Origin of the sequence: endosymbiont of Lamellibrachia barhami, assembly GCF_011947365.2 — a bacterium.
Taxonomy (GTDB): Bacteria; Pseudomonadota; Gammaproteobacteria; order Chromatiales; family Chromatiaceae; genus QGON01.
In genome coordinates, this window is sequence record NZ_JAAVSH020000001.1 from 592,578 (window position 1) to 677,118 (window position 84,541).

Consider the following 84,541-nt stretch of genomic DNA (forward strand, 5'->3'; position numbering starts at 1 on the left):
GCACGCGTGACCGGGACAGAAGGCTGGATCGAGCTGCTGCGTTTCTCCTTCACCATCCCGGAGGATTTTGTGCTGGCTTCCGGCCGCGTCTCGCGCTATCAGTACTGGCAGCGTTTTGCTGTAGAGGAGACAGCTGCATCGACCCGATAGGCAAACTTCAGCAACCCCGGGAATGGAACATCAAGCATGACAGTGCAAGTCTTGCATTACGATAATTTTCATTATCCTAATTGAAAAGTGATCGAATGCTAAACCATTGTATTTTACCTCTATTCAGTTGTAACCTGATTTGCTGCGCCGTTGAATATGGCATCCATCCTGATATTCGAGCCTGGAAATAGAGATATGAAAAAAAGGATTATTGGGGCAGCTTCTCTGGTCTTGCTTCTGGCATCGTCGAACCTCTTCGCTGATGTGCTGGAAAATGACCGCTTCAATCTGCGCCTGGGCGGCTTTTTTGTTACCAATACCGAGGCGACTCTCAGTTTTGTCAGTCCTGCTTTGGCAGGAATCTCGATCAATACCACACGGGATCTGTCGATGAACGACACGACGAATGTCTTCCGTCTGGACGGGTACTACCGCTTCACAGAGCAATCCTCCATCGACTTCTCCTACTACCGCGTAACCCGCGACGGCAACACAGTGCTCGATACGGAGATCCATTGGGGGGAAAATATATATCCGGTTAGTGCCAATCTCGATAGCAGCCTGAACACAGACACCTACAAAATCGCCTATGTCTGGTCGTTTCATCATGATGAAAAGGTTGAGCTTGGCCTTTCCGCCGGCCTGCATGTCACCTCGTTCAATGTAAAATTGAAAGGCACACTCAACGACATACCCATCCACGATGACTCAAACTCCGCCACTGCACCCTTGCCTGTGGTTGGCTTCAAGCTCAACTACAACATCACCCCCAAGCTGATGTGGATGAATAAGATAGAGGTGTTTTACATCAAAATCGATAATTTCAAAGGCAACTTCTCCGATTTCATGACTGCGCTTGAGTACCGGGCATTCGACAAAATCGGCTTTGGCGTGGGTCTCAACTCCATAAATTCTGAATTAGAGCTCGAAGAGGGCGACGGGCTCCTTAGCCTGGACACCAACAATCTTGGACTGCTTGCCTACGCTTCGATCTATTTTTAATCTTGAAAGCGCTAAAACAACTAGCCCGGAAGCGTGGCCTGTACCCTATGGAGTTCGATCCCAATGACACGCATTGACACGTTACCTGCGTGGTGAAGATACTCATATTTTGTCTGTTATCTGCAATCAGCTGGAGCAACTTCGCGGCTGAGTCCAGTGACGTGTATATCGGCCTGAAGATCGACCAGATCACCAACATCGATCAAAAAGCGGAAAATTTTAGCGTCGTTGGCAGCCTGCGCATCGATTGGCATCAGCCCCTTCTGGCCTTCGAACGCGAGCCCGGCATGCCAAGGCATCGAACCTATACCCTGGCCACCTTTCTCAAGCTGCTGGAGGAGAAGCAGATCCGCTGGCCAGCCTCCATTTATCAGAATCAACAGGGGCGCATGGATTTCCAAAATCGGCTCATCTCCCTGGGGGAAGATGGCACCGTTTTGTACCTGGCCCGGTTTACCTCAACCTTCCAGGCCCCGATGTTCGATTTCCGGCTGTTTCCGTTCGATAACCAACTCTTTTTTATCCATGTGGATTCGATCTTTCCGGAGCGTCTGTTTAAATTTAGACAGATGGAGGGGTTCAGTGGACTGGGGGATCAGTTGGGTGAAGAGGAGTGGATCGTTACCGATGTGGATACTCGCCTGACAACACACAATGCGTTCAACAAAGAGGATGCCTCCCGTTTTGTGCTGGAATTCCACGCCGTGCGCCACCTCAATTACTATCTGATACGAATTTTGATTCCGGCACTACTGATCATTACCGTCTCCTGGTTCACCTTCTTTCTGCAGGACTACACCAAGCGTATCGATCTGGCCGGTGGCAATCTGCTGCTCTTTATCGCTTTCAACTTCACCATCTCCAGTGATCTGCCCCGGCTTGGCTACATCACCCTGATGGATGCCTTTCTGGTGGGCACCTTTATCATTACCGCCTTGGTGGTATTGGGTAATGTCTGGCTGCGGCGTCTTGAAAATCACGGTAGACACGAGCTTGCACGAAAGCTTGATATCTACGCAATCACCAGTTATCCACTGGCCTATCTGATGGGTGCTCTCGTCTTGTGGATACACTTTTTCTGGTGATTAGCGCTCTCCTGCAGACGTTGATTGAATTGATCCATCTGTCCTGTGGCAAAACCGATCGCAGTGCGGGGTCTTCATCAGCACCCTTCACTCAAACTCCAACAGCGGTGAGATTGCTGGGGTTTTCTCCTCCCCCTCTGTCTCACTCTTCTGTTCCTGACCCAGAATCTGTTCCAATGGACTGAATACCTTTTTGAGGGTCCGCCCGAAACGATCCAGCTGGCTTGTCAGGTCGGCCTCGACCTCTCCGGCCAAACCACCCATTCCCTGCTTCTCTTTGGCCGCAGTTTCTACCTGTTGAATAGCCGCCAGACAGGGGCTCTCATCACCTACACCAACATCACCGAACGCAAGCAGCAGATAAGCCGGATTGGCGATGCCCGCGGTCACCCCGGCAATGGTTTTCAGCATACCCAGCTTTGTCGGCATGATGACCGGAGCGTGCAGCCTGCCCTCCAGTTTCACCGGGTTGGCCAGTGAAACCAGGGTCAACTCCTTCGGTCTGGGGTTAAGAATCATATCAAGGGTCTCTTTACGCAGATCGATCTCCCCGCCACCGGCAATGGTCAGTTTCGTGGTATCGATCAACATGCCGTTGGAATGCCCAATCCCTTTATCGAAATCGAGGCGGTCGACAAGGCAGTTGAGGTCGACCACCGGCTCTTCTTTGAGCCCCATTTGAGGTAACAATTTTCCCACGAAGTCTTTCAGTTTAAAGGGCAAACCCTGGTTTTTGATGCGGCCCTTGCCGCCAATCAAGACCAAGTGGCCATCCAGTCCTGCCGCCACTTCACGCCAGCTCTCTCCCGAACCGGAGATATCGATCGAGAAGTCAGCACTCCCCTCCACATCCGACGTAACCTTCACCCTTTCCAGTAGCACACCATAGTCGAACTCTTTGACCTTCAGTTGCAACGCCAGTTGCGGTGGCATTGTGGCTGCATTTGCGCTTGCCGTGGCCCGCAAGCTGCCCCCGGTAGCCAGTTTGATAACCACGGGGTCGATGCGCAGCTCGCCTGCACTGAGACTCACAGATGCGTGCATGCTGCCGACTGGAGCGGTGCCGAGGACCAATTTTGGTAGTTTCAGCTGCAGATTCATGTCGAAGAGCGTTAGCCAGGAGAGGGGCAGCGGACGTTCCGAAAACAGCCAGTCGGACTCCCCCGAGCCTTTCTGTGGCTGCGCCTCTTCCTGCTGAAGTTGTCGCAGCTCTGCGAGGTCTATGGTCTCCGCTTTCAGCTCTCCCTGGACATTTGGCCTCTCTCCCTGCAGCTCGATCCGCAGAGAACCGGTTATCCGACTTTTCCCCATCTCCGCCCGGAGCTTGGAAAACACCACCCGCTCCTTCGAGGCCATTGCTTCACCCTCCAGCCGATAGGCCGGGGTTTCCGGCAGCGCCACTCCCGTCAGCTTCGACAGTGTTTGCAACGAAGGGCATCGGATCGAAAAGGACTGAGGCCCTTTGACCTTACCGGTGGTCCCATCCAGATGTAGTGACAGCGCACCTTCTGTTTTTCCCAAGGTGATCTTTGTAGAGACTGGCAGAGAAGGTCTCCCCTGCACCAACGCAGTCAATTCAGGGCCTGTCGCCTGTAGATTGAAGCGCTCACCCCGCAACTCGCCTTGGGCGTTCAATGTCATGTTTTTTCCATGCAGGGATGTGAGTTGCAAATGACGGATTACAAGGTCAAGCAGCGGCGAATCCTGGGCCGCTCCAATAGCGATATGTCCCGTCGCCATCTCAAGCCGGAGTTCCCCTTGCGCCATCAATTCACCCAGGGTTCGACCCTTCCCGGAAAAGAGCATCTGGATCTGTTTCAGGTCTCCGCGCAGCTTGCCCTTCAGCCCTAGTCGGGAGGCGATGTTTTCAAGTTTGATCGCGCTGCCGGTCAGATCAAAGGTCAGCGCCTCGCCATTTTTCATCTGCAGACCACCCCGCAGAGGCACCCCGTCAAGATGCAGCTGCAGACCATCTACCCCGAGTGTTTGAGCATCAACCTGCAGACGCCCTTTGACATTTTGAAGCGGCAGATCCAGCCCGTCGATCTGTTTAGCCGAAAGTTTCAGGTCCAACGCCAGCGACTCTGGCCAAGCCACCTCCAACGGCGTCTCAAGCAGACTTTTCCGGGACTCCCCTGCTGCGCCAGATGGCATTTTTTGCGGCTTCGGTTCAGGCTTTATGAGTGGCGTTAGATCGAGCCGAACCGCCTGCAACTCACCCTGAAGGCGCATAACTGACTGATCCAGATGCAGGATCAACGCACCGGTGATATCGCTGCCACCGACCTTGGCATCGATTCCGGTAAACGCCACCTGTGTCCCGTCCGCAGACATCTGGCTTTTGATCCGGAAAACTCCCGTCTTCGGCAATTTCCCCATGAGCAGCGGCAGATACGACAACTCCTTGCCTTCAAGTCCGAGAGCCAGATTGATGACCGTCTTGTCCCCCGGCACTATCGCCCCCTTCACCGTGAGCCGATCACTTTCCATCTGCGCACCGGCCTGCAACGGCCATTCAGCCGCTTCGGCAAAAGCGTGCTTGCCGTCTCCCAGAGAGAACTGCAGTGTAGTTTCACGCTGTTCGAGCAGACCCTTCAGATCCACCTCGACCCGGCCATCAGTAACCTTCACACTGCCATCGGCAATAGCAAACTCATCAAGACCATAGAGATTGCGCAGCCAACCCTTCAGGTCGTGGAGCAGCACCCCCCGCTCAACCAGACTGATTGCGCCCTGCAAGTCGGCAGAAACGCCTTCAGGCAGGCCGACGCCGACCAACTTCGATAGTTCATCACCCGGGCTCTTGGTCAGGGTCCAGGTGATCCGCTCCCCTTTCGCCTCAGCATGAAGTTCACTCTGCCCCGCCTTGATATCGAGGCGGTAATCGCGCATGCCTGCCGCAGTGATCATGCCGACGAAATGCCCCTGCAGATCCACCGAGTGGAAATTGAGCCCGGCGGTCACCTGCAATTCTCCTGTGGCAGAAAGGCTTGCCTCGGCGCGCTTTACCTGCAGTATCATCGGCGCGGCTCCAGCATTTTGATAACCCAGCCGCACATCCTTCAATAGCAGTTTGTCTATCAACAGCAACCGCATTTCACTGGAACCGACCAGATCGCCATCCTCCTGGCCTGTGGCAAATACCCAGTTTTCACCCTGTTCCCCAGAGGACTCCAGCATCAAATCGCCACCCTGCAGCAGCAGCCGCTTGACCTCCAGCTCACCATCCAGCAACGGCAACAACGCCAATTGCAGTTCGAGTCTCTTCAGTTCCAGTAGATTGGCCCTGGTCGCCCAGGCAGGATTGGCAACAGCAATGTCTTCAACCACCAGGGTAGGGTAGAGGGAGAGACCCAGTGCGAGTTCGCCATTCAGGCTGACCTCACGGCCCAAGGTTTCACTGAGCATGACCGCAAGGGCATCACGTTGGGCATTCAGCCAATAGGAGGCCGACATCATCAAACCCATAACCAGCAGCAGAAGGATAAGCGCCACTGTGACGGACCAACGCCAGGCTGTTTTCATCTCAACCATGATTCAGACCAACGTCGCGTGAGCAAATATTCACATTGTGTGATAAGTCGCATACGCTAATAATAGCCGTTAAATATTGCCGGTAAGGGATAGACGGCCTCCGTGAAACATTGGTTCATTTTGCTGCTGTTAATCTGCTCCCCATTGCAGGCGACCGTACCGACATTACAGCAAGAGGAGTTGCCAAACTACGCCTTCGCCCCCTTTATCGGTTCGGGCATCTACGCCACCCAAAACCGTACCGTCACTGTCTTCAACATTCCACTCTCCTACAACCTGCGCTCCATAGAGGACGATGACTGGGGACTGGGGACTGGAGATCACCACGCCGCTCACTATCGGTCTATTCAACTTTGATTTCGGAGACTTCGAGATCCCTGATCTGCGGGAGCAACTGGGGACCCTGAGTTTCGTACCCGGCCTCCACTTCCATCTGCCGGTTTCAAAACAGTGGATTCTCACTCCGCTTGTCGACTTGGGAGTCGGCAAGGCCAGCAGTGGCAGCGACTTCGCCTGGATCTACTCCATCGGCATAGAAAGCCGCTACTATTTTGACTGGCGCAGTTTCGATCTCCTGCTCGGCAACCGCTTCCGCTATGCAGGGTATCAATTGCATGAAAGCGATATTTCGGATGACTATTATTCCCTTGAAACCGGTCTCGACATTTTACTTCCAAGCAACTTGAGCCACTTCGGCTGGAAAGCCAGATTCAATGCCTATGCCATGAACCAAATCTATTTCGGCGACCTGGAATTCTTCGATCCATTGGGACAATCTCAAAAGGTGGATCTGTTATGGGAAGTCGGCTTTACCGTCGATCTCTCCACGAACACCGACAACGGCATTTTCGAACTGCCCCGCATTGGGTTAGGTTATCGTTTTGGCGACGGCCTGGGGATAATACGACTGGTGCTTGGCAGGATGTTCTAAATTGCTATCAAGGAGACATTCGATGAGAGAGCCACAAAAAGTTTGCGACCAGGTCAATGCCGGGGATCTGATCTCCCTGAGCGATCAGGCCCGTCAGCAACTGAAGACCCACTGAGACAAAAGGATCCCTGTCATGTTCAAGCAATCCGCTTTCACACTGCTGGGCACAGCACTGGCCACCGGTGCAGTCTATGCACTAACCTCTGGTCTGACCTCCCCCGACCGGGGCGTTGTCTGTAACACCACGACCCAGGCCTGTTATGACAAAGAGGGCCCCAGCCTGGGCTTGACCGAGATCTATATGGGCCAACCGGCGGCTGCCGGACTGATGGAACAGATCCGTAGCTCTGTGGTGGACAAGTCGGGAAACCTGCAATTCAAGCCAGCGGAGAACATCACCTGCTTCACCCGCAAGCGCCACTGCATAGCGGACGGGAAGAGAGACAGGGCATTGACCCAGGCCCTGTTCGGCGCACTCCTGCTGCAGGATGAGTCGATTACCGGCATCACCTGGCAGTGGCAAGGCTCTCACTACAACAACGATACCGAGTCCGTGCCTGATGACCCAAGTCACTACACCCTGCAGTTGCAACCCGACGGCAAACTCAATGCCCAAGTCGACTGCAATCGCGGCGGCGGAAAACATCAGATGGAGGAGGGATACCTCACCCTCGATATTGCCTATACCACCCGAGCCTTCTGCGGCGAGGCGTCACTTGATCAGCAGTTTCTGAAAGACATCTCAACGGTTCAGGGTCACCTGCTCAGAGGAGGCAAGCTGCATCTAATGCTCAAATATGACACCGGCGCCATGACCTTCTCACTACAGCCGTAGTCAGCTTCTATGCAGAAACCTGAAGTTATCCCCTCTGTGGCAAGCAGGAGATAATATCGGAGCGGCGGGGTACCACTCCTGCAAGCTATGGGGAGTCAAACCAGAGAGGATTAATCCGTCTCTTCGGCAATATTCTCATGGCTGCCATCGCAATAGGGCGGATTGGCCGTCTGCTTACACATGCAGAGCCAGGCCTCCCCTGATTTCTCCGCACGGAACCCCAGCGGTGAGAACTCCGTTCCCTGATGCGAACCATCGCAAAACGGCTGATTTTTAGAGCGCCCGCACGCACACCACCAGTACTCTTTACCCGCCTGCAACTCCACAGAAACCGGCGCTCTTGCTGCAACTTTTCCTTTTTCCACACGCTTCACTCCCGAGAATTGATTCGTCACGTATGGCGTCATTGTAACAACGCTCAAGGCAGAAAACGTATACCTCGTATAGGGATTAGGCGCCCCGTCAATATTTCCTTTGATAAATACACGGTAATTTAGTAGGTTGGTTCACAGGGCAACAGGCTTTTGATCAAAATGATCAATTCAATAACAACGCTAAAAATAATTAAAAATCAATCAGTTACCAGCTATAACCATTGTAAATACCTTAACATTGCTTAGTGGTAAAACATCATGGGAAGGCGTTCTGATCTCGAAAAGCGCGGTTTTGATGTAAAAAATGCGATATGGTTCCGACATCGTATATTAGTTTATGCTATATTACTGAATCATGAACATGCATAACCTAAAACTGAGGACACCGAACCAGATTCTGCAGCATAGAAAGGATCTGCAGCAGGTCTATTGCGGCCAGAAGTCTTTCCTCGCACCAGGTAAATCGCAACAGATCCTGGAGGACTATCTCGACTTTTTCGAGTCTGAACTCCTGAACCAGACCCCAGAATCCAATATCAGCCAGATCCAGGAGATGCTGCTGGAACTCTCTTGCATCATTCGCTCCCGCAACACTCAACTGATTCCTGGGGAGTACAGTAATTTTCTGCAGCGGCTGATCCGCATCTATGGAGCGGGGTTTTCACAGAACCCAGGCAATGCGTTCCTCATTACTGCAGCTGACTACGCCGATGTCATAGAGGCAATCAGTAAAGAGTGTCCCAACTACGACTACAGTGAGGCACTCGGCCAACTGCTGCGTTACATGAGCCAGTTGTATAAAGTCAGAAAGAGCAGCTGGAAAACCGTCTACGAGCATATTCAGTCAATGCCCGACTCCATTACTGCCGTGCAGATGGTGAAGACAGAGTATTTTGCAGAGATCCAGCAGTGGGCAGAAGAGGGTGTCGGCAACCTGTTCCAGATCCGCAAGGATATCTATCAACGCATCGAAGAACTGGAACAGCACGCCAACGCCATAGAGAAGCAGATAGACGCTGAAGGATCAATACTGGCCACTGAACCCCCTGCCCCAAAGGTTTTCGGGCAGGCCCAGATAATCAATCTGGCAGAGAAAAGGGCGCAAAAGCGAATCGAGGCCCTCAATGTGGAACTTGCTGCAAATGCACGGGATATCCTCAGCCAGGGAGAGCTGGTCGCACTGATAGAGTCCAACATCCAGGAATTTGATGATAAGCTGCTGGAAGCCCGCCGCGCCTATTCCATCCGCCTGGTACATGCCGCCGAGCTAAACCTCTCTTAACCGAGACGGCCCAAACCCAAAGGCTTGTAATACCCGCTGCAGACGAAAAAGGTGAGATCCCTGCTACTCTCCAGAGGGCAGCTGTCCTGCGCGAGCGATAATAGACGCCTCGATCTGAGCGGCGATGGCCTTTTTACGTTGCCGGTTTTCCTCTGACCGCGTCTCTACCCAAAGACCGAAACGACCCTGCTCCAGCCTGGAGACATACACCTTCAGCGCACGCTGCCGGCGCTCACCCAGACTCGCCCCGGCCCTGCGGGTAGTCGATGATTGAACGACCAGGTGAATACGAAGACGTTCGCTTGGGTAGTCCGGGTGCTGGTACCAGTCGATATCATAACTTGTGCGCCTGAATCCGGAATGGGCCTGGGTTGTGGGCCATGAGGCGGTGAATTCCTCCACCGCAGCCAGCAGCTGGGAGTCGATCTCTTCCCCGGATTGCCGCCTGGGTTCCGGTATTTGAGCATTCCTCGCCGAACGTTCTGCCGCCCGTGCCTGTTGCTTGTTATATGACTGCCAGGCTGTCTGCCCACCGATAGCTGCGGGCAGTAGCAGTGCAACGGCAACACAGGCCCATCCGAGGCGTCCGAGCCACCGGTTGAGTAGATCAAAAGCCGTGATTTCCAGCTGCTCCCCGTCACCGCCGCCATTTGTTGACACGCTTTCTTTTTCGTCATGTGATCCGGTGAGGCGATCCCGCAGCTCCACCAGGTCTCCCCAGAGATCGCCAGCGGCAGCCAGTGCGGCACGAACAGCAAAGATGACCACACCCAGTCCAAGCAGGGCCAGACTGGCAAGCAGCATACGGTTATCCACCTCAAGATCCACCGGCTGGCCCAGCGCCAGCAACCAAACCAGGCTCAACTGCTCTCCCAAGACTTGCAGAGCCTCCCGGACTGCCTGGTAGTTTGCCAGCACGGAATAGAGCAACAGACAAAGGCTGATCAGCGCCAGCCAGCCGGTATGCCTTTTACTTAGTGGCGCCAGCCACTGCCAAAGCCGGGTCACCAGCAGGCTAACACCTGTGATAGTTACAAAAAGTGCGCACAGCCAAAGGAGATCGAGCGGCGCCTCAAGCGGCCACAACTGGAGCAGGACGATCAACACCAATAACAGATAAAAGGCCCAGGCGTTCGACCACCAGGGGACGGTGCGATGTTCGAGTAGCGCTCGGATCTGTATCCCCACGCTACCAAAGCCGAACACATACAGAGGAGTGCTCAGCGAGATATAAGGTCTGAATTGTGGCAGCTCGAAACCAGCCCGCAAGCCGCCTTCCAAGCCCCACATAACCACAACGCCAGCCAGCAGTGCCACCAGCCCAGGGTAACCCAGATACCGACCGGCAATAAGCGCCGCCAGCGGTATGGCCTCCGCCGCTCCAAACCAGCGCCAGTAGGTTGGCAACTTCCAGAACCTGCGGTAATCGGGGTCGACCACAGCATTTACCAGCCAGAGATTCAACTCGCGCCCCAGACCCAGCAGCAGCAGCCCCAGCAGCACGGCGGCGAGACCCGGATACAGGGTCTGTTTTTTCGTTGCAGGCTGTGCCCCACGAAGAGTTCGCCCCAATAGCAGGTAGCCGGTGGCAGCCAGGAGCTCTGCCGGCGTATCCAGGATGAAGGCCAGCTTCAAATACTTCAGCTCGGTCAATCCCAGCAAGGGCAGATCGGCCCGGATGGCACCCAGCCATACTGCGGCGTCGCGCGGTAGCTGAAGCCCCTCCAGCAGTACGCCAAACAGGGTAACCCCGATCAGCGATCCCAGAGCCACACCCAGGGAGACGCGGGAGAGCCCCAGCGAGAACACAAACAGATAGAGTAATGCCCGAAAGTGCAACACCGCCTGCAGCTTGATGCCGCCACTGTATCGCTCACCCCACAGCCCCAGGCTGAGAGCCAGCAATCCCAGGATCAGGGGCAACGCCCAAGCCGGGAGGGTACTGCTGGTCAAACGCAGCAGCGGTTCTGGTCTGCCCGTTAACCAGGCGAGATACAGGGCTGCAAGATAGATATCCGGGTGTGCCGGCAGGATGAAGAAATCGTATGAGAAGTATAATGGCAGTCCAAGACCGCCGAGCGCCACTACAGCCAACCCCATCCTGCCGTACCGCTGGCCCAGCCACAGAGCCAAAGGCAGGATCAGCCAGGGTGCCGACAATTTCACCATGTCAGCCAGCTGAACATGGCAGGATAGCAACAAGATTAATGGCAACCAGGCCCAGGCCCACAACCCGTCTCTCGCCCGATCAGTTCCATGTTCGCTTGGCAAGTTGCATCCCTCCCCTGATTGTTGGTGCAAAAACCAAACCTGCCTCCCTTAGAATAGCGCTTAAATATACTTAGGGAACCACCCTTGATCGAAACGGGTCAAAATCCCAAGGGCCTGCTAAAATACCCGCTTGAGACGAAAGGAGAGCTCGTATGAAAAAGTTGGTTTTCACCCTATTGATACTATTTTTTTCGGCGCCCTTGGTTGCCGATGAAATCCAGTCAACGATCGGGAAGTTCAAAAAAGCCCCGGATACCCACTCTTTCTTCAAGAACGCCTATGGTTATGCGGTTTTTCCCACCATCGGTAAAGGGGGAATCGGCATTGGAGCCGCGCATGGAAAGGGGAAGGTATTTCGTAAAGGAACCTATACCGGCAATTCCAGCATGACTCAGATCAGCATCGGTTTTCAGCTGGGTGGGCAGGCATTCAGCCAGATCATTTTTCTACAGGATAAACGGGCCTACGATGAATTTACCGGCGGTAGTTTTGAGTTCAGCGCCCAGGCCTCTGCGGTCGCGCTTACTGCGGGAGCCAATGCACAAACCAGTACCGCAGGAAATGCGGCGGGAGCAGGCGAGACCAAACAGATAGCAAGCTATGTGGGTGGCATGGCTACGTTCACCATGGCCAAAGGCGGCCTGATGTATGAAGCCGCCATTGGTGGGCAGAAATTTAATTTCAAACCCAAATAGATGGCGCGGCGGACGCTGAAATCCTCAACCAGGCATAGGGATGGGATGGATTCGCAGGAAACTGGCAGTATTCAGCAAGCAGCGAGAAACACAGACACCATTGCCAGCAACAAAAGCAGGGTGCTTGCAAAGGTCCAGCGTTGCAAAGAACGTTCGATATTATCCAAAGTTCTTTGCCTGGCACAGATCTGCCGGAGACAGCCCACTTTAGCCAGCCATGAAGAACGCAATCCCGGCAAGATATCCAACCCTATTTTCGCCCCCCAGCGCACGACAGTCCCAGGCCAGCGTTCAAACCACGGGATTGAGTCGTCCGTCTGCATCGCAGGCGTGGCAGGATACTCGCGCCTCGCCTGCAGCCACCCGATGGTGGCGGCCAGAACCGCTAATCCAAATCCCAGAGAGACAATGTAAAAATGTGCCAAGCTCTTGTACTCTGCCCATGCTGCAGGATCGGCCAGCCCAGCCCCCAGGGCGGTGACAAACAATCCTGTGGTTATGATTGCGGCATAGGCGGGTAACAGCTTCAACTGCGCCCGGATCAGCCCGGTTAGAATGGCATAGAGCATGGCGGCCACGCCTATACTCTGGATGATTAAGCCCAGCTTAGGTGAGGTGATTTCGCCAAGGGGCAACCACCGCACCATTCCGAACAGAGCCATGGCAACCGGAACACCGCCCAGCAGCAGGGCCACCGTCGGCCGGGCAGAACGAAACGCCAGCGGTAACCAAAAATGCAACGGCCAGACACCTGCCTTGGCCGCAAAGGCGAAGACAACCATCGACAGATACAGACCCAGGGAAGATGACTGTGCCATTGCATGGTGCACTGCTTCAAAACCCAAATCCCCGGTCGTTGCCGCCGTGATCAACAGAACCTCAAATAACGCCAGATCAGCCAGGATCAGGAGACCAAGATAGGCGCGTCCAGCCCGCCGCGCCCCTGCGTTTCCTGTCGTCACCAACAGACCATAAAATCCGTAACCCATCAGCGTCGAAAAGGCAAAAAAACCGACCAACCCGGTCGCAATAATCGTCCCCAGATTTCCCGCCATGGTCAGCAGAAAAAATGTGGCGAGGCGATTGTCCGCTGATCGACTGGTGGGTAGCCGCAACAGGGTCGCTACGGCCGCCCAAAGTACCACTGACATCGCTAACAATAATCGGGATGCCCCACCAACACCCAGCCCGGTGCCAAACAGCAGCCAGGGCACCTCAATAGAAAAGACCGCAGGGGTGAGCAACAGAATAACGGCTGGCAAGATGGCCAGATGACAGGGCCAGGACAGGCGTGAGTGCAGGGCTGGAAGCGCCAGCAACAGTGGTACCCCCGGTACCGACAGCAACAAAAATAGACTCAGGGTGGTATTCACGGCATGTATTCCTGTGCCGTGATAAAACGCGCCCATTGCAGCGGACTGAATGGTGCCGATGCCAGCAATCCCGCAGCCAATGTCAGCAGGGCGGTCACTACCGGGGGCGCCAGTAGCAGCCAGAACGTTTCACGCCGCCCCCAGGTGCGCTCGGCGGGCCAGGCATCAGGAGGCGCCTTGAACCAAGCGGCGTACAGAATAGGCAGGAAATATCCCGCGTTGAGCAGGCTGCTGCCAGCCAGGACGAAAACCACCCAGCCCTGTCCGGCGGCCAGCGCTCCCAGTCCCAGGTACCACTTGCTGATAAATCCAGCCAATGGCGGAACACCGATCATACCGAGGGCGCCGATAGTGAACGCTGCCATAGTCCAGGGCATGCGCCTCCCAACGCCGTTCATTTCACTGATTTTGTGAATCCCTAAAGTCTCGGCGAGGTTGCCGGCACAGAAAAACAGGGTGATCTTCATCACGCCCTGGTGCACCAGATGGACCAGGCCGCCGATGGTCGCGGCCGGGCCGACGATCGCAATGCCAAGGATGATATAGGAGACCTGGCTGATCGTGGAGAATGCCAGCCGGCGTTTCAGATCATCCTGGAATAGTGCCCGTAGAGAGCCGTAGATGATGGTCACAGCTGCCACTGCGGCAAGCGGCCCCGTAACACCGAGATTTGCCGCGACCTCAACGCCAAAAACATCGTCGACCACCCGCACGATGCCAAAGGCGCCCGCTTTCACCACCGCCACTGCATGCAACAATGCGCTCACCGGGGCCGGCGCCACCATCGCCTGCGGCAGCCAACCGTGCAAGGGTACCAGTGCTGCCTTGACACCCAGTCCGGCTATCAGCAATACAAAGATGACAATGAGTGCTGCCCGATGCGTGTCGACCAGCTCCGCGACGAATCCACGGTGGGTAAATTCCAGCGAACCTGCCAAGCTATAAATCCACACTGTGCCCACCAGCAACAAGGCACCACCTGCGATGGTATAGGTAAGATAGGTGCGCCCGGCCTGGCGCGCCACCTCGGTTCCCCGGTGCACGATCAGCGGGTAAGTGGCCAGGGTCAGCAGTTCATAAAACAGCAGAAAGGTTATCAAGTTGCCGGCCAATGCCACACCGATCGTTGCGGTCACACACAGGCTGAAGAAACCGAAAAAGCGGCTGCGATGGGGTGAGCCCTCCAGATAACCAATGGCGTAGATGGTAGTCACCAGCCAGAGCACGGAGGAAAGTGTGACGAACAGAACCGCCTCTGCATCGGCGCGTAACACCAGGTCCAGCCCGGGCAATAGGGGCAGGCGGGTCTCGTAATGGTGTCCATGAAAAACACCCCAGACCATCACCCCAACCAGCACCAGTTTGAGTAACGCGCCACCCAGGTTCAAGGTGGTACGGGTTGCAACCCGCTCCTCGGGCAGAAAAAAAATCACCAGCCCGGGTAACAGGGAACTGGAGAGGATGAGCAGCGGCAACCCGGCATCCCAGTTCATCCGGCGCTCTCCCTACCAAATGGCAAACCGATCTCCATCAGCGCCAGCGGCCAGGGCGCGAACAGACCCAACAGGATCGCCCCCAGCGCCAGTGCCAGCGCGACCCACTCCATAATAATGGGCACCGTCCTCGTTTCATGGAGCACCCCGGCCTGGGTAAACGCATAGCCAATCACTTTAAAGACGTAGGCGGCAGCCAGCAGCCCGCCCAGGATCAGGATGACCACCCACCACCATTGACCGGCGCGCAGCGAGGCATCAAGCAACAACCACTTGCCGATAAATCCGCCACTGGGCGGCAGACCTATGATGCTGATGCCCGCTAACGCAAACGCAGTCACAGTCAGGGGCAGGCGATGCGCTACCCGATCAAGGTCTGCGATACGGTCATGCCCGCCGAAACGCATGATGTTACCAGCCGCCATGAACATGGCCGCCTTAGCCAGGGCGTGGGACAGCAGCAGATAAAGAGTCCCCTTCCAGGCGGTAGCGGTTCCCAGCGGAAAAGCCAGAAAAAAATAGCCCAGTTGCGCCACGGTGGAATAGGCAATCAGTAGTTTAAGCCGTGTCTGGCGCAGCGCCTGAATCCCGCCCCAGAGGACAGCAGCCGCGCCGAGCAGACCCAGCAGTTGTCCGAGTGCCGCGCTGCCCAGCGGGAAGACCTCCAGCCACAGACGCAGCAGAATATAAAATGACGCCTTCACGACCAGTGCCGACAATAGCGCGCTCACCGGCGCCGGAGCACTGGCATGGGCTGGCGGCAACCAGAAGTGCAGCGGAAACAGCGCAGTCTTCAGCAACAGGCCTGCACTCATCAATCCCACGGCTGCCCACACTGGGGGCGACGGTTCCATCCGTTGCGCCAGTATCGCGATGTCGACGCTGCCAAAACTGTGATAGAGCAACGCAACGCCCAACAGGTAGAACAACGATCCCAGCAGACTGACCAGCAGGTACCGCATGGCCGATGTCAAGGCATCCGCACCACCGGCCAATGCCACCAGCGCCACCGCCGCCAATCCCAGCAATTCCAGTGTGACGTAGAGATTGAAGATATCTGCGGAGAGAAACAGGGCATTCAACGCGGCCCACAGGAACAACCACAGCGGCCAAAAGAGAGCGGAGGGTTTGCGTTCGAAATAGCCGGTGGAATAGACGCTGATGCCCAGCCCTACCCCCGCCGTTACCATCAGCATCAGCAGACTCAGACCATCTGCGTACAGATCAATACCTAATGGCGCGCCCCAGCCACCGACCGCGTAGCGTTGCGCACCCAGCACCACTACTTGCCAGCCCAGTCCAGCCACGCAAGTGACAACACCGATCGCGGTAACCAGACCCAGCAGCACACTGCGCCGCGGCCATAAAAAACAGACCAAAGCCCCGACCAGCGGCAGTAAAATGGCCATCACACCCCAGGGCGTGTTTACCACCGATGTTCCCAACAACACTATTTCAACCGCTCTTCAGGGAGCCGGGGCCGACCTGTCTCCGCTCTCACCCGCAGCATCAATGCAAGCGCCAGGGCTGTGGCGGAGACAGCAACCACGATACCGGTAATCACCATGGCGTGCGGCACCGGGTCTGGTATCGCCCCCGGTGTACGCCCGCCTAAAGCCACCAGTAGCAGGAATACCCCACTGCCCATCACATTGATGGCCAGGATCTTGCGCAGCAAATGCGCGCACACGATCAAGGTATACAGACCCAGGGTAAACAGCCCCACCCCGACCAGCGCATAGAGGAAAACATGACTCACCGCTGCGGCCTCTCCTCTGGTCGACCCCCCAGGAACAGGGCAGCCAACGTAATGCCGATAGACAAGGTCGCCGCCGCTTCGATCAGCAGTATCAACGCTGCGGCGAATGGGGGGGGATATTCCAGCAGTCGCCTCCCCACCAGTATTAACACCAGGCCTACCGCAACGAACGCCCCGAGGCCCATCACCAGGGTAATGCGTAATGGCAGCCCCGAAAACCTTGCGCCTGGACGCCAACCGACCAACAACAACAGTACCCCCGCCGCCCCCAGCACCGCACCGGCCTGAAAGGCACCGCCTGGCGCGCGGGCGCCCACCCACAGCAGATAACCAGCGACCAGGATAAGTAATGGAACCAGCAGGCGTGACAACATATCCAGCACCGGCCCCGGGGATGCCTCGCTCTGTTCCGGCGCACTACTGAGTGACCAGACTCCAAGCAGGGCCAGCAACAGCACGCCCATTTCCAGCAAGGTGTCGTAACCACGGAAGTTAAGCAGCACGGCGGTCACCGGGTTGCGCGCACCGCTGGTTTCGATGTTTTCCGTCACGAAGTCGCTCAAACCGGGAGTCTGCGTAGGAAGGGACAACACCGCATAGCCCAATCCCACTGCCAGAAGTGACAGGAGCGCCACCAGCAGCCAACGAAACAGCGTCTGTTTTTCAACAACCCTGGTCATGGACTTCAGATTCGTTGTCTTTTTTATGGAGTTTCTTTGTTTCATTCTTTGATTCGAGCCTTGCCAGTGCAGCCAGCAACAGGGCGCCGGTCAGACCCGCACCGATGGCCGCCTCGGCCAGGGCGATATCCGGCGCATCGAGCCGTACCCAGGCCAGGGCCATCAGCAGCCCAAAGGCGATGAACAGCACAATAGACCGGAACAGATCCGGACTCGCCAGCGCCCGCCAGGCCAGCCATAACAGAGCTAATCCCAGCACGGCATCGAACGCCGATTGCAATAGTGTCACCGCTTCCACAGCTTGATGCCTCTTTGCCGCGCCGCTGCGGCCACCAGATGGGCGACACTGGCGCTGGCAAGCAACACCAATAACCAGATCAGCAGCAACTTGCCCACCACAGCCCAGGACTCGGCCTGCAAGGCGAGCCCAGCCACTACCAATCCCAGACCGACGTTATCGGCCTTGGTCAACGCATGCAGGCGGGTATAGACATCAGGAAAGCGCAATAGACCGACTGTACCCGCCAGAAAGAATACCGCCCCGGCAAGCAACAGAAACATAGTGAGGTACTCAGTCATCCGCATCGCCACCTTCCCGGGCAGCCCAGGCGCGCCGCACGAAAGCAACGGCGGTTAGCGCTGCCAGCAGTGCAAACACCAGCGCCACATCACGTAGCGGTGGCTGATCAAACGCCTGCGCCAGCAGCAGCACACAAGCTACTGCAGTCGTGCCGAACAACTGCGCCGCGAGCATGCGGTCTGCCGCTGTCGGCCCGCGCAGAACACGCCACAGCCCCGCCACCAGCGTCAACAGGAGGAATAGCGCCATACCCATGTATAGTGTATCCATTCGCGATCAATGCTCTAACACAGCCTTCATCGCTGGATCGACGACAAGAAGTAGGTTCCTGGAACGTTTCAGCACCCTCACACTGGTTTCTTCACACCAACGCAAGTCCAAACACGCCGGCCACCTGCTTTTCCACCACGCTCAAATCCTCGGCAAAGGTACTGGTCTCGTAGAGCACATGGATACGCAGGCACTCTTCATCCAGCTCGGCACTCAAGGTGCCGGGCAGCAAACTCACGATATTCGCCATGAACACCCGCGGCAGGCCCGGCGGCAACCGCCATCGGTGCTCATACATGTCTGGCGAGATTGGCAGTCGGGGATGCAATGCTCGCCTGGCTACATCCGCTCCTCCGTAGAGGGAGCGCCAGAAAAAGAATGGGACAAAACGAGCGATCCCGATCAAGGACCAGGAAAAAGGAGGCAGTAGCGCCAAGCTGGCCAACGTCGCAAACAGTACCACCGGCACGCCAACCAACCATGAATCCGCTGCACCATCAGTGAGTATCCACCACAGCAGGGCAAACAAAGCAGCCCGAAACCACCCGGTCCGCAAATGAATCATCACCGAATCACGAGGTAAAAACTCTAAACGCTGCCTTCGATCATCTGAATGCATAATCATTCCAAAATGATCAATAAAGGGCTTTCATTCATTCGTCAGCTTCCCTATAACCAGAGTCCGGTCAGAAACACCTATGGAGCAAAAAATGGAACGCGTACTCTCGATCCGCTCCACGATAGTAGAAATTGAGCACACCTCCAAGTCGTTCGCAGCATAGTCCAGAAAACGACTTGCAGGATACTGACAGTATTCAGCGGAATGATTTTTTCGAAAGTACAGATGAGAGTGAAGAACCAACTTGCGGCACAGCCTTTCCACGTCGAAACCCGCTTTACTCCCGTTTGAGAAAATACTCAACAATCAAACCAACAGGCAATTCAGCCTCGGTGATAAATACCTCGCAGTGTCCTGTACGCTCCATCAGATAATCAAGAAAAACCAATCCTGGCAATATTTTTTCTGCTTTTGGCAGAGACGATTTCAACCTATCGTACTGAGCCGGAGAAAGACCCTGGAGCTCGGACATTCTATCATTCAGGGCGTTTCTGGTAAGCTTTCTATTATTGCACCCAGGCATTTTCTCTCCGATAACAAATGAGGTAATGGTGTTTGCGGCCAGGGCGATAATTCGATCCGTGTTTTCCGGTAATTCCTTGAAGTTACCGTCGAGAAACCTACTGAAATTTTCTTGTGTTTCGTCCAGCGTGGAAGCCCGTTCTACAAAACTCTCATAGGCGAGTTCGTAACCAACAGGAATGGAGCGTGATTGAACTTTATCGTCGTTCCACCAGGCGATCTGAATACTCTTACTGCCGGAATCACTAACGAGCTTATTGGGTGCACCGCCAGTGGCGGCAAGATAACCCACCTCACCTTCTCTTTCACCTTCAGCAACTTCTATGGCTATGCCGATTTCACCGGCCAGATCGATAATCTGCTGGTGGTTTCTGGCGTTCCTTATGGCGCTGGTGGCAATAGCAAGAACTGTCTGCGCGCCTCTGTCCCTACAATAGCTCACAAATTGAGAGAGTGTATCCTCTATCTGCCTGAATTTTCTCCGGCCGATCATCCCGTGGTTTTCCGTAACCTCTTTTCCAATCTCCAGCTGTTCTTTCCTGATCAGTTCTGTCGTGACTCTACCGTTAACTTTCTGCCCAAAGACAAACTTGAAGTTCTTGCTTCCCATGTCAATTGCACCAACCATACTTGATCCTTCTTTGCTACGGGGTAGTTGAGTAATGGTGCTTTCACTGATCATAGGTGATTGGAGCTGATAAGAAGGTTAGAGATGCGTTTAGATTATCCAAGATTCAGGCGTCATGGGCACCAAAATCTGGAGTCAGAGTAAAAGCCAATGCAATCTAATCTGCATCTGGTTTGGCCGTTCTCTCCAGTTTAGACTAAACCAGAGGTTCTCGTTTTTGTCGAAACCGGCCTGCAGCGAGTCCTTAACCGAAGAACCTTGCGCTACCAGGACCAAGAGTCAGTTGCCGACACTTTGCTGCCGCTCATGCAATCAGTGGTAACAAAATATTTCATACAGGCTATTTTCTGGGGTTTATCCATTTTGCCATCGTAATGAACATCAAATCAGGATTAACCGGCTTGGCAATATGGTCATTCATACCGACCGCCAAGACCTTCTCCCTGTCCCCTTTCATCGCATTAGCCGTCAAAGCAATAATAGGCAAATCCTTGAATTTCTTCTGCTCTCGTATTTGGCGGGTCGCTTCATACCCATCCATGACCGGCATCTGGCAATCCATTAGAACACCATCGAAATCCTCCTTGGCCAATAACTCCAGCGCTTCCTGTCCATCGAACGCCGTTTCAACTCTAATTCCACTCATGGCAAGGATGTCCAGCACGATTTCCCGGTTTATTTCGTTGTCCTCAACCAACAGAACCTTGGCACCCCGCAAGCGTACCGTGGCTTGGTCGACATCCATCTCATTTTGATTGGCCAATGCCCTGTTTTGCGAAGACTCACTCTGTTGAGTCTTCAGGCTAACTGTAAATCTGAAGATGCTGCCGACGTCTTGTTCACTTTCCACCGCTATTTCGCCATTCATCAACTGGACGATCTTCTTGGAAATGATTAAGCCGAGGCCAGTACCTCCATACTTACGGGTTGTCGAACTGTCAGCCTGACCAAAGGGTTGAAACAGTCCTTGCAGCTGTTCCTGGGACATGCCGATACCAGTGTCCTTTATGGCAAACTGTAATACGACTTCATGGTCACTCTCTTCTTTCAAGGCAACCTTCAACGAAACACTATCGCCCGCATCGCTGAACTTCACTGCATTATCACCCAGGTTGATAAGAACCTGGCTTAAACGTAATGAGTCTCCACTCAGCGCCATAGGAACTTCCCGATCAATTCGGACCGAAAGCCGAATACTCTTTTCCTCGGCCTTGAACCGCAGCAGATTAACAAAGTTATCGATGACATCCTTGAGATAAAAATCGACTTCTTCAAAATTTAGCTTGCCCGCCTCGATCTTGGAAAAATCAAGGATGTCATTTAGGATCCCAAGCAGGTTTTCAGCTGAGCGGTGAGCCTTGCCTATATAATTCCGTTGCTTATTGTCCAGCTCAGTTTTCAATGCAAGATGTGTCATGCCGATGATGCCATTCATCGGCGTACGAATTTCGTGGCTCATGTTGGCCAAGAAGTCACTTTTCGAACGATTTGCTGACTCAGCGGCCTCTTTTGCTTCTGCCAGCGTCTGCTCAGACGTCTTGCGTTCAGTAATGTCTTGAACAGTGCCTTCAGACCGAATAATCTCACCTGAGTTGTTACGGTGATATTCGCACCGCTCCTGGATCCATCGAATATCATCATCGAATGACTTCCGGACAATCCTGTATTCAAAGATATGAAGGACTCCTTTTTTCATAGAGTTCTCGCGCTGTTCCACAACATAATCGCGATCATCAGGATGAACAGTGTCCAGGTACAGTTCGTACTCCAAGTCGAACTTCTCCGGATCGACACCGAAAATACGAAAAGCCTCTTCCGACCAATGCAGTTTGCCGGTGGTTAAATCGTGGCTCCAGTTTCCAGTATGGGATATCCGCTGAGCCTCAGCCAATTTCTGCGCATAGATATCGGCTTCCCTCTCTGCAAATTCAGCTGCCACAACGCGGCCTTGTAGTTCCCGGCTTAGTTGCCTGTAATTGGTGACGTCCTGACTTGTCCCGCGATAGCCTGAAAAAACACCATCTGTGAAATATGGCTTTGCCGTCACATTGAATTGAAGGGCCTGCCCAAGGAAGTTCTCTATCTTGCAAAGAACCTTTTTGACGGGTTGTCGGGTTTCAATATTTTTCAGGAAGGTATCGAGGTCAGGTTGGTCGGAATCGGGGTCGGGTGAAATCAGCTCATGAATCTGTTTGCCGATATAGTCATTTGGATTGATGCCGGTTATATCTTTCATCCGGAATGAGATGTCAGTGAAACGCAATTGTGAATCCGTTTCCCACAACCAGTCGGATGCAGTTTCCCTGAAATCGGCAAGTTTATTTTTTGTTATATTCCAACCTTTTCGGGCAAGCCTGCTGCCGGCGACCCCCCATGATGCAAACGCCGATACAAGAACCAACAAAATGATAATGACAATGCTTTCGCGATGGCTCTTGAGAATGGCGCGGTAGACTGATGCCAGGTTTATTTGAGAAGCGATTGTTAAATGATTATCACCGACAACCACATTTCTGAAGGTAAACAGGTACTGATCACTCTCTATTTGACCTTTTGAAGTCGAGGCAACGTACTTAAATACCTTGGGAAAGTCTGTAGGGAACAAAGCTTCTTTATCAAACATAAACCCCCATTCCGCCTCTTCTGCAGGACCGATTAAATAGTGGCCGTTTTGGTCAAGAAGCAGTGGAAACTCAGATGATGTGGCAGGTATCATTTCGCGGATTGTCTTCAGCAGATAATGACCGCGATAATTCATCACCAATACGCCAATTTTGCTGCCGGAAGGGGAAAAAACAGGTGCAGACACTCGCAAAGTCGGTTTATAAGGTCGCTCGATTGCGCCTTTTTCCATATTGAGGTCGAATTGTGAAATGAAGTGCTGACCCAACCTCTTGGCCACTGCCTCCTTGAAGTAGTAACGACTGGATTTATCCTGGAGTTGCGCTTTGGAAACACTGATGGGTGCGCCGTCATTGTAATTGACGCGGACAACCTCTCTGCCATCGATATCCAATATTCGGATCTGATCGAAAACCTTTTTTTCTCGTGCAAAAATCTGGAGTTTATTTGACAGACTTATCCTGGCTTCAGGTACCTTCATTTCCAAGGCATCTTCTAGATCCTGATCCTTGGATAGAATGCGAAGATCGCTGATCACATCCCCAAGCTCTTCTCTGAAAAACTCCGCCGCCAGTCTGACGTTGCTTTTGGCGGAAGTATTCAATTCAACAACAGATACTTGTGCCTGGCTAAATAAAACACCAAGTGCCAACAACAAAATCACCACTACAGCAGGGAAAAATAGCTTTAGGGCTATTTTCAGCTGTTCTTTTGTAGAGACCTTGGGCATTTTCCTCACCCCCCACTACTTAAATTTTCTATTATTGATTGATGGCTTTAACAGCAGCTTTGAAAAAGGTTTGAATGCCGATTGGCTCCTCTATGCAATGAGTCGCTCCAGCAACTAGCCCCGACTCCATGGCTCCGCGCTCCTCACGCGCTGAAATCAGCAATACAGGGATACCGGCAATGGAACCACCCTTGATTTCACGCAATCTTTCTATAAATGGTATTGCTTCCTGGTCATCCTGTTTCCAACCATAAACAATGAGGTTGGGTTTGTGGCTTTCGAGTGACTGCATTGCATCATCTGCATGAGAATATTGCTGAATTTCCCTAACATCTGCAATTTCAAGGATGCTGGCGATGATGTTACTGAAATTTTGACTCTTACTGACGATCAGGATTGCGGTCTCATTCCAGTTGACGGACTTCGGGATCAAATCATCGGTGTCCACCATATCTGGCTGTTCTGAATCCGTTTGTAGAGATCTGGTTATACCAAGAACCTCGGGGTTATTTTCCGCATACGGACGAAATCCTATGTCTTGTTTCAGGATGTGATTCATGAGCCAGTTTTTCAGGAAGTCCAGGAGTTCGTCTTGAACTATATCGTCTTTTTTCTCAAAAAAACGGTGCGCGATATCTGCGACCTGATCTGTGAGCTTTTCATGTTGTCGCTTGTGATCCTCAAATGAAGGGTATCTGCAAGCCAGCATCACCCGTTCTTCTCGGGAAAAATGATAAAGGGTGTAATCAATCAACGTGTTTAGGGCACTGCCCAGGGCCTTTTGATCCTCCATTGTGCCGATTTGGGCATAAAGTTGATTGATCAGTTTAACAATGATTTTATGATCCTGATCGATCGAAGGATTGCCGACGCTCATAGACTCCGACCATTCTATAAAATCCACAGCCTTACTCCACACGATTCATGGCATATGTAACATTTTGCCCTTCCAATATGGCGCAAGCAAGGGCAAATAAGTGCCTGTGGCCATCGGAAGATAATTGGGGAGCACTGCTTCGCGGTTCTGACTGTCTGCCGCTGGTTGATAAACAGCCTACTGTAGAAGTCACTCTGCACCCCGTCACATCCCTCAGGCTTCAGATATGGACATTGCTTAGCCGTCACCACGGCCTTCGACATTCACACGTTGAGCTGTAGACTGCAACTGTCTAAGCTGTTCTGTGATCCAAGAAAGTTTCAGGAGAGATCCTCCATTTAGCAGGATCCACAGCACTAATAATCTTGATCTCATCCCCCTTTTGCTTAGCTGAGAGATCTACGTCCTGGGGAGTGAGGAACTGACGTTTGATGGAGTCAAAAACGATCCTGATCTTTGGGGACAAAAGATCTTTCTTGCCTGATTCTACAACCACGGCAAACCGTGCATCCGAGAGGGAAACCAATGAACCGATGGGATAGATCCCTATACAGTGGATGAAGCTCTGAAGCAGCTCCTGATTGAAGCGCGATTTGCCCCAGGTGACCAGTTTTACCAATGCAGTATGGGGAGACATCACCTCACCGTACACCCGGTCCGCCGTGAGGGCATCATAAACATCGACGATGGCCGCCATCTGTCCATAAAGCGAGATCTCATCACCGCGCTTCCCATCCAGATATCCGGTCCCGTCCAGACGTTCATGATGCTCTGTGGCAATACTCAGAATGATATCGGAAATACCCGGCACCGCCTCCAGGAGTTCCTTGCCGTAGACCACGTGCTTTTTCATGATGGCAAACTCCTGATCGGTCAGTTTGCCGGGTTTATTTAGGATTTTCTGTGGTGTCTTGATCTTACCAATGTCATGCAGCAACCCCCCAATGCCGATCTGCAGCAGATCCTCTTCAGGAAAATTGAGATGTTTGGCGAAAGTGGTCAATAGGACAGATACACTGACTGAGTGCTCGAATATGTATTTATCCATCTTTCGGATTCGGGTGAGACCAAGCAGCGCGTCTTCATTGCTCATGATAGAGGAGACTATCCCCTCGACCACCGGATTGACTCGCTCCAGCTCGACCTGACGCCCCAGCCGCACGTCTTCCATTATATCTGCGACTACCTGGGTCGCCTCCTTTTTTACCTTGGACGCACGTGCCAGCTCCTCAGTCATACTCTTGGTCCGGGTCGATTTCCGGCTAGCCTCCGAGTCCACCAGAACCCTTTCAGGAGACTTTTTTCCGCCTCATAAGCAACATCATGCTTTTCTATATCGATCCCTTTGTCAGTATCGATGTAAAGCTCACGGATTCCTGCATTTCGGATCGCACTGATCTGCATCTTGTTTTTGATTTTGAACTTGTTTACTGCAAAAGGGTGTTTCATCCAGTTGCAGCTAAGATCATGGACATACATCCCAATCGTCAAACTGGATACATCAATCTTTTTTATCATTTCGATGCTCTACCTGATTGTGTCCCAGACTCATCGCTTGAAACTTTATTGGCCCCAATTTAGAAACCCTTTTATCTCCGCCTCGGCACTCCTTGGCTATCTCCCGGACATTTATCCGCGTACCGGGGAGGCCAAGGGCAAGAAGGGCTTCCTGTTCCGCCTCCATTCGCCTAGCCCACTGACGGGCATAGGTTTTCTTTGGGTGGGACTTGGGTTTGAGGATTTTGCCTTCTTTTTTGAGGATGGCCTTGTCTTTGCCATTTGGCAATCGTAGCCACTGGAATTCTTCTCCCAAATACCTTCACAGTCATGTCAAAACAAACTGAGGAGGAAAATGGCAATAAAAAAGCCCCTGGAATCAGAGGCTCAAATATGGTGGCCAGGCGCGGAATCGAACCACGGACACGGGGATTTTCAGTCCCCTGCTCTACCGACTGAGCTACCTGGCCATAAATCAGAGCGCGTATTACAGCGATCTTGGGGCAGTTAGTCAAGCGGATACTGGATATTTCTCACCTTCCTCAAACAGCGCCAATTCACTGCAGTTTCATGAGCCGGGTAGAGTGAACTCAGGCGGGTTCGCAACGCCTTCACCAAAAAAGTAATTTTCCATCTGATCCTCGAGAAACTTCCTCGCCTTCGGATCCATGGGGCTGAGGCGGTTTTCATTGATCAGCATGGTCTGAAACTTGAGCCACTCTGCCCATGCCTCTTTGGAGACGTTATCGAAGATCCTCTGGCCCAGATCACCGGGATAGGGTATGCGGTCCAGTCCTTCGGCTTCACGATTCAGTTTGACGCAGTTTACGGTACGGCTCATGGGGGCTCTCCTAGGGGGATACTATTGGGAGAAATACCGCCGCCAGCCGGCCGGTTATCCGACACTGCCAACAGTTGAATACTTCTCCAGCTCATTGATGATTCGTGAAACCGGCGCAGCCAGTCCCAGTCCAGAGGAATCCTGGGTTTTATACCAGATACGATCACCTGCATCCAAGACTGCGTTACTGGGGTTATTGGCGTACATCCGCAGTGGCGTTATGTCGAGATGGAAGTGGGTGAAGGTGTGTCGCCTCAAAGGCATCTCTTGCAGCACACCTGCCTTGATCACGAAATGCTCCCGGCACCAGGCCGATGGTTCCCGGGATGCAGGGCACTCCGGAAAACTCCAAAGTCCGCCCCAAATTCCCACCGGCGGTCTGCGCTCCAACAACACTGCGCCCTCGCCATTTTGTACGACCAGCATCTTAGCCTGCTTCACCGGCAATGTTCTCTTTGGACGGGGAGAGGGAAACGCCCGTTGATGGCCGCTCGCATTGGCCATACATTGCCGCTTCAGTGGACAGACCGCGCAGCCCGGCTGCCCGCGCCGACAAACAGTCGCGCCCAGATCCATCATTGCCTGATTATAGGCCGCGACCCGCCTTTCCGGCGTGTAGGTTTCCGCCAGATGCCAGAGCTCCCTTGCAACCGCCGACTTGCTTGGCCAACCCTCAATTTCAAAACAGCGCGCCAACACCCTTTTTACATTACCATCGAGGATCGGATGGGATTGCCCCAACGCCAGAGAGAGGATTGCGCCGGCGGTGGAACGTCCAATCCCCGGCAGGGACTCAACCTGATCGATATCCTCGGGGAATCGGCCGGCATGACTATCCCGGATGACTGCTGCCGCCTTATGCAGATTACGGGCGCGGGCGTAGTACCCCAAACCCGACCAGTGGTGCAGTACCGCATCCTGGGAGGCGTTTGCCAGCTGTACCACATCGGGAAAACTGGCTATGAAACGCTCAAAGTAGGGGATGACCGTGGCCACCTGGGTCTGCTGCAACATAATCTCGGAGACCCAGATCCGGTAGGGATCCGCATCCCGCTGCCAGGGGAGATCATTGCGACCGAATTGGTCGAACCACTCAAGAATGGCCTGGGAGAATTTACGGGCATGCATGGCGAGAACCGCAGCCTGGATGGCATATAAGCGCCATCCAGGCCAGAGGGGATCAGAAGAGGCCCTTCAGGCCCCCTGGTAGCTTATCCATCAAACCTCCGGGCAGTTTCTCTTCCAGCTTCTCATTCAGTTTCTCTTTGAGTTTGGCCTTCTGACTCTCCGCCAACACCTTGCCAAGATCGATGTTCCAGTGCGGATCCGCCCAGGCGCCTTGGATATGCACCGGGATCGGCACCCCTTTGAGTTCCTCCAGCCCTTCTCCACCCTGACCCTTTCCGGAGCCGACTATCACCGGCTTGACCGTATAGTCGAGTGACTCCGCCACGAGGTTCACCTTGCCGGTGCCCTCCACCCGCAGAAAGGGGGATTTAGCCAGCAGATCACGATTGTCCAGTACACCATTACGTATAACGGCGCTGGCGCTCATCTCGGAGAAGTCGGTCTGCTCCGGCTCATTGGTTGCGGGGGGGGTCTTCCCCGTCAGTTTCGCTTTGGCATCACGAAGCATCTTCGCCAGGTTGATGCCTTTGATCGCGCCGTTGCGAAAATCGAAATCGAGCTTGCCGTTGAGGGTCTTTTTGAGCTGACTGACGGTCTGACCGGCACTGGTCAGATTGGCGTTGAAGCCACCCAGACCCGCCAACCGATCCTGGCCTGACACATCCTTCACCAAAGGGCCGGCCTGAATACCGCTGGCGCTCTGGTTGATCTTGAGTTTCGGCGTCTTGCCCCGCACATCGAGATCCACCGTCCCTTTGAGGGCGCCATCGTAGAAGCGTCCCACCTTCTGGTCGATATTCAGTTTGCCGCCTTTGCTCTTCACCTTGACCTGAATCGCCTCGGCACGGATATTGTTCGCCTTTACACTGCCCACCCGCAGGGTGCCGTCGAGATCGAGCTTGCGCAACATCGTGGCCCGCAACCCGTCTCTCCCAATCCCTGGCCGATACCCCCGCGGCAATGACGATCATCGGCAAAGAGATAATTCGTGCTTCCGGCTCCAGGAATATTCTATTTACTGCGACTGGCTGCCGGGTTTTGCGGTGAGCTTCTATTATTCTGGCTCCGGGCCGCAACCTATCACGGCCTGGCCGACCAGTATGCTCGCGACATGCAGGTACGCGCTGATCGATGGACGATCGGTTTACGATCCGGCTTTTGGTGGTGTTGCATGGGCCGACGCATGCCGATCGAGTCGACGAAATATCAGCGTATCGAAGAGGTGATTCAGGCCCAATGCCGCCGCCTATGGTTCAACTCATTTGCCGGCGTTGTCAACGGTATTATGCCGACCACCCACGTGATCGTCAGCGCAATGTTGAAAACCATCATAGGCGAAGGCAATGCGCGCAAGATTTATGGCCGTTATGCCGACTCGGTGGGGACTTCGCCTATAGGATTTCAGCCAACTACAGTGAATACGACGGTTTTGAAGAACGCGAAGACAGCGCCGACACCCGCTGGTTCAACTTCCACGGAGAGCAAACACTGGATAACGACGACACGGTGGAGTTTCGTGTCGGTTTCAGCCGGGGAAACTACGGCGAAGGCTGGTCGGATATCTTTCAGCAGACCAGGGTATTAAACAATCGTTACAACTTCCAACAGATAGCCTGGACTCATCAGCAATCCCCAAGCAATGAGTTTCGTCTCCAGTTTTATCATAACTACCAGCAGATAGAGGACAACTACCGTTCACCTGTCATCTCAGACGTCATCAAAGGGTTGGATGACCTGCAAGGCTTTCCTGAGCCGGTACGACCTGACATCTTCGCCCTTGGACTCTCTGGTGGGAACTACAATTTCCAGATGTTTCTGGATGAACTGAAACTCACCGACTCGCCTCTGACCCTCTCCTGGCTGGGTTTTGAGTCAGATAGATACGATCTGGAATTTCAGCAGACTCTGCAGACGTCAGATAACCTACGGTTAGTGTGGGGGGCGGGTGCGCGGCAGGATCGCGGAAAAAGTGTCTGGATCTTCCATCAATACGATGCCATCACGCGGAATCAAATACGACTCTTTGCCAACACAGAGTGGCATATCTCTCCCGCATGGGTTGTCAATGCCGGAGGAATGGTCGAGCGCTTTGAAGATAAGGATCCATTATTCTCTCCCCGCCTCGCAATCAATCACCACATCGATCAGAACAACACCATCAGGGCGAACGCTTCGCGCGCCTACCGCATGCCCACACTGCTGGAGGACCACATCAACCTCGTGGTCTTTCTCGATGAGCCGCTCAATGATGTGAACACCTGGGTGCTGGGAACCGGAAACCTGGACCCACAGTCCATCGACAGTTTTGAGCTGGGATATCTGGGCAGTTTCCCTGAAGTTGGCCTGACCCTGGATCTCAAACTGTTTCATGAAAAGATCGACAATATCATTAATGAATTCCGTAATTTGGATATTCCAGACCCGAACCGTGGACTGACCGACCCCATCGCCCTTGCAACACTGAACAATTTCAACGACCTGATTCAGGAGGGCGCAGACACCTACATAAACGCAGGTGAGGCGACAATCAATGGACTGGAGGTGAATCTTGACTTCAGGCCGACTCCGCGCGATTTGATTTTTCTCGGCTACGGCTACGCCAATACTTACGGCCAGGAAGGTTTCCTGATTCAGGATAGCACGATCCAAACCAGAAATAGTATTAGTGATAATGTTGCAAGTCATACCTTCAGCATCCTCGGCAGCCACCGTTTCGACAGTGGTATCCAGATCAGTTCGGCCTACTACTATGTTGGCGAAATGGTTTGGAGTGGTGAAGGCGACCTAATCCCAACCTTCAGGCGCTGGGATGTGAGACTGGGAAAAGAGTTCACTCTCCCGGGGATGGACGGAGAAATAGCGCTTATCGGACAAAACCTCAACGGTGGGCATGTGGATTTTTTCAACGCGCCGAGTCGTGACTTAGTCAACCGGTGGGAAACCCGTTTCTTTCTCCAAGCCTCTTTAGAATTTAGATAATTGTTGTCTAATCACGGTTGTTACAACGGATTAAAAACCGCTTAACCGATAAAGCGAAAAGAAAAGGAAGCCGAGACTTGTTTACTAACGGCGAATTGACAGCCCTGCGGACAGGTGATGCCCTGCCCGTATTGGGGCGTTTCTGCCGTATATTATTGTTGCTTTTTCTGGCACAGCATTTTATCGCTGGATATGTCTATTCACAGGAAATCGAAAGACAGCAGAATATTCTGATCATAAAAAGCGGAAACGCAACCGTTTACGGCAAGGTGATCAGTGCCATTGAACACTATTTTATTCTCTACTGCGAAAGACATCCCGACGTCTGCACTGAGGTCGACATCACATCATCAACCCCAACTGACCTGAAACCCGAATGGTCCAGACATAGCGACCTGATCATCACGCTCGGTACAAAAGCCGCAACATTCACACGGAATAATGGCGTCTCGAAAAAGACCATCCATGCCATGATACCGATGCTACCGAATAGAAACTCCAACATCAGCGACAGGTTCTTCCAGGAAGCAGATACGATCTATCTCAATCAACCACTTGAACGCAGCCTCAGGCTGGCAAAACTCTCTACAGGCGGAGGAAAACGTATCGGAATATTGATCCACAAGAATAACCGTCCTGCTGAATCCATCTTGCGAAAGAGCGAAAACAAGCTGGGGGTCACAATAACACTGGCAGAAGTTGTCGACAGCAAAGAACTTGGCAGCAAACTTGGAAAATTATTGGAAAGTTCGGACGTTCTTCTGGCGCTGCCCGATGCCAACATCCATAATAGAAAGACCATATCCAATATACTCACATCCACCTACCGCAAACAGGTGCCCGTTGTGGGATTTTCAGCCGCCTATGTAAAGGCCGGCGCCATTTCCGCTGTTCATTCCACCCCCGATGATATTGCGCGGCATATAGTCGATGTCTCCGCCAGCCATCTCAGCAAAAAAAACGATCTTATAAAAGGTCCGAAATACCCGAAATATTTCTCTGTCAGCGTCAATAGAAAGGTAGCAAGGTCATTGGGGATTAAACTTCCTTCAGAAACTCACCTCAGAGATCAGATCAGTGCAGGTGAAACACCATGATCCTGAATCAATTTAAAACCTTCAGAGCACAAGCATTAATTGCAGGATTACTGCCCGCAATCGCCTTGGCAGTGCCATTGATCACCTATCTGATCAATACGCAATTGGATAATCTGTTCGACGCATTCAATGAACGTGGACAGGCCATTGCCAATGAAGCCGCCGCATTAAGCACTACCGGATTGTTTACCCGTAACTCGACAACCCTGAAAACCAATCTAAAATCGATCTTTCGTCATAGTGACGTCAGTGAAATCCGGGTACTCGATGAATCAAACAACACACTTATCAATATAAATAGTCATCCCAATAATCCAGTGACAGGGAATAACAACGCCACCGACAACCACATTATTTTTCGTGCGCATGTCGGTCAGGAAATCATGGCGATTGATGTCTCCGACTATCCTGAACAAAACGAGGAACCTGAAATAACCACTTTGTCAGGTTCCGCACCACTAGGTAGTGTTGCCATCACTATCAGTACGAAAAAACTGCTGACCAACAAAAGCCGAATTATGCGCAACAGTCTTCTTATATTGTGGTTCGGGTTGATTGGAACCATTCTCTTCTCACTTGCACTCAGCAGGCGGGTTACGAGGCCAATTTCGCGCCTGACAAAGGCAGTGGTGCAAATGCAAGCCGGTGATTTCTCCACCTTGATTCCAGAAAAATCTTACCGGGAAATCGTCAGTCTTGAAGAGAGTTTCAACTCAATGGCCAGAGAGTTGAAACTGTCCCGGGAAAACATGCAACAGCAGATTGATCAGGCAACTTCAGACCTGATTCAAACAATGGAAGCACTGGAAATACAGAATATCGAACTCGACTTGGCAAGAAAACGTGCAGTCATGGCAAGCCATGTGAAATCAGAATTTCTTGCCAACATGAGCCATGAGATCAGAACACCCATGAATGGCGTTCTGGGTTTTGCGAACTTACTCAAAAATATGGACCTTGATAAAAAGCAGAAAGACATCGTCAACACAATCACCAAATCTGCTACCAACTTACTGGAGATCATCAACCATATCCTTGATTATTCAAAGCTTGAGTACGGCAGACTGGAACCAGACAGCTCAAGTTTCTCTGTAACCGAGTGTTTTGAAGATCCTGTTGTACTGCTGGCTCCATCGGCCCAGGACAAAAACCTGGAACTTGTACTGATGGTCTACTCGGACATTCCTGACAGACTGATCGGCGATATAACCAGAATCAGACAAATTCTTGTCAATCTGTTGAGCAATGCGATCAAATTCACTCACACGGGTGAAGTCATTGTTCGTGTCATGCTTGAGCGTGAAACAGATAGCGAGTGTACACTGAGCTTCACGGTAACCGACACAGGCATTGGTATCGACCGTGATGCACAAGAGTATCTTTTTCATGCATTTCAACAAGCTGATACATCTACCAGCAGAATGTATGGCGGCACCGGCCTTGGACTGAGCATTTCCAGGAAGTTGGTTCAATCGATGGGCGGCAGCATCGAGGTGGACAGTGCACGTGGGCAGGGCTCCTGTTTCCGGGTCACGCTGACTCTGAAAAAAGATGACTCTGAAAGCAACAAACCGCAATCAGCACAATTTTATAACAAAAGTTGCCTGATCATCGATCAGCACAAACTATCTCGCCTATCCATCAAACATCAATTTCTTAAACGAGGATTTTTGACCAAGGATTTGGAGACTGTTGACACAGAGGAGCCGATCATCTCTCTTGCAGATTTGATCGTATGCGGCTTTACAAAAGACGAAATCACCTCAGGTAACGCAGATATAACAGCAAAAGGTTTTCTGACTTCTTTCAATCTTCCTGTCCTGGTACTTCTCAGCACATCAGACCGAAACACCATAGAAAATTTCCACATCGACAATACTACCTGGTCTCTTTCCAAACCCTTGGACAGCGAAACTCTCGACAACGTCCTTAAGGAGATTTTTTCCGCCGGTGAAGCTCACGACCACTCAACAATTGCCTCAAACATTGATCGCGACACCTCATTAAGGGGGAAAAGGATCCTTGTCGTAGATGACAATCACATTAACCTGGAACTGGTGAACATCCTCCTTTCTGAAAAGGGCGCTGTTGTTTCAGAGGCGAATACCGGCATCGAAGCCATTGATCTGGCTACAAAGAAGCAGTTTGACCTGATACTAATGGATGTCCACATGCCGAAACTAAAAGGTACGGACGCTGCAATAAGAATTCGTGAGAACTGTGCGAATCGTTCCAACTCACCGCCGATCGTCGCACTCACTGCTGACGTGGTACCCGAGACACGAAATGAGGTAATAGCTGCGGGCATGGATGGTTATCTGCTAAAACCACATACGGAATCTCAACTTCTGAACGTAATACTTCCACTGTTAAGGGGGGAAAAACCTCAACTGGCTCAGGTGATGGCAACCGCAAATGAGTCAGTTGACTCAGACACTGACCTCCCAATCAGGGACAAAGAAAAAGCGTTAAATATTGCTGGCGGCAATACAAAACTTGTTGATGAAATGTTCAACCAGTTTTGCAACGAACTGCCGGAACAGGCCGGGGTAATCCGTGGGAATCATGCTGCCCGGCAGTGGGACGATCTCAGAGAGAATGTTCACCGCCTGCATGGAGCCACTTCGATCTGTGGGGTTCCTGCATTGAATCTTGCTGTTACACACTTGGAAGCGGCCTGCAAATCAAGAGACGAAGCAAAAACTCTGGAAAAACTGCAGCGATTCAATCACGAAGTCGAACGTCTCCTTGATTTCAGTAGCCAGGAGCTGCACAACGATTAACAGGACGTAGGATGCTGGTGAGCTTGCGAACCGCATCAGTCGAGTCGGGAAATCACGCGAGCGATGCGGTTCGCAAGCTCACCACATCCTACATACTTGTTTCAGACAGATAATGTCTATTGAGCCTTACTGATCACCGCCGTGCAGTTTGTTCCACCAAAACCAAACGCATTCACTATGGCAGTACGATTTCTGGACAAAGGCTGGGCCTTGTTCGCCACATAGTTCAAGTCACACTTGGGATCAGGGTCATCCAGGTTGATGGTGGGGATGGCGATACCCTTGTTGAGGCTCAACAGTGCCGAGATCAGCCCAAAGACACCCGAAGCACCCAAAGTATGCCCCACTTGCCTGAAGTCATCGGAACATCGGCGGCACGCTCACCAAACACCGCTTTTATGGCGTCGGTTTCTATCACATCGTTAGCCTCGGTCCCGGTGCCATGGGCATGGATATAGTCAACATCATCGGGCGTCATACCCGCGCTCTTCAGCGCATCCCCCATCACATCGATCTCATGCTCCATACTCGGACGAGTGAGATGGCCGTGACAGGTATTGGAGGCGTATCCATCCACAAAACCAAGAATTTCGGCACCGCGGCTACGAGCACGCACGTCGAGCAGGTTCTCCTCGAATTTGGTGGTGAGCGTCGACAGCGACTGGCTGATCTCCTTGAAACGGGTCTTTTTGTCGGCAGAGAGGTCGACACCGGAGAGGTGGAAATCGAGCAGGGCGTCATCCAGTACCTTATGTTGAACGGGGTTCAGGTCTTTCTGCTGCTCGGCGACAGCCTTAAAGGCGGCGAAGAGCTCGGCATTCTGCCCCATCTCGGTGCCGTATTCACTCAGCTTGGGCAGGCAGGTGTTGTAGGCGCTTCGCAGCGCTTCGTTGTTGACCACCGAATTCATGTGGCTGACGGGAGACCAGGCGCGGCTGAGCCGGTCGTCGAGTCGCTCCATCGGTTCCACCAGATTGTTCCATGTGAACCGCTGCGCTCCCTTGAGCAGTGCCTCGATCTGTTCCCGGTTGTGGGACAACAGATGGTCCAGGGCGGGTTCCACATGATCGGGCTTGATCCGGGAAAAGGCTGGTAGGCCGTCCATCTCCAACAGGGGGTTGTTCATCTGTGATAACTCCGGAATTGAGAAAACGAATGATAGCGGGGAGATGGGGGGTGACTCAGTGAAAACCAACCCCGGATAAATCGGGGGGGTTGCAGGCATGATCAAACGCAGTGGATCAGGCAAAAGCGTCTAGTCGTTGAAAAAAGGTGTCTGTTCCGCCTGTGTGGGTTGTTTCATATAGTGGATGATATTGTTTGGCTCAAAGGGAACGCCCTTGTACAGATCGCAGAGATAACGGCTGTAGAGCGTATGCCGGTAGTTATCCGATCCGCTGAGGATAATCTTTTTCCAGAGCGGTTTTTTCAGGGCCTTCAGGCCCTTGTTGCTGCCGTATGCGTAGACCTTGTATTGGCGGTTGCCACAATGAAATCCCTCGTAAGAGGTGTTGAGAGCGCCACGGTTCGAGCGGATGGCGAGCAGCACCCGGATGGCATTGTCCTCCCCAGGTTGCAGCGTGCTGCGATCGATAAAAAAACGGAAGCGTCCGCTGCTGTCAGTGACCTGGAATTCGGTCAGTTGATCCTCGTTCAGATCTTTCGGCAGGGTGACCTTTCCCTCCTCCCAGACATACTCTTCAACCTTCAGGTTGGGTCTGTCGGTGGGTTGATCGATAAATGGACGATCCTTCGCGTTCAACAACAGGGGAAGTGAGAGCAGCAGTAGTGGGAGGTATCGGTAGTGCATGGTTTTCCTGGAGTTCATTGTCACGGATTTGACCGCAGGTCTGGCGCTTGGTTCGGATCCGTAGATCCAGTAATGAAGGGGTCGGAGTCAAATTTGACTCCGACCCCTGTGAACTTGGATGGGGATATTACCATGCCAGGGTCGATCATGCGGCAAACCGCGTGGCCAGCATCCAGGTGCTGACACCGCCAAGGAGGAAAAACCCCGCGATGAAACCGAAGGCAAAACGGCGGTAGCGTTTGACGAGGGCGAATTCTGCGTTGGAGGAGATAATAAAAGGGCGGTTGGAGTCGGGCTGGCTCAGGGTGTGCAGCGACGGATGATCCTCTATCAACTGTTCACTGGCGACCTCGCGTTCAGCCTTGCGCCGGGCCGATTCCCACTCACCCATGTCGATGGCGCCATTGCCGTCCCGGTCGAAACGCGCGAGCAGTCCGGCGCGGTCCTGTTTCCACTGGCGCAGGCGTTCCCGCACCATATCCTGCCGCATGGCGAGCCGGTCCGCCTCGCCAAAGGATTTAAACAGGCCGATGGCGTAGAGTGGATCGCCGGGGTAGATGGTCTCCTCGGTATAGCGGTAGTGGCCACCCGAGCGGTAGCTGCGGATGTTGAGGTTAAGTCCAAAGAGGGTGGTTGAGCTGTTGAAATCAAGCCCTCCCGTTGCCGGCCCGGTTTGAGGCAGGCTGTTGCTGCCGTACCAGACACTCTTTTCGCTGGGGGTGACTGCGGCGCCATCGGGGTCGACGATACACTCGCCGCTCTCATCCTTGAGCAGAAACAGTCCCTCACTGCCACCCTGGCGAACGGTGCGCCACCCCTTCTCTCCCCTGCGTTCGATCTTGAAGCGGAACCAGCAGCATGGGCTGTGGGTGAGCGGGGTGATGATGGGCTCCCCTTTCATTGCCGCCGCTTCGCCGTTTAGCTCCACATAACCCTGATGGGCGGAACGGATGCGAGAGGTAGGGGTGTCCTCTATGGTCCGGGCGTGTGCCAGGTTACGAAACGAGAAGAAGAGTGCGGCGAGGCTCAACAGGGAGAGTGCGCCGGCCCAGACCCAGAACTCCAGGGTCGGCAGGGCAAGCAGATCGGCAGACATCAGCCGAACAGGGTGCCGACATTCACGTCTCTGATCTCTTCCTCGTCAAACTCAAGCAGTTCAGCCCCCTTGAAATTAAAACGACTGGCCAGCAGGATATCGGGAAACTGCTCGATGCGCACATTGTTGTTGTTGGCGCTCTCATTGTAAAACTCCCGCCGGTCGGCGATGCTGTTCTCCAGGCCGGTGATGCGGGCCTGGAGATGCTGAAAGCCGTCGTTGGCCTTCAGATCGGGGTAGTTCTCCGCCACGGCGAAGAGATTGCCGAGACCGAGGCGCAACGCGCTCTCAGCGCTGCCGACGGCCCCAACGTCCCCCTGCTGGCGGGCGCTGGCAACGGCGGAGCGGGCCAGCATCACCCGCTCCAGGGTCTCCTGTTCAAACTTCATGTACTGCTTGCAGGTCTCCACCAGTTTGGGCAGTTCGTCGTGACGCTGCTTCAACAGCACATCGATATTCGACCAGGCCTGGGTTACGCTATGCTTGAGCCGCACCAGATTGTTGTAGATCATTATTCCGTAGATGAGCGTGGCGATGGCCATGCCGGCAATCACAAACAGTACAATTTCCATTATTCAACTCCGCTTATGTCCAATATCCGACCCTTTGAATCTAGCATGCCACAGGTTGCCAACGATGCCTGGATCGATGAAACCGCCGTCGTGATCGGCAATGTGAGCATCGGTTCTCACTCTTCTGTCTGGCCCATGACCGTCATTCGCGGCGATGTGCACGCGATTCGTATCGGCAGTGAGAGCAATCTGCAGGACGGTTGCGTGCTGCATGTCTCTCACGACAGCAAATACCGGCCGGGTGGCTCCCCATTGACCCTGGGTGACCGGGTCACGGTGGGGCACAAGGCGGTGCTGCACGGCTGTAATATTGCCGACAGTTGTTTTATCGGCATGGGGTGCACAATTCTTGATGGCGCCGTGTTGGAATCGCGCACCATGTTGGGGGCCGGCTCACTGGTACCCTCTGGAAAACACCTTGAGGGGGGCTATCTCTGGGTGGGAACACCGGCTCGGCGGGTGCGCCCCCTCAGCGATCAGGAGTTGGAATATCTCGATTACTCTGCGGCACACTATGTGCGGTTGATGAAAAAACACGCGGGAAAGTAGCTATTCAGCTCACTGTTTGATTGGCCCCATAACAGCGCAAAAATGCAGGACGTAGGATGCTGGTGAGCTTGCGAACCGCATCATTCGCGATCGATGCCGTTCGTTTCTCACCACATCCTACATGGGCAGCCAGCATGGGTGCTTTTTTGCCGTGATCTGAATCGTTCCCAGTGGTTATTCTTAAACTTGCATCTCTATGATATTGCTGTAATTATTAGTTTAATGCAGTCGATTGACCGGAGGATGGCAAATGGACGTGTTTATCGGGAATCTGCCGGCAGAAGCCAGGTTGCTGGAGATACAGGATCTGCTGGGCGGCCTGTCAGTGCATACTCGCTTTGAGCGCCGCATGGGATGCGACTGCTTCGACAAGGATTATCACTTCTTCATCGTCTTCACCTCATCGGACAGTGAGGGTCGGGCGTTGATCAAGGCGCTGAACGGTAAAATCTTCGATGGCTGTCGTATTACCGCCCGCGAGTTTATCAAACGCGCCGATTGTAATGCCCCAGCTCGGGATTGGGATCGTCGGGAACGCCGCTTTAACCGCGCAACATCTGAATAACCGGAACGGTATCAGGCAGGATATCGCGCCACAGCCGGAAGGATTCGGCCGCCTGCTCCACCAGCATGCCCAGACCATCCAGCGCCCGGGCGGCATGACGCTCCCGCGCCCATTTTTGAAATGCTGTGGGTTCATCCCCGTACATCATGTCGTAACACCAGCTGCCTTTTGTCAGTACACCTTCGGGAATCTTCGGCACCTCTCCACCAAGACCTGCGGCAGTGCCGTTGATGATCAGATCGAACTGCATGCCCTCAAGTTCATCCAGACCACAGCCCGCCACCGGGCCGAAGCCGCTTAGGACGGTGGCCAGAGAATAGGCCTTGGCCGCAGTGCGATTGGCGATGATGAGCCGCTTCGGCTGTTCTTCGAGCAGGGGGTGCACCACGCCGCGGACCGCGCCACCGGCGCCGAGTATCAGGACCCGCTTTCCCTTGAAGCGAAAGCCGTGGTTGATGGTAAGGTCGCGCACCAGGCCGATGCCAATGGTATTGTCGCCCCCACTTGCTGCTTCGAGCCGATCAGGGTATTGACCGCCGGCGGTGTGGGCCCGCTTGCTGAGCTCATCCGCCAGACGCCAGGCCGCCCTTTGAAACGGCACGGTAATGTTGAGCCCCTGGCCGCCATCCTGAGAAAAACGTGTTACGTCGCCCTCGAAGTCGTCGAGGCTACCAAGCAGGCGGGTGTATTCCGATGGACTCCCCGGTTTGTGCCGCAAAAGCGGCGTGGATCAGCGGGATTTGCTGTGTTCGATGGGGTTGCTGATGACGGCGTAGTTGTCGGTCATGGTGATTACTCATTCAACCACTGTGCCACCTCTTTGGCGAAGTAGGTCAGTATGCTGCGTCGGTGCCGGCGCGTTTGAAACAGAGCAGGGACTCCAGCACCACTGCCTGTTTGTCGAGCCAGCCGTTTGCGTGGCGGCCATGAGCATGGCGTGGTCTACCACTGACCTTGATAAGCGTAGGTGGTCGGGACCCTGAAGGTCTCTTTCTACCCGGCGCACCACGTCGAGGCAGGGTATGCCCGGTTTTAACATCACCATGTCGGCCCTCCTGCAGACGATCGAGGGCAACCGTGCAGCGCCTTCGTCGGTATTACTGGCGGGATCTTTGCTACGTGTTTATCGGGAATCTGCCGGCAGAAGCCAGGTTGCTGGAGATACAGGATCTGCTGGGCGGCCTGTCAGTGCATACTCGCTTTGAGCGCCGCATGGGACGCGACTGCTTCGATAAGGATTATCACTACTTCATCGTCTTTACCGATTCAGACGATGAGGGCCTGGCGTTGATCGATTCTCTGAATGGCAGACTCTTCGATGGCTGTCGTATCACCGCCCGCGAGTTTATCAAACGCGCCGATTGCAATGCCCCGGCTCGGGATTGGGATCGTCGGGAACGCCGCTTCAGCCGCGCAACATCTGAATAACCGGAACGGTATCAGGCAGGATATTACGCCACAGCCGGAAGGATTCTGCCGCCTGCTCCACCAGCATACCCAGACCATCCAGCGCCCTGGCGGCATGACGCTCCCGCGCCCATCTTTGAAATGCGGTGGGTCCATCCCCGTACATCATGTCGTAACACCAGCCGCCTTTTGTCAGTACACCTTCGGGAATCTTCGGCACCTCTCCACCAAGACTTGCCGCAGTGCCGTTGATGATCAGATCGAACTGCATGCCCTCAAGTTCATCCAGACCACAGCCCGCCACCGGGCCGAAGCCGCTTAGGCCGGTGGCCAGAGAATAGGCCTTGGCCGCAGTGCGATTGGCGATGATGAGCCGCTTCGGCTGTTCTTCGAGCAGGGGGCGCACCACGCCACGGACCGCGCCACCGGCGCCGAGTATCAGAACCCGCTTTCCTTTGAAGCGAAAACCGTGGTTGATGGTAAGGTCGCGCACCAGGCCGATGCCATCGGTATTGTCGCCCCTCAATTTGCCGTTTTCGAGCCGGATCAGGGTATTGACCGCGCCGGCGGTGTGGGCCCGCTTGCTGAGCTTATCCGCCAGACGCCATGCCGCCTCTTTGAACGGCACGGTAATGTTGAGCCCCTGGCCGCCATCCTTGAGAAAACGTGCCACGTCGCCCTCGAAGTCGTCGAGGTTACCAAGCAGGCGGGTGTATTCGATGGACTCCCCGGTTTGTCTTGCAAAAGCGGCGTGGATCAGCGGGGATTTGCTGTGTTCGATGGGGTTGCCGATGACGGCGTAGTTGTCGGTCATGGGTGATTACTCATTCAACCACTGTGCCACCTCTTTGGCGAAGTAGGTCAGTATGCCGTCGGCGCCGGCGCGTTTGAAACAGAGCAGGGACTCCAGCACCACTGCCTGTTTGTCGAGCCAGCCGTTTTGCGCGGCGGCCATGAGCATGGCGTATTCACCACTGACCTGATAAGCGTAGGTCGGGACCCTGAAGGTCTCTTTCACCCGGCGCACCACGTCGAGGTAGGGCATGCCCGGTTTTACCATCACCATGTCGGCCCCCTCCTGCAGATCGAGGGCAACCTCGTGCAGCGCCTCGTCGGTATTGGCGGGATCCTGTTGATAACTGTACTTGTTGCCGCTCCCCAGGTTGGCGGCAGAGCCGACGGCATCCCGGAACGGGCCATAGAAACTGGAGGCATATTTTGCCGAGTAGGCAAGGATGCGGGTGTGGATGTACCCGTTGCTTTCGAGTATCTCCCGAATGGCGCCGATGCGACCGTCCATCATATCGGAGGGGGCGACCACATCAGCACCCGCTGTGGCATGGGAGAGGGCCTGTTTGACCAGAACCTCCTTGGTCTCGTCGTTCAATACATAGCCGGTTTCGTCAATGAGACCGTCCTGACCGTGGGTGGTGAAAGGGTCGAGGGCGACATCGGTCATGACGCCAAGTTCCGGCACTGCCTCTTTCAGTGCCCGCACCGCCCGCTGGGCCAGCCCCTCAGGGTTGAAGGCCTCTCTGGCATCCTCTGTCTTGACGGACATCGGGGTGACCGGGAACAGCGCCATCATGGGAACGCCAAGACGGTGCACCTGCTTCGCCTCCTCGACCAGCAGGTCGATGCTCATGCGCTCCACGCCAGGCATGGAATCGACAGCTTCCCTTTCACCGCTCCCTTCAAGCACGAAAACGGGATAGATCAGGTCTGCGGGGGTGAGGATCGTTTCACGCATCAGACGGCGGGAGAATTCGTCCCGGCGCATGCGGCGCATCCGGGTGGCAGGAAAGGGCGAACGGCTACTGTTGCTCGGCATGGATAGATTCCTGAGTGCTTGGGTAAACCCCGTAAGATACCCTATCATGCAGGCTGTTAACCAATTCTTCGGATCGATCCTGGCGTAGGCAAGCGGCCGTAGCAAAAGGTTTTTTGTATAGAGATGAGGCAGTACCGGTCATGGAACAGCAGAACAAATCCCCCCATATTTTTATCGTGGAAGAGGCGACCTTCGAAAAGAAGGTGATCCAGGCCTCTGCAGAACTGCCTGTCATGGTGGATTTCTGGGCGGAGTGGTGTTCGCCCTGTCTATCCCTTGCCCCGGCCCTGGAGAGGGTGATCAAAGAGTTGGATGGGGCTGTACAGCTGGCCAAGGTGGAAGTGGATGACAATATGCGTCTGGCGGGCCACTACCGTCTGCGCGGATTTCCGACGGTGATCCTGTTCCATCATGGGGAAGAGTTGGGACGTTTTCATGGTTCCCGCGCCAGTCACTGGTTACGGGAGTGGATAGAGGAGCATCTGCCCGACTATCTGGCCAGCCGGGCTGTGTAAAAATGCAGGCTGGATCAGGCGCAGCGTATTCGGCGTAAGGCGTCTGTTCGTAGTACATTTTGCCTGATCCGCTGCGCTTGATCAGGCCTACGGACTATTGGCAGCGTGATTTGCCTATAGAAATAAGCATTAAACGATTTAATATTCTGGATTTTCTCGCGATAGAGAGGGGGGATGCCTGTGTTGGTTGTAAAATAACCAATAAAAACAATAAGATGAGAATTGATGGCAGTAAATCAACAGTTGATAATAAATGTCTAAAGAATTCCGCAGAGGCGTCGATACATTGAGTAATGGACGACAAATGAATTCGATCCTCCTCCGGCGCTGAAAAATGCGCTGTTTAGGCCCACCCCTTCCCCGGGTGGGTTTTTTTTATGTGCGGGAACCTGGGCTGGATCTATTCAGGAAGGAGTTCAGGCAGAGGTTTGCCGATGTGGAAACCTTGAGCGTAGTCGATCCCCAGCTCGGCCAGCAGCTGCAGGGTGGCTTCATCCTCGACAAACTCGGCGATAGTCTGCTTGCCGAATCCTTTGGCAACCTCGGAGAGTGCCTTGACGAAGATCTGATCCTCCTTATTGGAGGCGAGTTGCTGGATAAAGGAGCCGTCGATCTTTACATAATCCACCGGCAGCTGCTTTAGGTAGAAGAAGGATGAAAAACCGACGCCGAAGTCATCCAGCGCAAAGCGGCAGCCGAGCGCCTTAATCTGTTCCATCAACTGTTTTGCCGCTGTGATGCTGGAGACAGCGGCGGTTTCAGTGACTTCAAATACCAGACTGCCTGGGTCGACTTGGTGTTTTGCCAGCTGTTTCTTCAGATAGGGCAGTAGCCGGGGATCGTCCACCACCATGCCCGAGAGGTTGACCGAGAAGGTGATGTTGCGATGTGACTGCTGCAGCTGCTCAAGCCGCTTGATGGCTTTCTTGAGAATCAAGCGGTCGATCTTGTGGATCAGGCCAGTGGTTTCCGCAATCGGAATGAACAGTCCTGGAGGGATCAGGGAGCCGTCCTGCTCCTGCATACGGACCAGCACCTCGTAGTGTGAGATACGGCCATCGCTGATCTGCTGGATCGGTTGAAAGTGGAGAACAAAGCTATCTTGCAACAGCGCCTGTTCGATCTGCTCTTTGATTTGGAGCTTGGTTTCAATCTGCTCGCGGATGTTTTCGTCAGCAGAGAAGAGGTGCCAGCTGTCACGTCCGGCATCCTTGGCCTGGTACATCGCAAGGTCTGCATTGGCCATCAGATCGTGCACAGTAATGCCGTGGAGTGGGTAGAGTACGATGCCGATGCTGGCGGAGATCTTATGCCTGTTGCCACGAACCGGCATCTCGACTCTGCTGAGTTCCTCCTGGATCTTTTGTGCCACGCCGATGGCCTCTTCCTTACTCGTCTCCCGCAGGGCCAGCGCGAACTCATCGCCGCCGAGCCGGGCCAGCAGATCGGATTCCCGGGTCACCGCACGCAGCCGTTCAGCCACCACTCTGAGCAGGGCGTCCCCTGCCTGATGGCCGCTGGTATCGTTGATATCCTTGAACTGGTCGAGGTCGAAATAGAGCAGTGCGGAGGTGTGGCCGTAGCGCTTTGCTGCCTGCAGCATCGCTTCGAACTCGATATGAAAACGACGCCGGTTGAACAGCTCCGTCATGGGGTCATGGTCGGCCAGCCAGGCCAGGTTCTCCTCTGCCTGTTGGCGTTCGGTAATATCGATGCCGGCGGACAGCACTGCTGGATCATCCTCTCTTGCGATATCGAGCCGCGCATGGAACCAGGAGATTGTGCGGGTTTCACCGTCTGCGGTAATGATGTTGCAGTCGTGATGGTAGTGATCCAGGCTGGCATTACGCAGCTGAAAGAGTTTTACGATGGTCTCGGGGTCAAGGTTCTTGGGGTGAAGCAACTGATCGAAGTGGAGCGTCGGATGAGTTTTCAGGTCGTAGGCGGTCAACTGACTTGCAAAATGGTTGATGCTGTTTATCCGGCCGTCCATGCGCTGGGTGATGATAATGATCTGGGCAGTATCCATCAGGCCCTGCACGAAGTCGCGTTGTTGGGCCAGTTCACTGGTGCGCTGCAGCAGGTGGCGGGTGCGGCTGTTGATCTCTGACTGCAGGGCTTCCAGTTGGAAGATGAGTGTTTCCGTCGTCTCTCCGAGCCGGTCTATTTCATCGTGAGAGAATGAATCATTAGTGGTTGACTGCAGTGACGAACGGGCTTGGCCGTAGGCCTGCTTTGCCAGCAACGGCAGGGTGGTTGAGACCCGTTGCAGCCGTGCCATGGGACCCCATAACAGCATCAGCAGCAGCAGCTCGGTGAGCAGAATCCCGGCCACACCGGCAGTGATGTTGCTGTGAAGGGCGCTCTCCATTGTCTGGATGTGCCCGGAGATGTCTTCGATGATCAGCAGGTGTGCCGGCGTGTCGGTTGCATCATTGGTCAGTGGAAAAGCCGTGATTTCCAGGGTCTGGTTTTCCAACTGTAGCTGTTTGCTTTGTGAAAGGTCGGCAAACTGCAGTTGTTCTGCTGCCCTGTTCAGGCGTTGCAGGCTGGCGTGAGCGCCGGAGAGTGCCGTTACCCGCATCTCCCAGGGCGCGAGAAAGCCTTTGGAAGCTGCATTGCTTGATTGCTCTCTGACCAGGACAGCGATACCGGCGCCAGTGATCCGTTGCAGTCTGACCACCGTGTCTGCGACCAGTTCGCCGACGACCAATACGCCAGCCGTGCTGCGGCCCTGCAATACCGGGACGGCAACATATTGTCGGCATTCACGTCGGCAGGCGAGTGTGCTGGCAGGTTCTTCGTTCTCGATGACATGATCGACCAGGGTGTGGCTCAGCGTTGGGCCGATGTTGCGTCCCCAGGTGAACAGTGGCGCCCCCGCCTTTGAAAAATAGTGGATGGTATCCACCCCCCACTCAATCTGTAGCAGAGAGCCGTGTTCATGAACAATAGCGCTGATCTGCTGCGCAAGATCCAGATCGTCTTCTGCATCGACGTCAAGTTCGGGTATCAGGCCGGCTATGCTGAGCAGTCTTGAATAGGTTCCCTGTACCAATCCGTCAACTTCCCTGGCGCGTTGTTCCCGGACCTCTGTGCGTTGTATTTCGAATTGATCCTTCTGTTTCAGATAAGCGATAGCCGTTAAAGAGACGTTGATGAGGACCAATAAGAGACTGAGCAGAATCAACAGCTTCCACTTAAGGCTGATAAATCGGGGTTCACGGTGTTGCAGTCTGGTTGTCATGCGCCCGTATCCGCCGAATCAGAATCGATAGGAGGCGAGCAGGCTGAACATCTGCCAGTGGCGTTCTGTTTGGAAAGGGTTGTTTTCCCTTAATGAGAGCCAGGCAGTGCCGTCAACCCAGTGGTATTCTCCGCGCACCATGAAGGCGGGTGTGACATCCCAACGCAGCCCCAGGGTCCAGTCTTTGGCAAACATGTTGTGGGCGGGTATGCCGAAGGGTCCGGCCTCCTGTTTGGTGCCGTCCCGGTCGTTCCGGTCAAGATAGCTGACATCGTAGCGGGCGATGATCTCCCAGTCGCTGAAGAGGTCGTGGGCCAGCTGTAGATAGTATCCTTCGGCGGCACTGTCCTTGTCGGGCCGGAAGACTCCCAAGTCCCGGTTTATCACATCCTCCTGCATATATTCTGTGGTGAAGTGCCAGGCCTCTGCATTGTATTGGAGCGAGAGTACCCGCAATTGGATGCCGATAGTGCCGTCAGTGAAAGGGTCTGTGGGACCGGGGTCGAAGTTAAGATCCCCGTCGGCAATGGTGGCCGAGAGCCGGATGCGGCCGCCATCCAGTTCGTACATGATCCGGCCAAATACGAAGAGGTCGGCACTCAGCTCTCCCTGCCAATCATTTCCAAGATAGGCGTATTCCACATTTTTATCCGTCACTGGTTTGCCCATGCCGCCCTGGAACAGCAGATCCCCCCAATCTGTCAGCAGGTCGCTGTAAATCTCAAAGCCGTCATTGGAGAGTTCCAGATTTCTCACCTTGTCAAAATAGATCGATTGAGGCAGAAAGTTGGTGGGACGGGTGAAGGCGACATCCCTGGTCTCGTTGTAGAGACCGATGGGAGTCTTTACGCGGCCGATTCGCAGGCCGAGGTTCCAGTTGTCAAAGCTTGCGAAATGGTAGTCGAGCAGGCCGTAGTCGAGGCTCAGTGAACCGTCCTGCATCTCACCTGCGGTGAGTGAGAGAAGCTGACCGGAGATCTGTAGTTGCGGCGTCAGCCGATAGGAGGCGTTGAGACCGAGTTCGCGAAAGTCCCAACTGCCGTTGCTGCTGTCACCGAACCAGCTGTTGGCGGATGTGTGAGTGTAACCCTGGCTCAGAAAGCCGTGGATCTGCAGGTTTTCATCACCAAACAGGGGGGATGCCGTCGCCAGTGGCGGCAGCAGCCAACTGAGCAGGACGAGCCGCCTACTCCACTTCGAGAATCTGTACCGATTCATCTCTGATATCCTTGGAAATATAACCGATTGCACCGGGAGTCTTTTTTATTATCTCGATCATTTCCGCCTCTGACTGGACGGTGTCGGGGGCCTGTCCGGTCCCTGAAAAGACTTTTCTGTCCCATGCGCGGCGAAGTTGATGGGGAAATACCCCCAGCAGCTGTTTTGCGAATGCTTTGTGTAGTTTGTGTTTGTCGGGAAAGACAAAGACCCGAATGGCAGCGCCATCGGGCCAGACCTGGCGGCGCATGCTGAAGATGGCGCGTGCGGTGCTGCGGTTGATCTCTGTAATCTCAGTATCAGGATGGGTGATCAGTTGCAGCGCAAAAGCCTGGGGGGATGGAAAAAACAGCAGGCTGAAGACAAGCAGCAGTACTGGTGCCAGGGGGAAGCGCCGGGGAGAGTCTTTGTCTGGGATACCTGCTGTACGGTCCTGCCGTTTTTCCATGGTACTTGTCGCGATCCTTTTTGATGCAGACAGCTTAACGTAATTTGTTGATTCAAATTCCCATAACGGCCGATGGCGCTGTGTCTTGAGTGGTTTGATACATGATTGGGAATTGAATTCTTTCTGGTCTACCTCCGGCTGATCCGGCCGGAAAACAGATCACGAATGGGGGTTGGGCGTTTCATGTCGCCGGTCTCGCCATGCAGAATCAGGTCGATGGCGCTACCGCAGCGGCTGTGCACCTGTAGTGCGTTACGGGCTGGGGGACGTTTGCTGAGGTTGGCGCTGGTGGATATGAGTGGCCTGCCGCAGGCGTGGCAGAGGGCCGCAGCAACTGGATGGTCGGTGACTCTGACCGCCACAGTTGAATGTTTCCCGCGTATCCAGAAGGGCAGATCCGCCGCGGCGGGCAGCAGCCAGGTAACGGGGCCGGGCCAGCTGTCGAGCGCCGGTTTGAGTCTTGTTTGCGGAATCTGAGCCAGGTAGGGCCGCAGTCTTTCGAAGTTGTCCGAGATGAGGATCAGGCCCTTGTCGGCGGAACGTTTTTTCAGCGCCAACAAGCGGAACACTGCCAGAGGGTTGAGTGGATCGCAACCCAGCCCATAGACAGACTCGGTGGGATAGGCGATAAGACCGCCCCCGAGCACCGTCCGGACGGCCAGTCGGAGGTGCCAGGGGTGAATGACAGGTTTAGCCGGCAAGTTCGGCCTGGAGCTTGGCGTCCTTGTCCATGACGCTTTGGGCATTGGCCTGCCGCTCTTCACGGATGCGCACCGCCAGCGCCTCATCGCCAAGCGCGAGGATCTGGGCAGCGAGATAGGCTGCGTTCTTGGCGCCAGCCTTGCCCACTGCAACGGTTGCGACCGGGATGCCGCCTGGCATCTGCACGGTGGAGAGCAGGGAATCCATACCCTTCAATGGCCCGGCATCAAGAGGTACGCCAATCACCGGCTTCAAGGTGGCGGCTGCCACTGCTCCGGCCAGATGGGCCGCCAGTCCAGCGGCAGCAATGAAGGCATTGCAACCGCGACCGTCCGCATCTTTTACGTAGTTGTGGGTGACATCGGGGGTACGATGGGCCGAGGTGATCTTTACTTCGTATGGGATCCCGAGAGAGCCTAAAACCTCCAGAGTTGCCTGCATGACCGGCAGGTCGGAATCTGAACCCATCAAAACGGCGACAAACGTTGTACTCATAACAAACCTGCAAAAGTGCTGTGGAGAGCAGCTGAAGATACCGGAAATAGGGTGTGACGACCAGAATTGAGGCGATAGATTCATCAGTTTGTTTCAATATGCCCTTTTTACTGAGAAAATCGTTAAAATTTGGTAACTATTCAGCTCATTGTGGATACGCCGATAATGTGTAGGATGCCGGTGAGGAACGAACCGCATCGATCGCGAATGATGCGGTTCGCAAGCTCACCGGCATCCTACGTTCTGCATTTTAACCGTTATGGGGCCAATCAAAGGGTGAGATGAATAGTTACAAAATTTGTGAAATATCGATCTGTCTTGGTGTTAGGTGTGACGAAAGAGAGTTGCAGGATGGTTTTCTCTTCATTTAAATTTATTGCTCTGCTGGTTATGTTGCTGCTGTCGTTAAGTGCGGTGGGGGGGAGTGTGCCGCTCAGCGTACAGGAAAAGGCATGGCTGGATCAGCAGGTGCAGGTTCGGGTGGGGTTGATTGATGGGATGGCGCCCATCAGCATCTACAAGCAAAACCGTCAGCCGTCGGGTATCGCTGCCGACTATCTGCGCTTTGTAAGCCGGAAGATGGGCCTGGAGCTGAAACTTGTTCCTTTCGAGGACAGGTCGGCCCTTGATGCAGCGATGATGGCAGGGGAGTTGGACGTGTCGGCCGTGGACGGCTGGACCCCGGAACGTGCTGAATTCCTGCTGTTCACCCGTCCCTATATCAATCTGCCCGGTGCGTTATATGCGTCTGGGCGCATGCCTCAACTGACGCTGCAGGAGTTGCCTGGAAAGCGGGTGGCGGTGGTGGAGCTGAGCGTCTGGCAGGATTGGCTGATGCGGGAGTTACCTGACACTACTCTGGTGAAGGTGTCGGGTGTTGCCGGGGGCTTGTTGAGTGTCGCCATGGGTGATGCGGATGCTTATCTTGGTGATACTGCGACTGCCAGGCACCAGTTGACGCAGGGGGCTGCCACTGGCGTTATGGAGGTGGCACAGGCAGGGCGTTCAAGAGATCTTTCCTTTGCGGTTGGCAAGGACAATCAAATGCTCGTCAACATCCTGCAGAAAGGGCTGGACCGCATCTCACCTGAAGAGCAGTTGGAGATCCGCAAGCGTTGGCAGGTACTCGATCAGCCGCCGCTGTTACAGAATAGTTCAGTGGTGGTCATATTGTTGATCCTGCTGGCACTGCTTTGGATCGGTGTTTGGATCTGGGCTTTCAGGCGTCTGGTGGATCGCAAGGTGGCGCGCAGAATCGCTGGGTTGAAGCGATCTCTCAACCGGCGGCGGCGGGTTGAGAGAGAGCTGAAAGAGGATCGTGAACGATTAAGACTGCGATTGGCGCAGGTAGAGCGTGACAGTGGGATGGCCCAAAATCACCTCAGCCTGTTGGGGCTGTCGGTTCTGTTTGGCGGCTGGGAGTGGGATGTAAGGAGGGAGCGGCTGCGTTGGGACGACAATCTGCAACGGGTATTCGGCTTTCGGTCGGGAAGTTTCGATGGAACATTTGATGCCTACCTGGGTCGAATCCATGTTGACGATCGGGAAGCCGTAGTGGCAGCCTTCAAGAAAGCGCTGCAGGGTGGTGCGGATTTTCGCATCGAGTACAGGATCGTCAAACCGGATGGAGAGGTCGTGTGGTTGGTTGATAGCGCTCGATTCGTTCGAAATGCAGGTGGCAGCGGTGCCCGTTTGCTTGGCGTGGCCCGGGTCAGTGAGGGGCGGGACGATCAGGGCATGTTAGCATCCACCGGTTCGACGGCTACGAGTGAAGAGAAGCCCATACAGGGGTTTGCATATAAAGGTCTCTGAAGCTGAGAACTTGATTTCCCCCGGGTTCTTGGGGGAATGGGTATTGTTGAGGGCGCGAACTTCAGGGATGGAGAAGGAGTTATACAGATGTTAATTCGTCTCGCACTGCTTTTAGTGCTGATGAGCGGGGCTCTACCCGCAATTGCCAGTGCCAGTATCGGGCCTTCCGAAAGGGTGCGGCATACGATGGATGATGTGGTGGGGGTTCTGAACGACAAGGGACTGACATCCGCAGAACGCCGGGACCGTGTCAGCACCATCGTGGATGAAACCTTCGATTTTCAGGCAATGTCACAGGTTATTCTGGCGGCCAACTGGAGAAAGGCATCCCCAAATCAACGGGCGCGTTTTGTCGAACTGTTCCGGGAGTTGCTGGAGAATACCTATTTCTCCGCTCTGGACAGCTATTCAGGCCAGACCGCACGTTTAGGCAGGGAGCGGGTAAAGGGCAAACGGGCACAAGTACAGACATTTGTCATTACCAGTAGCGCTGAGATACCGGTCAGTTACAAACTGCGACAGAAACAGGATGATTGGTTCGTCTATGATGTAATTGTGGATGGTGTCAGTCTTATCAGTAACTACAGAACGAGCTTTCGCAACCTGGTCAAGCAGAAGGGGATGGATGGTCTGCTTGAGCAACTGCAGCAGAAGGTTGCTAAATTAAGGTCGAAGCAGACACCAGTGCAATAGCTTTACAGGAGGCTGTCGGGTTTATCCGTTTGCAGCCAAACAGCGTTAAACCCGACAGCCTCCTTGCGTGCAAACACCCTCTTCTGAGACTGCTACACTTGCTGTAGTGTAGCCAATGCACCTACACCCGCGTTGTTCAAGATAGCCCCATTGATTCCAGACAGCACAGATTATCCCAATAACAAGATCATCTGAAGGAGAAGCTTCATGTTTAGAAAGACACTCATCACTGTCGCAATAGCGACGATTTTGCATCTAAGTGCAACGGTCTTTGCCGATGCCACCGTCGCCCCGGATGCCGCTGCCGATGCAACGGCCATCGAGCAGGAGGTTATCGCAGACTCGCAAGTGGCCACCGAGGAGGCGTCAGCAGAAGCTGCTCCGGTCGTGGCAATTGAGTCTGTGCCGAAAGAGAGTGTCGCAGTCACCACCGAGGCGCCTGTAGTGGAGAAGAGCGTTGCCGCCCCCGCCGAGGCCTCTGCACCTGTGGCAGCAGCCCCCGCAGGCAGGGGGATGATGGCGCATCACCGGTCGATGCAATCCATGGAAGAGCGTATGAAAGCGCGTGAAAAACGCTACGAGGCGCTGCAGAAACGGGCGCTCGAGTCGGGCGTGCTGCTCCCAGACCGTCCCACATGGATGGATAAACCTGAAGTGGCGGATCTGCGTCCCTCCATGGAAGAGCGTATGGAGAGGATGAAGGCGCTCCGCAACATGAATTCGGAAGAGCGGGATGCCTATCGCCTTGAGCGTTATCAGGAGATGCGGGAACGTGCGGCTGAAGTGGGACTTGATCTGCCCGAGAAGCCCCCGTGGAAAGATCGCCCCGCAAGACCTGAATTGAATCAGGATGATGAGTGGGCCAGGCAGCAGGCAGTGATCGACGGCATGACGCCGGAAGAGCGTGCCGCTTGTCATGCAATGCATCGTCGCCATATGCGACAGATGGGACCGGGTCGCGGCATGATGCAGCGTCCCCAGATGCCGGCGATGCCTGGGCGTGGATTTGGTCCGGGCCGTATGATGGGGCCGGGAGCCGGGTACGGTCCCCAGGGCGACTTCTGGGATCCAAGCCGCTGATGAGGCGTAGGCCCGATCAAGCGTAGCGGATCGGGCAACCCGGGTTTGAAATAGAAGACCTGTGAAGCCGGTTCCGCAAGCTTGAACCGGCCTATCCCTCGCTATATTGCCGTCTGGCGCCAGCCACCAGCGCTGCTGCCGATTCCCGGCTCAGGTAACGCCAGGGCCTGGGCAGCAAACCGGGCACCAGTGACTGGTATCGCTGATAGACCTCACCATGATAGACCACCAGTTTGCGCTCCTCGATACGTGAGCCGTAGATGAAGTAGAGCGTCATCATAATCGCTGAGACCAGCATCGCGGCGTCCATTTCCCGACTCCAGATCAATACCAGTCCCAGGCTGTACCAAGGGTGTCTGACGAAGCGGTGCAGGGGGGAGATGTGGAAATTCTCCTGGTCGTGAACCTCCCGGATACGCAGCCGCAGCTGGCGCAGGCCGATAAACTCTCCGCTATCGTAATAACGCATCGACCATAGAAAACCGAGGATCGCCAGCAGCGTCAGGCCGTAGGTGAACCAGGTCAGGGCAGCATTGAACTCCCATAGAGGTGTGCTGTGCCAATGCCACATCAATCCCAACGGCGGCAGCAGTAACAGCACAGCGAGCAGGTTGAAACTGATGCGATACCAAGGCATGAAAGCGGGAAAATGTTTTGCAACCCAGTGCTTGGCTGTGAGAGATGCAAGTAGCGAGTGGCTCAGAAAATAGAGCAACCAGAGCGTGGCGAGTATGAGCAGGTTTCCGTATTCGTGCATTTTTTTCCAGGTGCCTGTTAAAGAGTGATGGCAAAGGGTTGGAGTCTGGGTAGGTTGGGTTAGGCTGTCTTTTTGGTCGCAACCCAACAATATGCGCCGTTAGACCCAGATTCCCTATGACGATTTTAGACGATCCAGCCGCAGCCGCTGGCGCTCGTCAAATAGACGCCGGGAGCCGAGCCAGACTGCCGCCGTGGCGCCGAAGCCGGTGCCGGCAGAGATCAACAGCAGTATCAGTATCTGATATTTTGCCGCTTCGAAGGGGGGGCTGCCGGCGAGTATTTGGCCGGTCATCATGCCTGGCAGGCTGACCACGCCAGCGGCGGCCATGGCATTGATGATGGGAATCAGACCGCTACGCAGGGCGTTGCGGCGAATCTCTTTGATGGCGTTATGCCAGTCGTGGCCCAACATCAACCGCGCCTCGATCTGCTGGCGCTGCTGCCAGGCGTTGTGGGTGAGATTGTCGAGACTGATGGCGATGCCGGACATGGTATTGCCCAAGAGCATCCCCAGCAGCGGTATCAGGTACTGTACCGAATACCAGGGCTCCACATGGATGATCACGTTGAGCGCCAGAATCGTCACGCTGAAGGATGAGATGAACATGGAGAGGGTACCCACCCCCATGCCCCAGATCCCGCTGAAGCGCCGTGCCTGCCGGGCCATGACCTCGTAACCCGCCATAAAGAGCATGAAGAGCGCCAGAGCTGCAATAAACAGGGGGGTGGGACTGGGCGAAGAGGCTTTTCAATACCAGTCCCAGCAGGGTCAGTTGCACGATGCTGCGCAGGGCGGCGATCAGCAGTTTTCGTTCCACACCGAGAGAGAGGCGGAAGGTGAGCATCGCCAACAGCAGCACCAGACCGGCTGCCAGACCAATGTCGAGGGCGCTGAGCCGGATCAGTTCCATGTTGTCTCCTGCAGCCTGCCCTGAACAATCTGCAGATGCCGGTGGGCGACCCGCTGTTGCTGCGCCGGGTCGTGGGTGACCCAGATCACCGCGCTATCGTGTTTTTTTCGCCACTGGTCGATGAGGACTTCCACCCGCTCCCTGTTTGTCTGATCCAGGTTCGCGGTGGGTTCGTCCAGCAACAGAACCTGGGGCTGGTTGAGCAGCAGCCGGGCCAGGCCGAAACGCTGTTTCTCGCCACTGGATAACCGGGAGACAGACCAGTTTTTGCTCTCGGGTGGAAGGTCGAGCGACTGCAGCAGAGAGAGATCCTGCTGCGGCAGGTGGTCGATGATCCGCTCAGCCCACCAGGCGCTTTCTGCGGGTAGCAGGCCGACCCGTCGGCGCCATTCAGATCCGGTGAGTGACTGGCGAGGTGTCTGGTCGACGAAGGCTTCCCCCTGATGTTGCGCATCGAGATCTGCGATGGCGCGCAGCAGCAGCGACTTGCCGCAACCCGAGGGGCCGGTAAGCGTGATGCACTCCCCGGCCGTCAGCTCGAGATCGAAGGCAGCGAGCAGAGGTGTCTGGAAGGCTTTTAGGGTCAGGCTGCCCATGAGGGGTTGCTCAGTCGCAACGCCGGAAGATCAGATCCCAGACGCCGTGACCCAGGCGCTGGCCCCGCTGTTCGAAGTGGGTCAGGGGACGATCCGAGGGGCGTGGGGAGAAGTTTCCCCGGCCTGCGCTGTTGGTAAAACCCGCCGCTTCGCTGAGTACCTGCAGCATCTGTTTGGCATAGTGCTCCCAGTCGGTGGCCATGTGCAGAAAGCCGCCGGGCTTGAGCGCCTGGTGCGCCAGCTGTGTGAACTCCGGTTGTACGATGCGGCGCTTATGGTGTTTCTTCTTGGGCCAGGGGTCGGGAAAGAACAGGTAGAGTCCATCCAGGCAGCCGGCTGGCAGATGGTGGCGCAACAGCTCCATGGCATCGCTCTTCAGTATGCGTGCATTGTCGCTGTCGTTCTCTTCCAGTTTCAGCATCAGGCTGCCGACGCCGGGGCCGTGCACCTCGACGCCAAGGTGGTTCCGCTCTGGATGGCGAGCCGCCAGTGCAGCCAGGGTCTCCCCGTTGCCGCAGCCGATCTCAAGAAACAGGGGGTGATTGTTGCTGAAAATGGTGGCCGGATCCATCAGGCCTGTGGCAGGAAGCTCCAGTCCGTAACGGGGCCAGAGTTCCTCGAAGGCCCGCTTCTGGGCCTGGGTGGTGCGGCTCTGGCGCAGCACGAAGCTGCGGATCGGGCGATGGGTTGTCGATGCCTCTTCTTCCATTTAAGCAGTGTCCGTCCTGAAGCACTGTTTTAACCACGAAGCGCACGAAGTACACGAAGAAAATTTATGGCTAATCAATTTTTTACCTTCGTGCCCTTCCTTTGTGGTTGGATGCGGGCTTCCGGACGGATAATAACCAGTGTTCATTATCATTCGCTATGGATCAGAAAAAGAGTCCGTCCATCGGCGAAGAGGCGGAGGCGAACCGCTTGGCGGGCATGCGTCCGGCGAGGTAGGCTTCGCGCCCGGCCTGGATGCCCTTCTTCATGGCGGAGGCCATGAGTATCGGCTTCTGGGCGGCGGCGATAGCGGTATTCATCAGCACGCCGTCGCAGCCCAGTTCCATGGCAACTGCAGCGTCGGAGGCGGTACCCACGCCGGCGTCCACCAGGATCGGCACATTGGCGTTCTCCACGATGGTGCGGATGTTCAGGCGGTTGCGAACGCCAAGTCCGGAGCCGATAGGGGCGGCCAGCGGCATCACCGCAACGCAGCCTATCTCTTCCAGCTGTTTGGCCACGATAGGGTCGTCGTTGGTGTAGACCATGACGTCGAAGCCGTCCTTGATCAGCTCTTCGGCGGCACCCAGGGTCGCAATGACGTCGGGGAAAAGCGTCTTCTCATCACCCAGAACCTCCAGCTTCACCAGGTTGTGCCCATCGAGCAGTTCCCTGGCCAGGCGGCAGGTGCGCACGGCAGTTTTGGCATCGAAGCAACCGGCGGTATTGGGCAGATAGGTGAATTCACTGGGCGGAAGTATCTCCAGGATGCTCGGCTCGTCCTTATTCTGTCCCATGTTGGTGCGGCGCACTGCGATGGTGACGATCTCGGCGCCACTGGCCTCGATGGCGGCGCGGGTCTCGGCCATGTCTTTGTATTTGCCGGTACCCACCAGTAGGCGGGAGGTGAATTCGCGGCCGGCGACGGTAAAAGAGTCGGTTCTGCTATTTTCGTTAGACATGTTCTTTATCGGAAGTTTGAATGGCTGGACGTGGATGATATCGGTTGATCTGCTTTATCCGCCGCCGACGGCGTGGATGATCTCAATCTTGTCACCGGCGTGCAGGTGATGGCCGCTGAAGGTGCTTCGGGGAATCAGTTCCTCATTGACCTCGACGGCGATCCGCTGCTCTGTGAGCTCAAGTTGTTCAATCAATCCTACCATGTCCGTGTCATCGGGGATTTGCTTTTCTGCGCCGTTTATATAAATCTGCATCTTCAGGTCTCTGCGCTGACAATCAAGGGCTGGATGTAGCCAAACGGCGAGTTTACACCAATCCGGCGGTGCATATAAATGGAGACGCAACGGAAGTATTGATCTCAAGGTTTGGGGAGCGGGTCTTTTGGAACAATGGAGTGAAGATCTAATCCCCGTCGAGCGTGCGCGCACGCTCGACGGGATGTTTTTTCAGCGGGTTCGGCGCACACCGGATGCCCTGGCGTATCGAAATTTCCACAGAAAAGAGCAGCGCTGGTACGACCTGACCTGGGCCGAGATGGGCGAGCAGGTGGCGCGCTGGCGTCAGGCGCTTGCCGGAGAGGAACTCGAATCCGGTGATCGGGTGGCAGTGTTGTTGCGCAACTGCCCGGAGTGGGTGATGCTCGATCAGGCCAGCATGTCTCTGGGACTTGTGCTGGTGCCGCTCTATACCGATGATCGTGCCGAGGCAATTGCCTACATCATGGAGGACGCAGCGGTAAAGCTGCTGCTGGTGCAGGATGCCGGCCGCTGGAACCGCATGGCCCCGGCGTTGGCGGATCTGCAGCAGTTGCAGCGGGTGGTGGTGCTGGAGGCGAACAAAGAGCCGGTGCAGCTGGGCGAAGAGGGCGATATGGTCCTGACTGCGGATAGCTGGCTGCCGGAGAAAGGCGAACCGCTGACCCAGCGAAGTGCCGATCCGGACAGTCTTGCCTCAATCGTCTATACCTCGGGCACCACAGGGCGACCCAAAGGCGTGATGTTGAGTCACATGAACATGCTATCCATCGCCCACGCCTCGCTGACTGTGGTGGACTGCTACCGGGAGGACAGTTTTCTCTCCTTTCTGCCGCTCTCCCATACCCTGGAGCGGACCGCCGGTTACTATCTGCCGATGATGGCCGGCGCCTCGGTCGCTTTCGCCCGCTCCGTTACCCAACTCGCGGAGGATCTGCAGTACATCAAGCCCACGATCATCATCGCGGTGCCGCGCATCTTTGAACGGGTCTATGCCAAGCTGCAGGATCAGATGAAGAAAAAACCGGCCATCGCCCGCCAGCTGTTCAACCTGACGGTCACTATTGGCTTCAAGGATTTTGAGCGGCGTATGGGACGCCGACGCTGGTCCCCCGCGCTGTTACTGATGCCGCTGCTACGGCGATTGGTGGCGGAGAAGGTTTTGCAAAAACTGGGTGGCCGTTTGCGCGGAGCGGTCAGCGGTGGGGCGGCGTTGTCGCCGGAGATCGCGCGCATCTTTCTTGGACTTGGGCTGCCGATGGTGCAGGGCTACGGTCTCACGGAGACCAGCCCGGTGATCAGCGTCAACCCGCTGAACGACATCAGGCTGGGCAGTGTGGGCATCCCGTTGCGGGGAATCAAAACGCGGATCGGCGAAAACGATGAACTGCTGGTCAAAACGCCGGGCATGATGCTTGGCTACTGGAACAATCATGCCGCGACGGCGGAGATGATCGATTCTGACGGCTGGTTGCATACCGGTGACCAGGTGCGCTTTGATGAGGATCGGCATATCTATATCACGGGCCGGCTCAAGGATATTCTGGTGCTCTCCAATGGCGAGAAGATTCCTCCCGCAGACATGGAGCTGGCGATTGCCCTGGATCCGCTGATTGAACAGGTGATGGTGGTGGGAGAGGGTAAGTCCTACATGAGTGCACTGGTGGTGTTGAATGCAGATCTCTGGCCCGGTCTGGCGGATGAGTATGGCCTGGACGCCGCCGATCCCGAAAGCCTGAAACAGAGTCGTCTCCAGCATGAGATCCTGAGTCGTATCAAGGCTGCCCTTGGTGGCTTTCCCGGTTATGCCAAGATTCGCCGGGTGGCGTTATTGCTGGAACCCTGGACCGTGGATAATGGCATGTTGACGCCGACCCTGAAGGTCAAGCGCCCGATGGTATTGGAACACTGCGCAGGAGAAATGGAAGTTCTCTACAAGGGTGGGCCTGCGTCAGCGTGATCTGTCGCTGACACGGTGTCTTCGGCTTGCTAGAATCGTCACTGCCACGCGGGTATCGTATATCGGTATTACCCTAGCTTCCCAAGCTAGTGAGGCGAGTTCGACTCTCGCTACCCGCTCCATTTCATGCTGCTGTTTGGGTTCCCTGTCTGCGCCCGCAAACTGGCGCCCCTACAAGCGAATTCGTCTGTCCGGGTTTATCGGTGAATGGGTGTCGGTGTTTCCATTGTTGATTGATCTTTCCATGCATATTTTCTTTTGGAAGCTATGATGGTACTGACAAAAACAACACTCTTGTTCCCATCATATGTTTCATAGGAAGCTCTTCCCATGACTGCAATTTCGTTAATGGATCCAAGTCCCACTGTGCTGAAACCGACCGACACTATCAGCACAGCTATCCAGGAGATCATGCAACACCGCTATCGCCAGGTGCCGGTAGTTGCAGAGGACGGGAGCTTTCTTGGTGTGTTCGGGGTCAACTGCCTGCTGAAACTGGTTTTGCCCAAGGCAGCGATCATGGAAAAAGGGCTCACCAGTCTCTCTTTTGTTTATGAGACCCTGGGTGATCTTCATCAACGTCTTCAAGGCATGGAGCATGAGCCGATCTCCATCTGTATGAAACAGGATGTCGAGATTGTCACACCCGACACCTCCTTGGTGGAGACTCTGTTGGTCCTCTACCGCAACCGAACCAGCATCCCGGTGGTGGATCCTGAAAACAATAAACTGCTTGGCATGATTTCCTACTGGGATGTCGGCGAAAAAATCCTCTCCGCCAAAGGATGATTGCAAATGCATAATATCCATCAGCCGGATGTGATCTTTGGGTTCGACCCACTCTGGTTTGCCGGAGCGTTATTCGTATTCACCTATGCGATGATACTTACCGAGCGCCTGAATCGCGCTATCGTCTCACTGACTATGGCCTGCCTGATGATACTTGGCGGCGTATTGACTCAGGAAGCCGCTTTTCAGGGTGTGGATTTCAACACCCTGGGATTATTGACCGGCATGATGATCATTGTTGGAATCACCAAGGATTCAGGGGTGTTTCAGTATCTGGCCATCTGGTCCGCCAAACGGGTCAATGCCGATCCCTGGGGCATCCTGGTCACCCTGGTTCTGGTTACCGCGGTACTCTCCGCACTGCTGGACAATGTCACTACCGTACTATTGATCGCCCCCGTTACCCTGCTTATCACCGATGCGCTTAAGGTCAGTGCCTATCCCTATCTGTTTGCCGAGATCTTCGCCTCCAATATCGGCGGCACGGCAACCCTGATCGGCGATCCTCCCAACATCATGATCGGCTCTGCCGTAGGGCTAAGCTTCAATGATTTCCTGTTCAATCTCGCTCCCCTGTCACTGATTGTTCTTCCCCTGACCCTGATCCCCATCTACTTCATCTGGGGGCGCAAACTCGTCGCTGACCCGCAGAGCCGCCAGCAGGTCATGAACTACCGGGAGGCGGATGCCATCACCGATTCACGCCTGCTCAAGCAGTCGCTGTTCGTACTGGCTCTGGTGATGGCCGGATTCATCCTGGGCCACGATATCGGCCAGCAACCGGCTACCATTGCCATGTTTGGTGCTGCAGTGCTGCTGATTTTGATCAACCTGCCGAAGGATCCCAGTGAGCAGTCCAAGCGGGTACACAAAGCTTTTTGCGAGGTGGAATGGATCACCATATTCTTCTTTATCGGCCTGTTTATCGTGGTTTATGGTGTGGAAACCACAGGCCTGCTGGAGATGCTGGCGAATCAGGTGCTGGATCTCACGGGCGGGGACAAGGCAACCACTGCCATCGCCATCCTCTGGGTCTCAGCTGTGGCATCAGCAGTGGTGGATAACATCCCTTTCGTCGCCACAATGATCCCTCTGATCGAGAACATGGCGGTAACTTTTGGCGGTTCCGAGGAGTTGGGGCCTCTGTGGTGGTCGCTTGCCCTGGGCTCCTGCCTGGGCGGTAACGGTAGTCTGGTCGGGGCAAGTGCCAACCTTATCGTGGCGGGATTCGCCGAACGTGCCGGACAGCCGATACGCTTCCTGCCTTTCATGTTGATGGCTTTTCCATTGATGCTGATGTCGATACTGGTGAGCAGTATCTACATTTACCTGCGATATTTTTAAGCGCCAGCAGTTTCTTCCTTTTTTGATGCCCTACAGCTGATTAATGAGAGCCTGCCATGTTAAAACTCTATGAGGCGGCTGACCGCATCGAAGCCCAGATGCTCAAGGATTTCCTTCTGGAACAGGGGGTCGAAACGGTGCTGCTGGGAGATTATCTGTCCGGCGCCGCCGGAGAGTTGGCGGCCAATATCTTCCCTGCGCTCTGGCTGGTGAACGAAGAAGATCTGCCGCGGGCGAAGATTCTGTTACAAATTTTTACAAATAACCGGATCCAGGCTGCTGGTGAAACTGCTTGGGTCTGCCCAAAATGCGGTGAAAAGGTCGATGCGGGCTTCGATCTGTGCTGGAATTGTGCTACACCTCGTAGATGATAATACAAACAAGGAGATGATGGATGGGCAAGATCCTGAAAGTGCTGTTCGGGCTGCTGGTATTACTGGTCGTACTCATAGTTGCCGCAGTGATCATTGTGCCGATGGTTGTGGACCCCAACGACCACAAACAGGAGATCATCGCCGAAGTGCAAAAAGCCACTGGGCGTGATCTGACCATCGGCGGAGATATCGGTCTCTCGGTCTTTCCCTGGCTCGGCCTTGAACTCAATGGCCTGAGTCTCAGCAATGCCCCCGGTTTTGGTGATCAGCCTTTTGCCGCCCTCGATCATGTACAGGTGCGGGTCAACCTGGTTCCGCTGATACTGCAGCAGGCGCTTGAAGTGGATAAGGTGCAGGTGGAGGGGCTGGTGCTGAATCTGGCGAAATCGAAGGACGGTGTCACTAACTGGGATGATCTTGTCGAAGCAGGTCAGAAGGAGACGGCTGATAGCCGTGCTGCTGAGGTGCAGGTGACGGAGAAAAAATCCGCCGGCAAGGGAATGGGTGCATTTTCCATTGGCGGGATCGAAATCAGTGGCGCGCACATCGTCTGGGATGACAAGTCGACCGGTGATCGTTTCGAAATCAAGGATCTGGAAGTCAAAACCGGAGCTATGAGTCCGGGACAGCCGGTTGAATTCTCCCTGGGTTTGGGGCTTGAAAGCGCCCAGCCAGCTTTGCAGAGCAGGGTCGACCTGTCTGGCAATCTCAACGCAGACCCGAAAGCCGGGAGCATTGCGGTAGAGACCCTGAGGCTGTTGCTGAAGGTAACCGGAGAGGGCCTCCCCAAAGAAGGTGTGGAGGCTGAACTGCGTGCTGATCTCTATGTCAACCAGAAGGCGGAAATCCTGGAGATCAAGAACCTCGTGTTGGAGTCGGGGGAGCTCAAGATAAGTGGCGCTGCCAAGGGTCAGGGTATCCAGAGCGCACCTGCATTTAATGGCGAGATCAAGCTGGCTGAGTTCAGCCTGCGGCAGTGGATGGAGAAGTTTGGACTGCCGGTACCTGAGACTGCTGATCCAAAAGTGCTGAATCGGTTGGGCATGACACTCGCTTTTACGGCAGATCAGAAACGGGTGGCGCTGAAGGATCTGCGGATGGCGTTGGATGACACTCAGATCAAAGGTGAATTTGAGCTGATCGACCCGGCCAATCCTGCCTATGCCTTTACCTTCGATATCGACAAGATAGACCTGGACCGTTATCTGCCGCCAAAGTCTGCGGGTGAGACAGGCGGCAGTCAGTCTTCCAGCGGCAAGCAGGCCAAAGAGGAGCCCCTGTTTCCGGTGGAGATGTTGCGCAAGCTCGATCTCGACGGCACCCTGCGGGTGGGCAGTGTAAAGGCGAACAATATCCGTGCCGAGGCGATTCAGGTCAAGGTGAAGAGCAAAGGCGGCAAACTGAATATCGACCAGAAGGTGGGGCGTTTCTACGATGGCGCCCTCAAAGGGACGGTGAATCTCGATGTGCGGGGCAAGACGCCGAAACTCAAGATCAAACAGAGCGCCAGTGGTATTCAGGCCGGTCCTTTGGTGAAGGATGTGTCAGGCCAGGATCGGCTGGCGGGCCTGGGTGGCTTCAACGCCAATCTGACCAGTGCCGGCCAGACGGTCAGTCAGCTTAAAAAGACCCTCAACGGCAAGCTCGATTTCGATTTTCGCAACGGCGCGGTCAAAGGGATCAACCTGGCGAAGATGCTTCGTGATGCCAAAGCGAAACTGACGGGTAAGACCCCCCCCGCAACCAATGAGCCGGAGCAGACCGACTTCTCCGAGATGAGCGCCAGCGCCGTTATACGTAATGGTGTACTGGACAATCGTGATCTGCTGGCTAAATGATACGGTTCAAGACGATTCTTTGTCCCCAAAGCTCCGGATCTGAAGACCCCACCCCGTCGGGTAGCTTGTGCATCACGCGTCGATCGGTTCTCTCTCCTGATTAGACTTGGTTGCTTACTTCACCCCTTCGCATCTCATTCTCAGCTTTTGGCTATCACAAGCCCACTGAACCTCCGTCAGTGGTCATTCCGGTTTTCTCCTCCACACTGTTACCAGGCTTCACAGGCCGGAACTTCATCACTACTACGAGCTCATCTGCCACCTCACACTCCCAAACATCTTGAGTCTCCTCTTGATGAGTGAGCCTTGAAAACAAGGACTGTGCAAGGCTTCCCCCGTTACTGCAAACTCCCGGTAAGCAACGCCATCCTGCAACACACCACAGGCCTGACCGAGTATTGGGCTTCGCCCTATTTCGCAGGCTGACCCACCTGTTGTGCCGAACCAGGTTCACTTGCGTTATGTGTCGCTTACTTCCTATGGCTTCCTTCAGACCCAGCCGTTACCAGCTACGCCCTTGCCAATCGGATTGTCTTCCCTCGATCGGGTGACGCCCTCTTCTTTCAGAGGGCCGGGTTTGCCTGCTTCGCAGGGCAAACAAAAAAGGCCGACAGAAACTGCCGGCCTTAAGTGAGGCTGTTACACCTCAGGTGGGTTTATGGTTATTCAGTCGGCGGCTACAGCCTCCGGGTCACTCTGACCTACAAAGAAGCTGGAGATGTAGAGTATCAACCCGATCAGGAACACTAAACCAGCACCCTCACGCAGCCAGTAGAACAATGCGATCTGATCCTGCACCGCCATGAACGACTGCGGGTTCTCGGCTATGCGCTGCAGGTAGACCTGCAGGATACCGGCGCCCGTCAGGAACAGGGTGATGAAGACCATGGATATGGTCATCAGCCAGAACGACCACATCTCCAGTATCTGCGACTTCGGCGGATTCGCAGCGTTGCGGCCCCGCAGCAGCGGCATTGCGTAGGAGATGATCGTCAGGTTGATCATTACATAAGCGCCGTAGAACGCCATATGACCATGAGCCGCAGTGATCTGTGTGCCGTGGGTGTAGTAGTTCACCGGCGACAGGGTATGCAGGAAGCCCCACACGCCCGCACCCAGGAATGCCATTACGGCGGTGCCCAGTGCCCACAGGATCGCAACCTTGTTGGGATGCTCGCGGCGACGTTTGTTCACCATATTGAAGGCAAACACGGTCATCATAAAGAAGGGAATCGGCTCCATTGCGGAGAAGATCGAGCCCCACCACTGCCAGTACTCGGGGGTACCAATCCAGAAGAAGTGATGACCGGTACCGATGATGCCGGTGATCAGGCTCATGGCGATGATGATGTAGAGCCACTTCTCGATCACTTCGCGGTCGACGCCAGTAGTCTTGATCAGCACGAAGGCGAGGATGGCACCGAGGATCAGCTCCCAGACGCCCTCTACCCACAGATGCACAACCCACCACCAGAAGAACTTGTCCAGTACCACGTTGACGGGGTTGTAGAAGGCAAACAGGAAGAACACGGCCAAGCCAACCATGCCCAACAAGAACACCAGGTTCACCACGGTCTTGCGACCCTTGAGGATAGTCATGCCGATGTTGAAAAGGAAGGAGAGTGCAACGATGACGATGCCGATCTTAGTGATGGTCGGCTGTTCGAGGAACTCTCGACCCATGGTCGGCAGCAACTCGTTCATGGTCAGATCCGCCAGGGTGGCGTAGGGCACCAGCAGGTAACCTGCCACGGTGGCGCCCGCAGCCGCCAGGAAGATCCAGAACATCAGGTTCGCCAGCCAAGGGGCGAAGAGTTCAGTCTCCGTCTCTTCCGGTATCATATAATAGCCGGCACCCATGAAGGCCATCAGCATCCATACAATGAGTGTGTTGGTGTGGACCATGCGGGCCACGTTAAATGGAATCTCCGGGAACAGAAAATCCCCTACTACATACTGCAGGCCCATGATCAGGCCAAACAGGATCTGCGCCGTAAATAGCGCAATGGCCGCGATAAAGTATAGCTTCGCGACCGATTGTGATTGATATTTCATTGTTACCTTCTCCCCTTAACCCTGGATGTTTGGCGGCCAGCCAGCGGTGTTGATCTCAGATACATACTTCAGAAATTCAGCCAGGGCAGTCAGCTCTTCGTCGTTGAAGTTGAACTGCGGCATACTGCGGCGACCGGGTATACCATCTTTCGGACGGCTCAGGATAAAACCCTTGATCGCATCGGTCGAATTGCCAAAACGCTTGTAGACGTTGCCCAGCTCAGGCGCAAAGTAGGCGCCCTCCCCCAACAGCGTGTGGCAGCCAATGCAGTTGTTCACCTCCCAAAGCGTCTTGCCTTGGGCGATCACCGGACCCAGCTCCCCCTCCAGGGCCGCCCGGTTATCACGATTTGGAAGCTGCCCCAGCGAGTCGAACGTGAGGGCGAGAAAAAGTAGAAAGAAAAAAGCGCTGCCACCATAAAAGATGTTGCGCGCCATCGATTTAGTAAAGGCCTCGGCCATGTGATTACTCCTTTGCATGCAGACTTGCGACGTAAATTAGAAAATATTAATAGATGACAAGGCTTTGACCTTGATCAAGTTATGGTTTTGGAGGGCTATTTGCACCACGCCCCCTGTTCGATCCAGCGCATCAGCAGACTGGTATTCGGGTGGTCACTCTCCTCACCCGGATTGATACCAGGCGGCATACGATTCTCCGTCAGACGCTGGTAAAGCCGACTCTTTTCTGCCTCGTGTGGAATAACGATAGGGATACCCGGTCTGCCTTGTTTTTTGTTGGTTCGGGAGAAAGCCCCCGTCATGATGGCCTCATGGCTGCTCAGGTTGACCTCATTGAAGTTGGGCGGATCCCGGAACCCGGCGTGGCAGGAGACACAGGCGATCTCGGAGCCAAATGCCGTGGGCTCGGCAAAGAGCGGCAGCACGCTGGTCTTGAAAAACTCGTCATCAGCCGCCCCGCTGTCGATCCACTTTTTGACCTTCTGAATACTTTCGGTATCGGTCGGATGCAGGAAGGAGACTCCCAGCGGCATACGGTTGTTTCGGAGTTTATGCACCAGACGGCTCTCTACTGGCTTGCCCGGTGAGATGACGGGTCTGGCCGGAGTTTCAGTGGAGCCTCGCAGAATACCTTCACAGCTGGAGAGGTCCAGCCCCCGGTAACTCCGTGACGGGTCATTGGAACTGTGACAAACGATGCAGGCCGGTCCATTGCCAAAGGCGTTTGGAGTCCGCATCAAGGTGGCGATGTAATCGTAGGTAATAGGGATGTTTCCCTGCAGAACCAATGCCTTGACTGCATCATGATCCCCTTCGATCTTGAGTTCACCCAAGCGGATCTTGCGCCACATCTGATGGGTGACGCTGGCTGGATTCACTACTTCATCCGCAGCCGACAGTGCCGCTGAAAAAAACAGCGATGAACAGCCAACGATCAAAGCGGTAACCAAATAAAATGTGCATCTATACTTTTTCGAACCAAACACATCTTTCTCCTGATTTGGCGCAACGACCCTCGCCAAGCCGATTGCAACGAAGGTCACTGCCGGGCAATATGACCGAAACCGAATGCCTTGTCCATCGACGTAAAACCGGAGCAGATAGTTGATTTCCCCCAGACTCTTTTTTGTCGTGCTCGCCACGCTGATAGCCTTCTCATCAACCTGCGCCAGCGAAGAGAGGGAAATACATCTGCGGCTCCCTCCCGCCTCTTTGGCGCAGTGGTATAAACCGGCCAATAAACGTCACGTCTGGCTACACAACATGTTCAAACTGCGCCGCGAGATGCTGGCGGTCTCCGACTATTTGGCACTGGAAGATCGGGCGCGACTCAAAAAGTGGACCACTCGCCTGGCACAACACTACCGCAAGATTGGCGAAATGGTGCCGGAGTGGCGGGATGAACTGGAACCCGAACAGATGGACGCACTACAAAAGGCGGCGGAACAGGGCGATTACAAACAGGCCGCCAGCTCATTGCGAAAACTTGGTCTCAACTGCCGTTCCTGCCATCGGGACTATCGCGCCGTAGCTGCTGCACTCTATCGCAGCCCGGACTTCAGCCTAGTCAGTGTTGAGGATACTGAGACACTGGAGGAGGAACCTTATAAGAGGGTGATGGAGCGTCTCACCATGCTGCTCAACCGGGTAAAGATAGCCAGTGAGGATGAGAGAAAACAGACTGCGCTCGATAGCCTGGGCGATCTTCGCCGGCGGCTTGATGACCTTGGACAGAGTTGTGAATCCTGCCATAAGGACGAAGATCAAAAATCAAGAATCCTCGGCCCTGAAACAGAGAAATCCCTGACGGCACTTGAACAGGCGATCGAAGCAGGAGAAAAAAAGCAGGCAGGACGCCATCTGGGAACACTGGCCGTCCAGAGCTGCGCACGCTGCCACAGCGTGCATCGCACCCTGTATGACATTAAAAAGATGCTTGTACCTTAAGCAAGACTTAAACGCCCCCTCCCCATTGATGTATATCATGATTTTTTCGAATAAAAACGGGTAGACTTCAACCTTGGTGTAATGCAGGTATATTTACACTCCGCATAGATCCGCAGAGATCTGTCGTTGTCAGCGCCGCTGATTGGTGTTTACAAGGGGACATCGTCAAGATGAGCAACCATTATCCTCCGGCCTCCAGGCGCCGGGTGTATCGCTTTACTTATATATCTCTCAGCTTCTCTATCTTGATTCTGACACTTGGCTGGGTAACCGCAACCCTGGCCTCCTCAGATCCAAAAATCGAAATGGGCATCTCCGAATATACAGATACGGATGAACGCCATGCGATTATCAAACTCAAAAAAGAGCGCACGGCAACCACTGATCATGCAAAACTGAAGGAGCTTCAAGGCCCGTTTTTTAGTGGCCCTGAAGTGACCAAAGCCTGCCTGGAGTGTCACAACACGGCAGGCCATCAGTTCATGAAAAACAAACACTGGACCTGGGACTACAAACATCCGAAGACAGGCCAGCACCTTGGCAAGAGTGTGTTGATCAATAACTTCTGTACCAATGCCAGAGGCAATGAGGGCATGTGTGCCCAGTGCCATGCCGGTTATAACATGGACAGCCCGGATTTTGATTTCACCAACCAGGACAATATCGACTGCCTGGTCTGCCACGAATCCACTGGCACCTACTACAAAACACCCACATCAAAAGGCAACAAGGCCTGCTCCGTCATGTTTGAGGGCAAGCCAGCCATCGACTGGGCGGCGGTTGCCAAGAGCGTTGAGATGCCGACTCGCAACAACTGCGGCAAGTGCCATTTCTACGGCGGCGGCGGTGACAATGTGAAACACGGTGACCTCTCATCTGTACTGTTCGACCCACCCAAAGACGTCGATGTGCACATGAGTGAAGCCGGCGAAGGCTTTTCATGTGTTACCTGCCACGTGGGCGAAGGTCATGAGTGGGCAGGTAGCCGCTACGAGATGCTGGTCAACGACGAGACTGGCACGGGTAAACCAGGCATGCCACGCGATGTTGCTTCATGCGAAAGCTGCCACAGCGCTTCGCCACATCCAATCACCTCTGTCCAGGGGATCAAGCTCAACAGCCATACTCAAACAGTTGCCTGCGAAACCTGCCACATTCCAGCTATTGCCCGGGGCGGTGTCGCCACTGAGGTCGACTGGGACTGGCGCACCATGGGCAGACTGAAAGATGGTGAGGGTTTTAAGCTGAAGGAGTATACCCAGGGTGACGGCCATCACCGCGCCACTTACAAATCGATCAAGGGCACATTCACCTATGCTGAAGACCTTGAGCCAATGTATGCCTGGTTTGACGGCACCATGAACTACACCACGATCACCACCCAATTTGATCCATCAAAAGGCCCGATCGACATCAATAGTTTTTCCGGCTCCCATGATGACCCTGGTTCACGCATCTACCCGTTCAAACGCATGCACTCCACACAACCCTACGACAAGGGCAACAACACGCTGCCCTATATGCATCTATGGGGCAATGATGAAGACGCACTCTGGGGCAACTATGATTTCGGCAAGGCAATAGAGGCCGGAATGAAGAAAAATGGTATCCCTTACAGTGGTGAATGGGGGTTTGTCGAAACCTACTCCTACTGGCCCATCAACCACATGGTGGCGCCCAAAGACGATGCGCTGAGTTGTTCCAGCTGTCATTCACATGATGGCAGACTCGATCATCTTGATGGTTTCTATATGCCGGGTAGAGGCAAGAATGAAATGCTCGATCTTATCGGTTTGTTGGCAGTTCTCGGCACCCTGGGTGGGGTACTTGGACACGGCGCACTGCGCATGATCGCCACCCGCAGGAGGAAAGTCTGATGACAATGCATAAGATCCTGGTCTTCAAGCGGTTTGAACGACTCTGGCACTGGAGCCAGATGGCGCTCATCTTCACCCTGCTGTTCACTGGATTTGCAGTACATGGCGTCTATAATCTGATCGAGTTTGGTGATGCCGTCACTGTACATACCTGGGCCGCGCTTGTGCTGTTGCTGCTCTGGGCATTCGCCATCTTCTGGCTCTTTACCACAGGGCAGTGGCGCCACTATATCCCGACCACCGAGCACTTCATCAAGGTTGCCCGCTTTTACGCCTTCGGCATTTTCAAAGGAGAGCACCACCCCTATCGCAAGACCTACCGGCGTAAACACAATCCGCTTCAGGCGCTGACCTATCTTATGGTCAAGATCGTGATCTTTCCTGCGATCTGGATATCCGGCATCGCCTACCTGCTGATCAGTTTTGGACAGGAGGCGCTTTTCAGCTGGATAGGACTTGGACCCATTGCGCTGGTCCATACCATCGCGGCCATCGCGGTCCTGCTATTCATCATCGCTCACGTCTATCTGCTCACAACAGGCCACTCATTCATCGATCATGTGAAACCGATGATCACCGGCTATGATGACGTTGAACTGTCGGATGAAGAGTTGGCCTATCTGAAGGCAGATGAACCCGGGGTAATTAAAGAAGGGGATTAGTTCCACTTCAAGTCTAACTTATGCAGGGTACAACCTGCGCACCATGATTGCTGCTTATTCCGGTGCGCAGGTTGTACCCTACCAAACCTCGCCATTCATCTGTTCAGGATGGCTTGAACACCGACTCTTGAGTTAGAAGGTCGTCAGTGGCTGACCCTCTATTCACCCCGCCCCGACCAACGCATTGCTGTCTCACGATACTCCCCCCACAAGCCATGCTTCTGCTTAATTGCCTCACTCTCCCTCTGTTTCAATTGATCCCTAAAAGCACTGTCCAGCGGGTAACGATTGAGCACCACCGCATAACCATCAGCCACCATCTTCTCATTCAGACTATTGCCCTGATCATCCATCACCACCAGCGAAATACGCCCATATTTATCACGCCGATTCAGATTTCCACTCAACATCACCTGTTGACCCGGGGACACAAGACGCTTGAGATGAGAGGTCGACACATCGCCTATCGACAACAAAACATCCTCACTCAAACCGGTACGCTGGGCGTCTCGTTGCAACTTGGGATTAGGGGTATCTTCCGGCGCGTCGATTCCAGCCAGCTGTATACGCTCAGGACCGCCAGCAAGTTCTACAACCAGCGTGTCGCCATCCTCTATCTTCTGTAACTTATAGCGCTGACCTTCCTCGGCTACAGCGGCCATGCAGAGACAACCGGCACCTAGCAGTAGAACAAAATTTCTTAACAAGATATTCATAAAAACCCCGTGGACCTATCTTGGCAACCAGAAGATAAAAAACAGACAGAAAATGGTCAATGCAATAAAAAGCAGAACAAAATTTTTCCGCGCCCCGGCACGATAGCCCTTTTTCTGAAAATGGGAGACTGCGCCGCAATGAGGGCACTCGGCAATATCTTCCGCTATCTTTTTACCGCAGTAGAGACAGTTTACTTCGCCCAATTGGTTATCCCTCTATTTTTAAGCAATCATGGTGCGCAGGTTGCACCCTACGGTCGTCACATTTAGATAAGCCACACTGTATGCAAACCGTCACCGCGAACGCTGAAACTTGAGTTATAATACCGCCCTGCCACTAGCATCAGGACACTCTCTTGTGATTATAAAGACCAAATGCCTATTCCTCACCCTTCTCACCAGCATACTTTTGGTCGGCTGTAGTGCACATCCCGGTTCAGGGATTTGGCTGCCCGCAGAGGGAAGTGAGTCGCCTTACTCCAGGATCGAGGTGCTTTTCGAGGGACGGGCCGAGCTCTTTGTAGCAGGCCGGGAAGCGCATCTCTTCCGCTGTTTCTGGAGTGGGACAACCGCAGACAGCATTCACATGGATTGCATCTCGGCGGATGACGAGACCCAAAAACCCGTTTTCACCCTGCAGGTCTCTGCCGACGGAACCGCCAGACTCTCCGAGGCGGGCAAAAAACTAGGCCTTTTTCAGCGCACCGAGCAGATACCCACACGAAAAGAGTAACGTCCTATCAATGACTGGTTCCGCGGGAGCGGGTCAGTTTGTTGTGGACGTTGTATTTACCTGAAGGCTTTTTCATCGGCAGACGCTTGACCTCCTCAAGCGTCTTGGCGTCGTAGACCACCAGCGCACCATCGAGATCCCAGATGCTGACCAGGGCATAGCGGCCATCCTTGGTGAACTCGACATGGGCCGAGGTCTTGCCGGGCGCCGGTTTCAGCGTCTTTACTATCTCCAGAGTCTGCTTGTCGATCACATGCATCAGGTCCCTGTTGGGACCGAAGAAGACATCGACCCAAGCGTAGGGACTCTTCTCATGACTGCGCATGAAGAACCCTGGCCCCTGGGTGGGAATCCGTTTGATCACCTCCCAGGTTTCGGTGTCGACAATGGTGACCTCTGGCTTTTCGATATTTGGTGTGGCCAGCACGTTTCTACCCTGATACTGCCAGGTAATGGCGGAACTCAGGTGCGGCATGCCGGGCAGTGTCACCTGAGCCACGGCTCTCTTCAGGTCGAGATCGACAACCTGCCCCGCACTTCCTTCGAGCCCCTTATCCAAGCCCCGTGACGTGCCGATCACCCGGTCATACTCCTGGGTGAGGAAGAAGTCATCCAGATAACCCTCCACCTGGATGCGGCGTACCGGAAAGCGTTCCTCTTTATGGGCATCCCCGGACTCTTCGCGATAGTCATGGACCCAACCGGAAAAACCCGCCGGCGGCTCGTCCATATAACCAATCTCCCAAACCTCGGGGATATCCTTCAGCGCGGCGATAAAACTCTCCCGCGGATCCGCCGTATAGACCGCGCTGACCCTTGAAGAGGTGCCGGTTGCGTCCACCACATCGATCACCTTCAGCGGTGAAAGGTCGCGGGCGTCCAGCACTACCAGGGAATGGGGCAGGTAGTTGGCGGCAATCACATATCGTCCATCGTGGGAGACCGCAATGCTGCGGGTATTGATGCCGGTCCGCACCTCAGCGGCATAGGTCAGGTTGAAGACATCGAATTTGCTGATCCAGCCATCCCGGGAGGCGAAGTAGATGTAACGTCCGCCTTCGGCCCACTTGGGTCCACCATGCAGGGCGAAGCGGGTCGGAAGCCGGTGAATCGGTTCAAAAGTATCGCCATTCAGCAGGGTGGCGTGGTGATCCCCAAGTTCAACCACCATGAAGAGGTTGTCGATATCCGCCTCGAATTTAGGGCTGCCCGGCAGTTCTCCCGGTTTGTGGTAGACCAGTTGGCTCCCTTTGATTTCATCCATACCCCATTTGGGCATAACCTTCAGTGGGGTATAGATCAGCTCCACCAGCGACGCTATCTCCGCCTCGTTGAGCTTCTCCTTAAAGGGCGGCATCTGTACAGCCGGACGGCTGTTTTCGATCATTTGAAAGGCAGACTTCCTGCGCAGCCGCTTCAGGTTTTGCGGCAGCAATGCAGGCCCGATGATCCCAAGCCGGCCAGGGCCGTGACACTCGGCACAGTGCGTTTTATATAGCACCGCAGCGTCGACCGCAGCGACACTCTGAGCCGCATTAAAAAGGCCAGACAGGCAGAAAATGGTCAGCAGCAGGGGACGGATCTTCATGGTCAACCTATCCAGTAAGCACTTGATCTATCGGCGTTTTATCTTCTGTGGCGGAGGAGATACCGATCTCTTCGTCAGTAAGATAACAGGCGGGGTCCTCACTCCAGGCATCGCCGGTGAGCTGCATCGCCCGCACCCGGGTATTGCCCCCGCAGATGTCGAAATAGCGGCAGACACCACAACGCCCTCCGATTGTGCGGGGACTCGCCTTGAGACCGGCCATGATGGGATCCGATGTATCCATCCAGATCTCGGAGAAAGACCGTTCCTTGACGTTGCCCAAGTCGTAGTTCCACCACATGGTGTCTGGATGGACCCGACCCTGATTATCGATGTTGGCGATATTGACACCAGAGCTGTTGCCACCCCACTGGATCAGTTTCGCCTTGATGTGTTCAGTCTGCTCGGGAAATAGCCGTTCCGTCCAATGGAGCAGATAGACGCCGTCCGCATCATTGTTACCGGTGACAAACTCCGTGCCTCGCCCCTTGGCCGCATCCTCCAGCGCGTGATCGAACAGCAGATCCATGGCCCAGCGGGTGGTGTTGAGGAAGACGTCATCCTCACGGTTTTTGTTACCACGTCCCGCATAGTTGAGGTGGGAGAAATAGAACTTGTTAATGCGCTCCTCAACCATCAGATCCAGCAGTTGAGGCAACTCCTCCGCATTGTCCTGAGTCATGGTGAAACGCAGCCCCACTTTGATGCCTGCATCCCGGCAGAGACGCAGACCGTGCATCGACTCGTCGTAGGCTCCCTCCTTGCGGCGGAATTGGTCGTGGGTCTCACGGATGCCGTCGATGCTGATGCCAAGATAGTCGAAACCCACCTCGGCGATCTTATCGATGTTCCGCTCATCGATCAGGGTGCCGTTGGTGGAGAGGGCCGTATAGAAACCCATCGCCTTGGCGTGGTGAGCGATCTCAAAGATATCGGGCCGTAGCAGCGGTTCGCCACCGGAGAGGATCAGAACCGGCACCTTGAACTGCTTCAGATCGTCCATCACATCGAAGACCTGGGCAGTATTCAGCTCATTCGGGAAATCGGTATCCGCAGAGATCGAGTAGCAGTGCTTACACATCAGGTTGCAGCGCCGCACAAGATTCCAGATCACCACCGGCCCCGGTGGGTTGCGTTTTGGCCCCAAGGGTTTGGGATCCAGTATTTCCTGCATGAATTGTGAGATTCTAAACATAGTCTTCTTAATAATTAGGTAAAAGGCTAAAGGCTGGCAAATCGAAGTTTTGCATAAAGCATGTGTCAAGCATGTAGGCCAGATCAAGCGTAGCAGATCGGGCATCCAGACTTTGGCAGAGCGATAAGGTTGCCGGTTCCGCTGCGCTTGAACCGACCTACGGAACACCAAGCTACAAGGCTTGGCCTATCCGGTGGCATGGCCTCCTTTTGCCTTTAACCTGGAATTCTCATGCCGGTTTTTTTCAATATCCGGCTGCTGAACAGGACCTCATGGCCCCGGTTATCCTCACCTAAAAGTTCCACGATGATGCGGGTCTTCTCCATCACCTCGTCCCGGTCTCTGCCATGTACCATGGCGAATAGATTGTAGTGCCACTCAGGCAGATGACGGGGGCGGTGGTAGGCATGGCTGACAAAATCCAGCGCACCTATCTTGCGGCCATACTCCTGCACCTTGTCGTCCGCCACATCCCAAACGGTCATGCCATTGCCCTTGAAGCCGAGAGTATAGTGGTTGGGTACGGCGCCAATACGACGGATGATGCCGGATTCAAGCATCCTGCGCATACGCCGCATCACCTCATCGGCGGTGCTATCCAACGCCTGGGCAACCTGCTCATAGGGTTCCGGCACCAGTGGCAAACCACCCTGGGTCGCCACCACAATGCGACGATCCAGGTCATCCAGCGGCTGCGTTGCTACACCCTTATCCAATATCATCTCTCTCAGATCCAGGGCTACTCCGACCCTTTGGGATCTATCTTGAGATCCGGAAGACTGACGCTACCGATCACCTGCAGCACGATGCCACAGCTAACAAAAAAGAATACCGAAGCCACCAAACTGGCGAATATGGGATTGTCCGTACCAACCGCGTAGGCCCGATAACCGGCGGCACACAGTGTAATGACCGCAGCAACGTAACAGATATATGCCACTATCAGAGATAGCCTCTGGGCAGGTTTTCGTGTCTTCAAAAGTGGAGCCTCTTAATTATCTATAGCGTGTACTTCAGGGGTCGGAGTCAATCCGTGCAACCATGGTAACGTAAAAAAACATGGCGCGGACGGATTGACTCCGACCCCTCCATTCAAACTAGCGTATCCGTGGCATAAAACGAATTTCAAACCTCGAATTTCAGGCCGACAAAGAACTCCTCTTTTTTCGGCATATTGTAGACTTGATATCCTGTCACATCCTCAATCTCAACAAGCACCGACTCGATGCGCGCCGGGGTCTCTGTCGCCAGCACGAACCACATATTCAAGCGGTGGTCTCGCGCGTAGTTGTGGGCGACCTCGGAAAACGCATTGACCTGTTCGGCCACACGCTCGAAATCCTCTTCAGGAATACTCATGGCACAAAGACTGAGTCCGCCACCCAGACGTTCCGCATTGTAGAGTGGGCCAAAGCGGGAGAGCTGTCTCTTCTCCAGCATCTGCTCCAGACGCTGGATCAGTTCCGCCTCGCTGATACCGAGATGATCCGCCGCCTCCCGGTAGGGATGATCGGAGACTGGGAAGCCCCCCTGCAGACGATTGATGATAGCGCGGTCGACACTATCCATCATTGATAACGTGCACCACGCTGCTTAAAGCGACGCCCACTGAACAACACCTTGTGGGGAATGCCCTCGAGGCCACATGATTCAATAATCGCGTCGATGTAGTTGAGTACCCGCTGACGATCCTTGCCGTGGATCATACTGAAGAGGTTGTAGGGCCACTCGGGCAGACGCCGTGGACGCTGATAACAGAGAGTGACACAGGACTCACCACCAAGCTTCCCTCCGACCTCATCCAATTGTTCATCAGGTACATCCCAGACCACCATCGCGTTGGCGGTATAACCCAACTCATGGTGACGCACCACGATACCCAGGCGCTTGATGATACCTTCATCCTGCAACCGGGTAATGCGCTCAATGACCTCCCGCTCCTCCATACCGATACGCTCACCCACCTCGGCATAGGGGTGACTTGAGAGCGGCAGCCCGCCCTGTATTTCGGCAACCAGGCTACGATCCGCGTCATTCAGCACCACAGAGGAAACCCCAGATTGATGTGGAACTCTTTTCTTAATGGCAGATTGAGAATGGGGAACCCTGTCTCAGACTCCATCCTGGCCAGTACTGCCGCCAGGTGTGCTTCCGAGGGCGCGGTTACCACAAACCAAAGATTATGCTCATCCTCACGTTCATAATTGTGATTCACTTCGGGGTAGGCGCTGACCTTTGCGGCAACCGCTTCGAGCCGCTCTTCTGGAACGGCCATCGCCGCCAGGGTGCTGGCACCGATCTTCTTGGGCTTGAATACCGGGCCGACTCGACTGATGACCCCCGCATCCTGCAAGCGCTGCAGAATCTTCAAGACCAACGCCTCACTGGTGCCGATCTTCGCTGCCATATCCGCATACGGAGTCGGTGAGAGCGGCAGCCCATGTTGATATTCGTTGAGCAGTCTCTTTTCCAAGTCGTTCAACTCCACCTTACCTGGATTCAGCGTACGTGGATGGGCCTGGCTGAAAAGCGATGCAGGGTTAGCCATGTCACAATCCTGTCTGGTGGGCACGGGAGGTAAAAAAGATGCCGCTGGGCTTATCCACCGGCAGCCGATGGGTCAGTTCCTGGGTGCGGGTATCGTAGATCTGCACCTCGTCTTTGTCGCGAACCGAGATCCAGACAGATTCGCCACGGGGGCTGAATTCCATGTGCAGCGTACCCTTGCCGGGCTTCAGGGTATTGATGATTTCGAGGGTTTCGGTATCGATGACCTGAATGGTGTCGTTGTGGGGAAAAGCGAAGTTGACCCAGATCTGACGACCATCCGGACGAGCCATGACAAACACCGGCTGACCATGTACCGGAATCTGCTTGATCTCTTTCCAGTTTTTACTATCGACAACCAACACCGCGTGCCGCCCCACTGCCGGCAGAAAGGCGCGGTCATCCGCCATCGCCCAGCCTTCGAGATGCGGCATCTTGTAAACCGGTAGTTTTTTCTGGCCACGGCCGTAGTCATCGAGGATCAGGCGGGTTCCCTTCTCCGGATGCCATAGATCGAGCAGCGACAGACCGTCCTGTCCGAAGAGGCCGGCAATATAGTAGCGCCCATTCGGCGTAATCAGCCCGTCATAGGGCAGGCTGCCGATATTTTCGAAGCGCTGAACAGCCGGTTTGGCCGGATCGCTCATATCGATAATCCAGCTCTCGCCGGAATCGTAGAGGCTGACCACGAAGCGCTGATCCGGCGCGTCCACCAACCCCACTGTTTTGGATCCCTTCCTGTTGCCCTCCCGGTCAGTGATGGTAGTCGCGGGAATGTCGGCGATCAGGGAGAGGTCATCGGCAGAGAAGATCTTCACACCACCGGGTTTGTAGTTGGAGACTGCGATCAGGCTGCCATCCTGGGAGATAGCGCCGCCGATGCTGTTGCCACCCTGGATGATGCGCTTGACGATCTTGCCACAGAGGATATCCACCTTGGTGAGTCCACCGTCACGGCCGAACACATAGGCGTAACGCTCATCACGGGAGTAGACGACAGAGGCGTGGGAGAGGTCACCCAGCCCCTCGACCTGAAATAACGTGTTGTGGTGGGTGGTGTCCACAACTTTCAGGCTACCTGCCGCTCGCTCGACGATAACGCCCATATCGCCGGTGCCACGGATCAGACAATCGGATAGGGCGATACCGGGCAACAGAAACACCGTAAAAAACAGAATAGAGAGAGATTTCATCACCGCTTGACACCCTGTTTCAGTTGTTGCGCCAGCCATAGGGCTTCACTGTCGGTGAAAAATGGACGCCAGGGCGGCATCGGCGTGCCTGGGCGACCGTGCAGGATGGTGACCGCCAACTGCTCCGCTTGCCAGGGCTGCAGGCGCTTCGGTGTCAGAGCAGGACCCAGCCCCCCTTTCAACCGCATACCATGGCAGGAGCCGCAGTCATGTTTCAACAGATAGAGCAATTCAGCCTGACGCGGGGAGACGATTTCCGCCTGCACGGCAGTAGCTGTCATAACAACAGACATGGCCAACAGCAGGGTGAAAAAAGGTTTCATCAGGTTAATACTTCACTTCAAGGAGTCCTGAGCAAATCGTGAACAGCAGCTTTGCAGGCCACGATTTCTTCTTTAAAGACCCATAAATAAGACATTACTTAAATAGTAAGATATCACCTGGGTTTCGGGAGTGGCTTTGACTTCCGTCAACCTCCCTATTCGACGTGTACCACACCCGTCATTTTGGGATGTGGACCACAGCGATAGGGAAAACTTCCGACCTGATCGAAGCTGCGTTCATAGGTATCATCGGGAAACAGATAATCAGGCTCTGGATCCCCCGCCTGTTCAAACCAGACACTGTGGTACTGCCGCTTCTCCCGGTTGATCCAGCGCAGCCGCTGCCCGGCCTTGATGGTGATCTCCTGGGGCTCAAATTTAAATTTGATGATGTCTATCTCAGCGACCGGCGTCTGCGACCCCCCCGCCGACAGTGACGAGGCAGATAGGGCGAAAACCAGAACCAACAGGCTCCGACGAATGTTTATCAAATTGGTCGTCTTGCTCTTCATCACTGTGCAGTGGCGTTGATCTCTGCCTTATCGTTATCAAATCCCAGTTTGTAACCCAGGGAGACGTGGTGGAATCTGGCGTTGCTGTAGTCATCATGGATGGCGAAACCAAAATTGTAGACCTTATCTTTCGCCAGCGGCAGATCACCCGGCTTGCCGGTCTCAAGTTTACGCTTCATCACCAGGGTCCAGATGCCACCCTCCAACGAAGCGGTCATCTCTGCCGCCTCGCCGCCGCTCATGGCGCGCTGCTCCAGAATGTGGCCATCCTCGACCTCGCCCTTGCCGGATCTGTAGCGCACCAGCTCCATATACTTGTGGGCGTCCATCTCCGCCTGCAGTTCATCCGCGCTCTTCAGCTTGTTCCAGCCACCGCGCTTCTTGCCACGACGCCCCTTGACCTCAATCTTAGTACGGCTCTCCTCGATGTACTTGGTCAGACCCTGTGAAAGATCGAGCTGCTGAGCTACCAGGCTGCCGTTTGCGGTCTCGGCATCCGGGGTGTGGGGCATAGAACGGAGATCGTGATGGCAGGTACCCCAGCAGCCAGACCGGTCAGCATACTTGACCTTATCGGTGGCAAACATCAGCGCCAGCTTCATCGAGTTACCCGGATCCATCTTGCCGCCCTCCACAAAGGGTACAGGCACATGCTCGGAATCCTCCCAGCTGAAGCGAAGATAGAGGTTCTCTCCATCGTGGGTCGACTCGACGCTGACCGGGATGCTGCCACGCTTGCCGGGAATAGGGGTCTTTTCAGCCTTCTGGCCGGTGACCATCTTTTCGCCCATGGCGGCGGTCTCTTTGTCGTGACAGGCAGTGCAACGATCTCCAGCCTTGATAAAGGGAAGGGCGCCGCCATGATCCTTGCCGGTCAGCATCCACTCCATGGAGGTCTGACCCGGATAGAAGATTGTGATCTCACGGCCTGCCGCCTTTGACCAGTCAATATGGGCATCGATAACCGCGCCGCCGGTTGCCGCTCCACCCACTTGGGATGTTGCAGCAGCCGCCGCCTCACGTTTCACCGCATTGATCTCTACATCGGGCGATTCATTATCGAAACCGATCCGGTAACCCAAGGAGACGTGGTGAAAACGGGCATTGGTATAGTCGTCGTGGATGGCAAAACCCAGGTTGTAGACCTGATCCAGAGCCAGACTCAGATCACCGGGTTTGTCGGATTTAAGCTTGCGCTTCATGACAACGATCCAAGTATTGCCCTCCTTGCGGGCATCCACCTCGAAGCCCTGACCACCACTCATCAGACGTTGCGCCAGGATATCTCCATCCTCGGTCTCGCCTTTGCCGGATTTGTAGCGCAGCAGATCCATGAACTTATGGGCATCCATCTCCGCTTTCAGCTCATCCCCACTCTTCAGCTTGTCCCAGCCGCCACGTTTCTTGCCGCGACGCCCTTTGACTTCGACCTTGGTACGGCTCTCTTCAATATACTTGGTCAGCCCCTGAGACAGGTCAAGTTCCTGTGCAACCGGACTGCTGTTGGCCGTGTCGGCATCGGGGCTATGCGGCATGGAGCGAGCGTCGTGATGGCAGGTACCCCAGCAGCCCGAACGGTCGGCATACTTCACCTTGTCGGTGGCAAACATGACGGCCAGTTTCATGGGATTTTCAGGATCCATCTTGCCGCCTTCGACAAACGGCACCGGCACATGGTCTGTATCTTCCCACTCAAAGCGCAGGTAGAGATTCTCGCTATCATGGGCAGCCTGCACATTCACGGGAATGCTGCCGCGCTTGCCGGGGATAGGGGTCTTCTCGGCCTTCTGACCAGTGACCATCTTCTCGCCCATGGCAGCGGTCTCTTTGTCGTGACAGGCAGTGCAACGATCTCCAGCCTTGATAAAGGGAAGGGCGCCGCCATGATCCTTACCGGTCAACATCCACTCCATGGAGGTCTGTCCCGGATAGAAAATGGTGATATTGCGCATCGGCACGTCGCTCCAGTCGATACCGAAATCTGCAACCGGACCTGCCGCCATCGTGGCTGCAGTCGCCTCACCCGCCAGCTGAGATTTGTAGGCAGCCAAAGCGTCGGCAACGGCTTTATCCAGACGTGCCTTTTCGGCCTTCTTGGCTGCAATCTTGATCTCGCGGGCCTTCTTCGCCGCGGCCTGCTCCGCTTCAGCCTCTGCAGCCTCTTTGGCCTCTACCCGTTTCAAACCTTCGAGAAACATCTCGGGCACTTTCCGGATAAACGAGGGCTCTGGCGCCTCCAGCGCCTCCAGTTCCTCATCGGAGAGCAGATCACGCACAGGCTTGTGAGCAATGCCCTTGTGGCAGTCGATACAGGTCTGGCCGGTTTTGAAGGCATTCAGATGTTGTTTTCTCGCCCGGGGTTTCTGGAACTCCGGGTTCATGGATTCGAAATTGTGACAGTTGCGGCACTCGCGGGAGTCGGTGCTCTTCATCGTATCCCAGACCCGCTTCGCCATGGTCAGGCGGTGCTCATCGAACTTCTCAGGGGTATCCACGGTCCCCAAAATTTTATGGTAGATCTCGTTACTGGCCTGTATCTTCCTCGCCATCTTGTGTACCCAAGGATCGGGAACATGGCAGTCAGAACAGGCCGCCCTGACGCCGGTGCGATTGGAATAGTGAATACTTGGTTTGTACTCCTCGTAGACATTCTCCTCCATCTCGTGGCAGCTGATGCAGAACTCGAGGGTGTTGGTCGCCTCCATTGCGGTGTTAAAGCCACCCCAAAAGATGATGCCACCGATAAAAAACAGCAGTGCGCCACCCACAGTTGTACCAAGAATGAATCGCCGTGATGCCAGGCTGGGTTTTTTGAACTGGTCTGCCATTTGCTTACCGTTTACACGAGGAGAAAAAAGGCGAAAAAACGCGGGCATGGAGGCTATCCATGCCCGCTTTCGGTGTTACCCGAAGTTATGCAACCCTGATCAGGTTACGTGGTTAACGCGGTTGTAGACGTTGAACTTACCGGTCGGTGCGTAGAGGCCCTTGATACGTGCCTTCTCTTTGAGGGTCTTGGCATCGAAGATGATGATCTGACCGTTGGGCTTCTTGCTGTCCTTGCGATTCCAGACAGAGGTCCAGACCTCAGAACCATCTGCGTTGAACTCGATATGAACGGCTGCATAGCCTTCAACCTCGGTCAGACGAATGGTCTTGACGATCTCGCGGGTCTTCTTGGAGATGACCTGAATCGACTGCTGAACCTCAGGCTCAGGGGTCTTGGTCTGGTCAGCCCAAAAGTAGTCAGACTTGGGATGGGTGCGAATGAATACGCCGGGACCATCGGTTTCGACTTCGTAGCAGATCTTCCATGCCATATCCGGGCGGCCCTTTGGATCGTTGCCCCAGACGGTGACCTTGCCAACACCCAGATGGGTAGTACCGCCGACAGGACCACACTTGGAATCGATCCAGTTGGCGCCAGGACCAGGATGAGGTTTCTTATCCACATCGATCATCGCTTCCAGCTTCTGGGTCTTGGTGTCAATGACCACCATTTTATCGGAAGCGTTGGCAGCAATCTGGAAGTAGCGACCGGTAGGATCGTAGAAACCGTCGTGAAGGTACTTGGCAGAGTCTATCTTGGTCATCTTCAGGTTGTCGATGTCAGTGTAATCAACCTGCCACATCTGACCCAGCTCCTTCATGGAGACCAACCAGGTAGGCGCCATCGGAGTGTCATATACCGCTGCGACACGAGACTCGTTGACATACTCGCCATCAATATTCACGCCACGGGCAGAGACGACTTTCAGCGGCTCCATTGTCTTGGCGTCGAGGATAACGAAGTGAGGCGGCCAGTAACCACCACCGATAACGTACTTGCCGTCACCGGAGACCGCGACGTCACGGGCATCATAAGCGACCTGCACCTGAGCCACCTTCATCTTGTCAGGCATGGCCCAGAGGTCAACCTTGGTCATCATGCCGTCACGACCCATGATGTACCAGAATCGCCCAAGGTCTTTGGCATGCAGAGTCTGGTGATGCTCAACCGCTTTCAACACATGCACGGCGTAACCGGTGCTGATGTGGGCGAACACCTCTTTTGTGTCACCATCGATGATTGCAATCTTGCCTACATCACGCTCGATGACCAGGAAGAAGTTCTCCCAGTTACGACCGTGCATCGGCTTGGTAGGATAGTCCTTAGGCTCTACATAAACCTTGTGACGCTCCTTCATCAATGCCAAAGACATCTCCGGTGGAATCGGTGCCTCCTGCTGAATGTACTTGGAAATCAGGCTGATCTCTCCCTTCGACAGAATATCGTCGAAGTTGTTCATACCACCCTCTGTACCATAGGTGATAATCTTTTCGAGACGATTCTGACCCAGCTTCATGGTGTTTTCGGGTTCTAGATTCTTACCTGTGGCGCCTTTACGCAGAGTGCCATGGCAGCCGGCGCAACGCTGGAAATAGATTGATTTCCCTTTTTCAAAGTCTGCTTCCGACATGGTCGGCGCCGCCGCAGTAGCGTTTACTGCAAAACCTGACGTAACGACACCAAGGGCAAAGCCCAAGGCTGAAAGTGTAAATGTGGTTTTCTTCATTTAGTTAAGTCTCCATCAAGGCCATCGATTATGAAGATTTTGGCAAAACCCCGTACTTTCGTGGGTTTAGTCACGTGCAGACGATAACGCCGGGGAGGAATATCACTCTTTGACATGAATCAAACGCGTTTTTTATTGCTGGGTGGCAATCAGATTTTCAAACGTAAAAAAAAGTGAACCACTCGCGGAAAATCCCAAGCCTATTCCTATAAAAATCACCGCACCTCAGTATATTAGCAATGATTAATTCAACCGCAACAACTCAATCTGCCGATCTTCAATTCGCAAATTTCTGATATTTGTCAGACAATGCAAGAAACCCCAATCCCAATTCTTATTGACCTGCGTCAATAAAAACCCGTGTTTTTTTGCAAACCATTGGCCACTTGCTTTCCCCTCCCCAGGTTGAGAACAGCTTTTTCCAAAGGAGAACCTGCCAAATTTACCCGCCATCATTTCAGATGGGTTTTTGAAATATCCCAAAGTGGCCTAGAATGTAGGCTGATTTCACAAAAAACAATCGATCACGCTGGAAATTAAGGCATGAAAAAATTAAAAACACTGCTGCTTGTCGCCATCATCGGTCTCCTGATTGTTGCTGCAGGACTGGGATTTCTGTTTGGATTTAACAATCCGGTTGCATGGATATTGATCGGCATGGTGATTCTGATCCCCTTCATCTATAACTGGAAGGTTCGCTCGGACCAGCTGGTGTGGAAAGATTCCTACAGCGTTGGCATCGCCCAACTGGATGATGACCACAAGAAACTGATCGAGCTTTTGAACAAATTCCAGACAGCGTATGAGTATCACACCGGCGAAGAGTTCGAGCGCAAGGCATTGGAAGAGCTGGTGGACTACACCAAATATCACTTCGAACATGAAGAGAAGCTGCTGCAGGAGAACAACTATCCGGACTTCGCCGCCCATAAGGATCAGCATGTCGCAATGATTGCCGAAGTGGAGCGTTTCGTGGAGGACTACCAGGTACGGGGACATGAA

83 protein-coding genes, 2 tRNA genes and 2 pseudogenes (1 of these 87 running past the window's edge) are annotated in these 84,541 nt (G+C 54.5%); 30 read left to right on the forward strand and 57 right to left on the reverse strand.

Translation table 11 applies throughout. The annotated features are described in order from the left end of the window. The 3 genes from G9Q73_RS02520 to G9Q73_RS02530 all read left to right on the forward strand — a co-directional run. A protein-coding gene (locus G9Q73_RS02520) for a hypothetical protein (protein ID WP_177418352.1) crosses the window boundary here: on the forward strand, positions 1-150 show its final stretch. The gene continues 570 nt to the left of window position 1, outside the view; 150 of the gene's 720 nt are visible here — the last part of the coding sequence; the start codon falls outside the window, past its left edge; the stop codon is at positions 148-150. 195 nt (positions 151-345) lie between these two features. Further along, entirely contained in the window at positions 346-1,152 is an 807-nt protein-coding gene (locus G9Q73_RS02525) for a hypothetical protein (RefSeq protein ID WP_177418353.1), read from the forward strand. 92 nt (positions 1,153-1,244) lie between these two features. After that, positions 1,245-2,237 (forward strand): ligand-gated ion channel, encoded by a 993-nt coding sequence (locus G9Q73_RS02530; protein ID WP_369408811.1) that lies wholly within the window; start codon positions 1,245-1,247, stop codon positions 2,235-2,237. An 87-nt stretch (positions 2,238-2,324) separates the two neighbouring features. Here G9Q73_RS02530 and G9Q73_RS02535 read toward each other — a convergent pair whose 3' ends face one another. After that, positions 2,325-5,771 (reverse strand): AsmA family protein, encoded by a 3,447-nt coding sequence (locus tag G9Q73_RS02535; protein ID WP_177418355.1) that lies wholly within the window; start codon positions 5,769-5,771, stop codon positions 2,325-2,327. A gap of 102 nt (positions 5,772-5,873) precedes the next feature. Here G9Q73_RS02535 and G9Q73_RS02540 point away from each other — a divergent pair, with 102 nt between their 5' ends. The 3 genes from G9Q73_RS02540 (at position 5,874) to G9Q73_RS02550 (ending at position 7,537) form a co-directional block, all read left to right on the forward strand. Next, positions 5,874-6,128 (forward strand): hypothetical protein, encoded by a 255-nt coding sequence (locus G9Q73_RS02540; RefSeq protein ID WP_177418356.1) that lies wholly within the window; start codon positions 5,874-5,876, stop codon positions 6,126-6,128. Further along, complete coding sequence (locus G9Q73_RS02545) at positions 6,067-6,702, forward strand: AsmA family protein (protein ID WP_177418358.1); 636 nt, start codon at positions 6,067-6,069, stop codon at positions 6,700-6,702. Before G9Q73_RS02540 ends, G9Q73_RS02545 begins: the two co-directional genes overlap by 62 nt. A 133-nt stretch (positions 6,703-6,835) precedes the next feature. Then, a complete protein-coding gene (locus tag G9Q73_RS02550; protein WP_177418362.1) occupies positions 6,836-7,537 on the forward strand; it encodes a YcgJ family protein in 702 nt (233 codons plus the stop codon). Positions 7,538-7,647: 110 nt separating this feature from the next. Here the strand turns inward: G9Q73_RS02550 and G9Q73_RS02555 are convergent, their stop codons facing one another. Then, positions 7,648-7,902, reverse strand: coding sequence for a CDGSH iron-sulfur domain-containing protein (locus G9Q73_RS02555; protein ID WP_369408813.1), 255 nt, complete (start codon positions 7,900-7,902; stop codon positions 7,648-7,650). Positions 7,903-8,272: 370 nt separating this feature from the next. On the opposite strand from G9Q73_RS02555, the gene G9Q73_RS02560 reads away from it, so the two are divergent. Further along, a complete protein-coding gene (locus tag G9Q73_RS02560) occupies positions 8,273-9,193 on the forward strand; it encodes a hypothetical protein (RefSeq protein WP_177418364.1) in 921 nt (306 codons plus the stop codon). A gap of 63 nt (positions 9,194-9,256) precedes the next feature. On the opposite strand, the gene G9Q73_RS02565 is transcribed toward G9Q73_RS02560, so the two are convergent. Next, complete coding sequence (locus tag G9Q73_RS02565) at positions 9,257-11,362, reverse strand: hypothetical protein (protein WP_177418366.1); 2,106 nt, start codon at positions 11,360-11,362, stop codon at positions 9,257-9,259. Between the two features lie 254 nt (positions 11,363-11,616). On the opposite strand from G9Q73_RS02565, the gene G9Q73_RS02570 reads away from it, so the two are divergent. Beyond that, positions 11,617-12,159: a YSC84-related protein gene (locus tag G9Q73_RS02570; RefSeq protein ID WP_177418367.1), complete on the forward strand. Its 543-nt coding sequence runs from the start codon at positions 11,617-11,619 to the stop codon at positions 12,157-12,159. A 71-nt stretch (positions 12,160-12,230) separates the two neighbouring features. Here G9Q73_RS02570 and G9Q73_RS02575 read toward each other — a convergent pair whose 3' ends face one another. The 19 genes from G9Q73_RS02575 to G9Q73_RS02660 form a co-directional block, all read right to left on the reverse strand. After that, entirely contained in the window at positions 12,231-13,532 is a 1,302-nt protein-coding gene (locus G9Q73_RS02575; RefSeq protein WP_177418369.1) for a proton-conducting transporter transmembrane domain-containing protein, read from the reverse strand. Then, positions 13,529-15,025, reverse strand: a complete 1,497-nt coding sequence (locus G9Q73_RS02580) for a complex I subunit 5 family protein (protein ID WP_177418371.1) — start codon at positions 15,023-15,025, stop codon at positions 13,529-13,531. Before G9Q73_RS02580 ends, G9Q73_RS02575 begins: the two co-directional genes overlap by 4 nt. After that, a complete protein-coding gene (locus G9Q73_RS02585) occupies positions 15,022-16,458 on the reverse strand; it encodes a complex I subunit 5 family protein (protein WP_369408815.1) in 1,437 nt (478 codons plus the stop codon). Before G9Q73_RS02585 ends, G9Q73_RS02580 begins: the two co-directional genes overlap by 4 nt. 17 nt (positions 16,459-16,475) lie before the next feature. Next, entirely contained in the window at positions 16,476-16,784 is a 309-nt protein-coding gene (locus G9Q73_RS02590; RefSeq protein ID WP_177418372.1) for an NADH-quinone oxidoreductase subunit K, read from the reverse strand. Continuing rightward, on the reverse strand, positions 16,781-17,464 hold the full coding sequence (gene mbhE, locus G9Q73_RS02595) for a hydrogen gas-evolving membrane-bound hydrogenase subunit E (protein WP_177418374.1): 684 nt from the start codon (positions 17,462-17,464) through the stop codon (positions 16,781-16,783). Before mbhE ends, G9Q73_RS02590 begins: the two co-directional genes overlap by 4 nt. After that, positions 17,448-17,753, reverse strand: a complete 306-nt coding sequence (locus tag G9Q73_RS02600; protein WP_369408816.1) for a Na(+)/H(+) antiporter subunit B — start codon at positions 17,751-17,753, stop codon at positions 17,448-17,450. The genes mbhE and G9Q73_RS02600 overlap by 17 nt, the downstream gene beginning before the upstream one ends. Next, positions 17,750-18,043, reverse strand: coding sequence for a monovalent cation/H(+) antiporter subunit G (gene mnhG, locus G9Q73_RS02605; protein ID WP_177418378.1), 294 nt, complete (start codon positions 18,041-18,043; stop codon positions 17,750-17,752). Before mnhG ends, G9Q73_RS02600 begins: the two co-directional genes overlap by 4 nt. Then, a complete protein-coding gene (locus G9Q73_RS02610) occupies positions 18,036-18,314 on the reverse strand; it encodes an MrpF/PhaF family protein (RefSeq protein ID WP_177418379.1) in 279 nt (92 codons plus the stop codon). The genes mnhG and G9Q73_RS02610 overlap by 8 nt, the downstream gene beginning before the upstream one ends. Positions 18,315-18,405: 91 nt before the next feature. Continuing rightward, complete coding sequence (locus G9Q73_RS02615; RefSeq protein WP_177418381.1) at positions 18,406-18,933, reverse strand: Na+/H+ antiporter subunit E; 528 nt, start codon at positions 18,931-18,933, stop codon at positions 18,406-18,408. A gap of 277 nt (positions 18,934-19,210) precedes the next feature. Then, the gene (locus G9Q73_RS02620; protein WP_177418383.1) at positions 19,211-20,083 is read right to left on the reverse strand and encodes a Ppx/GppA phosphatase family protein; all 873 of its coding nucleotides are present in this window, start codon (positions 20,081-20,083) and stop codon (positions 19,211-19,213) included. Between the two features lie 340 nt (positions 20,084-20,423). Continuing rightward, a complete protein-coding gene (locus G9Q73_RS02625) occupies positions 20,424-23,435 on the reverse strand; it encodes a response regulator (protein WP_177418384.1) in 3,012 nt (1,003 codons plus the stop codon). 31 nt (positions 23,436-23,466) lie between these two features. Beyond that, positions 23,467-24,339 (reverse strand): bacteriohemerythrin, encoded by an 873-nt coding sequence (locus tag G9Q73_RS20295; RefSeq protein ID WP_177418385.1) that lies wholly within the window; start codon positions 24,337-24,339, stop codon positions 23,467-23,469. A 265-nt stretch (positions 24,340-24,604) separates the two neighbouring features. Next, positions 24,605-25,549: an HD-GYP domain-containing protein gene (locus tag G9Q73_RS02635; RefSeq protein ID WP_246344936.1), complete on the reverse strand. Its 945-nt coding sequence runs from the start codon at positions 25,547-25,549 to the stop codon at positions 24,605-24,607. Next, positions 25,546-25,830 (reverse strand): DUF3391 domain-containing protein, encoded by a 285-nt coding sequence (locus G9Q73_RS19335; protein ID WP_246344938.1) that lies wholly within the window; start codon positions 25,828-25,830, stop codon positions 25,546-25,548. The genes G9Q73_RS02635 and G9Q73_RS19335 overlap by 4 nt, the downstream gene beginning before the upstream one ends. After that, the gene (locus G9Q73_RS02640; RefSeq protein ID WP_177418386.1) at positions 25,814-26,125 is read right to left on the reverse strand and encodes a hypothetical protein; all 312 of its coding nucleotides are present in this window, start codon (positions 26,123-26,125) and stop codon (positions 25,814-25,816) included. Before G9Q73_RS02640 ends, G9Q73_RS19335 begins: the two co-directional genes overlap by 17 nt. Positions 26,126-26,203: 78 nt before the next feature. Then, a tRNA-Phe gene (locus tag G9Q73_RS02645) sits at positions 26,204-26,279 on the reverse strand. A gap of 98 nt (positions 26,280-26,377) precedes the next feature. Beyond that, positions 26,378-26,650 (reverse strand): oxidative damage protection protein, encoded by a 273-nt coding sequence (locus tag G9Q73_RS02650; RefSeq protein ID WP_177418387.1) that lies wholly within the window; start codon positions 26,648-26,650, stop codon positions 26,378-26,380. A 54-nt stretch (positions 26,651-26,704) separates the two neighbouring features. Continuing rightward, a complete protein-coding gene (gene mutY / locus G9Q73_RS02655) occupies positions 26,705-27,778 on the reverse strand; it encodes an A/G-specific adenine glycosylase (RefSeq protein ID WP_177418388.1) in 1,074 nt (357 codons plus the stop codon). Between the two features lie 52 nt (positions 27,779-27,830). Then, positions 27,831-28,700: an AsmA family protein gene (locus tag G9Q73_RS02660; protein WP_246344940.1), complete on the reverse strand. Its 870-nt coding sequence runs from the start codon at positions 28,698-28,700 to the stop codon at positions 27,831-27,833. A 326-nt stretch (positions 28,701-29,026) separates the two neighbouring features. Between G9Q73_RS02660 and G9Q73_RS02665 the strand changes: the two genes are divergently transcribed. From G9Q73_RS02665 to G9Q73_RS02675, 3 genes are read left to right on the forward strand one after another with little or no spacing between them, the layout of a single operon-like run. Beyond that, positions 29,027-30,757, forward strand: a complete 1,731-nt coding sequence (locus tag G9Q73_RS02665; RefSeq protein WP_177418389.1) for a TonB-dependent receptor plug domain-containing protein — start codon at positions 29,027-29,029, stop codon at positions 30,755-30,757. Positions 30,758-30,774: 17 nt separating this feature from the next. Next, complete coding sequence (locus G9Q73_RS02670; protein WP_177418390.1) at positions 30,775-31,854, forward strand: ABC transporter substrate-binding protein; 1,080 nt, start codon at positions 30,775-30,777, stop codon at positions 31,852-31,854. Further along, the gene (locus G9Q73_RS02675; RefSeq protein WP_177418391.1) at positions 31,851-34,637 is read left to right on the forward strand and encodes an ATP-binding protein; all 2,787 of its coding nucleotides are present in this window, start codon (positions 31,851-31,853) and stop codon (positions 34,635-34,637) included. Before G9Q73_RS02670 ends, G9Q73_RS02675 begins: the two co-directional genes overlap by 4 nt. 116 nt (positions 34,638-34,753) lie before the next feature. On the opposite strand, the pseudogene G9Q73_RS20120 reads toward G9Q73_RS02675, so the two are convergent. The 4 genes and pseudogenes from G9Q73_RS20120 to G9Q73_RS02700 all read right to left on the reverse strand — a co-directional run bounded on the left by G9Q73_RS20120 (position 34,754) and on the right by G9Q73_RS02700 (position 38,115). Next, positions 34,754-35,862 (reverse strand): annotated as a pseudogene (locus tag G9Q73_RS20120) (hypothetical protein). Between the two features lie 30 nt (positions 35,863-35,892). Beyond that, positions 35,893-36,447: a CNP1-like family protein gene (locus tag G9Q73_RS02690; protein WP_218649914.1), complete on the reverse strand. Its 555-nt coding sequence runs from the start codon at positions 36,445-36,447 to the stop codon at positions 35,893-35,895. 145 nt (positions 36,448-36,592) lie between these two features. Then, a complete protein-coding gene (locus G9Q73_RS02695; RefSeq protein WP_177418398.1) occupies positions 36,593-37,543 on the reverse strand; it encodes a GIDE domain-containing protein in 951 nt (316 codons plus the stop codon). Then, on the reverse strand, positions 37,543-38,115 hold the full coding sequence (locus tag G9Q73_RS02700; RefSeq protein WP_177418400.1) for a LemA family protein: 573 nt from the start codon (positions 38,113-38,115) through the stop codon (positions 37,543-37,545). Before G9Q73_RS02700 ends, G9Q73_RS02695 begins: the two co-directional genes overlap by 1 nt. Before the next feature lie 45 nt (positions 38,116-38,160). Between G9Q73_RS02700 and G9Q73_RS02705 the strand changes: the two genes are divergently transcribed. Together G9Q73_RS02705 and G9Q73_RS02710 are read left to right on the forward strand one after the other, a co-directional pair. Then, positions 38,161-38,664 (forward strand): gamma carbonic anhydrase family protein, encoded by a 504-nt coding sequence (locus tag G9Q73_RS02705; RefSeq protein ID WP_246344942.1) that lies wholly within the window; start codon positions 38,161-38,163, stop codon positions 38,662-38,664. Positions 38,665-38,914: 250 nt separating this feature from the next. Continuing rightward, positions 38,915-39,229 carry an RNA-binding protein gene (locus G9Q73_RS02710; RefSeq protein ID WP_177418402.1) on the forward strand — a complete coding sequence of 105 codons (315 nt, stop codon included), beginning with the start codon at positions 38,915-38,917 and terminating at the stop codon, positions 39,227-39,229. Here the strand turns inward: G9Q73_RS02710 and aroE (G9Q73_RS02715) are convergent. Both aroE (G9Q73_RS02715) and G9Q73_RS02720 read right to left on the reverse strand, forming a co-directional pair. After that, positions 39,207-39,947, reverse strand: a complete 741-nt coding sequence (gene aroE, locus G9Q73_RS02715; protein ID WP_369408818.1) for a shikimate dehydrogenase — start codon at positions 39,945-39,947, stop codon at positions 39,207-39,209. The genes G9Q73_RS02710 and aroE (G9Q73_RS02715) overlap by 23 nt on opposite strands. 115 nt (positions 39,948-40,062) lie before the next feature. Continuing rightward, entirely contained in the window at positions 40,063-40,290 is a 228-nt protein-coding gene (locus G9Q73_RS02720) for a porphobilinogen synthase (RefSeq protein WP_369408933.1), read from the reverse strand. A 58-nt stretch (positions 40,291-40,348) separates the two neighbouring features. Between G9Q73_RS02720 and G9Q73_RS02725 the strand changes: the two genes are divergently transcribed. Continuing rightward, positions 40,349-40,657, forward strand: coding sequence for an RNA-binding protein (locus G9Q73_RS02725; RefSeq protein WP_177418404.1), 309 nt, complete (start codon positions 40,349-40,351; stop codon positions 40,655-40,657). On the opposite strand, the gene aroE (G9Q73_RS02730) is transcribed toward G9Q73_RS02725, so the two are convergent. Continuing rightward, positions 40,635-41,450: a shikimate dehydrogenase gene (aroE, locus tag G9Q73_RS02730; RefSeq protein ID WP_177418406.1), complete on the reverse strand. Its 816-nt coding sequence runs from the start codon at positions 41,448-41,450 to the stop codon at positions 40,635-40,637. The two genes, G9Q73_RS02725 and aroE (G9Q73_RS02730), sit on opposite strands and share 23 nt — an antisense overlap. 6 nt (positions 41,451-41,456) lie before the next feature. After that, positions 41,457-42,467: a porphobilinogen synthase gene (hemB, locus tag G9Q73_RS02735; RefSeq protein WP_177418408.1), complete on the reverse strand. Its 1,011-nt coding sequence runs from the start codon at positions 42,465-42,467 to the stop codon at positions 41,457-41,459. Positions 42,468-42,607: 140 nt separating this feature from the next. Here hemB and G9Q73_RS02740 point away from each other — a divergent pair, with 140 nt between their 5' ends. Beyond that, positions 42,608-42,982, forward strand: coding sequence for a thioredoxin family protein (locus G9Q73_RS02740; protein ID WP_177418409.1), 375 nt, complete (start codon positions 42,608-42,610; stop codon positions 42,980-42,982). Between the two features lie 400 nt (positions 42,983-43,382). On the opposite strand, the gene G9Q73_RS02745 is transcribed toward G9Q73_RS02740, so the two are convergent. The 5 genes from G9Q73_RS02745 to purE all read right to left on the reverse strand — a co-directional run bounded on the left by G9Q73_RS02745 (position 43,383) and on the right by purE (position 49,092). Next, positions 43,383-46,229 carry a bifunctional diguanylate cyclase/phosphodiesterase gene (locus tag G9Q73_RS02745; protein WP_177418410.1) on the reverse strand — a complete coding sequence of 949 codons (2,847 nt, stop codon included), beginning with the start codon at positions 46,227-46,229 and terminating at the stop codon, positions 43,383-43,385. Positions 46,230-46,247: 18 nt separating this feature from the next. Further along, on the reverse strand, positions 46,248-47,447 hold the full coding sequence (locus G9Q73_RS02750; protein WP_177418412.1) for a porin family protein: 1,200 nt from the start codon (positions 47,445-47,447) through the stop codon (positions 46,248-46,250). Beyond that, positions 47,416-47,895, reverse strand: a complete 480-nt coding sequence (locus tag G9Q73_RS02755) for a hypothetical protein (protein WP_246344944.1) — start codon at positions 47,893-47,895, stop codon at positions 47,416-47,418. The genes G9Q73_RS02750 and G9Q73_RS02755 overlap by 32 nt, the downstream gene beginning before the upstream one ends. 128 nt (positions 47,896-48,023) lie before the next feature. Then, positions 48,024-48,596: an L-threonylcarbamoyladenylate synthase type 1 TsaC gene (tsaC, locus tag G9Q73_RS02760; protein ID WP_246344946.1), complete on the reverse strand. Its 573-nt coding sequence runs from the start codon at positions 48,594-48,596 to the stop codon at positions 48,024-48,026. Continuing rightward, positions 48,586-49,092, reverse strand: coding sequence for a 5-(carboxyamino)imidazole ribonucleotide mutase (gene purE / locus G9Q73_RS02765; RefSeq protein WP_177418416.1), 507 nt, complete (start codon positions 49,090-49,092; stop codon positions 48,586-48,588). The genes tsaC and purE overlap by 11 nt, the downstream gene beginning before the upstream one ends. A gap of 330 nt (positions 49,093-49,422) precedes the next feature. Between purE and G9Q73_RS02770 the strand changes: the two genes are divergently transcribed. The 3 genes from G9Q73_RS02770 (at position 49,423) to G9Q73_RS02780 (ending at position 52,677) form a co-directional block, all read left to right on the forward strand. Continuing rightward, entirely contained in the window at positions 49,423-50,904 is a 1,482-nt protein-coding gene (locus G9Q73_RS02770) for a PAS domain-containing protein (RefSeq protein ID WP_218649915.1), read from the forward strand. Between the two features lie 87 nt (positions 50,905-50,991). Beyond that, complete coding sequence (locus G9Q73_RS02775) at positions 50,992-51,597, forward strand: MlaC/ttg2D family ABC transporter substrate-binding protein (RefSeq protein WP_246344948.1); 606 nt, start codon at positions 50,992-50,994, stop codon at positions 51,595-51,597. Between the two features lie 207 nt (positions 51,598-51,804). Next, positions 51,805-52,677: a hypothetical protein gene (locus G9Q73_RS02780; protein ID WP_177418419.1), complete on the forward strand. Its 873-nt coding sequence runs from the start codon at positions 51,805-51,807 to the stop codon at positions 52,675-52,677. Positions 52,678-52,768: 91 nt separating this feature from the next. Here the strand turns inward: G9Q73_RS02780 and G9Q73_RS02785 are convergent, their stop codons facing one another. From G9Q73_RS02785 to thiS, 6 genes and pseudogenes are all read right to left on the reverse strand, one after another. Then, on the reverse strand, positions 52,769-53,434 hold the full coding sequence (locus G9Q73_RS02785) for a methyltransferase family protein (protein WP_177418421.1): 666 nt from the start codon (positions 53,432-53,434) through the stop codon (positions 52,769-52,771). Between the two features lie 114 nt (positions 53,435-53,548). Next, positions 53,549-54,347, reverse strand: a pseudogene (locus G9Q73_RS02790) (ABC transporter permease). After that, a complete protein-coding gene (locus G9Q73_RS02795; protein ID WP_177418422.1) occupies positions 54,338-54,943 on the reverse strand; it encodes an ABC transporter ATP-binding protein in 606 nt (201 codons plus the stop codon). Before G9Q73_RS02795 ends, G9Q73_RS02790 begins: the two are co-directional and overlap by 10 nt. A 10-nt stretch (positions 54,944-54,953) precedes the next feature. Continuing rightward, entirely contained in the window at positions 54,954-55,652 is a 699-nt protein-coding gene (gene trmB / locus G9Q73_RS02800) for a tRNA (guanosine(46)-N7)-methyltransferase TrmB (RefSeq protein WP_177418424.1), read from the reverse strand. 163 nt (positions 55,653-55,815) lie between these two features. Next, complete coding sequence (locus tag G9Q73_RS02805) at positions 55,816-56,613, reverse strand: thiazole synthase (protein ID WP_177418426.1); 798 nt, start codon at positions 56,611-56,613, stop codon at positions 55,816-55,818. 54 nt (positions 56,614-56,667) lie between these two features. After that, positions 56,668-56,868 (reverse strand): sulfur carrier protein ThiS, encoded by a 201-nt coding sequence (gene thiS, locus G9Q73_RS02810; protein ID WP_177418427.1) that lies wholly within the window; start codon positions 56,866-56,868, stop codon positions 56,668-56,670. A gap of 127 nt (positions 56,869-56,995) precedes the next feature. Between thiS and G9Q73_RS02815 the strand changes: the two genes are divergently transcribed. The 6 genes from G9Q73_RS02815 to G9Q73_RS02840 all read left to right on the forward strand — a co-directional run bounded on the left by G9Q73_RS02815 (position 56,996) and on the right by G9Q73_RS02840 (position 63,173). Next, positions 56,996-58,828, forward strand: coding sequence for an AMP-dependent synthetase/ligase (locus G9Q73_RS02815; RefSeq protein ID WP_177418429.1), 1,833 nt, complete (start codon positions 56,996-56,998; stop codon positions 58,826-58,828). A gap of 48 nt (positions 58,829-58,876) precedes the next feature. Then, positions 58,877-58,950 (forward strand) — tRNA-Gly (locus tag G9Q73_RS02820). Positions 58,951-59,158: 208 nt separating this feature from the next. After that, positions 59,159-59,617, forward strand: a complete 459-nt coding sequence (locus tag G9Q73_RS02825; protein WP_177418431.1) for a CBS domain-containing protein — start codon at positions 59,159-59,161, stop codon at positions 59,615-59,617. A 6-nt stretch (positions 59,618-59,623) separates the two neighbouring features. Further along, complete coding sequence (locus G9Q73_RS02830) at positions 59,624-60,961, forward strand: ArsB/NhaD family transporter (RefSeq protein WP_177418433.1); 1,338 nt, start codon at positions 59,624-59,626, stop codon at positions 60,959-60,961. Positions 60,962-61,017: 56 nt separating this feature from the next. Then, entirely contained in the window at positions 61,018-61,332 is a 315-nt protein-coding gene (locus tag G9Q73_RS02835) for a putative signal transducing protein (RefSeq protein WP_177418435.1), read from the forward strand. A 23-nt stretch (positions 61,333-61,355) separates the two neighbouring features. After that, the gene (locus G9Q73_RS02840; protein WP_246344950.1) at positions 61,356-63,173 is read left to right on the forward strand and encodes an AsmA family protein; all 1,818 of its coding nucleotides are present in this window, start codon (positions 61,356-61,358) and stop codon (positions 63,171-63,173) included. A gap of 666 nt (positions 63,174-63,839) precedes the next feature. Here G9Q73_RS02840 and G9Q73_RS02845 read toward each other — a convergent pair. The 3 genes from G9Q73_RS02845 to G9Q73_RS02855 form a co-directional block, all read right to left on the reverse strand. Continuing rightward, the gene (locus G9Q73_RS02845; protein WP_177418437.1) at positions 63,840-65,228 is read right to left on the reverse strand and encodes a cbb3-type cytochrome c oxidase subunit I; all 1,389 of its coding nucleotides are present in this window, start codon (positions 65,226-65,228) and stop codon (positions 63,840-63,842) included. Positions 65,229-65,243: 15 nt separating this feature from the next. After that, a complete protein-coding gene (locus G9Q73_RS02850) occupies positions 65,244-65,690 on the reverse strand; it encodes a c-type cytochrome (RefSeq protein WP_177418438.1) in 447 nt (148 codons plus the stop codon). Positions 65,691-65,785: 95 nt separating this feature from the next. Then, positions 65,786-66,568 (reverse strand): hypothetical protein, encoded by a 783-nt coding sequence (locus G9Q73_RS02855; protein WP_177418439.1) that lies wholly within the window; start codon positions 66,566-66,568, stop codon positions 65,786-65,788. 226 nt (positions 66,569-66,794) lie between these two features. Here G9Q73_RS02855 and G9Q73_RS02860 point away from each other — a divergent pair, with 226 nt between their 5' ends. The 3 genes from G9Q73_RS02860 (at position 66,795) to G9Q73_RS02870 (ending at position 70,176) form a co-directional block, all read left to right on the forward strand. Then, positions 66,795-67,637: a cytochrome c gene (locus G9Q73_RS02860; RefSeq protein WP_246344952.1), complete on the forward strand. Its 843-nt coding sequence runs from the start codon at positions 66,795-66,797 to the stop codon at positions 67,635-67,637. 170 nt (positions 67,638-67,807) lie between these two features. After that, on the forward strand, positions 67,808-69,514 hold the full coding sequence (locus tag G9Q73_RS02865) for a tetrathionate reductase family octaheme c-type cytochrome (protein ID WP_177418441.1): 1,707 nt from the start codon (positions 67,808-67,810) through the stop codon (positions 69,512-69,514). Next, positions 69,514-70,176 (forward strand): cytochrome b/b6 domain-containing protein, encoded by a 663-nt coding sequence (locus tag G9Q73_RS02870; protein WP_177418443.1) that lies wholly within the window; start codon positions 69,514-69,516, stop codon positions 70,174-70,176. Before G9Q73_RS02865 ends, G9Q73_RS02870 begins: the two co-directional genes overlap by 1 nt. A gap of 158 nt (positions 70,177-70,334) precedes the next feature. Here G9Q73_RS02870 and G9Q73_RS02875 read toward each other — a convergent pair whose 3' ends face one another. Then, positions 70,335-70,838, reverse strand: a complete 504-nt coding sequence (locus tag G9Q73_RS02875) for a thermonuclease family protein (protein WP_177418445.1) — start codon at positions 70,836-70,838, stop codon at positions 70,335-70,337. A gap of 63 nt (positions 70,839-70,901) precedes the next feature. Between G9Q73_RS02875 and G9Q73_RS02880 the strand changes: the two genes are divergently transcribed. Beyond that, positions 70,902-71,162 (forward strand): hypothetical protein, encoded by a 261-nt coding sequence (locus tag G9Q73_RS02880; RefSeq protein ID WP_177418447.1) that lies wholly within the window; start codon positions 70,902-70,904, stop codon positions 71,160-71,162. 88 nt (positions 71,163-71,250) lie between these two features. Next, the gene (locus G9Q73_RS02885) at positions 71,251-71,625 is read left to right on the forward strand and encodes a hypothetical protein (protein ID WP_177418448.1); all 375 of its coding nucleotides are present in this window, start codon (positions 71,251-71,253) and stop codon (positions 71,623-71,625) included. A 7-nt stretch (positions 71,626-71,632) separates the two neighbouring features. Here the strand turns inward: G9Q73_RS02885 and G9Q73_RS02890 are convergent, their stop codons facing one another. The 12 genes from G9Q73_RS02890 to G9Q73_RS02945 all read right to left on the reverse strand — a co-directional run bounded on the left by G9Q73_RS02890 (position 71,633) and on the right by G9Q73_RS02945 (position 83,539). Then, the gene (locus G9Q73_RS02890) at positions 71,633-73,213 is read right to left on the reverse strand and encodes a cytochrome D1 domain-containing protein (protein ID WP_177418450.1); all 1,581 of its coding nucleotides are present in this window, start codon (positions 73,211-73,213) and stop codon (positions 71,633-71,635) included. A 7-nt stretch (positions 73,214-73,220) separates the two neighbouring features. Next, complete coding sequence (gene nirJ / locus G9Q73_RS02895) at positions 73,221-74,387, reverse strand: heme d1 biosynthesis radical SAM protein NirJ (protein WP_304956544.1); 1,167 nt, start codon at positions 74,385-74,387, stop codon at positions 73,221-73,223. 236 nt (positions 74,388-74,623) lie between these two features. Beyond that, entirely contained in the window at positions 74,624-75,130 is a 507-nt protein-coding gene (ahbB, locus tag G9Q73_RS02900; protein WP_177418453.1) for a siroheme decarboxylase subunit beta, read from the reverse strand. Positions 75,131-75,147: 17 nt separating this feature from the next. Continuing rightward, positions 75,148-75,387 (reverse strand): hemerythrin family protein, encoded by a 240-nt coding sequence (locus G9Q73_RS02905; protein ID WP_177418455.1) that lies wholly within the window; start codon positions 75,385-75,387, stop codon positions 75,148-75,150. Positions 75,388-75,533: 146 nt separating this feature from the next. After that, a complete protein-coding gene (locus G9Q73_RS02910) occupies positions 75,534-75,980 on the reverse strand; it encodes an Lrp/AsnC family transcriptional regulator (protein ID WP_304956545.1) in 447 nt (148 codons plus the stop codon). After that, entirely contained in the window at positions 75,977-76,453 is a 477-nt protein-coding gene (ahbB, locus tag G9Q73_RS02915) for a siroheme decarboxylase subunit beta (protein WP_177418457.1), read from the reverse strand. Before ahbB (G9Q73_RS02915) ends, G9Q73_RS02910 begins: the two co-directional genes overlap by 4 nt. After that, positions 76,444-76,956 carry an Lrp/AsnC family transcriptional regulator gene (locus tag G9Q73_RS02920; protein ID WP_218649916.1) on the reverse strand — a complete coding sequence of 171 codons (513 nt, stop codon included), beginning with the start codon at positions 76,954-76,956 and terminating at the stop codon, positions 76,444-76,446. Before G9Q73_RS02920 ends, ahbB (G9Q73_RS02915) begins: the two co-directional genes overlap by 10 nt. 1 nt (position 76,957) lies before the next feature. Beyond that, entirely contained in the window at positions 76,958-78,148 is a 1,191-nt protein-coding gene (locus G9Q73_RS02925; RefSeq protein ID WP_177418458.1) for a cytochrome D1 domain-containing protein, read from the reverse strand. Then, positions 78,148-78,471: a c-type cytochrome gene (locus tag G9Q73_RS02930; protein ID WP_177418460.1), complete on the reverse strand. Its 324-nt coding sequence runs from the start codon at positions 78,469-78,471 to the stop codon at positions 78,148-78,150. Before G9Q73_RS02930 ends, G9Q73_RS02925 begins: the two co-directional genes overlap by 1 nt. Positions 78,472-78,626: 155 nt before the next feature. Beyond that, the gene (locus G9Q73_RS02935) at positions 78,627-78,983 is read right to left on the reverse strand and encodes a plastocyanin/azurin family copper-binding protein (protein WP_177418462.1); all 357 of its coding nucleotides are present in this window, start codon (positions 78,981-78,983) and stop codon (positions 78,627-78,629) included. Next, positions 78,983-81,811, reverse strand: coding sequence for a NapC/NirT family cytochrome c (locus tag G9Q73_RS02940; RefSeq protein WP_177418464.1), 2,829 nt, complete (start codon positions 81,809-81,811; stop codon positions 78,983-78,985). The genes G9Q73_RS02935 and G9Q73_RS02940 overlap by 1 nt, the downstream gene beginning before the upstream one ends. A gap of 99 nt (positions 81,812-81,910) precedes the next feature. Next, positions 81,911-83,539, reverse strand: a complete 1,629-nt coding sequence (locus G9Q73_RS02945) for a cytochrome D1 domain-containing protein (protein WP_177418465.1) — start codon at positions 83,537-83,539, stop codon at positions 81,911-81,913. Between the two features lie 543 nt (positions 83,540-84,082). Between G9Q73_RS02945 and G9Q73_RS02950 the strand changes: the two genes are divergently transcribed. Further along, positions 84,083-84,541 (forward strand): bacteriohemerythrin (locus tag G9Q73_RS02950; RefSeq protein WP_246344954.1); only part of this gene is annotated, 459 nt, incomplete at its 3' end.

Excerpts from the sequence above, each read along its gene's own strand:
- G9Q73_RS02525 (WP_177418353.1), top strand. The coding sequence starts at position 346 with ATGAAAAAAAGGATTATTGGGGCAGCTTCTCTGGTCTTGCTTCTGGCA.
- G9Q73_RS02535 (WP_177418355.1), bottom strand. The coding sequence starts at position 5,771 with ATGGTTGAGATGAAAACAGCCTGGCGTTGGTCCGTCACAGTGGCGCTT.
- G9Q73_RS02545 (WP_177418358.1), top strand. The coding sequence starts at position 6,067 with ATGACTGGGGACTGGGGACTGGAGATCACCACGCCGCTCACTATCGGT.
- G9Q73_RS02550 (WP_177418362.1), top strand. The coding sequence starts at position 6,836 with ATGTTCAAGCAATCCGCTTTCACACTGCTGGGCACAGCACTGGCCACC.
- G9Q73_RS02560 (WP_177418364.1), top strand. The coding sequence starts at position 8,273 with ATGCATAACCTAAAACTGAGGACACCGAACCAGATTCTGCAGCATAGA.
- G9Q73_RS02565 (WP_177418366.1), bottom strand. The coding sequence starts at position 11,362 with ATGGTGAAATTGTCGGCACCCTGGCTGATCCTGCCTTTGGCTCTGTGG.
- G9Q73_RS02570 (WP_177418367.1), top strand. The coding sequence starts at position 11,617 with ATGAAAAAGTTGGTTTTCACCCTATTGATACTATTTTTTTCGGCGCCC.
- G9Q73_RS02580 (WP_177418371.1), bottom strand. The coding sequence starts at position 15,025 with ATGAACTGGGATGCCGGGTTGCCGCTGCTCATCCTCTCCAGTTCCCTG.
- mbhE (WP_177418374.1), bottom strand. The coding sequence starts at position 17,464 with ATGACCAGGGTTGTTGAAAAACAGACGCTGTTTCGTTGGCTGCTGGTG.
- mnhG (WP_177418378.1), bottom strand. The coding sequence starts at position 18,043 with ATGACTGAGTACCTCACTATGTTTCTGTTGCTTGCCGGGGCGGTATTC.
- G9Q73_RS02610 (WP_177418379.1), bottom strand. The coding sequence starts at position 18,314 with ATGGATACACTATACATGGGTATGGCGCTATTCCTCCTGTTGACGCTG.
- G9Q73_RS02615 (WP_177418381.1), bottom strand. The coding sequence starts at position 18,933 with ATGCATTCAGATGATCGAAGGCAGCGTTTAGAGTTTTTACCTCGTGAT.
- G9Q73_RS02620 (WP_177418383.1), bottom strand. The coding sequence starts at position 20,083 with ATGGTTGGTGCAATTGACATGGGAAGCAAGAACTTCAAGTTTGTCTTT.
- G9Q73_RS02625 (WP_177418384.1), bottom strand. The coding sequence starts at position 23,435 with ATGCCCAAGGTCTCTACAAAAGAACAGCTGAAAATAGCCCTAAAGCTA.
- G9Q73_RS02635 (WP_246344936.1), bottom strand. The coding sequence starts at position 25,549 with ATGACTGAGGAGCTGGCACGTGCGTCCAAGGTAAAAAAGGAGGCGACC.
- G9Q73_RS19335 (WP_246344938.1), bottom strand. The coding sequence starts at position 25,830 with ATGATAAAAAAGATTGATGTATCCAGTTTGACGATTGGGATGTATGTC.
- G9Q73_RS02650 (WP_177418387.1), bottom strand. The coding sequence starts at position 26,650 with ATGAGCCGTACCGTAAACTGCGTCAAACTGAATCGTGAAGCCGAAGGA.
- mutY (WP_177418388.1), bottom strand. The coding sequence starts at position 27,778 with ATGCATGCCCGTAAATTCTCCCAGGCCATTCTTGAGTGGTTCGACCAA.
- G9Q73_RS02665 (WP_177418389.1), top strand. The coding sequence starts at position 29,027 with ATGGTTCAACTCATTTGCCGGCGTTGTCAACGGTATTATGCCGACCAC.
- G9Q73_RS02675 (WP_177418391.1), top strand. The coding sequence starts at position 31,851 with ATGATCCTGAATCAATTTAAAACCTTCAGAGCACAAGCATTAATTGCA.
- G9Q73_RS02690 (WP_218649914.1), bottom strand. The coding sequence starts at position 36,447 with ATGCACTACCGATACCTCCCACTACTGCTGCTCTCACTTCCCCTGTTG.
- G9Q73_RS02695 (WP_177418398.1), bottom strand. The coding sequence starts at position 37,543 with ATGTCTGCCGATCTGCTTGCCCTGCCGACCCTGGAGTTCTGGGTCTGG.
- G9Q73_RS02700 (WP_177418400.1), bottom strand. The coding sequence starts at position 38,115 with ATGGAAATTGTACTGTTTGTGATTGCCGGCATGGCCATCGCCACGCTC.
- G9Q73_RS02705 (WP_246344942.1), top strand. The coding sequence starts at position 38,161 with ATGCCACAGGTTGCCAACGATGCCTGGATCGATGAAACCGCCGTCGTG.
- G9Q73_RS02710 (WP_177418402.1), top strand. The coding sequence starts at position 38,915 with ATGGACGTGTTTATCGGGAATCTGCCGGCAGAAGCCAGGTTGCTGGAG.
- aroE (WP_177418406.1), bottom strand. The coding sequence starts at position 41,450 with ATGACCGACAACTACGCCGTCATCGGCAACCCCATCGAACACAGCAAA.
- hemB (WP_177418408.1), bottom strand. The coding sequence starts at position 42,467 with ATGCCGAGCAACAGTAGCCGTTCGCCCTTTCCTGCCACCCGGATGCGC.
- G9Q73_RS02740 (WP_177418409.1), top strand. The coding sequence starts at position 42,608 with ATGGAACAGCAGAACAAATCCCCCCATATTTTTATCGTGGAAGAGGCG.
- G9Q73_RS02745 (WP_177418410.1), bottom strand. The coding sequence starts at position 46,229 with ATGACAACCAGACTGCAACACCGTGAACCCCGATTTATCAGCCTTAAG.
- G9Q73_RS02750 (WP_177418412.1), bottom strand. The coding sequence starts at position 47,447 with ATGAATCGGTACAGATTCTCGAAGTGGAGTAGGCGGCTCGTCCTGCTC.
- G9Q73_RS02755 (WP_246344944.1), bottom strand. The coding sequence starts at position 47,895 with ATGGAAAAACGGCAGGACCGTACAGCAGGTATCCCAGACAAAGACTCT.
- purE (WP_177418416.1), bottom strand. The coding sequence starts at position 49,092 with ATGAGTACAACGTTTGTCGCCGTTTTGATGGGTTCAGATTCCGACCTG.
- G9Q73_RS02775 (WP_246344948.1), top strand. The coding sequence starts at position 50,992 with ATGTTAATTCGTCTCGCACTGCTTTTAGTGCTGATGAGCGGGGCTCTA.
- G9Q73_RS02780 (WP_177418419.1), top strand. The coding sequence starts at position 51,805 with ATGTTTAGAAAGACACTCATCACTGTCGCAATAGCGACGATTTTGCAT.
- G9Q73_RS02785 (WP_177418421.1), bottom strand. The coding sequence starts at position 53,434 with ATGCACGAATACGGAAACCTGCTCATACTCGCCACGCTCTGGTTGCTC.
- G9Q73_RS02795 (WP_177418422.1), bottom strand. The coding sequence starts at position 54,943 with ATGGGCAGCCTGACCCTAAAAGCCTTCCAGACACCTCTGCTCGCTGCC.
- trmB (WP_177418424.1), bottom strand. The coding sequence starts at position 55,652 with ATGGAAGAAGAGGCATCGACAACCCATCGCCCGATCCGCAGCTTCGTG.
- G9Q73_RS02805 (WP_177418426.1), bottom strand. The coding sequence starts at position 56,613 with ATGTCTAACGAAAATAGCAGAACCGACTCTTTTACCGTCGCCGGCCGC.
- thiS (WP_177418427.1), bottom strand. The coding sequence starts at position 56,868 with ATGCAGATTTATATAAACGGCGCAGAAAAGCAAATCCCCGATGACACG.
- G9Q73_RS02825 (WP_177418431.1), top strand. The coding sequence starts at position 59,159 with ATGACTGCAATTTCGTTAATGGATCCAAGTCCCACTGTGCTGAAACCG.
- G9Q73_RS02830 (WP_177418433.1), top strand. The coding sequence starts at position 59,624 with ATGCATAATATCCATCAGCCGGATGTGATCTTTGGGTTCGACCCACTC.
- G9Q73_RS02835 (WP_177418435.1), top strand. The coding sequence starts at position 61,018 with ATGTTAAAACTCTATGAGGCGGCTGACCGCATCGAAGCCCAGATGCTC.
- G9Q73_RS02840 (WP_246344950.1), top strand. The coding sequence starts at position 61,356 with ATGGGCAAGATCCTGAAAGTGCTGTTCGGGCTGCTGGTATTACTGGTC.
- G9Q73_RS02845 (WP_177418437.1), bottom strand. The coding sequence starts at position 65,228 with ATGAAATATCAATCACAATCGGTCGCGAAGCTATACTTTATCGCGGCC.
- G9Q73_RS02850 (WP_177418438.1), bottom strand. The coding sequence starts at position 65,690 with ATGGCCGAGGCCTTTACTAAATCGATGGCGCGCAACATCTTTTATGGT.
- G9Q73_RS02865 (WP_177418441.1), top strand. The coding sequence starts at position 67,808 with ATGAGCAACCATTATCCTCCGGCCTCCAGGCGCCGGGTGTATCGCTTT.
- G9Q73_RS02870 (WP_177418443.1), top strand. The coding sequence starts at position 69,514 with ATGACAATGCATAAGATCCTGGTCTTCAAGCGGTTTGAACGACTCTGG.
- G9Q73_RS02875 (WP_177418445.1), bottom strand. The coding sequence starts at position 70,838 with ATGGCCGCTGTAGCCGAGGAAGGTCAGCGCTATAAGTTACAGAAGATA.
- G9Q73_RS02890 (WP_177418450.1), bottom strand. The coding sequence starts at position 73,213 with ATGAAGATCCGTCCCCTGCTGCTGACCATTTTCTGCCTGTCTGGCCTT.
- nirJ (WP_304956544.1), bottom strand. The coding sequence starts at position 74,387 with ATGCAGGAAATACTGGATCCCAAACCCTTGGGGCCAAAACGCAACCCA.
- ahbB (WP_177418453.1), bottom strand. The coding sequence starts at position 75,130 with ATGATATTGGATAAGGGTGTAGCAACGCAGCCGCTGGATGACCTGGAT.
- G9Q73_RS02910 (WP_304956545.1), bottom strand. The coding sequence starts at position 75,980 with ATGATGGATAGTGTCGACCGCGCTATCATCAATCGTCTGCAGGGGGGC.
- G9Q73_RS02920 (WP_218649916.1), bottom strand. The coding sequence starts at position 76,956 with ATGGCTAACCCTGCATCGCTTTTCAGCCAGGCCCATCCACGTACGCTG.
- G9Q73_RS02925 (WP_177418458.1), bottom strand. The coding sequence starts at position 78,148 with ATGAAATCTCTCTCTATTCTGTTTTTTACGGTGTTTCTGTTGCCCGGT.
- G9Q73_RS02930 (WP_177418460.1), bottom strand. The coding sequence starts at position 78,471 with ATGAAACCTTTTTTCACCCTGCTGTTGGCCATGTCTGTTGTTATGACA.
- G9Q73_RS02935 (WP_177418462.1), bottom strand. The coding sequence starts at position 78,983 with ATGAAGAGCAAGACGACCAATTTGATAAACATTCGTCGGAGCCTGTTG.
- G9Q73_RS02940 (WP_177418464.1), bottom strand. The coding sequence starts at position 81,811 with ATGGCAGACCAGTTCAAAAAACCCAGCCTGGCATCACGGCGATTCATT.
- G9Q73_RS02945 (WP_177418465.1), bottom strand. The coding sequence starts at position 83,539 with ATGAAGAAAACCACATTTACACTTTCAGCCTTGGGCTTTGCCCTTGGT.